This is a genomic window from Enterococcus sp. HMSC072F02 (genome assembly GCF_001837725.1).
Lineage (GTDB): Bacteria > Bacillota > Bacilli > Lactobacillales > Enterococcaceae > Enterococcus_B > Enterococcus_B lactis.
Window position 1 is genome coordinate 1 of record NZ_KV833976.1, and the last position, 83,853, is coordinate 83,853.

Below are 83,853 nucleotides of genomic sequence, written 5' to 3' on the forward strand. Positions count from 1 at the left end.
ATGATGTTCCCCTCTAATCTTAGTATGTTTTTCATTATTATTTGATTTTCAATGTCAAAGCATTCAGCGCTACGACTACCGTACTTAACGACATCAAGACAGCACCAACTGCTGGACTTAATAGGATACCAATTGGTGCAAGTATTCCGGCTGCTAGTGGGATTGCGAGAATATTGTACCCTGCTCCCCACCAGAGGTTCTGGATCATTTTCTTTCGCGTTTGCTTAGCTAAATCAAGGAAATGCAAAATATCTTTTGGATCGCTGTTTGTCAAGACGACATCCGCAGAATCGATCGCGATATCTGTTCCTGCACCTATTGCCATCCCAATAGAAGCACGGGCTAAACTTGGCGCATCATTGATCCCATCACCCACCATGATTACTTTTTTCCCTTGGTCAAGATATTTCTGGACAACAGCTTCTTTATCATCTGGTAATAAACCGCCGTAATATTCTTCGATTCCTAAATAATCTGCTACTGCTTGAGCAGCATTTTTATTGTCGCCAGTAAGCATGACTGGAGTGATTTTCCTTTCCTTCAATGTTCGGATAAACTCTTTTGCTTCTGTTTTTACTACGTCACCTAAAGCAACGATTGCAGCTAGATGATTTTCTAAAATCAGGAAGCTGATGGTATTTCCTTGTTCTTGGTAAGGTTTCAATAATGCTTGTTCTACGTTTAATCCGAGACGCTCAACTTCTTTTTCATTAACTATTTTCACTTGTTGGTTTTTGACTGTTGCCTCTAGCCCAACTCCTGAAAGATTTTTTAGATTTTCGGCTTGATAAGGCTTGATTTCATGTTCTTTCAAATAATTCATAATGCCAACAGCCAATGGATGATTGGCATTCGCTTCCAATGCTCCTAAATATTGAAGGATTTCATTTTTATTGAACGCATCATCAAGAACTTCGACACCCGTTACCGTAAATTTTCCTTCTGTCAGTGTCCCGGTTTTGTCCAACATGATCACATCTAAATCATTGGCTTGCTCCAGTGCATTGCGGTTTTTCAATAGCAATCCGTTTTTAGCGGCGATCGATGTGGAACGAGCAACAACTAATGGGATAGCTAAACCTAGAGCATGAGGACAGGCGATGATAAAGACAGTCACCATGCGTTCCAATGCATTAGGAAGATCTGTCAAGAACAACCATGCGATAAATGCCAAGATACCGACAGTTAAGGCAACATAAAACAGCCATTTTGCCACTTTGTCTGATAATGACTCTAGCTTAGATTTTTCTCCTTGTGCTTTTCGCACCATTTCCATAACCTTCGCTAGATACCCATTTTCACCAGTTCCAGTTACTTCGATTTCGATCGTTCCATCCCCATTGATAGAACCGCCGATCACTTTGTCATTGGCTCGTTTTTTGATTCCTTTTGATTCGCCAGTCACAGCTGATTCATCAACGATTGTTTCACCTTTCAAGATAACACCATCTGTTGGCATTTTGTCACCGGAACGGACGATCAAATGATCGCCTTCCTTTACTTCTTTTAGTGAGACTGTCTCTTCTTTTCCTTCTTTCGTCAAGCGTTTCACTGATTCTGGCAGTAATTCTGCTAGTTTTTGTAAAGCATTGCTGGCATTCGAAACAGCGTTCATTTCGATCCAGTGACCTAGCAACATAATGACGATCAATGTAGCTAATTCCCAGAAGAAATCCATGACGTGCGTATGAGGATTGATCAGATTCGCGATAAACGAATAGACACTATAAATATATGCAACTGTAATCCCCATCGCGATCAGCGTCATCATAGCAGGACTTTTTTGTTTCAATTCCATTTTTGCTCCGCTTAAAAATGGCTGTCCGCCATAGATAAACAGTATAGTTGCTAAGATCAGTACGAGCCAATCTGAACCAGGAAATGTTATTTGGAAGGGAAATTCCATTCCCATCATCGGTGAAAAAAGAATGATTGGGATAGCTAGGATAAGCGATAGCCAAAATTTTTGTTTGAAATTCCCCATGTGCATGGAATGATCCATACCGCCATGATCGTGATCCATGTGCATCGAATGGTCCATTTCTTTGCTGTCCGCTATATCTCCATGGTTATGTTCCATATGCATTGAATGGTCCATCTGGCTATGGTCATGCTTCATCTCCATCTGTTTTTCGTTTGAATGAGCACTTTCTTTGTTTCCTGCTTCTTTTTTATGCTCCTGTTTTTTCTCCATATCGTTCCCGTTCATTTTTACTCCATCCCTTCTCTTACTTTTTCATGTGCCGATTTAAGCTCAGGGAGTTCAACAATACACTGACGGAACTAAACGCCATCGCTCCTCCTGCAATGATTGGATTCAAAAAGCCTAATGCAGCAAAAGGAATGCCAATCGTATTATAGACAAAAGCCCAGAAAAGATTTTGTTTGATTTTTCTCAATGTCATTCTAGACAACTCGATTGTTTGAGCAATGGATGCCAAACTACTATTCATCAGCGTTACATCTGCTGTTTCCATCGCGATGTCCGTTCCACTTCCCATTGCCATACCAACATCAGCTAATGCGAGAGCTGGCGCATCATTGATTCCATCGCCTGCCATACCGACTTTTTTGCCATCTTTCTGCAGTTTTTCCACATAGGCTGCTTTATCCTCTGGAAGTACTTCGGCAAAGATGTGCATTGGATCAATACCCATTTGTTTACCGATCGTTTCGGCTGCCAGTTTGTTGTCTCCTGTCAGCATAAAGACATCTAATCCTTTATCCTGTAACTGCTTGATTGCTTGTTTGGCTTCTTGTTTGATTTGATCTGCCACGGCAATCAGCCCGATTACTTGCTTTTCATCAGCTAAAAACATGACTGTTTTTCCCTGCTGTTCTAATTCTAACGCGTGTTCTTGGTATTCATCAAATGATAGGCTCAATTCAATTAATCGTTTACGTGTACCCGCAAAATAGCGTACTCCGTTAATCGTACCGCTGATTCCAGCACCTGGATGAGCTGTAAAATCGATCATATCGTATGTTGCTGCTTCTTGCAGTTTTCCGTATTCCACGATTGCTTTACCTAGTGGATGTTCAGAAGCTTGTTCTAAAGTATAAAAAATAGATAGGACTTCTTTAGAACCGACTAGATCTGTAACTTTGGGCTTTCCTTCTGTAATCGTTCCAGTTTTATCCAAAACAATGCTGTCTAAGTGAGCAGCTGCTTCTAATGCTTCTCCGCCTTTAATTAAGATTCCGTTTCGTGCGCCAACACCCGTTCCTACCATGATAGCTGTTGGAGTTGCTAAACCTAATGCACATGGACACGCAATGACTAATACAGAGACACTATGGATCAATGCAAGTTGCCAATCACCGGTGATCAATCCTGTCGCCACTAGCGTGATGAATGCAATGACTAAAACGATCGGAACAAAAATCCCTGAGATTCGATCCGCGATTTTTTGAATTGGTGCTTTGCTTCCTTGAGCGTCTTCCACCATTTGGATGATTTGAGCTAAAACTGTCTGCTTACCAACTTGTGTGACTGCCATATGAAGCAGACCATTCGTATTGATTGTTCCGCCAAAGAGTGTGTCATCTGGATTCTTTTCTACAGGAAGACTTTCGCCAGTAAGCATACTTTCATCGATCGCACTACTTCCTGAAATGATTCGACCATCTGCTGGGATCTGCTCACCAGGACGGATGACTAGCTGATCGCCAACGACGACTTCTTCAATCGCTAACGTTTCTTCTTTACCGTTTCTTATTACTTGAGCTGTTTTTGTTTGAAGAGACATCAATTGTTTGATTGCATTACCTGTTTTCGTTTTTGCTGTATGTTCCAAATATTTGCCGAGCAAAATCAACGTGATGATCATACTGCTGCTTTCAAAATAAAGATCTTGGGGATGTCCACGGAAAAATCCGTTGTAAATGCTCAATGCAAAAGCAGCTGATGTTCCGATTGCTACCAGTACATCCATATTTGGTGCTTTCGTCTTGATTGCATGATACGCCCCTTTATAAAAACGAGCACCAACATAAAATTGGACAGGTGTAGACAGAACTAACTGAACGATTGGCAGATGAAAAAAGTGAACAATTGCCGCATGGCTCCCCAACATCATGGCAATCATTGACAGCATCAATGGCAAAGTCAAAATCGTACTCAATACAAGATCGAATAGCATTTTTTTCAAATATGCTTGCTTTTCTTCCGCAATTTTTTGTTTATGGGCTTCATCGTACAAAATCGCACCATAGCCGATATTCTCTACGCTTCGGATTAATTTTTCAGTGGTCGTCCCTTCATATTTGACACTTGCTTTTTCAGTGGCCAAGTTGACTGTGGCATTGACAACACCAGGTTGTCCGTTCAGCTCTTTTTCGATCCTAGCAGAACAATTTGCACAAGTCATACCTGTAATGACGAATGTGTCCATTTTGGTTTCTGCTGCTGCCATCAAATCACCTCTGCTTTATATCCCAATCCATTGATTGCTTGACAGATCTTTTCGGATTGGACTTTTGTTTCATCAAACTTGACTGTACCGTTTGCTTTTTTCAAGTTCACTTTTACTTTCTGTACGCCGTCAAGTGCGCTTACCGCTTCTTCGACTCTTGCAACACAATGATTGCAGCTCATACCTTCGATTGAAAATTGTTGTTTCATTTTTTCTTCCTCCTATTGATGTTGTTTACATTCACATTGACCTGGGATACAGTTGCATTCGATTGTTTCGACTGGTTGCTTTTGTTCTAATTGTTTCAAGATTTCATTGATATCTTCTTGAGTCAAAGTAGCTTCTTCTACTAGATCCGCAATCGTCTCTCCAATCCTTTTTGCACAGATATGGGAAAAAAGATTTTCCGTCGCACTACGAACTGTTTCCATCTCTGAGACAGCTGGATGATAAATGAATTTTTTTCCTTCTTGTTCTGTCCAGATCACTTCTTTTTTTACCAAACGTCCCAACAAAGTTTTGATCGTTGCTGATTTCCAATCCATCGAATCAGCTAAGATCTGCGTGATTTCTTGAGCAGTCGTCTGTCCAAGTGTCCAAATAACCCGCATGATCTCCCATTCTGAATCGCTGATTTTTACCGGCGTTTTGACTTTCTCCACTTATTTCACACCTTTCGTTTACAAATGTAATCAATAACTTATGAATACAGATTACACTTGTAAACAAAAACTGTCAATTATTTTTGCTCTCTATTTTCAATTTAGTTAAAAATTCTTGTTTTTCCCCTCTTGTTTTAAGGATGATCAGTTTGTTTCGTGCATGGTTTTCTTGGATCAGCTGCTGTATTTTCGGTTCATTGTTTTCTTCAAAATGCCAGATAAAAGACAAAAATTCTACGTATTCCCTATTTAGTTTCTCTGTAAATGCTTCAGGCATATCTGGCCGTGATTTTTTGTTTATCTTTCTTTTTAGAGAACGCCAAACTACTCGGTAGATGGCGACATAACGCGGCACTTTAAGCCAAATGATTTTATCTGCTTCTTTGATTCTCTCTTCTAACGTAGAAGTATAATTTCCTTCAACGATCCATGACGGATTAGATACCATAAACGTTTGTTGTTCTTGCAAAAACCACTGTTTTGCCTGAATACTGTAATCTGTTGTATGCCATAAAAGGTCTAGCGGCAGTAGCGGAAAGCCCGTGATTTCTTTGATCTTCCTTGCGAGGGTCGATTTTCCCGACCCACTTTGTCCAATCACGATGATCTTCATTTTCCTCCCTCACTTTTCTTTGCAATTTGGTTCGATCATACCATTTATAACGCCACAAAAAAACAAGAGTTGGCTCTACACGCCAACTCTTGCAAGAAGTAATTTTATTTTAAGGCTGAACCACAGTTTCTGGCTCAGTGATTTCTTTATTTTTGTCTCGACGAGCGATGGCCGGCAAGATCATGCCTAATAAGATCAAGACGATTGGTGTGATGATATTCGTGAATAGCTGGAACCACCATGCTTTAGGATCCGCAGTGTAATCTACTTTTGGCACCATTCCTAAGATACAGGCGAACGCAGTGAAGGCAAAGCACCAAGCACCGAAGATAAACCCGATTTTTGGATTTTTGACAAATTTATATTCAGAATTGAATTTCTTATAAGCTTTATTCAACATCATATACGCCAAGAATACCCATAGGTAACGCATTGGCATAACAACTGAGTTCAAGTTCGTCAACCATTTAACTAATTCATTCATATCTTTGATACCGAAGATTGGCAGCAAAATAATGATTCCTACTAGGATACCTGTCAAAAGATAGCCGTTTACTAATGTACCTTTATGACTACGTTTACGTAGCCAGTTTGGTACGAATTCTGGATCTGCATCTGCTAACAAGATTTTTAACGGTGCATCGATTGAAAAGGCTAATGCGGAGATTTGTCCGATCATATTTGTCAATGCGTAAATAATCATCAATGAGTTACCGATACCATAGTAATTACCTAAAATTTGAAAAGCACTGTATGCCCCATTTGCCATCAAGTCTTTAGGAATATTATCGCTAGCAAACAGCATGCCCATTGCGACTGAACCTAATACAGCACAAATCCCTACCATTGCTGCTAAGAAAATCATCCCTTTAGGAAATTCTTTTGCAGGGTTTCTTGTAGAGTTGACATAAGGGGATATTTTTTCCGCTCCTCCAACTGCAAATACTAACATAGAGACGGTTGTGAAATAACTGAAGTCAAAGGTTGGAATATATGTTTTCACTTGATTCATATGCGGTGTGGCAAATTCCATCGTTGGGTTGATGAACGGCGCCGTTACTGCTAAAAGAATAAATAAGATCGACATGACGAACATCGCTGTTCCGGCTAATCCGCCGATCACTTTCAACGTAGAAAGTCCTTTTGTTGATAAATATAAAAAGGCAAGAAATATAATAAGTGAAATAACTGCTACCATTTGGACTGACATCGTATTTACGATATTTCCGTTTCCTTGGACCGCCCAACCCCCTGCAATCAGGATGGCTTGAGGTTTTTGTGCCAAATAAGGAATATGCACGACCCAGTAAGTCCAAGCAGCATAATATGCCAGCCGTTTATTGGATGTCGTATTTTCGACCCATGAACTGACGCCTCCTTTACTATCCTTGAAGGCTGAGCCTAATTGTCCAACGATCAATGCGTATGGAATGAAATAAATGGCTAGAATCAATAGCCAAGAGGTGACAACTGATACTCCTTGCTGGGCATAGTTATTAACTACATTCCCCATGCCCCAAACCATGTTGAATGCAATTAACGCAACAGTGAACCAGCGTAATTGTTTATTGTTCATTCGTTCTCTCCTTTATAATAAAAATTTGTTAACCAAATGTAATCATATTCAATTTTTAACAAACTTACAAGACAGCGTTATTTTATGTGTGTATTCTTTTATTTAATACACATCATTTTTTCATATTTTTTCCATCAAAAAAAGGAGTTGTTTTCTTTGATTTCATTGATTTTATTGTATTTAAAGCAATTTTGAATTTTCTGCAAAATTAAAAACATCAGTTATTTTATAATCTTAGCCATTTTCTTTGTATTCTTTTATTAAGAAAAAGGTATAAAAAAAGAGGACGTTCATTCGTCCTCTCTACTGGTCAATATTTATTTTTTACATGTAAGCTTCGCATGGCATTCAAAACAGCTAGGACTGTTACCCCGACATCTGCAAATACTGCATCTCCCATTGTTGCAAAACCAAAAGCACCTAAGGCAAGTACCAATATTTTTATCCCAATAGCAAAAACAATGTTCTGCTTGACGATCTTCAATGTTTTCTTTGCTAACCGGATCGCATCTGCAATCTTCGATGGTTGATCGTTCATGATGACTACATCTGCTGCTTCAATTGCAGCATCGCTTCCTAACCCACCCATTGCAATCCCTACATCTGCTCTTGCTAGCACTGGTGCATCGTTGATTCCATCTCCGACAAAGGCGGTCTTTTTATTGCTTCTTTGTAAGATTTCCTCTAACCGCTGTACTTTATCTTCTGGGAGTAATTCACTGTATATCTTGTCCACGCCAACTTGCTTCCCGATATGATCAGCGATTTTTTTCGAATCACCTGTCAACATGACTGTGTGCTTGACACCAGCCTGTTTTAGTTGAACCAATGCGTCTACGGCATCTTCTTTCAAGGTATCCGCAATGACAAGATAACCACTATAACTTTGGTCGATTGCTATATAAAGCAATGTACCGATTTCTTGACTTGAAGGAAAAGAGATTTCAAACCTTTCCATCAATTTGTGATTACCTACTAATATTTGTTTGCTGTCAACTTCAGCTAAGATCCCTTCACCTGCAAATTCTTGGATATTTGTTGCCGGTAAAAGCGGACCTTCGTAGCCTTCTAAAACGGATTGCGCAATCGGATGTGTAGAAAACTGTTCTGCACTTGCAACATATTGCATAAATTTCTTTGGATCAATTCCTGTTGAATCGATCGTCTGGATCGAAAAGTCGCCTTTCGTTAATGTGCCAGTTTTATCGAATACCACTGTCTCAGTTTGTGCAAGCAATTCCAAATAATTTGAACCTTTTATTAATACACCAATTTTACTTGCTCCGCCGATCCCACCAAAGAAACTAAGGGGTACGGAAATCACTAATGCACATGGACATGAGATCACTAAAAACGTCAACGCCCGGTAGATCCATTCAGAAAACGCCGCTCCAGAAACTATTGGAGGTAAAACAGCCAATAAGACGGCCAGCCCTACAACGACTGGTGTATAATATCGCGCGAATTTGGTAATGAAATTTTCAGCAGGTGCTTTTTTGCTGCTGGCATTTTCTACTAATTCTAATAATTTACTGATGGTAGAATTTTCATAGGATTTTTCTACTTGAATTAAAAATGGTTTATTTTTATTGATAAATCCACTTAATACTGTTTCGCCAACATATACAGATTTAGGAACGGATTCACCTGTAAGTGCGGATGTATCGACTAATGATTCTCCTTCGATGATCGTTCCATCTAACGGTACACGTTCACCAGGCTTAACAAGTACATACTGACCAATCCGTACGTCTTCAGGATTCACGGTCATCAATCCTTCTGCTGTCTGTATGTGCGCTGTTTCTGGACGGATAGCCATCAGTTCACGAATCGATTTTCTTGAATGATTGACTGCCAATCCTTGGAAATATTCGCCGATTTGATAAAATAGCATCACTGCTACGGCTTCTGGATATTCACCGATCAACATAGCGCCGATTGTAGCAACAGACATGAGGAAATTTTCATCAAAGATTTGTCCTTTGACGATATTCATCACCGCTTTTTTCACTACATCATATCCTATCAGCAGATAAATCAATAAATACCCTATCAAACGAACTGGTTCATTAAAATCAAATAATAGCAAGACAGCGATACCTGCAAGTGAAAATAAAATCCGGATCAGCGTGTTTCTCTCTTTTTCATTTCCATGTTCAGATACTTTTTCCTTGTCTATTTCTGTTACCTTGACATCTGGTTCTAATTCCCTCACTACTTTTTTCGTTTCCTGTTCAACCTCAGCTAATCGATCTTCCTCTACGTCAATCGTTAGTTTTCCAGAAGTGAAATTTACCGTTGCTTCCTTGACTCCATCGATTTGCTGGACTCCTTTTTCGATTTTCATCGCACAGTTCGCACAGTCTAAACCTTCTAATCTGTAACTTTTCATTTTAATGACCTCCTCGCCTCAACATATGAATATCTCTTCATAACTAATTATAAATGAATGTACATTCATATGTCAAGGTATCCGAAAGAAAAAATGAGTTTTCAAAACATAAAAAGAACCAGATCAAACACGTGATAGTTGTGTTTCATCCAGTTCTCTCGTTCATAAAACATGTTTAGGACACTCTTTTAGAACATCCTGACTTATATAATCTCTGCACCAAATGGCATCAACGCCAATCGAGCAAGTTTGAAAGATTGCTTTGCAAATGGTATCCCTATAATCGTGATACATAGAAGGATGCCGCTGACGACATGTCCAAGAGCAATTGGGAGACCTGAAACGATCAGCCAGATGATGTTGACAATCAATGACATGCCGGACTGGTGGTAAATTACTTCTTTGCCAAAAGGCGCAAAAGAAAGGGAGGCGATTTTAAAACACTGCATACCGATAGGGATACCAATGATCGTGATACACCAAAGTACCCCTGCTGCTAACCAGCTAAGACCCCCAATTAGTCCGCCAAATATGAACCAGATGACATTTCCTAAACAACTCATTGTATTTCTCCTTTTATTACTGTTTTTAATTAGAACTAGAACTGGACAAAAAACGATTTGATTTTTCGTTTTTTAGCTTCCAGCATCAAGTATTCCGCAAATCTTTTTTGGATTTCTTCCGTTTTTTCTTTTGTTACTAATGTGTGTTGGATTAGTTTTCCTGCTGCTCGCTGATCCACCCGTTCTTCTGATTGCTGTTCATCTGCTTGCGCAAAACCGATGATCCGGTTTTCTTTTGTTACAGCAACGATCAATAGTTTATTCCTATCATGTAGTTCAGCTGCCGTTTTTACTTTTACGAATGATTCTGGATGATCAGTAATCAGCTGATTGATTTGAGGGAGATCTTCTTTTACTGCCCTTCGTATTTCCATCATTTCTCCCTTTTCTTTCGTTCATTTTTATTTCCACTAAAAAAATCAACTGCGGAAATCGCATCTATCCAACTTTGTGCAATAATCTCGTGTCCGCCAATCGTTGGATGCACGCCATCTTCTTTTGTATATTTCGAAAAACCATAAGCGATTCCTAAAGCATTGAATATCCCATCTAAAGGAATCAGCAATGTGCCATATTCTTTTGCGAGTTTACGAACGGTTTGGATCTTAGGGTCTAAGTCTTTGCGCCACCCATAACGATCATTTGTCACAGGAAGTACAAAAGGCTCCATTAAGACGATATTGCAGATTCCAGCTGCTTGAAGTTCATTTAGTAACTCTCGATAAACGGATTCAAATTGCTGCACAGATTTCTCAGTGCCGAATATAGCTTGATCTCCAGTATTATGCCACGTATCATTGATTCCAATCAAAATCGATACATAATCAGGTTGCAGAGCTAAACAATCTTCTTGCCAGCGTGCTTGCAGATCTGCAATTTTGTCTCCTCCTATCCCACGGTTTATACATTCAAATTCCATCGTTGGATATTGTGAGATTAGTTTCCCGGCAATCAAAAGCGGATACCCTTTACCTAGATCCGTTGCTTCTGAACGGTCTCTTCCTGCGTCTGTAATGCTGTCACCAATAAATAACACGCGTGTTTTCATTTGTCAAAAACTCCTTTTTGAATAAAACGACGATTTTCTTCTTTATATTATCCCATAAGCTCTACCAAGACGAAAGAGAAAATAGATGTATAAAAAAAGACACCCGCCTAGTTTCCTCAAACGATTGGATGAATACTCAGCAAGTGCCTAGTTTTTTATGCTTTTTTCTTAACGTGCCGGATTTTTCTTGATTCCTTCGTTGTTTGATTCAGTGAAATCGATCAGACCTAAGTTTCCGTCAATCAGCCCACTGTCGCCCGTCAAACTCTAAATATGACGAGAAGCATCAAAACGTATATTCATATGCTCATCTAAGTCTGCCAACGAATATCCCTTTACTAATATCTCTCCTAGATTGCTTGGGATAGATTGGTCATAACTTTCTGTCGACATATCTGATCCGATGATTCCAAGGGTGAATTGAACTTGCATGTGGATCATTGCATGCTGAGAATACGGACCTACTCCATCTTCGAATGTTAATATTAGTTTGTTTTCAGGTGCTAGATGCTGCTTTATTTCAGCAGCAGAAGCATCATCAAATCGAATTTCCATTTGAATCGCCTTCTTTGTATATGTTTGATTGATTGCGATTTCATTATAGAACCTTGTGAATCAAATAGCAATTTCTTTTGCTTTCTTCTCTTGTCTGTTGGAAACTTCCTTTATGCCATATTTTAAAAAAAGAACTGCGAGAGTTCGCAGTTCTTTTTTAGAATAAACGGTGTTCAATCGGCTGACCCTCGATATTAGCTCAAAAAACGGTAAAATATGAGAAGCTATTTTTCCGTTTTGTTTCTCTAATACTCAGGTCAAGGCACTGATTTCACAACCTCTTCCTTAAACGGTGTTCAAAAGCCAGTTTCTCGGTATTAAGCCAAATTTATGCAAAAATGTGGAAAGCCATTTTCACAAAATTTTTCTTACTACTCGAAACTAAACAGCTTTTTCTTCACTTCTTATGGATAAATTCGGTTCAACAAACGTGGGAATGGAATAGCTTCACGCACATGGTCGATACCAGCAATCCAAGTGACTGTTCGTTCAAGACCTAGACCAAAACCAGAGTGCGGAACAGAACCGTATTTACGTAAATCAAGGTACCATGAATATTCTTTTTCATCCAAACCGTGATTACGGATTTGTTCTAACAAGAAATCATAGTCCGTTGCCCGTTCGCTTCCGCCAATGATTTCACCGTAGCCTTCTGGTGCGATCATATCTGCACAGATCACCACGTCTTCTCTTGTTGGATGTGGTTTCATGTAGAATGGCTTGATGGCTTTTGGATAGTTTAGAATAAAGACAGGTTGTTTGAATGAATTTGCAATGAACGTTTCATGAGGTGAACCAAAATCTTCACCCCATTCGATGTCATCAAATCCATTTTTCTTCAGTAATTCGATTGCATCATCGTAAGTAATACGAGGGAATGGCAATTTTGTATAAGTTTTTAAGACTTCTTTGTCTCGTCCTAGTACATCCAATGCATATTCGCAATGATCTAAAACATTTTGTACTAAGAAGGCTACATATTGCTCCTGTACTTCTAAACTTTCTTCTTGGTGAGTGAAGGCCATTTCTGGTTCGATCATCCAGAATTCAATCAAGTGACGGCGTGTCTTTGATTTTTCAGCACGGAAAGTCGGACCGAATGAAAAGACTTTTCCGAAAGCCATAGCAGCAGCTTCCATATATAATTGGCCACTTTGAGATAAATAGGCTTTTTGATCAAAGTAGTTTGTTTCGAATAGATCCGTTGTGCCTTCTGGTGCTGAACCAGTCAAGATTGGCGGATCGATTTTGACAAAATGATGTTGATTAAAGAATTCATACGTTGCACGAATGATTTCATTTCTGATTTGCATGATCGCATGTTGTCTTGAAGAACGTAGCCATAAATGACGATGATCCATCAAGAAATCTGTTCCGTGTTCTTTTGGTGTGATCGGATAATCGTGGCTCTCGCTTACTACTTCCACATTTGTAATCCCGATTTCATAACCGAATTTTGAACGGCTGTCTTCACGGATTTCTCCAGTTACTAGCACAGATGTTTCTTGGTGCAGATTTTTAGCTGTTTGGAAAACTTCTTCTGGCACTTCGCTTTTTACCACTACCCCTTGGAAGAAGGCTGTTCCGTCCCTTAATTGTAAAAAGGCAATTTTTCCGCTTGATCGTTTATTTGCGACCCAAGCGCCGATTGTTACTGTTTCTCCCACATGGTTTTTCGAATCGATGATTTGAATTTGTTCCACGTATGACTCTCCTTTTATATTCCTTGAATTTCTTCAGGATTAATTTTGACTTTTACTCTCAATAAATTGCTTGATTCTGCGTACCGCTTCTTCTAACGTAGCACGATCAGTCGCATAACTCATGCGGACATTTTCTGGTGCCCCAAAGCCTTCGCCAGTCACAAGTGCTACCCCTGTTTCTTCTAAAAGATCTTCTACCCATTTTGTGACATTCTCATACTTACACATGCGTAGCGTTTCTTTTACATTAGGAAAAAGATAAAAAGCTCCTTGCGGCTTTTCAAGAGAAACACCTGGCAGTTCTGCCACAAGCGGATATAACGTATTCAGGCGTTCTTCAAAGGCGTTCCGCATTTCTTCCACTGTATCTTGCTCGCCTTTCAATGCTTCAACAGCTGCATATTGACTGACTGCGGTCGGATTGCTAGTTGATTGGGAAGCAACAGCGATCATTCCATTGATAATTTCAGGATTCCCAACCGCATAACCGATGCGCCAGCCTGTCATCGCATAGGTCTTAGACACGCCATTGATGATGATGGTCTGATTTTTGATTGCTTCTGAAATCGTTGCAATTGGAGTAAACTCATTGCCATTATAAACTAAACGACCATAAATATCATCAGCAACTATCAAAATATCATTTTTTACTGCCCATTCACCAATTGCCTGCAGTTCATTCTTGCTATAAATCATTCCAGTCGGATTCGATGGCGAATTGATGATCACGGCTTTTGTTTTTCCTGAACGTGCTTGTTCTAACTGTTCAACAGTAACTTTCCAGTTATTAGATTCTTTCCCTTTCACAAAGACAGGCAGGCCTTCTGCCAGTTTCACTTGCTCGCCGTAACTGACCCAATAAGGCACAGGAATGATGACTTCATCTTGCGGGTCCAAGATTGTTTGAAAAAGTGTATACAAAGCAAATTTCGCGCCATCTGTTACGACCGTTTGTGAAGATTCATAGACAAGTCCATCATTTTTCTTCAGATAATCAACGATCGCCCGCCGAAGTTCTGGGATTCCTGCTGTTGGTGTATAATAGCTAGCTTTTCCGTTGCGGATTGCTTCGATTGCTGCTTCTTGGATGTTTTCTGGTGTCGCAAAATCCGGTTCTCCCACAGTCAAACTCAGCACATCTCTTCCTTTTGCTTTTAACGCCTTGGCTTTTGCCGCAGCTGCCAAAGTAACAGATGGTTCTAATCGTTTCGTTCTTTTTGATAACTCCATCCCATTCATTCCTTTATCTATTAAATTCCTTTGATTGTCTTGACTTCATCTCCTGATTCAAAACCAATCAGGTAATAATTCAATTTTCCATTTGTTTCTTTTCCTACTACTTCCCATACAGGCTGATCATCGTACATTCCTAATGCTGCTTTTTCGATTTGGATTTCAGGATGAGCTGTAGCAATTGTTTGTTTCGCTTCGTTTTCAGTCAACCCCTTCGTTTGATCCAATACTTTTACTTTTTCACCAGATTTAGGAATGATAACGGCGATTTCTTTTCCTTTATCATTCGTACCCGTCAATGAAAAGTACGTTTTCTTTCGAGTAAACCAGTAAAAATGATCAGCTTCCTCGAGATTTGCATATTTCTTTGCGATTTCTACTGCTTCTTTTTTCGCCTGGACCGCCGGACGACTAGAACGCAAGTAAAAAATCGAGCTGATCACGATGACCGCTAATAAAAACACGATCAAGCCAAGCAACACGCGATTAATCGTTTTTTCCTTTGTCTGTTTTTTCTTCAAGGGTCGTCGCTCCTTTATCTTCATTCCTTTTCATTATAGCAGATTTTAATGATGAAAAAAGACGGCACCTTTAACTTCCTTCTTTATTTTTCTTTAAGAATTCATGGAGATCCTGATAGATTTCATCCATAGCTAGCTCTTTTATCGGTACTTTTTTCGGTAATGCATGGATGATTCGTGCACCATATTTTGCAGTGACTAATCTCCGATCCAAAATAAGTAATACGCCACGATCTGTCTCCGTCCTTATCAAACGACCTAATGCTTGGCGTAACTTCAAAGCTGCTTTAGGTACGGATTCCTGATAAAAAGGATTGATCCCCTCTGATTCCAGATAAGCATTCCTAGCTTTGACCATGGGACGTAACGGGTTGTCGAAGGGTAAACGTGTGACTACAACAATCTGTAAAGCATCTCCAGGTAAATCTACACCTTCCCAAAAGCTGTCAGCACCAAATAAGACGCTTTTTTCTGACAAAATGAAGCGTTTCAAAAGTTTTTCCCGACTTCCGCCAAATCCTTGAGCAAGAATTTCACGTCCTTTTTCTAGCATAGACAAATGCATTTTCTGATATACCTTTTGCAAAACATCATGAGAAGTGAATAAAACAAGGATCGGCCGATCTTCTTGTTCAATCAATCCTGTGAGTGCTGCTTCTAAATAATCGATATATGCTTGATTGCTGACTTGATGGACTGCAGGTGCTTCTTTCGGCACATAGATTCTTGCCTGTTTCTCGTAATCATAAGGAGAAGCAATCACTTTAAGAGGTGCTGCTTCAATGCCCAGTCGTTTAGAGAGATACTGTCGATTAGGTCCGATCTTCAGCGTTCCTCCAATATAAAGAATATGGTCATATCGTGGATACCACACAGTGGACGGCAACATAGCTGCTTGAAAATCATGGAGATGAAAAATCATCTGCTGTGCTGTATTCCCAGGAACGAACCAATGGATCAAATGATCTCGCCAATCTTCTAGCCATTGGTCCATCAGCAAGTATTGCTTGTCTAATTGATCAAATAAGCTATATAAACTTGCTAAATCGATCCGCATCTGGTTAGTCCAACTTTCTTGGATAATCTCAAAAGTCAAGCGCATTTGTGATTGTAGTTGTTGGATCTCTTGATAAAAAAGTTGCAGGTGATCCATTGCTGTCCCAGATTCCAGTGGCAGCTGATCCAACATTTCTTTTGTCATCATGACTTCTTCTGGATATTGTCCGTTAGGTTGCTTGCTGCTTACTAAGTTCATTAATCCCTCTGCCACGCAAATCTGCGCTTCGCATAGCGCAAAGAGTTCTTCTCGATAAATCGACAACCAGCGTAAGGCTTCATGTTCCTTCGGCAAATAACTTTGTATGCGGTCAAATAACTGATTCGGCTCTTCCAACTGCTGGATTTGTTTATGGAAGTAGTTAATACTTAGTCGTTTGTCATTTACTTTTTCAGCAATTTCCGGCAAATGATGCACTTCATCAATCAACAAATAAGGACTAGCTGGAAGCAATGGTTCTTTTCGCTGTGTTTCTTGTACTAAAAATGCATGGTTGACAATCAAAAAATTGCTTTGTTTGATTTTCTTTTGCAAGAAACGCACAAAGTCTTGTTTGTAAAACGACTGATTCCTTGCTAAAAACCCGGTGCCTCTGTGCGCGACATCTGCAAAGAATGCATGGTTCAGATTAGTTAAATGTAATTCATCCAAATCACCGGTCTTCGTTTGTGTTAGCCATACTAAGACAGCCATTTGGTACAAAGCATATTGTTTTTGTCCCGGCGGTTCCACAAGTGTACCTTTAAAACGCTGTAAATCAATATAGTGGCGATAGCTTTTGATAATCACCGGTTGTATCGGCTGTTCTAGTAATTGATTCAGTAATGGAATGTCTTTTTCCATGATCTGCTGCTGCAAAACAAGCGAAACGGTGCTGATGACAGCTGGTTTTTCAGGTGTAGCCAAATAACTCAAAGGCAACAGATAACCAATCGTTTTGCCCATTCCTGTAGCTGCTTCGATCATCAAATCTTTTGATTCATCTTTTGTGAAATGGTCGTAGACAGCATTCATCAGCCTGTTCTGTTCTTTTCGATACATCAGTGTTTTACCAAACATTTTTTCTTTTGCTTGTTTTTTTCTTGGATATGTCCGCTCGCCATAATGGACGGATGTGAATAGTTCCACTTCTTTTTTCTGCAAAGCTAGCCCATCGATGATTTCTAATGAGAGATCAAGGGGCTCCGGGTTTTCTTTCATTTCTTCAAGCACGTGGTAAATGAAACGACTCGTATCCATTCCTGTATGGCTACTTAATCGTGCAATCTGCTCTAATGTGATGATCGGCAATTTCCTCATTCGTTCTTCGATCAGTAAAAGAAGCTGACCTGTCACTTCGGCATCACTATCCGCCTGATGAGGATTCTCATGAATAAAGCCAAGGCTTTCTGACAAATCAGCTAAGCGAAAACTTGGTTCCGTCGGCAAGAAAATTTGTGCAAGTTCTACGGTATCGATGCCCGGTATCTTCAAACTAGGAAGTCCGCATCGCATGAGTTCATGGTTCAAAAAATTATAATCAAAATAAATATTATGCGCGACAAATATGGTGTCTGCCAAAAGATTGTAAATCGTTTGGGCGACATCTTCAAAATAAGGCGCTTTTTGGACGCGTTGATTCGTGATCCCTGTTAAATGCTGGATTTGTTTTGAAATCTTCCGCCCTGGATGAATATCGATCGAAAAACGTGAAGTGATCCGACCAGCTTCAATCATGACGCAGCCAAATTGGATGATCCGATCTTCTTTTGGATTCGTCCCAGTCGTCTCGATATCAACGACTGCATAAGTTCTTGGTTTCAAAATATCTTCCTCTTCTCCTGCCTCTAATGTTCTTTTGAAATTATACTACAAAGTGCAGAAAAATACTCTCATCGCTTTTTAAGGAAAAAAAGACAAAAAAGCCCAGACACGTAAATGTCTGGACTTTTATTTTTAGTATAGGTAAATTAAGCTTTAGTAACGTTTGTTGCTTGAGGTCCGCGTTGACCTTCTTCAACGTCGAAAGTTACTGTTTGGCCTTCTTCTAAAGTTTTGAATCCGTCGCCTTGGATAGCTGAGAAATGAACGAATACATCGTTTCCGTTTTCTGCAGTGATGAATCCAAATCCTTTTTCTGAGTTAAACCATTTTACTGTACCTGTTTCCATAATAAAAATCCTCCTTGTGTTTCAACACATATTTTGCAATTACTTGAATGGTGTATATCTGGAAGATGTTTATTTGAAACAAGCTACCACAGATTACCGAACAAAAACTACTTCTACAGTATATCATACCGTTTACAAAAACGCTAGAGTTTTTCGATATTTTTTTATAAAAAAATGTTTTCTCAGCGATTACATCAAGTGAAAAACCGAACTTTCTTAATGACAAACGTTCTATTGTTCAGATACCCCTCTTTCGATCCATTGCACCCCTTTAAACTAAAAAATTATTCTATCTGACTATTTATTGTTTCTGTTTCAACGGTTGAGGATGGGGAAGACTCTTTAGTAGTTCTGATGTTCTCATGGTATTTCTGATAGCCTATGACAGTGATCAGAAGAACAAGACAAACCAATACGATCAACGAGATTAATTTTTCTTTTTTGTTCATACCTATACCTCATAAATGACAGGATGATGCCCATCATATTTCTGAGCATGGGTAACAGCAAAAGCTGCAGCTGTTGAATGGAAGAAATGCCAGCAACTTTCGTAATCACATGACGGACAATACCAAAAATAACCAAACCTTGGCTGCAAAGCCCGTTCTTCTGTTTCAGGGAACGCAGAATCAAACGCTGATGTCTGCGCATAAATATTTTTGTACATACGTGCGCCTGTGCTTAGAGAACGCTGTGTTTCTTCTGCAAAAACTGGTTGACTTGTTAAACTTAGGGATAGAGACAGCAAACACCATAACAGTCTTTTTTTCATAAAGACCTCCTTATCGATAAGTTTTTCCCAATTAAAATCATATCTCAAGAACGACCGTTATTTGCATTTCATTCATAAATGGTGTTTTTTGTATCATAATCGTCAAAAAAGAGGTCGTGACGATGTCACGACCTCTTGATAAACGATGTTCCAGAAGTAACTTCTTCGGAAATAAGCCGAAATTTCACAAAAATTTGAGAAGTAATTTTCGTAAATCTCTTCTTATTCTTGATGCAGAACAGCTTTTTCTCTCTAATACTCAGGTCAAAACACTGATTTCACAACCTCTTTAATAACGAAGAATCGCTGTCAGACTCTTTTCATCTGGTGCATCTTTTTGATCCAAAATAAACACTTTCCCACCATTAATAATCACATCGTCTGCCAAAGCATTCAGCACTTGACGCCGATCATATTCTGTTTCAGGATCTTCTCCGAAACCATCAGCTAAGTTTGACGTAGCGATAAACAAATGGGATACTTTTCCTTCTTTCGCAGCTGGAACGATATCAACTAACTGATCGATGAATTTCTTATCTAAAAGTTTATTGTACTCTTTTGATTCTTGGGCTGCTAGTTCACTTGACAGCTTCTTCGCTCCTTCTTCGATATCTCTAAAGGATAGTTGTGCTGGAGAAGCAGAAATCGCAACGTCTGCACAATAGTAAGGATTTTTGGCGATTTTTTTGAACATCGTCTGATTTTCTGGTAGAGCGAATAAATAAATCGGCCATTGTTCAGGATTTTCGAAAGAATCCTTCAAGTACGTATCAACTGCTTGGTAATAGTTGACCCAATCGATCTCTACTTCTTCATCTTTTGGATTCACGCCATGGAAAGTAACGCCATCTCGGGCACCGCCCCCTCCATTAGAAGAGAAGTTCAAACCGCCACCTGTCAGTTCAGATCCCAATGCAGTAACAACATCGACCGGTGCCCCTTCTGGTAGAGACACTTCTTTTACTTGTTTGTTGCTGACTTCATACAATTTCATGGAGTCGCGGTTCAATCCCAACAGATAATAGGAATAGTTGAACTGTCCATTTTTGATAATGGCCAGTAAATAAGGAAGATCACTTACATAATATTGATCGTCTACCGGGATACTCAAACGATGGATATAGGTTTGATCAGCAGTTATAATGACCGCTACACTCGTAGTTGCACTACGCCAAAACGAAGGATCTCCTAACAAATGTTCAATTTTTTCTTGGAACGGGGACCAGTCATGCTCGGAATATTTTTTTTCAAAACGTTTCTTTGCTTCTTTTGCAAAATTTTTGAATTTGATTTGATCTTTTTCCACATCTTGATGTGCGACATGCGTATTCAGCATGATCGTGACGAACGGTCCTTTAGCGCCTTCTGAAGTCAATTGTGACAGTAGTTCTTTATCCTTTTTTGCCATAAACGTACCCCTCCTAAAAAAATCATTCCTTTGTGTCTATCTAAAGTCTACCACAACACTATTTTTCCATACAATAAAACGTATCTAAAAAAATAAAACGGTTTCTTTAGTTGGGTATTTTGCAATTTTTTTAAGTTATCTTCATAATTTCCTCAATTATTTGGGTATAGTCTTCAACTATTCTTCATGAAAGGCTGTTAGACTAAGAAAAAGAATAAAAGAGGTGGACCTTATGCATTTGATTATGATTTTTAGTTTATTAAGTATCATCAGCTTGTTTGCTTTCAGCGCTTCCCGCTTATTAGAGGCGGAAACACAGCCTGTTCCTATAAAAGTACGAAAAAATGACCGCTAACCTTTTCATAACGCGCGTTCTTATCCTAAAGTTTTTTTCAGAAACATTGAAACTCTCTTCCCTCTCTGATAAAATTTTAATTTGTAGCGAAACAAATTAAATACAAGGAGATCGGATATGTCCATAAAAAAAACACGTCTAGTCCTATTATTGGCTAGTCTCATTCTTTGCCTTGCTTCTTTTCTACCATCTGTTGCTGTGCAAGCTGAAGATACTTTCAAAGTAAATGCAAAAGCAGCCTTTGCTGTAGATGCGCAAAGCGGTAAGATTCTTTATGATCAAGATGGAGAAAAAACCATGGGGATCGCTTCAATCACAAAAATCATCGGTCTTTACATCGTCCTTGATCAAGTAAAAGAAGGGAAACTATCATGGGATGATAAAGTTTCAATTTCAGATTATGCAGAAAATTTGAGTGTCACCCCAGATTTATCAAATGTTCCTTTGCATAAAGAAAACACCTACACCGTTAAAGAATTATTCGACTCTGCAATCATCCAGTCAGCCAACGCTTCAATGGTTGCCTTGGCAGAAAAAATCTCTGGCAGCGAAGCAAAATTCACTGAACGAATGAAAGAACAATTGAAAGATTGGGGTATCAAAGATGCAACGATCGTTAATGCATCAGGACTGAATAACTCTTATCTTGGCGAAAACCGACCAGAAGGTACTGGAGAAAACGACGAAAATCAAATGTCTGCTCAAGATGTGGCTATCGTTGCCCGTCATTTGATCTTGGATTTTCCAGAAATACTGGATGTATCTAGCACTACGACACAAATGTTTGGCGAAAACACGCAATCACCAGTAGAAATGGTCAACTGGAACTGGATGCTCCCAGGATTCGTGAATTATAAAGAAGGCGTGGACGGATTAAAAACTGGTACGACTGAACTTGCAGGAGCCTGTTTCGTCGGTACGATCACTAAAAACGATCAACGAATCATCACTGTCGTATTGAATGCAGACGGCCATGCGGAAAACCCAAGTGCCCGTTTCAATGAAACAGCTCGCTTAATGGATTATTGCTACGACAATTGGTCAGAAAAAGAGCTTGGAAAAGCCAATGCAAGTATCCCTAGTCTAAAAACCATTGATGTAAAAGACGGGAAAGAATCAACAGTGCCCGTTGTGCTTAAAAGTCCTGTAAAAGTATGGGTACGGAACGATATGGATACTGGAAAATTAACAATCACACCAACTCTTGACAAAAAACAAGTCACTGACAATGAGATCCAAGCACCTATGGATAAAGGAACAAAAATCGGTACCGCAACGATCACCTTGGCAGAAGATAAATTAGGTTATCTAGAAGACAACAACGCGCCATCCACAGAAATCATCACGGATAAAACCGTAGAAAAAGCAAATATTTTCGTTATTGGCTGGCGACGCGTCGCAGAATTTTTCGGTAACTTGTTTTAATTGAACAAAAAGAAAAAAGCATCTTTCCATGTGGAAGATGTTTTTTTGCTTTTTCTAGTTTAAATAACAGCTTTTTTCATCTATTTTCGTTATACTGTATAAGAAAAAGGAGTTGAATTTATGAATCTAACTAGAGATCTGATTTTTTTGGTTCTCTATCTTATTGGGGTATTCTCCATCGTTTATTGGCGAAAACAGAAAAAGGATCCTTCCTTGTTCTTTTACAGCAGTACATGGACGTTTGCGGTAATCTTGACTTATTTTGTCGTGTTGGAAATTTTTTATTCGACCTTTTATTTTTTGATTCCCTTAGTGTTTTTCAGTATCTTTGCCTTTTCCTATTTTTCAGAAAAGCGAAGGCTGTTGAATGGTCTTTTATTCAATGTTTTCCTCATTAGTTTTGGTATCTACTTGTTTGTCTTGCTATACGAAACACAAAATATTTTTCTTGGCGGACTGATTGCCTTGATCACGATCCCGTTACTGCTTGTCTTTCTATTCGGCATTTATGGATTGATCGTTTTTCTTTTTTGGAACGGTGTCACAGTTTTACGTAGAGAATCGCATTCATTAGCTAATCTTTTAACCTTGATACTAGCCATTTTTCTTACATTGTTTCTTGTTTTTGACTTTTTCTTGTTAAAATATTTACCACAATGGATAAATGCTTTGTTTTTCTGCATCCCATTAATCTTAATCTATCTATTTATCGTATTCTACAACTTTTTGACTGTCTCATTCTTGTATCAGTTCAACCGCCCTCGATACAACCAAGACTTCATCGTTGTGTTAGGCGCCGGGTTGATCAATGGAGAAACAGTTTCTCCTCTTCTTGCCAAGCGAATCAATAAGGCGATTGCTTTTTATGGGGCACAAAGCCGTGCGACATTAAATCCGCCTATCCTATTAATGTCGGGTGGACAGGGAGCAGACGAAAAAGTACCAGAAGCAATTGCGATGAAACAATATGCTATGGAACAAGGAATTCCTGAAAGAGATATTCTTGTCGAAACCAATTCGACAACCACTTTGGAGAATATGCGCTATTCAAAGGAAATCATGGATCAGCAAATGAAAGGTCCCTATCGCGCGATCTTCAGTTCCAACAATTACCACATTTTCAGAGCTGGTCTCTATGCACGACAAGCGAAACTGAAGGCAAATGGCATTGGGGCAAAAACAGCTTTCTATTACTTGCCTAACGCGTTTTTAAGAGAATACATCGCCATCTTGATGATGAACAAAAAAAGACATATGATCATTTGCGGATTGCTTTTCGCAGGTTCCGCATTCTTATCACTGATCACTTTACTTTTCTAAAAAACCAAGGTGTGACAAAACATATGTCACACCTTGGTTTTTTCTTTTATTCTCTTGACGATTGGCAAGAATAGTATTCCTTTTTTGACGGCTACTTGCTGTGCAGAATAAATACCGCTGTTTCCTGAACACATAAAGCTGATCAAGCAGATCATAAAGAAGTAAACAGCAGCTTGTGAACCAAATAATTCGATTCCCATCACAAAACAGGCAATCGGTGTATTTGTCGCACCAGAAAATACCCCGATAAAACCTAATCCAGCAAGAAAAGGAACAGAAACATGGAGCAAAGGCGCTAGTACTGCGCCAAGCGTTGCACCAATCTCAAATAGTGGTGTCACTTCTCCCCCTTGGTACCCCGCACCTAAAGACAAGACCGTGAAGAATAATTTCCCAATAAAATCATAAGCATGTGCCTGTCCATTAAATGATTCCTGCAGTAACGGAAGACTCAACCCAAGGTAACGTTGTGTTTGCAAAATCAACGCTGCGGCTACAACTACTGCTCCACCTATCGTATTTCGCCAAACAGGATGAGGAATCCATTGCGCATACCGCGCTTTTAAAAAGACGATCGAACGGCTGAATACCCAACCAATCAAACCAAAAGCAATCCCAGCAACAAAAACTTTGAAGAACAGCAACATACTCCATTCAGGAATCACACCCATTTGGTAATGTAGATGAGAAACACCATAGCTTTCTGTCATGAAATTTGCAAAAAGCGCAGCAAAGAAGCTAGGAAATATTGCTTCTGTTCGGACTTTACCGATTGCCAACACTTCTAATCCAAATAATGTTCCAGCTAAAGGTGTGCCAAATACAGAACTAAAACCCGCACTGATTCCACTGATAACCAAAATCTCCCGTTCTGCTTTATCCAATCGGAATAAATGCGCTATATTATCAGCTAATGCTCCCCCCATTTGAACTGCTGTTCCTTCACGACCAACAGATCCCCCAAATAAATGGGTAGTGATGGTCCCAAACAAGGTCAATGGAATGAGCCGCAAAGGGATCTTCTCTTCTCCTCCATTCCCTTGATCGATCACTAAGTTATTCCCACGACTAGAAAGACCGCCATGATACGCATAAAGATAAGCAAAAAGCGCGCCGCTGACTGGCAATAGATAAAGTAGCCAAGGATGTGCTAGTCGGATATCTGTCACGAACGTCAGGCTATTTAAGAAAAAAGCAGACAAGCTCCCCATGAATACTCCGAGAATCGCTGTGACCACCAGCCACTTCAACATGTACATCAAAATACGCACTGGACTCGGTAATTGTTTTTCCATAAAAACTTCCTCCTCAAATAAAAAAACGCCTACTAAAGAAAGGGGCTGGCCCCAGACTTTAGTAGGCGTCATTAGCTATCTTACGTTAGCATTTAAAGGCGAACACCCTCACCTATTCACTTCCATTAAAAGATAGCATATTTTTCTGTAAAAAACAATAAAATTATCGTTCTTTCTTTACACGTTCAGCAAATTCATAGAAAGGAGCCAATTTCGTTAACTGTTGATTACATTGATCACTATCATGACAAATATAATTCCCCTTTTTCGTATACGTGCCATCAGAACCGGCTTTCGTTGTAGAAAGAAAGAGCGAGACATTCGATGTTTTCTGACAGATCGCACAGATTCCCTTATTAATCGTTGGTGATAAAGTACCGCTGATCCCTTTTAATTTTCCATCTTCGTAATAAACCATGAATTTTTTTTGCGTCCCTGGATCATTCCAACCGATGTACGTATGTGCTTGCAAGTCGATTTCATTCCAAGCGGGTTGTTTGAGTTTTTTCACTTTTCGGAATAATTTCTCGATTTGTGGTTTGCTCGGCTGCATAAACGGCTGGACGATTTGCTTCAGCTCCTCCAATGCTCGTTCTGCTTGCGTTTTTGTCAGTTTTACATCTAAAACTGTCGTTAAAAACGTATCGATTTCTGGTGGTTCGTAACCTAATACATCGCGAATCTTTTCAGCTGCTAGAGCCTGAACCGTTTGTACCGTTTTTGAGTCATTGACAGATGAGTACGCATTTAATAACTGCTCTACTTCTCTTTTTATAAAAAAATATTGATATGGTTTCATTGTTTGTTCCATGATTTTAAAGTCCTTTCTTCTAACCAAAGTGCATACTTTGTAGAAAAAAGTGATCTTCTGCAAAGTATGTGTTACCTGAAGATCCCGGACTCTTTTAAATAAGATACGTTTTGCATCTTATCATCACCCCCTTTAATGTTCATTCTTCTATGTACATGATTCATTCGATAAATAAAAGTAAACCGTATCTTGAGCAGATAGTCAACTGCAAACAGAAAAAGGACTGTGACAAAAGTCGTGTCAAAGTCCCTTTCTACAAACAAACGGTGTTCCAGAAGTAGCTTCTTCGAAAAATAAGCCGAAATTTCACAAAAATTTGAGAAGCAATTTTCGTAAATTCCTTCTTATTTCTTGAAGCTGACCCACTTCTGTCACAACCTCAATATGGTCTATTATTGGTTTTACCTGTTAAATCGAGGATTCTTTTCCGAAGTAACGTTGCCATCTCTTACGCATACTTGCTGACATAGGCTGAGCGGCTTCTTTGACTGCGCAGTATTTGTCTACGAATGTTACGATATATCCTTCTTTGTACTTAGGCGGTGCAATCGTTGCGCCCCACATGTGCTTCAAAATGATATCTCGCTCAAGATCCGACAAATCGGTGATTTTTTCTGCATTCTTTACAGCGATTCTTGGATGGATATACGCATGTGTGCCTTCATCAAATTTCGTCGTACGCCAATCATAGTAGAACAGATCATGCAAAAGTCCAGCACGCGCTGTTGCTTTAGCATTGCCACCCCATTTTTTTGCGAGCAGATAACTATAGTAAGAAACACTGATGGAATGCTCCAAACGAGTGGAATGAACATGCTGTGTGTAATTCGCTAATTTTTTCACTGCTTCTGTTTCTAAAAGATCTTCTACATAAGACATATATTCTTCGTCTTCACGCCATTTTTCTGTCATAATTATCGATCTGCCACCTTTTTGAATTTCATTTTCTTCTGAAATTGATCTAAGTATACCACCAGTGTTCGGATTATTCTAGTCGCCTTGGATAAAATAGCCAAAGCTTAATAGTTCCTTAATCATAAAGAAAAATGATAAAGAACAATCCCTGCCGCAACCCCAACATTCAACGATTCCGCATTTCCTTTCATCGGGATATATACGTTCTGATCAGTCAAAGACAAGATTTCCTGACTTACCCCCTGACCTTCGTTCCCCATGATTATTGCGAAGTTATCTGATTTTTCTACTTTGTCTAATGCGTGTGCTTCTTCATTTAATTCTGTGCCATACACTGTAAACCCTTTGTCTTTCATTAAAGGAATCACTTCTGTCAAATCTTTTTGCAACACAGGCAAATGATAATTGCTTCCCTGCATGCTGCGCAGCACCTTTGTACTATAAATATCTGCCGTTCCTTTGCCTAATAAAACACCAGCCATATCAAATGCATCTGCCGTACGGATCATCGTCCCTACATTTCCAGGATCTTGTACATTATCTAATAACAGCCAACCTCCTGAAAAATCTGGCGTGCCTTCAGCCGTTAACGCCATCACTGCTAAGATTCCTTGTGGTGTAGGTAGATCCGATACAGCATCCATGACCTCATCCGAAACTAGAAAAGTAGAAATCTCTTTGTTTGCGGCCAGCCAGTCTCCCCATTCTTTCATGCCTCGCTGTGTCACAAAAAGTTCTTTTATTTCTGCATCAGACGACGCAGCTTCTTCGATCAGATGGAACCCTTCCAAAAGATATTCTTCCTTTTCTTCCCGATATTTCTTTTTATGTAGTTTTTTTAATTCTTTGATTCTTGGATTTTTTGCTGATTGGATCTCTTTCACATTCCTCACCTCCCCATGATTATATCATGGAATAGGTGCTTGAGCTTGTTTCATCCTAAAAAAATCGGTATCATTAATTTATAAAATAGGAAAGAAAGGTGACGAACATGCGCAAAGTTAAAATGAACGTCCAAGGACGCGTCCAAGGCGTAGGATTTCGCTACATGACCAAGATGGTCGCTGATCAACTAGGCGTGACTGGAACGGTAAAAAACGAAGACGACGGCTCAGTCACAATCGAAGCAATCGGCAATGACGACATCATCCAGAAATTTATTGAAGAAGTCAAGAAATCACCGAGCCCAAGTGGACGAGTGCAGTATGTGGATGTCCAAGAAGACCCGATGATTGAGGAACGAAAGAAATTTGATGTGGTGGGATAAGGTTGTGAAAAAGCTGGTCTGCATCAAGCATTAAGGACAGGTTGTGAAAAATAGCTCTCCATATTTTTCAACAGGCTGGACTTAATGCCGTAGATGCAAGCTTTTGAACACCGTCGATAAGGTTGTTTTTGAGGCGCTTTGCCTCGAGTATTAAGGAGAAACATTTTCAAAATAGCTTCTCATATTTTGTTAATACCGAGAAACTGACTTTTGAACACCGTCGATAAGGTTATTCTTGAGGCGCTTTGCCTCAAAAATTAAGGACAGCAGTGAAAAAGCTGATCTATCACTTGCAGTGAGTTCATTTGACTCCGCTTTTTCGGGCAGAAAAAAAGTTTTTAGTTTATTAAAGTAAGAAAGAAACACTTGGATCATTCTACTTTTTCCTAGTATTTCTTTCTTGATTTTTTGTCTTTTTTTCAAAATTTTTCGCTACGTAAAAGAACGAATATTTATATGAAATTTCTATGAAGTTGATTGAATTCCATGCGCTTTTTTAGTATAGTTAAGTTTGTGTAAAAATTATAGAAGAGGAAGTATTCTATGAATAAATGGAAAAACTGGTTATTGGGATCCGGACTTGTCAGTATCCTGCTCTTTTTATCTGGCTGTGTGCGGATGGATTCAAACGGAAACCCTGACACTTCGGGAATCGTTTATCGAGTACTCGTCCATCCTATGGGCCAAGCGATTACATATCTAGTTGAGAATTTCAATTGGTCTTATGGCTGGGCAGTTATCGCAATGACTGTGATCGTCCGTATCATCATCTTGCCACTAGGTATTAGTCAATCGAAAAAAACAATGATCCAATCTGAAAAAATGCAAGCGTTAAAACCACAAGTTGAAGCAGCCCAACAAAAATTGAAAGCTGCAACAACACGTGAAGAACAAATGGCAGCACAAGCAGAAATGCAGCAAGTATACCGCGAAAACGGATTGAGTATGACCGGCGGAATCGGCTGTCTGCCTCTATTGATCCAAATGCCGATTTTCTCTGCCTTGTACTTTACGGCACGTTATACAGAAGGGATCCGGGAATCATCTTTCTACGGCATCGATTTAGGCTCACCAAGTATGGTGCTTGTGGCCATCGCAGGGGTCGCTTATCTGCTTCAAGGATATATCTCAACGATCGGTATTCCTGAAGAACAGAAAAAGACGATGCGTACGATGCTGATCGTCTCTCCTGCTATGATCGTCTTCATGTCGATCAGTGCGCCAGCCGGTGTTACACTTTACTGGGTAGTCGGTGGTGTGTTCAGCTGTCTGCAAACATTCATCACAAACGTTATGATGAAACCACGTTTGAAAGCACAAGTGGCAGAAGAGTTGAAACAAAACCCACCAAAACAAGTCGTCACTCCAAGAAAAGATGTGACAGAATCAGCTAAACCAGCTGACAGCAAACAAGCAACCAAACAAATCAAGCAACCCAAAAACAGTACAAACAACAAAGGCCGCAACGCAGGAAAGCAGCAGAAGCGGAAGTAGGCGGGAAGCAAATGGAGAAAGAAACCTCGCACCACTATCAATTGATAGTGGTGCGAGGTTTCTTTCTCAGTCCCTACTAAATATGTCTCTCGTATAAACTTTTTCTTTTACTTCAGCTAAAGCTGGCTCCATACGATTTGATACAATCACATCTGACATATTCTTGAATTCTTCGAAATCTTTGATTACTCGTGAATGATAAAATGCTTCTTCATCTAGTGTTGGTTCATAAACTACGACTTCGATCCCTTTTGCTTTGATACGTTTCATTACGCCTTGGATAGATGAATACCGAAAGTTGTCAGAATTTGCCTTCATTGTTAACCGATAGATTCCTACAGTTTTAGGTTTTTTCGCTAAAATTTGGTCTGCAATAAAATCTTTTCTTGTCCTATTTGCATCTACAATTGCACTGATGATATTGCTTGGAACATTTTCATAGTTTGCTCTTAGCTGCTTTGTATCTTTAGGTAAACAATATCCTCCGTAACCAAATGAGGGATTATTGTAGTGAGAGCCAATTCGAGGATCTAACCCTACACCCTCAATGATTTGTTTTGTGTTCAATCCTCGAGACTCGGCATAAGTATCTAACTCATTAAAATATGCTACGCGTAAAGCAAGATAAGTGTTTGAAAACAATTTGATTGCTTCAGCTTCAGTAGGATGTGTCAAAAGAACTGGCACATCTTTATCTAAAGCGTTCCGTTCAAACATATCCGCTATTTCTTGCCCTCTATCAGAACACTCTCCTACAACAATTCGAGAAGGATGCAAGTTATCATACAATGCCTTCCCTTCTCTTAAAAACTCTGGAGAGAAAATAATGTTCTCTGTTTTAAATTTTGCTTTTAATTCTAATGTATATCCCACAGGAATAGTTGACTTAATAATAAAGGTTGCATCTGGTCGAATGATCAGGGCTTTTTCAATAACATCTTCAACTGTGGAAGTATTAAAGTAATTTTTCTTTTCGTCGTAATCTGTCGGTGTAGCGATGATCAAGTAATCACCAAAAAGTACAGCTTCCTCGAAATCTTTAGTAAATTTCACATTTAAATCATCCCGTTCGAGAAACTCGTGAACTTCTTTATCCTCTAAAGGTGATTGTCTGTTTCTTAGCATATCGATCTTTTCCTGAACGATATCATATGCTTTAACATTTTCGTGCTGACTAAGTAATAAAGCGTTGGCTAGACCAACATATCCTAAGCCGAAAACTGAAACTTTCATTTTACAAACCTCTTTCTGATAAATGATATTTTAAAAATATTTTATCTATTTTTCAATACTATCATAGGCACTAATCCACTGTTTTACAATAAATTCTTCATTAAACGGCTCACTATTTCCCCTAATAAAGGACGCCTTTGAATGTTCAAACAACAAACTTCTATTATTAAAGTATAACTGAATTTTTTCTATGAGAAAATTTTCCATTTCAATTGAATTTTCAAGCGAAAAAAGAGTCTTTTTTCTATTATTCCAAACAGATGGATTCGGTAAGTTTTTTTTATCAAAGAACCACCATTTTGGATCTGTCAAATATCCATTCACACCATCCTCGACTAGCTCAGGAATTGCATATAATTTTGTTGAAATAACAGGTAACCCTGCTTTTATTGACTCTAAAACAGTCAATCCAAAACTCTCATCACTAGTTGGGTGAATTAAAACATGATGTTCTGAATAAGTTTTTTCTACTTCATCATAACTCATAGCAAATTCTAAAAAGGTTATATTTTCATTATTCTTTATCTTTTCTTTTAAAAATTGAGGAATATTATTAATGTTACTAATGATTGTAAGTTTAATATCTGAATTATCTAACCTTTCCATAGTATATACTAATTCTAATCCACCTTTAGAAATAAATCTTGCCCCTTGACATACAAAAAGCAATTTTAGTTCTTTTGATAACACTTTTTCTCTTATTTTTTCTACAGATATATACTTATTTTTTCGAACTAAAGGGTAGATTGTTCTAACAGTTCCAGTATATTGACTAGGATTAAATAACGTATCCAGGGTATTTTTACAAGCATTAGACATACAAATTATTGTCTGTAAGTGCTTATCATTTAAATTCTCCTTAAAATTTTTTCTACCAAGAAAGGTCTTGTTCCTATTCAAAGTATAATGATAGAGAGCCGTAGGATTTTCTAAATAGACCAGATAGGGAACATTGGTTTTGATAAAGCGATTGAAACTAGCAGCCACTATTTTTTCATCATTATCAAGCAAATTAAATTTCAACACTTGAATTAATCCCAAATGACTAACAAGATTCGATCTCAAAATTTTACTTAATCTTTGCTTCTTTTTAGAAGGTATTTCATACCCTTGATCAATAAATTCAAAACTAATTTCATTTGAATTTATACTATTTAATTGCTTCAAGAAGCCTCTAACTTTCGATACAAAAACTATTTTCCTCATAAAATCCACCTTTTTATACAAGTACTATTTAATATTTTTTATCATTGAGATTAAATACGCTAATAACATAAATAAATTAGCTATAATGACCGACATAGCAAATCCCATAATTCCAAATTTAAAACTTAACAACAATGCAATAATTAAATAGAAAATTGTTCCTGCAACTTGAATAACCAACATCTTTTTTGCTGTATTATATTTTAGATATAGTGATTTAAAAATATTTAATTGTGAACTTATTAATGTTCCTCCAATTGTAAAAATAATCAATTTACTTGATTCATCATACAATGAGCTATATAAAAATCGAACAGCAATATTTGTAAAAATTAATAAGATTGGAAATAAACAGAGAACACCAATACATGAAAGAACAAAAAGAAATATAATATTTTTTTTAGTGATGGATCTATTCACTTTCATAATATACGATAATAATACTGTATTTACTTGAGAAACTAATAGAGAAAAAATTTTCGATACAGAGCTTGCAGCATAATAGTATGCCATTTGTTTTGCTCCAAGAATTGGAACTATTAGGAACCTATCTAAGTAACTACTTGTACTATTGAAAAAATAAGTAAATTGAAGAGAGCTGTATTCTCCCTTAATTGAATTATCCAATGATTTTTCTTTTAAAACAATTGTTGATTGAATTAAAAAAATACAACCAAATAATTCCCCCATAAAAAAGACTATGCCCCAGTTCTCTGTAAAATAAAAAATGAAAAGTCCTACACCATATCCAACTAAAATAATCAAATTTAAAACTAACAATTTATAAAACCTTAAAAGCACACGGAAATGAGCACTATAAAATCTCCTCACAACTCCTAAACCAACTGATAATGAAAAAAGCACAACATTAGCAACACCTAATTGAGTTATGAACATTAAGCTAACTACAAAACTACCAATAATTGATAAACCAATATTGAGATAAAAATTACCAAATAGTTTGCTCGATTTTGATTCTTGGAGAATAATTCTCATATCAGTTAATGAGTCTCCAAATGTAGAAATAAAAACTATACTGATACCATAAATAGCTGTCAATAATCCAAAATTTGTGGTACCAATACTAGAATTAAGAATTGGAAATAAAATCAATTGTACAAAAAATAGTAATACTAGATGCGAGGCTGTGTTCGCAACCAAATCTATAAAGAATTTTTTTTTCATACTTTATCACTTTCTCTCAAATTTGATCCTAGGAGACCAATTAAAATTCCAAAGGATGGAGCTAACCAAAACGAGGAACTAGCAAGTAATTTTGTAATGGAGAAAATAAAGAAAACTATAGTTAAAATTTTTTGCTGGTTTTTCATTTTTGATATTCTAATACTGCTATATGCAATAAACATTACGAATACAAGTGGTGCCAAAAAACCAAAAGTAGTTAACATCTCTAGAAATATATTGTGGGGATATCTAAAAATATATCCCGATACATCTTGATAATAAAATCCTGCTATCCCTCTTGGAAAAAAAGAACTTTCCTTAAAAAGCAATAAAGCTTGGTCATATAATAAATTTCTCCCTGATGATGATTGTATCAATCCTGCGAATATCCCATCACTATTAGTAAACATCCTTTGAAATTTCATTAAGCTATAGTACATTTCTCCATTTGTATCTATTAGAGGAGAAATCAACATAAAAAATTTATCGAGATTAGTAATAAGTAGGGCAAAGCAAGGAACAGCCACAATGAGGATAAATACTCTCTTGACAATTAAGTTCAAACTTTTTTTATAATTTACTACAAATAAAAAACAAGATAATTCTGATATTATCGCCATCCTATTAGCAAAGAATAAAGTTAGAGCAATTATAACTAACAAAAGAACAAAATCTAGTCTTTTATTGAAGCGATATTGATTTATCAAAATTGCTATAAATATAAAAGTTAGTACGTTACCAATTCCCATATGTGAAGTCGCAGAAATTCCAGTAGTTATATAAATAGCAAGATAAACTAAAACTGAGCATAACGTCATTAAGCTGTACTTATAATATACACTTTCAAAATCATCAAGTTTATCTAGAGATAATGTACAGTACAACATGAGCAAACTACTCTTTATCATAGGAATTAAGAAAAATGAAATTGAAGTAGTATTTCTAAATAATAAAAAATCAATTAGATAAACAATCAAGATTATCAATAAGTATTTTAAAAATTTCTTTGAAACTCCATTTACTAGTAGTGAGAGAATAATCCCTGCTCCTACAACTAAAAAATCTAAAATAACAAAGCGGCTACTCACTTGCTTTAGAGGTAGCGTCATATACTGAATATAAATAATTAAACACCATATTTTTGAATTAAACATTGATTTATTCGTGTTAACTTTACTCATTTTATATTCATTCACGTTATTACCTCGTACTTTCTGCTTTTTCCCAAAATGGTTTAGATTTTCCTGTACTCTCTCTGTAAGCACCAATTAGTTGAGCTAATATTGTCATTACATAGTAAGAAATAAATTTTAAATATTTATTATTTAAATTTCGAGCAACTAATGCTAGTAGATATATCATTAACTGTACAATAAACAAAAAGACATATATTGAGTTAGAATCGGTAAACGCTAAAATCAAGTTTGTTATAAAGACAATTATATGCATTAGATATAGATTATTTCTAAGTGTTCTATGTGAGAAATAAAAAAGAGTAAATAACCCATGCTTAAAAAAATTATATTTACTAAAATCAACAAAATTAATCATTATTATTTTACGAGACATTCGAATTTTTCTCTTAAATTCATCATTATCCGTTTCTCCTGCTTTTTCAAATGCTATTGCTTTTTCATTGTAAATAGCTTTTTTCCCTAAATTAACAAATTTTGGTGGATATATACTGTCATGACTATAAATTGGATTAATTTTTATATAATCATTTTTTCTAACAGCATATATACTCCCATTACCAGCTGTTATAGAAGCTAAATCTGATTCTATTTTACGCATTCTAAGATCAAGATCCCAATAGGTGGACTCTGACTCACTTGTTGAATTTATTTTGTTATTAGTATAAACTAATTTTCCTGCTACATAACCTATTTCTAAGTTTGATAATGATAAAACAAGTTCTTTTACTGATTTTTTTTCTAACATAGAATTAGCATCGGTAAAAACTATGATCTCACCACAGGCTACTTCTACTGCTTCGTCCTGTGCATTTGTTTTTCCTTTTCGTTCTTTAACAACATGTAGTTTAACTATTTTCGGGAATTCAGCTACATATCGTTTGACTATTTCATTCGTTTCATCTGTGCTATTATCAGAAGCGATAATAATTTCTAATTTATCCTTCTCATAGTCTAAACTCATTAAATTCAATATTTTTTTTTCAATAATAGAATCTTCGTTATGTGCTGGAACTATTACAGACACACTTGGACGGTAACTCTTATCAAATTTGATTTGCTTTTTATGAATAAATTTATTCAAGAGCTCAAGTAATATAGGATAGCCCACCATTGTATAAATAATTAATATTAAAAATAGATAAAATAAAACTCTCATAGTTCCCTCACTTTATTCTTCATTACCAGTAAACTTTTCATTTGTTACACTGGAATTAGATGTTATTCCATCGTGCTTCAACACCTTTTTTATAGTATGCCAAATTATGTTGATGTCTTTTGTAAAAGAATAATCTTCTATATATAAATAATCGTATTCAAACTTCGCTTCCCAACTAATCGCATTTCTTCCATTGACCTGAGCTAGTCCAGTTAATCCTGGTCTTACGTTGTGTCTTTTCCGTTGCCTCTCACTATATAGTGGCAAATATTCCACTAATAATGGACGAGGTCCTACGATCGACATATCACCCTTCAAAATATTCCAAAGTTCTGGTAGCTCATCTAGACTTGTTGCTCTAAGTATTTTCCCAAATTTAGTTAGTCGAATTTCATCAGGTAAATATTCTCCATTGTGGTCTCTTTCGTCAGTCATTGTACGAAATTTATACATGGAAAAAATTTTTTCACTTTTTCCTGGTCGTTCTTGTTTGAAGATAATTGGAGAACCAAGTTTAATTCTTACTAAAAAACCTACAATTAAGATTATCGGCGATAAAACGATGAGAGCAATGCCTGACAATAGGATATCTAAAATTCTTTTCCCAAAAAGCTGATAGAAAGTTTTTTTACGCATCATTGATCACTCTTTTAATCGTAGATACTACATATTTTAAATCTTCATCTGTCATCTTTGTATCTGATGGTAAACATACTCCTAAGTCAAATAAAGTTTCTGCTACATCATCGCCAATATAATCATAATTTTTGAAAACAGGTTGTAAATGCATAGGTTTCCATACTGGGCGGGCTTCTATATTATTTTTGTCTAATTCATCAATAAGATGATTCGCATTTATTCCCTTTATTATTATGACACTTAACCAATAATTCGGTTCATTCCAATTATTTTCTGGCATGAATTGTATATTTGACAATTTAGACAATTCTTCTTTATAAAAACTATGAATATATCGTTTTTTCTCAATTCTTTCATTTAAAACTTTCAATTGTCCTCGACCGATACCTGCAACGATATTGCTCATTCGATAATTATAGCCAATTTCATTGTGTTGATAATGGCGTGCCTTCTCACGAGATTGCGTAGCCCAAAATCTCACTTTTTCCACCTTTTCTTTGTCATTGGATACAAGCATTCCGCCACCTGAAGTTGTGATTATCTTATTTCCATTAAAAGAATAAATTCCATAGTCGCCAAATGTACCAGTATATTTTCCTTTATATGTTGTTCCTAATGATTCTGCAGCATCTTCAATTAGAGTAACATCGTATTCTTTGCATATTTTAGTAATTTCGTCTAAATTAGCTGATAAACCGTACAAATGTACTACTAATACAGCCTTTGTGTTAGGATATTTTTCTAGTGCTGTTCGCAAATGTTCAGGTTTCATATTCCAAGTTTCGTAATCACTATCAACAAATACAGGTATAGCTCCTTGATAGAGAATTGGATTAGCAGTAGCTGAGAACGTCAAGGACTGACAAATCACTATGTCATCTTTACCGACCCCAGCCGCTTTCAAAGCTAAATGTATAGCTGCTGTTCCAGAAGATAATGCGGCAGCATGACTAGCTCCCACGTATTCTGCTAATTCTTTCTCAAATCCATTCACATTCGCACCTAAAGGAGCCACCCAATTTGTATCAAATGCTTCTTTTACATACTCTTGTTCATATCCTTTCTCACTCATATGAGGAGATGCTAATAATATTCGTTTATTTTCCAACTTAATCCCATCTTTCTATTACTTTGGTAGGTACGCCAACATTTTTAGTATTATTATTAATATTTTTTATTACTACACTTCCTGCACCTATGATGTTCGTATTTCCAATTCTTAGATTTTGTATTATTTTAGTACCTACTCCAATTTCATTTTTATCTCCTAATATAACATGTCCCGAAATATTTACACTTGGAAAAATTGAATTATAATTACCGATTTGAGTATCATGTCCGATAGTAGAGCCGATATTGATCATATTGAAATTTCCTAAAACTACGTCAGCAGTGTAAGTCGTATAGGGCATCAAAATATTGCCAATTCCTAACTGAACATTTATGCCCACTAGTGCACTTGGTGCAACTAAATTAGGGAAAATCAATTTATTATTTTTATTTATCTTTTGATATATTTTTTCTTTGATATCTGGCGAAGCAATTCCCAGAAAAATAGCAGTTTCTTCATCTAATTCTATTAACGAGTCTATTGTTCCTAATATAGGTTTTTCCAATAATTCTTGATTTTGCATTTTTAACGAATCATCGACAAAACCAGCCAATTCATATCTAGAGACACTTTGTAATAGAAAAGCAATCTCTTTGCCAAATCCACCTGCTCCTACAATAATTGCTTTCACTTTACTCCCCCTATTTATTCGAAGCATTTGCAAAAGTGACAATGTCTTTAGCCAATTGTTCATCGTCTTGCGGCAGGCTCTTAACAAAATCCATCACTTTTTGTATTGAGTAGCCTTTGATGTTTCCCACAAAGATTTTCTCATAAACTGCTTCATCATTTCTTTCCTTATCCAACAATAGTTCTTCATATAGTTTTTCCCCTGGACGGATACCTGTTTCAATGATTTCGATTTCGTCTTCGCTATACCCGCTCAATCGGATCATGTTTTTCGCTAGGTCTACAATCTTCACTGGTTCACTCATATCTAGAATAAAAATTTCGCCACCTTTTGCTAATGCGCCAGATTGAATAACTAAACGACTCGCTTCAGGAATCGTCATGAAGTATCGGGTCATACGAAAGTCTGTTACAGTGATGTTACAGTGATTGGACCACCTTGAGCAATTTGTTCTCTGAATACTGGAATCACACTACCGCGAGAACCAAGGACATTCCCAAATCTGACAGCTGAGAATTTCGTACAGCCTTCTTCATTCAATCCAGTCACAATCATTTCAGCGATTCGTTTTGTTGAACCCATGACATTTGGAGGATTGTTAGCTTTATCTGTCGATACCATGACGAAGTTTTTCACTTTTGCTGCTTTGGCTGCTTCTGCTACATTTTTTGTACCGAAAATATTGTTTTTGACTGCTTCTTTTGGATTATATTCCATCAGTGGTACATGTTTATGAGCAGCTGCATGGTAGACGATATCTGGATGATATTGTTCCATGATTTCATTGATTTTCTCGCGATCTTGGATATCTGCGATGATCGGTACAATTTCTGTAGGACAATTTTGATGATGTGTGCGTAACTCACGGTCAATCAAGTAGATCGAGTTCTCCCCATGTCCTAAAAGCAATAGCTTTGCAGGATTGAATTGAATGATTTGCCGACAGATTTCTGAACCGATCGATCCTCCTGCGCCGGTGACAAGAATGACTTTGTCTGTGATCTGATCTTTGATGGATTCAATATCCAACTCTACCTCATCTCTTCCCAGTAAATCCACTACGTCAATTGTTTTTAATTTTGATACGCTAATTTTCCCTGAAGCAAGTTCTTCTATAGAAGGCATCGTATTGACTTTCACATGAGCGGATTCGACTAACTCGAAGATTCTTCGTAATTTTTTTCTTGATAAGGAAGGGATAGCGATCGTTACCATTTGAATGTCATATTTTTCAATCAATTCCGGAATATCTTTTAATGCACCTAATACTTTTTTTCCTGAAAGATACGTATTTCTTTTATTCGGATCATCATCTACAAACCCGACAACGTGGATATCTTGAGCTGTTTTGGATCCAAGAAAGCTGTTGTATAAAATACGCCCGCCTTCGCCAGCACCAACGATCAAGGTATTTTTAGCAGAATCTGCTGATACATATCTCATATTTTTTGTTTCGATGTAGATACGCCAGATCAATCGGCTACCGATGATCAATAAGAGCGAAAGCAGATAAGCAAAGATAACTAACCGTAAACTGTATCGCCGATTAATGAACAGCAGTATGAGGATACTTGAGGCAGCACTTGCAGATAGTGAACTAAAAATTGCAATGATCTCTCTTAAATTTGTATAGCGATTGATCCGAGTGAAAACTTTGAATAAACTACCATAAAATAAATAAAAACCAATCGACAAACCGATAGAGATTAAAATAAGGTCCATTGATATAGATACAAACGGCTTCATGAATTTAGCTGCTGCAATATTTGCAGCGATTAATAACAAGCTGTCCACAACAACCAATGTGGCAATTTTTCTTCTTCTTGTTAATATAAACACTTTTTAACTCCCCCTAAAATAAACCAAACTTCTTCTTTTTTACCTCTTCATAGACTGGATAACTGATCTCATCCCCGTTGATCAGGTCCTTTGCGACTTGTTTCATCTGTACTACTTTTTCCTTACCAAAGTCCTTGGCGATTTGCTCATAACATTCTTTTAAGTAAAAGGTACGTTTAGAGACACCATGGGCATCGGAAGCAGCCATTTGCACGAGGTTATGTTTGACCATCGTTTTGGCTGTTTTCTGGATTTCTTTGCCAAATACACCGACATAACTTGGTGCGGTGAGTTGGGCCAAGCATCCCATATCTAGGAATGGCAGCAAATGATTCGGGTCTTTACGAAAATGCGCGTTGCGTTCTGGATGGACGATCACTGGTGTCTTTCCTAGTTGTAACAACTCAAAAAAGAGCCGTTCTGCATATAATGGCACTTCCAGTGTCGGAAATTCGATTAGAAGATATGTATCATCTAAATCTGTAAATAAAATTTCATCTCGGTGGATGTCTTCAATCAGTGTTCCGGTAATACGTACTTCTTGTCCTTCCAATAACGTCAAAGGCAATTGTCTTTTCTCTAATTCTGCTTGTAACGAAGCGACTAGAGAAATGACTTGTGATTTTTCATTGCTGTATTTTCCATTATTGTGATGGGGTGTGCATAAAATATGTGTGATCCCTTGTTGAATCGCTTTTTCAGCCATGGCGATACTGGCATCTAAGTTTTCTGCTCCGTCATCGATTCCTGGCAGGATATGGCAATGTAGATCGATCATTTCTCTTGTCTCCTCTCTTTTTATTTCTTAATTCCCGTAGTAATAGCCGGCATCTTTGCTGTGTTCTGCCCCATTGTATACAACACCAAGGACTCGCGCTTGTACCATATCTAACAGTTCTTTTGCTTTAGTCAATGATTCTTTTCGTGACGTATTTTCACGTACGACCAATAAGGTGCCATCCGTTTTTGAAGACATGATCTGTGCATCTGTTACGGCAACGACTGGCGGCATGTCGAAGATCACTACATCAAATAGTTGTCTTGCTTCTGCTAAAATTTGATCCATTCTTGGCGAGCTTAGTAACTCTGATGGATTTGGTGGTTTAGGTCCACTTGGCAGAATCGACAAATTGTCGACTGGTGTTCGTTGGATCTCATCTGCTACACTTCCTGATGAACTAAGGACATTACTTAATCCGCTTGCGTTGTTCAACTTGAACGTTTTATAGATGACGGGCTTACGTAAGTCTGCATCGACTAGCAGCACCCGTTGACCAGATTTGGCAAAAACAACGGCAATGTTTGCTGCAGTGGTCGATTTCCCTTCTCCAGGTCCTGATGAAGTCACAACAATCGTTTTGATTTGCTGACCAGCTGCGGAGGCAAACTGGATATTCGTCCGAATCGTACGATATTGTTCAGCGATTGGTGAAGAGGGATTTGTGAGTGTGACCAAACTGACTGCATGAGTTTGGGTTGCTTTTTGTTTCTGTGTTCGTGCCATTTTTCTTTCCTCCTAGACTCTTGAGCGGCTTCTGCGTGATGGCGCTGTTTTATCGTTTGTAGCTTTTGGTTGTGTCGGAGCTGGTCCTTTTTTACGGATACCAGCATTCAATTCTTTCGCTGACATTTCTGGTACAGTCCCTAAGATTGGGAAGCCTAATGTATCCGTCACATATTTTTCATCTTTCACTGTCCGATCGAGTAATTCAAATAAGAAAGCTAGACCTACGCCTACCATCATTCCTAACACTAAGCCAATCACTAGATTCAATTTATTATTTGGCGAAACAGGTGTCGTATTGGCAACTGCACCTGAGATGATCGAGATTTTATCGACATTCATCACATCTTTGGCGTTCTCTTGGAATACTTGTGACGTTGTATTAGCAATCTGTTGAGCCGTCACTGCATTCGTGCTTGTTGCTTGGATCGAGAACATTTGTGAATTTTGTGACTGATTGACGGAGATAGCATCTTTAATTTGTCCAGCAGTCATTTTCACATTGTCTTCTGTTTCTAAACGATCTTTGACTTCATTTAGTACTAGATCACTGACAATCATATCCTTATACGTATTGATCATTTGCAGGTTCGTATTGACATCATTGACATTTGCAGTATCTGATTGCGGCAGTGTCACAATCAATTGGGCTTGTGAGCTGTATTTTGGCGTCAAGATGAAAAACGTCACGATGCCTGAGATGGCCAAGCCAGCAAACATTGAGATGAGGATTGTTATCACGTGTTTGCGTAATGTTTCAAAAATTTCTTTCAAGCTGATTGTCTCTTCCATTTTTTCTCCACTTTCCTATTTATTCTCTAGATTCATTTGATCTTTTAATTCTTTTTTCACACGGTCAAGTTCTTGATCGCTGACTTTTTGGTATGAGATATTGTCTTGCATGAAGCCCTCTCCTTGCAGCTGATCTTGCTTGATCGTACCAAATGCATCCCGATAATCTAAAGCAATCTTTTTCATTTCATCAAAGCTCATGTCTGTTTTCATATTCGACTCTAGAGCATTCAAAACAGATTGATAGTTGCTTACACCGTTCAGACTCAATACTTTTTTCACTACACCTTCTACGATCTTTCTTTGACGTTCTTGTCTGCCGTAGTCACCGTTTGGATCTTCATAACGCATACGAGAATAAGACAATGCCTGATCCCCGTTCAATGTGATTTTACCGATCGTAAAATCATAGCCATCTTGTGAGAAGGTGAGGTCATTATTGACTTCGATACCACCAACTGCATCAACGAGTTCTTTTAGACCTTTCATATTGATTGAAACATAGTGGTCGATTGGGATGTCCACATATTTTTGTACGGTATCCATTGCCATAGCAGCTCCACCGAATGCGTAAGCGTGGTTGATCTTGTCTTTTGTATCATGTCCAACGATGTCGACATACGTATCCCGAGGAATGCTGACAATCGTTGTCTGTTTATCTTCAGGACTGACTGTGGCAACCATCATCGTATCTGATCGTCCTTGATCGACCCGTCCTAAATCTCCCGTATCGATCCCCATCAATAGGACAGAGAAGGATTCTTGTTTGTCCAGATCAACTGGTTTTGTTCGTTCTCCTTGGGTTCGTTCCACTGATTCGTAAGTTTTTTCAATAGAATGTGAGAGATCTAGATATAATTTTGCTCCTACTCCTACGATTGCTAATACTAATACGACAAGAATTGCTAAAATAATTAGAAATATCTTTTTCCCTCTTGATTTTCTTCTTCGTTTTGCCATAGTTTCCTCCGTTTGCTAGCTTTGCTTGAATCCTCGCTTTTACTATTAATAGCTCGTATTGCTATAGCCCATTTGCTGAGCGACTGTTTCTGCTTTTGACGCGTATGCGGCTCTTATTTTTTCATTCCGGATCTGTTCGATGAGACTGAGTGCGGTCAAATATTGATCGTAAGTAGCAGTAGCTGTTACTTGACCATCTTTCAGCATCGTATCGAATAGCTGATCTAGTTGCGTGACTTGTGCAATTTGGGTATCAGCGAATCCTAGATATTGCATAACGACTGTTTTCCAAGCACTATCCTTAAAAAAGCTCATATTTTCACGTACATGGGCGACATCTGCACTTGCCAACTTTTCTTTGATGATGACATCATCCACAGCTTGCTGCCAGTTTGATACGTTTTTAGTAAATAATTTATTGACAGCCGTCTGGATCTTCAGTTTTGATTCTGCATCCTCTGACTGTGTTAAGACTGCTTTCTTTTCTTCTTGGATCGCAGCAGCTTCTTTAGGTAATTCTGATTCCTTGATGTCATAATCATCTGCCGAAAGTTTGATAGAAGATAGTTTATGTGACAAATTTGAAACTGTTTCTTCTGTTATTTCAGGATTTAGGAAAATTTTTTCTTTTGTACTGTACAGCTTATCTACTTCTTTTGATAAAGAGGTCACGGTGTCTTTTTGATTGGTGATGGCAGATTCTGCGTAATTGATCCGTTGATGATGTTGCCGCTGATTATTGAAATGGTATCCAAACAAGCAAATCACAATAGCGCCTGTGCCTACCGCCACAGTAGCCAATAACTTGACGAACGGCTTTTCCATAGATTCACTCCTAAATATTGATGATAGATAAATAAAGATGTGATTCATTCACATCAGAATGACCGCTTTTTATTTTAAAAGCATAATTAAACTAATATATTCATAGAAATATTTATAAACAGGTTTTCCCTATATAATCATACCACAAACAGTTTTCTTGACTAGGGAAATTCCTAATTTAAAAGTAAATAAAACAGTAACAAGATTATGATTAATCGTTTTTATTTTTATTTCCTCTCTTTTCATGAGCATTTTGAAAATTTGAACAAAGAATAAAATAACAAAAATTATTAAAATATAATTAATAACAGCTATTTATATTTATAACAAAAAAACAGAGACACAGCACGTTTCGTGCATGCTCTCTGTTTTTCAAACAAAAGATTATTTTGTGATGATTTGATCCAAACTTGCTAATGACAAAGCCATGGCAGCTATTTGACTAAGTTGTGTTAGTCGGTTCTTACGTACTGCTGGTTCATCAGCCATGACCATCGTTTGATCAAAATAATTTTCGATCAGTGGACGAAGAGCGACAAGCTGGTCGTAGTTTTCGTGGATCGTTTGGTCAGCAAAACTTGCTTTCATTGCTTCTACTGCTTTGTGTAATTCTTTCTCTGCGTCGTTTTCGAACAGCTTAGGGTCTACTTCTGATTGTTTTTCAAGTTGAGCTTTTTTCGCTAAATTCACGACACGTGTCAAAGCTTCCATTGACGGTTTGAAGTCTTCATCTGCAAGATGTTGTTTGAACAGTTGTGCTGCTGCAAATACTTTTGTCAGATCTTTTTGTTCCGCATTCAAAACAGCATCAATGACATCATGACGGATGTTCTTCGTGGTCAATAATTGGCGTAGACGCCCTTTGATAAAGTCGATCACTTGTTGTTGCCCTTCTGATAGACCAATGCCGAAACGATCCGTATCTTTACTGATAACATCACTAATCGTTTCTTGCAGAACAGACAAAGGAAAGGCCCATTTTTTCGACTCGATGATCCGAACGACACCGTATGCTTGGCGACGTAAGGCATACGGATCGTTTGACCCGCTTGGAATCATCCCAACTGCAAAGAAAGAAAAGATGCTATCTAATTTATCTGCAATCGCTAAAACAGAACCTACTGTAGACTGAGGTAGCTCTCCTTCACTGGATATAGGCATGTAATGCTCACGAATCGCTGTCGCTACAGCAGGTTTCTCGCCTTTCAGCAGAGCATATTTTTCGCCCATAATCCCTTGTAGTTCAGGAAATTCCCCTACCATGTTGGTTACTAGATCAAATTTATAGATTTCAGCAGCTCGTTGCAGATCCATCAATTCTTCCTCAGATAGTCCTACTTGTTCGCCAATGATATGGGCAATGACTTGTACCCGCTGCATTTTCTCATAGATACTACCGATTTTTTCATGGAAAGTAACAGTTTTTAGTTTTTCAACGTATTGGTCGATTGAAGCTTTCTTGTCTTCATTATAAAAGAATTCCGCATCTTCTAAACGAGCCGTCAATACTTTTTGATTGCCTCGAACCACATTTTCCAATTTTACCCGATCGCCATTACGAGCAGAAATAAAATGAGGAAGCAGCATACCTTGATCGTTCCGTACTTCGAAATAACGTTGATGTTCTTTCATAGAAGTGACTAGTACTTCTTCAGGAACAGAAAGATATTTTTCTTCGAAGTCGCCAGAAAAGACAGTTGGATATTCGACTAAATTGTTGACTTCTTCTAGTAAATCTTCGTCTAGATCAATAACCCAATGATTTTTTTCGGCTAATTCATTGGCTTGTGTAACGATCATTTCTTGTCTTTTTTGCGGTGAAGCAATAACGAATTGTTCATTCAATTTTTCTTCATATTCTTTTGCATGCGCAAATGTCACATCTTCGCCTAAGAAACGATGACCTCGAGAGGCTCTGCCTGTTTTGACATCTAAGATCTCAAACGGGATTACTTCGTCATCTAACAATGCCACGATCCAGTGAATAGGGCGGATATATTCAAAATCGTATTCTGCCCAATGCATCGTTACAGGGAAAGTCAGGCTTTTAATGACATCTGCTAAACCTGTCAATACTTCTTTTGCTTCCTTACCATGAGTGTATTTCGTTACATAGACATATTCTACACCTTTTAATTCTCTAAAAGTAATAGCATCTGTCGTCAGACCTTGTCCGCGGACAAATCCTTCCGCAGCTTTCGTCCAGTTTCCATCTGCATCCAAAGCAATTTTTTTGGCTGGTCCTTTGACTTCTTCTTCACTGTCCGCTTGACGTTCTGGAATGTTTGTTACTTTGATTGCTAAACGGCGCGGTGTGGAAAATGTTTCGATCGTACCATAAGTCAATTGGTTTTCATCTAAAAATTTTGCTGTTTTTTCTTCTAATTGTTTCATGCTTGGTGTGACAACATGGGCAGGCATTTCTTCCAGCCCGATTTCAAGTAATAAGTCTTTTGCCATCTTATTCAGCCTCCTTCACGGTTTCTGGATTTGCTGTGTTTTTATTCAACAAAGGGAATCCTAATTTTTCGCGTTCTGCCACAAAGATTTTGGCTACAGCACGAGCCATGTTGCGGATGCGAGAAAGATAACCGGCACGCTCTGTTACGGATACTGCACCGCGAGCATCTAATAAATTGAATGTATGGCTGCATTTCAAGATATAATCATACGCTGGATGAACAAGATTTTCATCGATACAGCGTTTAGCTTCTTTTTCAAAACGATCAAAGTTGCTTAGTAACAAGTCTTGGTCACTTACTTCAAAAGAATATTTGGAATGTTCATATTCTGGTTGTTTGAAGATCTCGCCATATTTCACGCCATCAGCCCATTCTAAATCATAGACACTTTCAACTTCTTGGATATAAGAAGCAAGACGTTCTAGTCCATAAGTGATCTCAGAAGTTACTGGTTTACAAGGCAGTCCACCAACTTGTTGGAAGTACGTGAATTGTGTGATTTCCATTCCGTCAAGCCATACTTCCCAACCCACACCGGCACAGCCCATGGATGGGTTCTCCCAGTTGTCTTCAACAAAACGGATGTCATGTTCTAATGGATCGATTCCTAAAAGTCGCAAGCTTTCTAAATAAAGTTCTTGGATATTCTCAGGTGAAGGTTTCATCACGACTTGGAATTGATGATGCTGATACAAACGGTTTGGGTTTTCGCCATAACGTCCATCAGCTGGTCGGCGAGATGGCTCTACGTAAGCAGCATTCCATGGTTCTGGTCCGATTGCCCGTAAAAAGGTATATGGGCTCATCGTACCTGCTCCTTTTTCTGTGTCATACGCTTGCATCAGCATGCAGCCGTTTGATGACCAAAATTTTTGTAATGTTAAAATCATATCTTGGACGGTCAATTTTTTACTCATCTGTTTTGCCCCTTTCAATTTTAAAGAGTTGCTGTCAAATAAGAATACAGGAAAGAAAACGACAAAAAATCCCTATGTCTGATTACAGACATAGGGACGAATAATTCGCGGTTCCACCCTACTTCCGAATAAAGATTCGGCAGCTTCATTTATCGTACTCGCAAGTGCCTCTTCAAAAATCGTTTGGGTCCGGCTCCCACTCTCCCGAACTCGCTAAACCACGTGTTTTTTACTGATCTTGGTCAATGTACGTATTCATTTTGCAGTTTTCTTGTTTCTATAATAGATCCTCTCAGTGAACGATCTATTTGATCTACGGTTAATAATAGACGGAACTCCCTGTGTTTGTCAAATGGTTTTGATTTTTTGTTGTATGTTTCATTTACTATTCTTCTTTTTTAGGTAGATCTTTTTCAGACATGTCTTTCTCTGGCGTCTTTAATACGTGTGCCCAAGACTTCATTTGATCAATGAACTTTTTGCTTTTCAAATGGATACCGACATATTCATCATACAGCTGGTCGATGAGTTCAGGGATTGCTTGTTTGGTTTCTTCTTTCAGATGGATTCCACTGATTTTATCATAAGAAATAGCTGAAAACATCCGAACGAAATAAACAGCTCGAGGATCTGCATGATAACGGTGATCATCCATCGACCAGTGTCTTTCGCATATCACACCACCATATTTGGAAGAATAGTCAAATTTTCCTTTTGTTTCCCCACATACGACGCAGTGTGTCCAGATTGGTGCAATTCCGAAGCGTTGCAGTATTTGGACTTCAAAAATATTCGTGATGATTTCTGCATCATCTCCTTGGTCCATCCGTTGCAGTGCTTGTTGCGTAAACTGGAACAAATGCGGGTCGTACTGATGATCTTCGATTGCCGCATCTACTAGATTCAATAAATATGTGCCATAGCCGCTCAAAAAGATGTCTTCTTGGATGTGTCGAAACGCATGGACATCTTTGACACTGCTTAAAAATGACAGACCTTCACTTCGAAAATTCCCGATATAAACTGCTTCAGTAAAAGGGAGCAAAGCCGGAGCTAAGGGCTGATTTTGCCGATGGATCCCTTTGATATAAAACATCATTTTGCCAGAAGATTCTGTAAAGATTTTGACTAATTTATCTTTTTCTTTGTAATTACGGCTAGATAAAATCAAGCCTTTTGATTCTGCAAGCTGGCTCATATTCTCCCTCCTAAAAAATAAATCTGGAAAAGCAGATTCTGCCGATCCAGATCATTTATGTTGCGATCTTCCGCAGCTTTTCTCAACACGCGGATTTTTATCCAGTTTATTTCTATACCTAACTTACAAGAAGCTCAGAATATCAGTATTCGTCTTTTCGGTAGCCGAAGTCTTGCAGATAGACTTTTTTGTCTCGCCAGTCTTTTTGAACTTTGACCCAAAGTTCTAGAAAGACTTTGTCTCCTAAAAGATTTTCGATATCCTTTCTTGCTTTCGTTCCTACTTGCTTCAGCATTTTTCCGCCTTTGCCGATAATGATTCCTTTTTGGCTATCTCTTTCGACAATAATCGTAGCCTGGATATGGATTTTATCATTCTCGTTTCGCTTCATCGAATCAACAACGACTGCGACAGAATGAGGCACTTCGTCTCGTGTTAAAAACAAGACTTTCTCACGGATCAATTCAGAAACGATGAAGTATTCAGGATGATCAGTCACTTGATCATCTGGAAAATATTGTGGGCCCTCTGGCATTTCACTGACTAATACATCCATCAAACGTTCGACGTTGTTTCCTTCTGTAGCAGAGATTGGAATCACTTGTGCAAAGGGCATCTGCGTTGAATAATCTTCAATGATTCCCAACAACTCGTCTGGATGGATTTTATCGATTTTATTGATAATCAGATAAACAGGAGAATGCACGTTTTTTAGACGTTCAATAATAAAATCGTCTCCCCGACCGCGTTTTTGATCAGCGCTGATCATAAATAAGACCGCGTCCACTTCTTTCAACGCACTGTAAGCTGCTTCTACCATAAAATCTCCTAAACGATGCTTTGGTTTATGGATTCCTGGTGTGTCAATAAAAATCAACTGAGCTTCTGGTGTAGTATATACTCCTTGGATTTTATTTCTAGTTGTCTGTGCCTTATCACTCATGATGGCAATTTTTTGACCCACGATTCGATTCAATAAAGTGGATTTTCCTACATTCGGGCGGCCGACGATTGCGACAAACCCTGATTTATGTTCTGGCATATACGTTCTCCTTTTTAATTAAACAACAAATGATATATTTTAGGGACAAATAAAATCAACCCAACGATAACGGCAAAACAAGCGGTCACTAAAACTGCTCCAGCTGCCATATCTTTGATTTTTTTCCCAATCGGATGAAAATGAAAATCCGTAAACATGTCCACGACATTTTCAAAAACAGTATTGATGATCTCTACTATCCATACGAGAAAAACAGCTAAAAGCAGCCATAACCATTCTATCCGATCAAGTTGGAAAATCACGCCCATAAACAAAGCGAGGATTCCGAACGCAACATGTTTCCTCATGTTGCGTTCTTCCTCAAAAACGGTTTTGACTCCTTGGACGGCAAATTCCACGGACATCAGGAAATGTTTGTTTTTCTCTACGTTTTTATCTTTTAAGTCCATAGGCATCTAAGATCTCTTTCTGTAAACCAAACATTTCTTTCTCATCCTCTGGTGTCATATGGTCATACCCGTTGATATGCAAGAATCCATGAACCGCTAAAAAGCCAAGTTCCCGATCATACGAATGGCCGTAAGCTTCTGCTTGCTCTGCAGCACGTTCAGTAGAGATCATGATGTCTCCCAGTACACGAGGTAATGGATTCTCTCCATCTTCAAAAATCACTGGGATTTCGTCTTCGCCCTCTTCTTCCAAGGCAAAACTGATGACGTCTGTCGGTGCATCTTTTCCACGGTAATCACGATTGATTACTTGGATTGCTGCGTTGTCCATGAAAGTAATAGACATTTCTGTTTCTTCTGGCAACTCTAAATATGATGCTGCAAATTGCAACAAGTCGTCGATTTCTTTCATTTTCTCTTCTGATACTTGGTTTGTTTCATCCATGAAAGTAATATCCATTATACATCGCTTCTTTCTATTCTTCTTGCTATTCTTCTTGTTCTTCTTTTATCTTCTCAACTTCCGATTTCATTTTAGGATATTTGATCCGAGAATGGAAGGTACTGCTTAAACCGCTGATCAATGATTTTTCTACTTTACGGATTTCTTTTAACGTCAATCCACTGTCGTCCAATTGTCCATCGGAAATACGCTCTTCTATAAGATTATGGACAAAACTTTCGATTTTTTCGCTCGTTGGATGGTCCATTGCCCGTACTGCCGCTTCACAACTGTCAGCTATATTGACGATTCCTGCTTCACGGCTTTGAGGTTTTGGTCCAGGATAACGGAATTGCTCTTCCGTGACTTCCGGGTTGCGTTCCTTTGCCTTAACGTAGAAATAACGCATCAGCGTGGTTCCATGATGCTGTCTGCAAATATCGATCACCATTTGCGGCATATTATAATCTTCCAATATTTTGGCACCATCTGTCACATGTCCAAAGATAATATGTTTACTGTCTTCTGGCAATAAGAAATTGTGCGGATTTTCCGCTCCTGAAGGCAAGTTCTCAACGAAAAAGCTGGCGTGTTTGATCTTGCCGATATCATGATAATAGCAAGCTACTCGAGTTAGTAAAGAACGTCCACCGATTTCTGCTACAGCATTAGCACTTAGATTGGCTACCATCATGCTATGGTGATACGTACCTGGTGCTTCTTCCAGCAACTGTTTCAATAAAGGATGATTAGGATTGCTGAGTTCATTTAATACGATCACACTATCATCATTGACCATCAATTCAATATAGGGGTGCAGACCTATCGTCAGCAAGAATGAGAACAATGCACCTGTGAATCCGCAGACTAGCGTTAACCAAGTCGTTGCATCCCCAAAGCTCATTCCTTGGTAGATAATCAAAATGACATCCATCATCACAGGAAAAATAATGACCCACATAGCAGCGGATAACCCTTGTTCTGAGATCCGTTTGCGTCTGACGATCGTTGCCATGAGACCAGAAAATACATAGGACATCAAAATAACTGTCAGAAAGTTCGTGCCAATCGAATCATAAAAAATGAAAAGTGCGGATACTGCTTGGAAAATACCAGCCATGATCCCTGCTCTTCGATTCAAGAAAAAGCTTAAAACAAGTGGAGCAAAAGCCGCGGGGTAAAACAGCGGAATATAAGCAGCTTGTTCTGTTTGGAAGAGTTGGAAAAATTTCATTAGTACGACGCTGACTGACATTGCTGTCACGTAGAAAAGTACGTATTTTGTTCTTTCTCCTGCATTTTGAAATTGGAGTGAATTATAAATCAGTACACCGATTTGAAGCAAAACAGCTAAAACCATGGCAATGAGTGGGAAAATCGAAGTCGTTTGATTCGTCAATCCTAGTAATTCCAATTTTTTCATCGCTGAAGCATCAATTTGATTTCCTTCGCGAACAATGATTTCTCCTTGGAAGATCATCACTGGTTGTACAGCTTCTCGTGCAGATTGTTTTAATTCTTCTGTCTTTTTCTCATTCAATACATCATTGACTACAATGCCTTGATCCACTAAGTAGCGAATCATTTGTTGCTGCTCTGTTGTGACATTCAAATATTGAATCTGATCTTCTGCTTCTTGTTTAAAAGCTTCCAATTCGCTTTCACGAACTTGTTTACTCATCTGTTCGTCAATGAGCTTCAAACTTTCATCCCTAACCGTGTGAATTTCCGTTTCAGTCATTTCAAATATCGTCGAATAAAAATTGTTCGGCAGTTTTTGGTAAAACGCAACGTTTTCTGCATTCACGTTTTCAAAATTTTTCTTCAGTGTAGCAATCCGCTCTTCTGTAGTAGGTTTCGGGATATTTTCATCTTCCTTCGCCTTATCTACCTTGTCATTATAAGATTTGTTGATGGTATCATTCGTCTTATCGATCAATTCGAATAATTGCTTGATCCGATTGTTCTGGTCATCTGCCAGATCTTTTTGATAAGTATATTCTGGAGTCACTGCTTCTGCTGCCAGTTTTCTTCTTTGTTCGGTTTCTTCCGTGTTCTCGATCGTTTTATTCGCACGGATACTCTCTTCTGCTACTTGGCCTTCTCTAAAATCATTGGCCTTTTGTTTGACACTACTAAATGTAACGCCGCAGACAATGATAAAAAACAAGAACAGAAGGAAAGGCAATGCTGCCTTTCCGAGTTTTTCTTGTAGTTTCTGCAGTGTTTTATTCAACATGTGCTTATCCTCCTAAACAAAGCTTATTCTTGATGAAGATCCGCCTTTTCATAAGCTTTGATGATTTCGGCAACTACAGGGTGCCGAACAACGTCACTTGCTTCAAAATTAACAAAATCGATTTTTTTGATTTGCTTTAGTGTTCGTTCTGCATGAACAAGACCACTTGTCGTCCCTCGAGGCAAGTCTATCTGACTTGTATCCCCATTGACAATCATTTTTGATTGATAACCGAGACGGGTCAAGAACATTTTCATCTGAGCGACTGTCGTGTTTTGTGCTTCGTCCAAGATAACGAATGCATCATCCAATGTCCGCCCCCGCATGTAAGCTAAAGGTGCGATTTCGATCACGCCTCGTTCCATCAATCGGTTCGTATGATCCAATCCAAAAATTTGGTATAAAGCATCATAAACAGGCCGCAGATAAGGATCCACTTTTTCTTTCAGATCCCCGGGTAGAAAGCCTAGGTTTTCCCCTGCCTCCACAGCGGGCCGTGTCAAAATGATTTTTTGCACTTCGCCTTTTTTTAAGGCAGCAATTGCTAATACTACGGCAAGAAACGTTTTCCCTGTTCCGGCTGGCCCTACACCAAATACGATGTCATGTTTGGCTACCGATTCAACGTATTTCTTTTGACCGCTGTTTTTTACCCGTATAGGTTTTCCATTACGGTCTTTGACGATCTCTTCCTCATACATCTCAACAAAATAATCTAATGTACCTTTTTGCCCCATTTTCAGTGCCGTCACAACATCTGGTGTACTTACGTGGATTCCTCGTTTGATCAATTCCTGTAATGTCCGAATGACTGAGGCAGCCAAGGAAATCTGGGATTGTTCACCAATGATCTGAATGATTTCTCCACGTGTATGGATGGTTGTTTCCGTTGTTTCCTCGATCAGTTTTATATGCTTGTCGTGTGCACCTAAAAGCATGCTGACATCATCAGCAGCTGTCAATCTAATCTCTAAAGAACTAGACTCTTCCGTCAAAAATAGACATCCCCTTTTTTTCGATTCATTCTTTCCTATTTTACCATACTCAGAAGAAACTATATAGCAAATAAGAAAAGGTTGTAAAAGAGTCGCTTAACCATACGTACCAAGAAACGTTAAAAAATAGCCGTTTTTCATTCGCTAAAGGTCTCGTTTTGATAAAAAGAATCTGAGAATGTAAGTTATATGAAAGTGGAGAACAAAATATTCCGTTTCATTCAGCAGGTATTCTCTAGGTATTTTTCTTGTTTCAAAAAAAGAAAACAAAATAGTTAAAATATTCTTGCATTTCAAAAAAAACAGGTGTATTATTACGTCAACAAATAAACATACAGCAAAGCGTCGAGGAAAACAGTAGGCTATTCAACGATTTATTCCCAGTGAGTCATGTAAGTGAGAAATGACAATAAATCGAATAGACGAACATCATTTCCGAGTCAATGTCGAAAACGTAGATCATTGTGGCTGCCTCCATTATCAGGCTAGCGGATAACTTTATCAAAAAGCGTCCGTGAATGAAGAAGCTTTTTTAAGCGAAAAAAGGTGGTACCGTTCTAGAATCTAGAGCCCTTTTCCCAAGTGGAAAAGGGCTTTTTTTTATATTTTAAGGTGGTGGTTTTCATGGAATCTGATATTAGTGGCATTACTAATTGCTGCAACGTCTATATCGTCAATCAAAATGATAATTATTGGAGGAAAAATTTATGGAAGAAACAAAAACTTATTCATGGAAACAACTATTGATGGTCAGTTCACTTATCTTCGGGATGTTCTTCGGGTCAGGTAATCTAATCTTTCCTGTCCACTTAGGTCAAATGGCTGGCGCAAACTGGGTCAGTGCTGGCGTAGGATTTGCCATCTCAGGCGCTCTTTTCCCATTACTAGCTATCTTAGCTGTAGTAGTGACAAAAAGTGATGGTCTGTATGACTTAGCTAAACCTGTCGGAAAATGGTATGCTGCCTTGTTCTTAATCCTTGTTCATTTGACGATCGGACCATTTTTCGGTACACCACGGACAGCTGCTACTGCTTTTGAAATGGCTGCTAAACCATTTTTGCCTGAAAAATATAATTCATTAGGTATGTTTTTATTCTCTGCTCTTTTCTTTTTACTTGCTTATTTCCTTACTGTCCATCCCACACGGTTGGTCAAATACGTCGGAAAGTATCTAAACTCCTTGTTTCTTGCATTATTAGCAATCATTTTTGTCGTTTCTTTATTCCATCCAATGGGAAATCTAAATCAATCTGCTGCAGATACTTACCAAACAAACGCTTTAACAAATGGTGTCCTAGAAGGTTATAACACGGTTGATGCAGTAGCCTTGCTTGCCTTAAGTGTCACTTTTGTCCATGCAGTCCGTGACCTTGGTTTCAAAGATAAAAAAGTCACAGAATTAACAGCAAAAGCTGGTAGCCTGAGCGTTGCGCTAGAAGTCATGATCTATTTTGGTCTTGTTCTTCTCGGTGCGATGAGTTTGAATAAGATGTCTTTATCAGAAAATGGCGGAACTGCACTTTCTCAGATCACTAATTTTTATTTAGGTAACTTCGGCGCTAGCTTCTTAGGAGTGATGGTCACATTAGGTGTCTTCACTACCGCTATGGGACTCGTTGTTTCTTTTGCACAAGATTTCCATAAACTGTTCCCTAAAGTCAGTTATATGACATGGCTGCGGTTAACGACTTTCGTCTCTTTTGTCGTTGCAAATGCTGGTTTGGACAATATCATCCAATGGTCTTTACCAGTATTGATGCTTTTGTATCCATTGTCGCTTGCGTTGATCTTGCTTTCCTTAACAGCAAAATTTTTCCAAAAGACACCATTTGTCTATCAAGTAACGATGTTGTTTGCTGCTGTTCCCGCCGTATTGGATATGCTGGCAAATTCGCCTGCTTTAGTGAGTCAACAAAGAGTTGTAGCAAGCATGCTCGAATTTTATCATCATCACGTTCCTTTTGCTGCATTAGGACTTGGCTGGATGGTCCCAACGTTACTTGGTTACGCTGGCAGCTTACTCTTCTATTACGCCTATCGCCTATCAGGGTACAAACAAGAAGCAAATGAACTACCAGAAGAATAACCAGATCAAACACAATTTAACATAAGAAATATTAAACAGGAAAAAACCAGCTAGATGAAAGAATCCTATTCTTTCGTCTAGCTATTTTTTAGATTTCTTTTTTACGAGCACAAAAAAACTGCGGACAATGATTGTCCGCAGTTTAAATGATAAAATTAAGATTGTAATAGTTCTTTCACAATGGCATTTACTTGGTTTCCATCTGCTTTTCCTTTGACTTTAGGCATGATCGCACCCATGACTTTGCCAAATTCTTTCATTGATGAAGCACCAGTTTGTGTGATTGCTTCTTGAACAAGTTGTCGAATTTCTTCGTCGGAAAGTTGTTCCGGCATGTATTTTTCGACTATCACAATTTCACTTTTTACTTTTTCAGCTAAATCGTCACGTCCTGCTTCTTCAAACTCATGCAAAGAATCACGTCGCTGTTTCATTTCGCGAGACAATACCGTTAATTCTTCTTCTTCTGTCAAGTCGTGACCTTCTTTAATCTGCTCGTTTTGTATAGATGACTTGATCATTCGGATGACTTGTAAAGATTCCTTATCTTTCGCTTTCATCGCTGTTTTCATGTCATCGTTTAATCTACTTAGTAGTGACACACTACCAACTCCAATTCATCACAGAACTAGAATTTTTTGCGTTTTCTAGCTGCTTCAGATTTTTTCTTGCGTCTTACACTTGGTTTTTCGTAGAATTCACGTTTACGAGATTCTTGTAAAGTACCCGCTTTTGACACGGAACGTTTGAAGCGACGAAGAGCATCGTCAAGTGATTCGTTTTTGCGAACGACTGTTTTTGACATGTTAATTCCCTCCCTCCGAGCTTAAAAAGTAACCGTAATTGTTATTGAAATATATCTCAAAAAACAAGACTGTCCTGTAAATATTATATCTAATGCTGTTTTGACCGTCAAGGAAATCTTGCTTTTTTTTAAAATTATCAAATGTTATTTTATTTAAATCCTTATTGACAATTTTCACATCTTCCGAAAATCTCGAATCTATGCCCTTCGATCGTACATCCACCGAGCTGTTCTTCGAAATAATTCATTGGACACATATGGATTTCTTTCGTTGTTCCGCACACCGTACAGATAAAGTGATGGTGATGGCCGATTTCCCCTTGACAGCAATGAAAACGAAACTTCATCTCTCCATTTAAATCGGTTTCTTCCAGTAAATCGATTTCTGCAAAATCATGGAGATTTCGATAAATCGTATCGTAACTTACTCCTTTGAATTCCTGATTCATATAGTCAAAAACTTCTTTAGCTGATACGTAGCGATTGCGCTTCACTAAATAAGTTAACAATGCTTCTCTTTTTTTAGTATATTTAAAACCGTTATTTTTCAATGTTTCTAGTGATTGTTCGATCAATGTCTGTTTTTTCATGACTTATTCCTCCAAATCAAAATGATTACGAAGTACACATTCTAGAGTATGGTATAATAAACATAAAAAAAATGCAAGTGAGGTTTTATCCATGTCTTCCGATTCTACAGAAATCGTTACTTTTTTTGTCATCTCCGACTCTGCTGGAGAAACTGCGACAAAATTAGCGCAAGCCACTATGGCCCAATATCCTAGCGTTGAGTTCAATTTATTCCGCAGAACATTTGTGACAGATGAGAAAACATTGATGCAGGCACTGCAAGATGCACTAGAAGAAAAAGCTCTTGTCCTGCACACATTGATCAATCAAGAATTGATCGAGATGACGCGTTCTTTTTGTGAAGAACATCAATTATTTAGTTTTGATGTGATGACTCCGCCGATATCAGAAATCGAGCGCTTAACTGGTATCAAGCCCATTCGGCAACCTGGCGCCCTTCATTTATTGAATGAGAACTATTTCAAACGGATCAAAGCAATGGAATTTGCTGTAAAATACGATGACGGGAAAGATCCTCGTGGGTTTCTAGAAGCAGATGTCGTTTTGCTAGGCGTATCCCGAACTTCCAAAACGCCTTTGAGCTTGTTTTTAGCTAACAAAAATTTAAAAGTTGCCAATCTACCTTTGATCCCACAAGCACATATTCCCAAACAGCTTTGGGAGATCGATCCTAAAAAAATCGTGGGACTGACGAATAACCCAGATATTTTAAACAATATCCGTAAAGAACGGATGCGCTCTTACGGATTAAATCCTGATACTGCTTATTCCGATATCGAAAAAATACGAGCTGAACTCGATTTTGCGAATGATCTTTATGAAAAATTGGGCTGCGTAGTAATCAATGTCGCTTCTTTATCTATTGAAGAAACAGCTTCACTTATTTTGAATGCTTTAGACCTAGAAGACCATAGTTATTATGGAACTGAAACCACCGAAGAAACAGACTAACAATTTTTCTTTAAAAAAACTGGACTGTGTCAGCGAAGAAGATTCGTTGACACAGTCCAGTTTGTCTCTATTTGCACCTATCGTTATTGATGTTCCACATGTTTGAGTGTCTGGTTCAAAATATCCAGTACGTGAGAATCATCAAGACTATACAAAATCGCTTTTCCCTCACGATGGGACTTGACGACATGGTTTTCTCTTAATAAACGCAGTTGATGCGATACAGCAGATTGTTCCATTTCCACTGCTTGGGTGATTGCTGTCACATTTTGTTCCCCGTCTTTCAGATACAGCAGAATTTTGAGACGAGTGGGGTCACTCAACATTTTGAATAGTTGGCTGACTTTCTCTACTTTTGTTTTTTGCGTGTCTGGCAATCCATTCACCTCCAACTTGAAAAAAGACTGACTTCTAAAGTTTACCACTTTTTCCATCAGTCTCAAGTTTTTTTATTCTTCTGTCATCTTTTGGATAATCGCTTCATAAGCGGCTACTTTTTCAGCTGCGTCTTCTGAAGAGTTTCCTTTTACACCGATATAAAACTTGATTTTCGGCTCAGTTCCTGAAGGACGGATAGCGATCCAGCCATTTTCTTCCAGCGTATACTTCAATACATCAGATGGCGGTGTCGTTAGTTTTTCTACATTTCCTTCACGGTTTGTTCTCGTCAACTCTTTGAAGTCTTCTGTTTGGATGACTTTTGCTCCGGCAAATTCTGTTGGTGCTTCTTCACGGAATTTTTCCATCAAAGCAGAGATTTTCGCAGAGCCTTCTTGTCCGCTCATTGTCACAGAAATCGTTTTTTCTGCGTAGTAGCCATAGGTTTCAAAAATCGTTTGCAAGCCGTCATACAACGTTTTGCCTTGTTTTTTATAGTAAGCTGCTACTTCTGCTAATAAGAGCAATGCTTGGATCGCGTCTTTGTCGCGAACGAAAGGTTTAACTAAATAACCGTAACTTTCTTCGAATCCGAACATAAAAGTATGGGAATGATCTTCTTCAAATTGTTGAATTTTTTCAGCAATGAATTTGAATCCTGTCAATACATTGAACATGGTAGCCCCATAGTGTTCCGCAATTGCTGTAGGTAATTCGCTAGAAACGATCGATTTCAATACCGCTGCGTTTTCAGGTAAAGTGCCTCGCGATTGGTGTGCTTCCAAAATATATTGAGCAAACAGTGCTCCGATTTGGTTTCCGGTCAAAACTTCATAGGAGCCATTTGGCAAACGAACGGCTGCACCTAAACGGTCTGCATCAGGATCTGTTGCAATCAGCAAATCAGCGCCTTCTTTCTCGCCAAGTCGTATCGCATACTCAAAAGCAGAGTGTTCTTCTGGATTTGGTGATTTGACTGTAGTGAAATCTGGGTCTGCGACAGCTTGTTCTGGAACTAGTACGAATTGTTCGAATCCAGCTTGTTTCAACGCACGTTCGCCCAACATTTTTCCTGTTCCGTGAAGTGGTGTGTACACAAGTTTCAAATCTTTCCCCATTGTTTCCACCAATTCATGATCAATCGTTACTGCTTTGATTTCTTCTAGATAAGCGGCATCCACTTCTTCTCCGATGATCGTGATCAATCCGCTATGTTCAGCTTCTTCGTCAGATAATACTTCAACTTTTAACGGATTGCTGACTTCACGGACATATTTCGTCAATGCATCTGCGTCTGCAGGAGGCATTTGTCCCCCATCTTCTCCGTAGACTTTATATCCGTTGTAAGCTGCTGGATTGTGGGATGCGGTTACCATGATTCCCGCAAACGTCTTCAAATGACGGACTGCAAAAGAAAGCTCTGGTGTTGGACGTAGACTTTCGAATACATAAGATGGGATATTGTGATGTGCTAATGTTTTGGCTGCTTCCATGGCAAATTCTGGTGATTGATGGCGTGAGTCATAAGCGATAGCGACACCTCGGCGTTTTGTTTCTTCGCCTTGTGTATCCATGAAACGTGCAAGTCCTTCTGTTGCTTGTCTTACCGTATAGATGTTCATTCGATTGATCCCAGGCCCTAAGATTCCCCGCATGCCTGCAGTACCGAATTCCAACGGTGCATAAAAAGCATCTTCAAGTTTTTCAGGATCTTCACCCAGATCATTTAATTGTTTTTTTAAGTTTTCTTCTAAATTTTCTTCATGTACCCATTGTTCATACACTTGTTCCCAAGACATGAAAATAACACCTCTTTCTGAAATATGGTTCTTAATAAGTATAGCATTCACTTATTAGATATGAAAGTACGAGGTCTAAAAAACGCTTAAATCAAGAAAGGATTCTTTTATCAAGCACGGTTGCAAGTATTCGCATAAATCGGATTCAGTAGATTTCACGCGAAAAAAAAGAGTAAAAGAACAATTGAAACCGTTCTTCCACTCTTTTTAAACTTATGCAGTTGTTTCTTCTAAAGATTCCAAGTATTTATACACTTGTTGTCCAGCGATCCCACCATCACCAACAGCAGTAGTGATTTGTCGCAAATCTTTTTCACGAACATCTCCGATGGCAAAAACGCCTGGTATATTCGTCTTCATTTCGTTGTCTGTTGGAATCCAGCCAGCTTCGTTCGTCAACCCTGCTTCTCTAAATGGTGCAGTTAATGGATCCAGTCCAACATAGATGAATACTCCGTCTGCTGCCAAATCAAACTCATTGCCGGTTTTGACATTACGTGCTTTCACACCTGTCACTACCATTTCATTCCCAACGATTTCGTCAACGACTGTATCCCACATAAAGGAAATTTTTTCATTCGCAAATGCACGGTCTTGGATGATCTTTTGTGCACGTAATTCATCTCTACGGTGGACGATGACTACTTCAGAAGCAAATTGTGTCAAATAGATGGCTTCTTCTACTGCTGAGTCTCCTCCTCCGATCACTACTAGACGTTTGTTACGGAAAAACGCACCATCACAAACTGCACAGTAAGAAACGCCACGTCCAGCAAATTCTTCCTCGCCAGGTACGCCTAATTTACGGTGGATACAGCCTGTTGCGATAATGACTGTTTTTCCTTCGTAAGTTTTATCTTCACAAATAACTTCTTTGTGGCTGCCGTGATCCTTGATATCTTGCACGATTCCATAAGCATTTTCTGTCCCAAATCTTGAAACACCTTCATACATCTTATAAGCTAGATCAGGACCCATGATTGAATCGAAACCAGGATAGTTTTCGATTTCTGCCGTATTGTTCATTTGGCCGCCAGGGGCGCCTTGTTCGATCATCAATACGGATAAGTTTGAACGTGAAGCATATAAAGCAGCAGTCATCCCAGCAGGACCTGCGCCAATAACGATTACATCATACATATGTAGATTCTCCTTTACTTAATCAAGTAAGCATACTTTACAGCCAATGCGAAAAAAAGTCTATTGTTCTGCTTGCGTTTCTCGAATAGCTTTATTATACTCGAAAAATCCGCTGAAAAACAATAGACTTTTACAAATCATTGATCAATCATTCGAAAGATTTTCTCCATTTGAATCAATTACTTTTTTATACCAGTTGAATGATTTCTTCTTCGAACGGGCTAATGTGCCATTTCCTTCGTTGTCACGATCGACATAAATGAATCCGTACCTTTTCTTCATCTCACCTGTACCAGCTGATACTAAATCAATACATCCCCAAGTCGTATAGCCTAATAGATCGACTCCATCTAATTCTACTGCATCTTTCATTGCCTGGATATGTGCTGCCAGATAGTCGATTCGATAGTCATCTTCCACATAACCATTCTCATCGGGCGTATCGACTGCACCTAAGCCGTTTTCTACAATAAATAGTGGTTTTTGATAACGATCATAAATATCATTCATCGTTATTCTCAAGCCTAATGGATCAATTTGCCAACCCCATTCACTTGCTTCCAGATATGGATTTTTGACAGAAGCAAAGATATTTCCTGCAGTCTGTTCCAAGAGTTCGTTGTCAGTAGTCGAAACTCGAGAAGAATAATAAGAAAAGGAGATAAAATCAACAGTATGTTCTTTCAGCAATGCGGCATCCCCAGGTTCCATTTTGATCTGAATGCCATTTCGTTCCATTTCTTTCAATGCATAAGCGGGATATTCTCCTCGTGACTGGACATCAATGAAGAAATAATTTTCTCGATCTGATTTTCTAGAAGCCCAAACATCTTCAGGATTGCAAGTGTATGGATAATATGCTCCTGCTGCCAGCATACAGCCTACTTTGTTCTCCGGATCTACTTCATGAGCGATCTTCGTTGCGATGGCACTTGCAACCAACTCATGATGTGCCGCTTGATATTTGATTTGTTCTTCATTTTCTCCTTCTTCAAAATACAGCCCTGCGCCCATGAATGGTGCATGAAGGATCATATTGATCTCATTGAATGTCAACCAATATTTGACAAGTCCTTTATAGCGATTGAAGATGACTCGGCACAGATTTTCATAAAAACCAACGAGTTCTCTAGAACGCCACGCACCATATTCTTTGATCAAATGCATCGGACAATCAAAATGTGTAATCGTCACAAGCGGCTCGATCCCGTACTTTTGACATTCTTTAAAGACATCCTCATAAAATTTCAAACCAGATTCATTTGGCTCATTTTCATCGCCCATTGGAAAAATACGACTCCAAGCAATGGACATCCGATAAGTCTTGAACCCCATTTCTGCAAACAAAGCAATATCTTCCTTATAATGATGATACATATCGATCGCAATTTTTGCTGGATAAAAATGATCTTTATCAAATTCAAACATTTTCTTTTTTCCAGTAATGACAGGAAAACGGTCTTTTCCGATTGGCACAACATCTACGTTCGCTAACCCACGTCCGCCTTCATCATAACCACCCTCGCATTGATTGGCTGCTGTAGCACCGCCCCATAAAAAATCTTTTCTGAATCCCATCATACTTCCTCCATTACATGTGTATTGCTTGACAATTCTCTTGCCAGTTCATCTTGGACTTCGATTCCTTCTGCTTTTAACCGGCTGATTGTTTCCTTGAATTGCGGTAAATACTGCTGATGTGCAATAAACAACTCATCCATGATCCGTTTTGCTGTCTTTCCTGATCGTATAAGCGGATTGATCGTAAACGCTTGTAAAGCTGTTCCATAATCACCAGTCACGGCTGCTTCGATCGTCAGCAATTCCATATTCTTCATTACTTGCAACCAGCCTCTTTCAGCAGCAGGAAGGGAATCAAACGCTACATTTCGTGCGCCTTGTGCGCCAACATAGGCAGTGACTCTACTACACAATCTGCCGGCAGATCAGGAACAGCTCCATCATTCTTTGTAGACACCACGATCTGTGTTTCTTTATTTCCATAGATCGAAGCAATCGTTTCACAGGCAGCATCTGAATAATAAGCACCACCTCGTTTTTGCAATTGTTCAGGTTTATGATCCAATTCTGGATCTTTGTATAATTCAAACAGCTCTGCTTCTGTTTCTTTCACTTGTTGCGCTCTTGTACCAATCGTTTGATATTCTTCTAAAGCATGTTCCAACATTTCTTCTTCACGGTAGTAATAGCGGTGGTAGCCACAAGGGATCATGTTCATTTGTTTTAATTGTTCTTTGAAAAACGGGATGTCAAAGATATTTTTCGGCAATCCATTGTCTTCATCGTATAAACGATCAATCAAATCTGCTGTGCGGTCATTTCCTTTATTATCTGCTACTTTGTGCCAATGGAAGTGATTTAGACCGGCAAACTTGTAGATCAGCTCTTCTTTTTTCTTGCCAAGCATTGCTGGTTCTGTCATCGTCGCCATTACTGGCACATTGCATAATCCGATCACTTTATCCCATTTGCCATATCTGATAACTGCTTCTGTCACCATCCCGCTTGGGTTCGCGAAATTGATCAGCCAAGCATTTGGACATAAACGCTTCATGTCTTCAACGATTGCCAAAACCACTGGAACGGTACGAAAAGCTTTGAATATCCCGCCAGCACCATTTGTTTCTTGCCCAATCATCCCATAATAACTAGGGATCCGCTCGTCTTTGATTCGTGCATCTAATTGACCGACACGAAACTGAGTCGTAACAAAATCCGCATCTTTCAATGCTTCTTCCCGATCCAAAGTTGCATAGATCTTGACTTCATACGGAGAAGCATCCCACATACGCTGAGACATCTGACTGACGATCTCAAGCTTTTCTTTTCCTTCTTCTACATCTACGAGCCAGATTTCTCGTATCGGTAATTCCTCATATCTTTTGATAAATCCTTCCATCAACTCGGGGGTGTAACTGCTGCCTCCACCAATCGTAGCGATTTTGATTCCTTTTGCCATGTTCTCACTCCTTTGCTTTTTACACTTTTATTATCTTTTTTGTAAACAAAACAAACAATAGAAATTCGTTTCTTTCCAGTAACATTTACAAAAGTTAGTGTTTTCTACTGGATTTTTGTAAATATCTTGTCAAAAAATGACTTTATTAAGCTATATAACATAAATCCGTTTACAAATCATTTTCAAAAAAGTTATAATTTACGTAAAAAAACTAGAAGAAGGTATCTACATGTTATTACGTGAAAAAATCAAAGAAATCTCCTTTTCTCCTTCAGAAAATGAAGTGATTCAGTTTCTCTTAAGCGATTCTCCAGCACTTGGCGAAATGACCATCCAAGAGATTGCTGAGCGATGTTATATCCACCCGTCCACACTCATCCGTGTAGCAAAAAAAATGGGTTTTGATGGCTGGGTCAGTTTTCGTAATGCTTTTTTAGCTGAAACAGCCTATCTTGAAGGGAATTTTCAAGACGTAGATGCGAATCTTCCTTTTTCCACCACAGACGGTATTATGACGATCGCAAATAAAATGGCTTCTTTAGAACAGATGACGATTCAAGATACACTTTCTCTCATTCATCATGACCAACTGCAAAAAGCCAAACAACTAATGCTTCAAGCAAAAAAAATCGTGATTTTCGCCAGTAACTCGAATACTTTGATTTCTCAAGATTTCATGCTGAAAATGAAGCGCATCAAAATGGATGTCACGATTGTCACCACTTTTGGTGAATCGTTCTATGAAGCGTACAATTGCACGAGTGATATGTGCGGGATTCTGATTTCTTATACGGGTGAAAACAATGTGATCCTTCGTACCGCAGAAATATTGAAACAAAATCATGTTCCAATTTTAGCTTTGACCAGTATCGGTGATTCAACGCTATCCTCAATGAGTACAGCCGCTTTGCGACTTACGACACGCGAACGACTGTATTCAAAAATTGGTAATTTTACGATCAATACATCGATTTGTTATCTTCTAGACGTGTTATATAGTTGTGTTTTTGCAGAAAATTATCAACAGAATTTAGTCCATCTAATTTCTGTAGGACAAAAATTTGATAAACGCCCTATCAGCTCAGCCATCATGAAAGAGCCTTTCAATTTTGAAAATAAAGAAGTGGACTAAAAAGAATAGTTAAGTCTATTCCATTCTTTCACCTAACCGTTCAGGTCAGTGCGGTGATAAGTGCATCGTCTGGCCCGACCGTCTCCCCTTGATTTTCCAAAATATCCAAATAATCCATGTAATTGGTGACGATTACAGGTGTTTCTAAACTGTATCCTTCCTTTTCGATTTTCTTTTTGTCGAAGCGGAGCAACAGATCGCCTTGTTTCACTCTTTCTCCTTGCTGCACCAAGCTTTCAAAATATTTCCCTTCCAACTGAACAGTATCCAATCCGACATGAATCAGCAATTCCAGACCTGTTTCAGAAACCATTCCGATTGCATGTTTCGTGGGGAACAGGGTCATGACTGTTCCGTCAAAAGGGGCACGTACTTCTCCTTTTTCAGGGTAGATCAAGATTCCTCGACCTAGTGTTCCTTGTGCAAAAGCTGCATCCTTTGCTGCTTTCAGTGGAGCGATTTGTCCTTGTATCGGTGTTTTTACAATTTCTTTACCTGATCTTTTCTGTCTGTCATCTGTTTCACCTGCTTCCTCCTTCCAAAAGAAAAAAGTCAGCGCAAAGGATACCACCATCGCAATGGCGATCCCAATCAATACATTAATCACATCTGTTAAATCACCATCTGGTCTAATATAGTTGGGAATTGTAAAGATGCCTAGTCCACCTTGATTCCAAGAAGTTAAATTCATTAACCCACTATACGCGCCCCCTAACGCACCACCGACACAGGTAAAAATAAATATTTTTTTACGTGGTAATGTAAACCCATAAATAGCTGGCTCTGTAATCCCCACAATACCAGAAACAATGGCTGGTATTGCAATTGCTTTGTCTTTTGGATTTCTAAGCTTAAAGTAGAGTGCGGTAAGTGCTGCAGTTTGTCCAAAAGACACTACTGCAACAGGTGTCATAATATTTTGCCAACCATTCACAGAAAATTGCATCAATCCCATTGGTACGATTGCCCAATGGAGACCAAACATCACCAGAATTTGCCAGAAGAAGCCTACGATTGCTCCATAAATAACTGGCGAAAGTGCTAAAAGTGTTTCAAATCCAGCCATTAAAATATCAGTTGCGAATGTGAATACTGGTCCAACGAGTAAAAAACCTAAAGGCATTGTAATAAGAACGGTGAAGAATGGAACGAAGAAATTCGCGATCATCTCAGGTACTAACTTTTTAATTGGTTTCTGAATTTGGCTAGCTAACAACACAATAAAGATAATGGGAATGACAGAAGAAGCGTAGTTACGCGCAATCCAGGGAATGCCGAATACTGTTTGATAAATAGGTGCTTCAAAAATAGTGCCAGAAAATATGGTCGTTAGTGGTGCTTCTGCTGCACCACTCAAAGCTTCCAGCGACAAGCTAGGATTCATTAATGCTGCGCCAAGCAACATCCCTACGAATTCATTTACTTTAAATTTACGGGCAGCTGTTAAACCGATAATAACAGGCATAAATTGGAATACAGAATCACCGATATTATCAAACATAACAAATGTGCCAGAACCGCGGTCAAACGCGCCTAAGAAGACAAGGAATGCTGTCAGTCCACGAATCATCCCGCCAGCAGCTAGGATAGCAAGGAATGGTTGGAAACAGCCCGATATTCCATCAATAAGCATATCAAACGGTCTCATTTTTTCTGTTGAAACAGCCTCATCAAAAGTAAGGTTTCCTGCTTTTATAACCTCTTCAAACACGACTGGCACATGATTCCCGATGACAACTTGATACTGCCCTCCCGCTCGCATTACCGTTACAATACCGTCCATATTTTTCAAGATCTCATCATTTGCTTTTTCTTCGTTTTTTAATTTGAAACGAAGCCTTGTGATACAATGTGTCAAACCATTGATATTTTCCTTCCCGCCGACATTTTCTACGATTTTTCTCGCTAATTCTTGGTATTTTCCCATTTCTATTCCCTCCAATTTATTAGTGGAAGGTTTAGCCAACTGAATGTCACTACCCTTATTTCATACGTTCTTGTTAATTTATCCTCCTTTTTTTATTTATTTACAACGATTCTCATGCACTAAACGCGCAGTATGGATCGTTAAATACATTTTTTCGTCCGTGGACATCTGGTAGTTGAACGTCTCGGCTAAAAAGTCTGCTATTTTCTCAACGCAACCAAACGTATCCTTATATTTTTTTTGAATAACCTGAAACAATTCCTCAGAAACTTCTCCCACTTCTGATTTTTCTCCATCTAGGACGCGTGTCAGAAAAAAACGTAAGTGTGTGACGAATCGAAAAAAATGGACTGAATCTTCATCAAATGTAATCTTATAGTAATAGCGGACGATATTTAGAATATCCTGTATTGTTATAGTAAACAGGTAGGTATTGTTTTGTTGGCTTTGAATGCCTTGTGCATTGACTAAATGCAATGCGATAAATCCGGCTTCATCTTCTGATAACTTGATGTGGTATTTATCCGAGATTTTCTTCACTGTTTTTTTCCCGATGGCATACTCTTTAGGAAATAGTTGTTTGATATCATACAGCAATACATTTGGTACAAATATTCCCATTTTGTGACGTTCGATAGCCGTATACAAATGATCCGTCAATGCAATATACACAGAATCATTCAACTGGACTTGTAGAGCCTCTTTTGTATATTCAATGATTTCACAAGAAATTTCTAAGTACTCAAGAGGAATCGCTTGTGCCAATTCTTGGAACTGTTGTGAAAGCCCGTCATTTGTCAACTGAAATTTTTTGTCGATGCATGAGTCAAAAATCGGGTCACCCACTTTCTTTTTGAATGCCAAACCTTTTCCCATCACGATCATTTCCTGATTTCTTTCATCCCTGGTTATTACGACGTTGTTATTCAGTACTTTCTCAATCAGCATGTTTTGCTCCTTTCCATGATATATAGGGCTGTATTCAAAACAAAAAGAAAAACCCAAAAAGCCGTCCATGGAACCATGGGAGACTCATCAGGTTTAGCTTGCATCAGGCAATCACTATCCAAGTTGTATCGTTTTCTTTATATTATCGAAAGCAAACGCTTTTGTCAACGCTTTCTTAGTGGCTATTAGGCACTTTTGACTAGCTGTCGTCGTCTTTTTTAAATCGGGTGACTACGCCACTAACGCTCACAGATGAAGAATCTGGGAAGCTCTGTTTTATTTTCGCTCTAGCGCTTAGGACAAAATGCTACTATGCTACTGTCACAACCTCTTTTTACACACCACTGCTTTGCAGTTTGTACATATCTGCATACAAACCATTTTGCGCTAGAAGTGTTTCATGATTCCCACGCTCTACTATATGACCTTTGTCTAAAACTAAAATCAATTCTGCATCCCGAATCGTGGACAGCCGATGGGCAATCGCTATCGTTGTCCGTCCTTGTCGCATTTTTGCCAATCCTTCTTGGATCAATCCTTCGGTTTCAGTATCGATATTTGCTGTTGCTTCATCCAATACTAGTATTTTAGGATCTGTCACGATTGTTCGCGCAAAAGTGATCAGCTGTCGTTGTCCACTAGAATAGCTGGCACCGTGTTCGATCACTTTTGAGTGATATCCTTTTGGTAATTCATCGATGAACTTGTTTGCTTGAACAAACTCAGCTGCATGGCGAATCTGTTCGTCTGTGATAGCTGGATTCATCATCCGGATATTTCCTGCAATATCTCCATAAAACAAGAAGGCATCTTGCAAGACCAATCCCATTTTCTTACGTAACTCTTCCATTGGATATTCTCGAATGTCATGATCATCAATCAAGATCTGGCCTTCATAAAATTCGTAAAACCGCATCAATACGTTGATGATCGAGCTTTTTCCGCTTCCGGTGTGCCCCACTAATGCAACGGTCTCACCCGGATTAGCGACAAAAGAGATATTGTTCAATACATTGTGCTCTCCATCATAAGAAAAGCTTACATTGCGAAACTCGATCTTACCTGAAGTAATCGCTTGATCTGCTCCAGGATTTTGTTGCGGTGCATATTCTTCTGTATCCATGATTTTCAAAATACGACTACCGGCAACCATCCCATCTGTAAAGGTGCTCAAAAAGTCCATCATTTGAGACATTGGATTAAAAAATCCCTGGACATAGGTCGTAAATGCATAGATCAGTCCAACTTCTACGGGAGAATGCAACGCATCGATCCCAAACAAAGTCAACGCCAACGCAATCGCCAATGCATAGAGAAAATTGATGATCGGACTTAACAGAATCGAATTCGTTTTGATCATCGCATAGCGCGTGTCTAAATACTCGTTGTTCACTTGTTCAAATTCTTTAGCTAAACGAGCTTCTTGGCGAAACTGCTGGATAATACGCATGCCGGAAATCGATTCATTCAATTTCGTGTTCAGCTGACTTAATTTTTCCCGCATATTTCGGTAAATACGAGAACTGAATTTCTGGTAATACCAGATGACGATTCCTAAAATCGGCAAAAACACCAAAGTCCACAAGGCAATTTCTCCATTGATTTGAAACATGGCAACGAAAGAAGAAACGACTGCAAAGATCCCAGTCAATACCATCAAAAAGACATACCAAAATTCAAATAGCGTTTCTGTATCATTCGTCACTCGAGAAACGGTCGATCCTGCCGGTGTCTGGTCAAAATAACGCATACCTAGTGTATGCAGCTTTTCAAATAATCTTACCCGAACATACTGATAGGTCTTCAATGAAGCCATGGAATACAAATACCATTGGAAAAACCAAATGATACTTTTGACTATGACTCCAAACAAGTACACACCAGCAAAAAACAAAATAACTTGTGTCGTAGCTGACTGTTTAGCCAGATGATCATCCATAAAAGTTTGGATGATCCTTGGCAATAGGACATTGATCACAGACAGGGCAAACGCAAATAAGATAGCAACGATGAACGTTCTTCTAAAAGGTTTGGCGAACTTCATCAGTCGTTTGATGATCTTCTTCTGTTCTTTAAGTGGAATCGATTTTGTCCATTCCGATTGATAATTCTCATCCATCAGGCCTCGCCTCCTTCTATCTTCGCTTCTAATTGCTGTTTTTCCCACATTCGTTCATACCAGCCACCTAATGCAAGCAGCTCGTGGTGGGTTCCTCGTTCAATGATTTTCCCTTGATCGACAACAATGATTTCTTTTGCATGCATCACGCTGCTTAAACGGTGAGCTGCAATGATGGTTGTTTTCTCTTTTCTTATTTCTTTTAAATTATGCAAGATAGCTTCTTCTGTTTTGGCATCTACTGCAGAAAGTGCATCATCTAAGATCAGCAATTCAGGATTTTTGATCAATGCTCGAGCAATCGAAATCCTCTGTTTCTGTCCGCCAGATAAAGAGACTCCACGTTCTCCAACTAAGGTATCATAACCTTTTGGCAATTCCTTGATTTCATTGTTGATAAATGCTAAAGAAGCCGCATGCTCTACTTCTTCTTCTGAAAGTTTTGGATTAGAAAAACGGATATTATCTCGAATGGTCATCGAAAACAGGAAGTGATCCTGAGGCACATAACCGATTGATCCTAATAAAGCATTCAATGAATATTCTTTGATCGAACGTCCGCCAAATTGGATTTTCCCTTGATAATCATCGTATTCACGCATCAGTAATTTGATGATTGTCGTTTTTCCCGCACCAGTTTTCCCAACAATACCTAATGTTTCTCCTTCTTGGATCGCAAATTTGATTTGTTCTAATGCTGGTGATTCTTCTTTCGGATAGTTAAAAGAGGAAATAGCTACATTCAGCTCGCCTTTTGCCGGGGTCTGCACTGCACCCAGTTGTTCCACGATATGCGTCTTTTCATGCAAAAGTTCATTGACGCGATCATAAGAAGCATTTCCTCTTTCCAATACGTTGAACAATCGACCAATCGCAAACATCGGCCAAACAAGCATACCGATATAGCTAATAAATGAGACCATCTGCCCGATCGAGATCGTGCCTTCCAAGACATACTTTCCACCTAAAATAATTGTTGCAACATAAGACAGACCGATAATCAAGGTAATGAATGGATCAAATAAGGAGTCTAAAAAATTGACTCGTTTGTTTTTAATAATTGCATCTTCAATCTTTTCTTCAAAATCCGCGAGATCTTCTTTTTCTTGTCCAAATGTTTTAATGACTTTGATCCCAGTGATACTTTCTTGTGTCTTATCATTGATACTAGAAAAAGCTTCTTGCGAATCACGAAAAGCATCGTGGAGTTTTGACCCCAGCACTCGTGAAGTAACGGCTAGTAAAGGCAGAGGAATCAGCGCAATCAGTGTTAAGCGCCAATCAATAAACAAAATCATCGCAATGATCGTTGTTCCGCCCGTGATCACTGAATCTGCAAAGGTCAAGATACCAGCTCCTGCTACATTTTGGATTGCATTCAAATCATTCGTTGCATGAGCCATCAAATCTCCAGTCCGATATTTTTGGTAAAAGAGATTGTCCATTTCTGTAAAATGTTTGAATAGCTGCTGCCGAAGTTCTTTCTCCAACCGAGCTGCACTTCCCCAAATATTCGTCCGCCAGATATAACGAAAAAGATATTGTAAGAAAGCTGCAAGGATCAATAGTAAGATCCACCAAGAAATGATCTTTATTGATAAATTCTTATCGGCGATCTCATCAATGATGATCCCAATCACTTTTGGAGGAACTAACTGTACCAAGGCCACTGCGAATAGGGAGAAAATCCCAATTAAATAATGTTTCTTTTCCTGACGAAAAAACCAACCTAATTTTCTAAAAATCGACATTTTACTCCTCCTTTGTCTTTATCAAGAGCATAGGATTGTCTGTCCTTGTCTTTTTTGCTGAATAGTCTGAATAGTCTAACAAATTACGAAATAAAAAACGGACTGAAAAAATCAGCCCGCAAAAAGTCTTTGGGTCAGAACCTATTTTTTCCCTTGGTTCTTCATTTGCTGCATCATCTGGCGAATTTTCTTCTCAGATGGTTTTTGCCCCATTGACATCATCATTGATCGCAACATGTCCTCATTAACGGGAGGATTTTTTTCTAAATAGTCTTTCATATATTTACGCGCTAGGAAAAAGCCACCTACTGCGCCGATTAGCAAAGCAATAATAGCAATAAGTACGACAATACCTGTTGATACCATATAAATCTCTCCTTTCTATTTCCGAATTGCTCTCAATGATTTATTTTACTAAAGTTTATTGAAAAAAGAAAGGCGTATTCTTTAGTTTCATGCAAAAAATAGTGGTTTTTTTAGAGAAGAACAAAATTTTTTTCATTAACCAGCAAGACACGCCACGAAAAAAAATTAGGCATACCGAATCTTTTTCTTTAATTTTTTCTTTCTGAGGTGTAGAATGTAATCGTAGATAAATAGGAAAGGTGGTTTTTTCTTGAATAATCAATCCAACAAACAATTTCATAAGCATCGACTTATTGAACATACAAATGGTTTATCTTTAGCTGAAGTAAATGGAACAGTGGATGTACCAAAGGGAAAAAGTTTTTTTAAAACACTTCTTGCTTACTCTGGACCAGGTGCATTAGTAGCAGTTGGTTATATGGATCCAGGTAACTGGTCCACTTCGATCACTGGTGGACAAAATTTCCAATATTTATTGATGTCAGTTATTTTGATGTCTAGTCTAATTGCTATGCTTTTACAGTATATGGCAGCAAAATTAGGAATCGTGACCCAAATGGATTTGGCCCAAGCAATCCGAGCACGGACAAGTAAGACATTGGGTGTCATTTTATGGATCTTGACTGAATTAGCCATTATGGCAACAGACATCGCAGAAGTCATTGGTGCAGCAATCGCCCTCTACTTACTTTTTGATATTCCATTGGTAATTGCCGTATTTATCACTGTGTTAGATGTTTTCGTCCTTTTATTGCTGACAAAAGTCGGGTTTCGTAAAATCGAAGCTTTGGTTGTCTGCTTGATTTTCGTCATTTTATTCGTTTTCGTCTATCAAGTTGGCTTGTCTAACCCTGATTGGCACAGTTTATTTGCTGGCTTTATCCCTAACAGTCATACATTCTCAGACTCACCTGTCATAGGTGGTGAAACTCCGCTGACTGGAGCGTTAGGGATTATTGGTGCAACAGTCATGCCGCATAACTTATATCTTCATTCAGCAGTTTCTCAAACTCGGAAGATTGATCACCAAGACGAAGAAGATGTAGCACAAGCGGTACGCTTTTCTACTTGGGACTCTAATATCCAGTTGTCAATGGCTTTTTTAGTCAATGCACTGCTATTGATCATGGGTGTCGCTGTATTCAAAACCGGTTCTGTCCAAGATCCTTCCTTTTTTGGTCTGTATGAAGCTTTATCTGATCCATCAGCTATGAGCAATGGTATCTTGATTGCTGTAGCAAAATCTGGTATCTTGTCTACTTTATTTGCTGTAGCACTTCTTGCTTCTGGCCAGAACTCTACTATTACTGGTACGTTGACCGGTCAAGTCATCATGGAAGGCTTCATCCATATGCGTATCCCGATTTGGCTAAGAAGACTAGTCACACGATTGCTTTCTGTGATTCCTGTATTGATTTGTGTTTTGTTTACAAGTACAAAAGGAACGATCGAAGAACATACCGCTTTGAATAACTTGATGAATGAATCCCAAGTTTTTCTGGCTTTTGCATTGCCATTCTCGATGATTCCTTTACTGATGATGACCAATAGCCAAGCGGAGATGGGGAGCCGATTCAAAAATTCATTTGTTGTAAAACTTCTTGGCTGGTTCTCTGTGATTAGTCTGACTTACTTGAACTTACGAGGATTACCAGGTCAAATCGAAAGTTTCTTCGGTGAGCAAGCCACCTCAGCTCAACTAGCATTGGCTGATCAAATTGCCTATGTAATCATTGTTCTTGTCCTTCTCCTGTTGGCATGGACGATTGGTGATTTATATAAAGGAAACAAAAAATATGAACAGCGTTTGCAAGAAACGATAGAAGAAATCGAATAGAAACTGATTCTTTTACACAAAGGAGGTTGTGACAGAAGTGGGCAGCTTCAAGAAATAAGAAGGAATTTACGAAAATTGCTTCTCAAATTTTTGTGAAATTTCGGCTTATTTTTCGAAGAATTACTTCTGGAACACCGTGTATCAGAGGTTGTGAAAAAGCTGCCCTGCATCAAGTAATAAGAACAGCCAAACAAAAATAGCTCCTCATATTTTACGTTTGGTTGAGCTTATTACCGCAGATGCAAGCTTTTGAACACCGTTTATTCGGAAAAAGGAACTGCGACAAGACTTTTGTCACAGTTCCCTTTTTATTTGGAAGATAAAGCTTTTTTCAGATTCAATTTACTAAAAACTAGCATGCTTGTTACTGCGATGAATTGCGTTAATGGCACGCCTGCGCCAGTGTAGACACTTAAAAAATAATCCTTTTTTTCTGGCGCATAAGAACAAAACCACGAGACACCGAAAAGAAAAACCAATTGTGTCAGTATTAATCCGATGACTACAATCAAAGAGGAACTATAATAGGCACGATCAGCTTTTGCAAATACGGTTCCTAGTATCATAAGTAATATCCCTGCTATTGAAGCAATCAGCACGGGAATGGCCAGAACTTGGTAAATTTTTATCATGACATTCGCGACTTTTGCTGTTTTTGTCAACTGGAAATCAGGTGTTCTCGGATCACTGCTATCGATCCAATTATCCATTAGTGGAAGATTCAATAGTTCTTGTGCCTGTTCGACTTGTTCTTGCGTCCCGAAACTATAATTCCCCCCTTGATGGAAATCTTTGTATCGCCATGCATAGGCATATCCTGATTTCAGAAAAGCAAATACGATTGGCAGATCATTCATCGTCTTTCCATCCCCTGATCCCATCAGATAAAATTCTTTTTTCTTTTTGATAGTTCCCTTTTGATAGGCTTCTTCTAATTCTTGATTGACTTTTTTCCAAAAATCATTGGTTTCTTTTGCATTGTTTTGGTAATAACCAGATTCGCTTACCACATCTCGCAATGCCCAAAAAATGATATCTCCTGGTAATTCTTTTACTTTTCCGCCTTGGGTCCACGCATGAGTCGTATACAATTCGTCAATACGAGTAGAAACAGTATGAAATGTAGGAGATGCGTCTAAAGCTTTATTTAATGCAGCATGCGAGACCCATATCTCACTGTTTTCTTTATTTAAGTTTGTTTCGTCATCTATTCGGATCAGCTGTTTCATCAAACGTCCAAATTCGCCACTCGAACGGTCATTGATGGCGGCAATACCATATGTTGTCTCGTTTTTATATTCGATCCACTGATAGACGATGGAGAAACCGACTAGAGGGAGTAAAAACAATGAAAGTTTCAGCCATTCTTGTTTCGAAAGGAGAAATGGTCGTTCTTTTAACTTCTTTGCTTCTTTGAAAGAAAAGTCTTGTCCTAGCAAGATCTGAACGAAACTGATACCTAACGCGACTACAGTAAAAGGAAGAAGCCAGATGGAATCTTCGCGAATGAACCAAAAGAAAGGAAAAGAAACAGCTAGCCCTAAAAACCACGGCAGCAATTTTTTGCTGGAATTATATTTGCGGTAATAAATAGCTAGTAAACAAGCGATAATGATCTCAACAGTCGGGATCACGAGAGCATTACGATATGTTCGAGTGGAATATTCATGTGTAAAACTAATCGGAGAAAACAAAAAATAAAAATAGATACTTAAAAGAAGATACTTGTTCTTCACGATTGGTTTAAACGCTAGTGCAACCAATATACTGGCAAGAATACTGAACATGCCGAATAAAACTGCATAAGAAAGATGCAGTTTATGTGCAAGTACTAAAAACAAGCTGTAGGAGATCCCTTTTGAAAGTGTCGTAGTCGTGTACTCCCCTAGCCATTTACCATCCAAAATATTTTGAGCATAGTGAATCAGCAGCTGATCATCATAGGTCGCCGACATATCTGTTCCATAGATTGCTTTACTATATAAATACAACCGAATAATTGTAAATAATACGGCTATGCCAAGAATAAAGTATGTATGTTTCTTTTTTAGTTGGTCGATCAAGGGGTTTAAAATGTTCAGCATCTTTTCGTCCTTTCAATCACGTTTTGCTACTTGTTTGTGAAACTTTTCGTTTTTTACTTTTCTATCAGTATACCCTGTTTGTCTGAATTTAAAAAGAGGGGGCGAAAGGAGCATGTCGAAAACGAATGCAAAAAGCACTCCTTTGTTTCTTAAACAAAAAAGGACAAGGCAGACTGCCCAATCCTTTTTTGTTGCTGTCAGATAGAAAACTTAAAGTGTGACTTCTTCTGCTAATAACTCAGGGAACACTTCGGGATCGAATGCTTGCGCTTTGAACATGGAAATTTCTTTTCCATATGGTGCGTAAGCTTTCTTTTTATCTTTACCGACATATGGGGTTTCTAATATTTTCGAAATGTTGTCAAACATTGGATCATGGACGATTTTGTTCAATGTGTCAAATCCAATTGTTCCAAAACCGATATTGGCATGCCGATCTTTATGAGAACCTTGTGGATTTTTAGAATCATTGATATGCAGTACTTTAAGCCGATCTAATCCGATGACCTTATCAAACTCTTCCATTACACCTGAAAAATCTTCTTTTATATTATATCCGGCATCATTCGTATGACATGTATCAAAAGTAACGGATAATTTTTCATTCAATTTTACTCCATCGATGATTTGCGCTAATTCCTCAAATGTTCGACCGATTTCCGTACCTTTCCCTGCCATCGTCTCCAAAGCGATCTGTGCCGTCTGTTCTTTTGTCAAAACTTCATTCAACCCCTCAATAATTCTAGCAATCCCAGCTTCTGCCCCTGCTCCTACATGAGCGCCTGGGTGAAGGGTGATTTGAGTAGCACCTAAAGCTTCCGCACGGACAATCTCTTCTCTCAGAAATTGTACAGCAAATGGAAACATTTCTGGTTTGATCGTATTTCCCAAATTAATGATATAAGGCGCATGAACGACGATATTTGTTAGTCCGTTTTCTGCCATAAATGCTTTTCCGGCATCAATATTCATCTCTTCGATAGCTTTTCTTCTAGTATTTTGAGGAGCGCCTGTATAGATCATAAAGGTCGAAGATCCGTAACTGGCTGCTTCTTCTGCCGCGCCTAACAGCATTTTCTTTCCGCTCATGCTGACGTGTGAGCCTAATAACATGGATGGATTCCTCCTTGAAAGGCAATTGTTTCGAACAATTCCTGTATATTGATAAGATGATGTACAAAGAAAATAGTTTGTTTTTCTTTGCCCTGTTCTCCATAGTAACTGAAACTTTCCCTAAAGAAAAGCTTAAGAACTCTTTCATAAAAAAGATCATTTCCTCACGTTTTATCTCATTCGAAAAAGAAATTCCTGTCAAAAACAGCCTTGTCTGTTTTTTTGTCCTATTATTTGCTATAATTAGCGAAATAAAACCATTAGTTGAGGTGACCCTTTTGCCACGCAAAAATACTCGAAAAAAACAGAATAGAAGAAAAAAAGAAAAATGGTTTGTTCCTAAGATTATTTTTAGAGTGTTTCAATCATTGACTGTTTTTATTACTGTTCTTCTTTTGTTGTTCGCAGCTCTAGGTATCGGAATAGGTGCTGGCTACTTTGCCTATCTTGTCGAAGACACACAATTGCCGACTAAAAAAGAACTGCAGACAGAACTAGGAAACATTACGGAAACGTCAAAGATTGTTTATGCAGATAATACAGAGATATCAAAAATCCAGACAGATCTGATGCGGACGACTATTTCATCTGATAAGATTTCGCCTTTATTGAAAACCGCGATTATTAGTACAGAAGATGAATACTTCGATAAACACCAAGGTTATGTCCCTAAAGCTGTTTTACGAGCACTAGTTTCAGAAGCGACTGGCATCGGCTCGTCTGGAGGATCCACTTTGACACAGCAATTAGTCAAACAACAGATCCTAACCGATGAAACAACATTCAAACGTAAAGCAAACGAGATTGTTCTTTCTGCACAAGTAGAAAAACACTTTTCAAAAGATGAGATCATTGCTACGTATTTGAATGTCTCACCATTTGGTCGGAATAATAAGGGGCAAAATATTGCTGGAGTCCAGGAAGCTGCTAGAGGAATCTTTGGTGTAGATGCAAAGGATGTGACTCTGCCGCAAGCTGCTTATATCGCTGGTTTGCCTCAAAGCCCTATCACGTATAGTCCATACACGAATACAGGCGCGCTAAAAGAAGATCTTTCTGCCGGTCTTGCCAGAAAAGATTTTGTTTTATTCAGTATGTACCGTGAAGGACAAATTACGAAAGAACAATACGAAGAAGCGAAAGACTATGATCTTACAAAAGACTTTCTCCCACAACAAATCGCGGAACAGACTGACAGAGAATTCTTGTATTATACCGTGATGAACGAAGCAACAAGGATTATTGCACAACAATTGGCAGAAAAAGATAATGCTGATATGTCAGATTCATCGGTCAGTGAAGCTTATTATCAAAAAGCACAGCAAACGATCCAAAACAAAGGATATACGATCCATTCGACGATCGATAAAGATATCTATGCTGCATTGCAAACCGGCGTAGAAAATTATGGCTACATGTTAGATGATGGTGCTGGTAGCCAAGTGGAGACTGGAAATGTATTGATGGATAACAGAACCGGACGTATCTATGGCTTCGTGGGTGGTCGGAATTACAGCCAGAATCAAAATAACCACGCCTTTGATACAGAACGTCAAGCTGGTTCATCCATCAAACCGGTTCTTGTTTACGGTCCTGCAATCGATATGGGACTTGTCGGATCAGAATCCCGTGTATCAGATTATGCAACGACTTGGCAAGAAGGAAAAAATGCTGGTGAGAAAATCGTCAATGCGACCAATGAAGGGTCGAACACCTTCCAAACCGTCCGTGAGTCACTGGAATGGTCCAACAATATCCCAGCTTATCACTTATATCAAGATGTGTTGAATTCCGGTGGATCGAAACAATACGCTTACGAGCACTACTTGGCGAAGATGAACTACCCAGCAAATGATAATTGGGGCGTTGAATCGGCTCCTTTAGGGACAGTAGATGTAACGACGCTTCAACAGACAAATGGATTCCAGGCCTTAGCAAATGGTGGAGTCTACGAAGAAGGCTATATCATTGATTCCATCACAGATAATGCAGGTAATGTGATTTATAAACATGAAAGTAATTCTGTCCGTATTTATTCCGAAGCAACGGCATCGATCATGAATGACATGATGCGTAGTGTGATCAATGAAAAAATCACTACACCATTCAAAGATGTCATCTCAAGCTTAAACGGAAATCTAGGAAATGCAGATTGGGTCGGAAAAACTGGTTCTACCAATGAATACCGAGATTCATGGCTGATCGTCTCAACTCCATCTATCACTATCAGTAGTTGGGCAGGACACGATGACAATACTGGAATGGACAGCCAAGCAAGAATACGTTCGGCTAATTATCTTGCCAATCTAATCAATCAAGCTTACCAAGCAAACCCTGAGATTTTCGGCACTGATGAGAAATTTGACTTATCATCCGATGTGATGAAGAAAAAAGTATCTGGGTTCACAGGACAAACAGCTGGAAAAGTTACTGTCAATAAAAAATCCATCCAAACGCCAGGAAAAACAGTGGAATCACTTTGGGCAAAAAATGGTCCGAAGAAAAGCGCCTTTAAATTCGGCGTTGGCGGTACTGATGAAAACTATACAGATTACTGGAACACCGCTTCAGCTTATGCTAGAGCGAATCCAGAGACCAAAGAATCAGACGATAAAGATGATTGATCTAATAGATTAATCAGAATTAAAGGGAGCTGCGACAAAAATCTTGTCACAGCTCCCTTTTTCCGAATAAATGGTGTTCAAAAGCTTGCATCTACGATATTAAGACAAATTTATGTAAAAATGTGAAAAGCCATTTTCACAAAATTTTTCTATATAACTTTACTAACGAAACTGTTTTAATTTCTTTTCTTGTCTTTGGAATAATTCGGTTAGTTTTTCTGCAAATTGCCCTTTTACTGATTCTTTCAAGTGTACATGTCGGTTAGAAAATTCTTGAGCAGCTTCTTCTGCAGTCATTTGGTAGTTTTGATCTGTCAATCGTTTTTCTGCCCAAATTTGCTGAGATATCCCCATACCAACTGAACGTACATTTGATCGATGTAGATTTTTCTCTAATTCTTTTAGTAATTGCATTAAAAATTCATTCATAAGATGCTTTCTCCATAGTTATTTGTCTGATTTTTTGACGATAGGAACGTTCTAGTTCATCTTGCTGCTGATAGAGTTTTCGTCGTTCTACTTGTAGGGCTTGTTGATAATGCTCCTGATAATTCGAATAACTTCGTCTTGCTTGAAACAGAGGCTCATTATCTAAAGCTAAGTTCTTTAATACATGATGCAGTCGCTGCTCCTCTTGCTCCATCAATCGTAATCCTTGATTCTTAAAGTGGATCAATTCATCTTCTTGAGCTTCTAATTGTCTTCGTTCACTTCGATAATCTCTTTCCAATTCTTCTAGTTTCATCTACTTCTCCTTTAATTGAATTGCTGTGCTAATTCTCGATCTCGTGCCACGATTTCATTGATTTTGTCTTGGATCTCCTTCGCCAATGTATCAAAGGCCTCCCCCATACGTCTTGCCTTATTGATTCGTAGCAGATAGACTTCTTTCGCAGAATCGACTAAGTTTTCTTTTGTGGCGCCCACACTAGCTAATGCTTCTATGATTTCCTGTTCAGTCAACGAAGGGGCGACAACACGTGCTTGCCGCAAGCCTTCTTGCCATTTTTTCTCTAGCTCAAAAATTCCTCTTTGATTGATGCGGATAACTTCTTCCATAGCGCTTTTCATTTTTGCCGATAACTTTTCCACTACTAACCTAGCTTGTGTGTCATCTAAGTAAATTTGTTCATTAACTGTCAGCCGGCCGCCACTTAATCGTAGTTTTTTACGTATGTTGTTCAGTTCTTGCAACTGATAGGAAAACAACTGGGTCGCTTGGTTTTCTTTCTGTTGTTTTCGAGCTTTAACATTGTTTTCATTTTCAGGAATAATCAGCTTTCCATTTTCATCAAACTTCCAAGAGGTTAAACTGTGGGAAGCAAGCAGATTCAAGAATGCTGTTTCCATACTGATCCGAACTTCAGCACCTGTGCCATTACCACCAAAATTACCGATAAAATCGGCGTGATTTCGGTAATTGGTGAGCATACCGGGATTTTCTTCCACCCATTTTTTTGCTTCTGGTGATAAGAGATCATACGGGTCCGGCCCGTTGAAGCCGACATTTTTCCATTGTTTCTCTGCTGCTACATATAATGCTAAGAATCCACCTAATGAATGGCCGGTAGTAGAAATAGCAGCTTCTCCATATTCCTTTTTTACTTCATTAGCAAATGCAATCGCTGAATTGATTTGCCCCGCTGTTTTCAATCCACTAACGGATAAAATCTTGTTTGTTGTTGCTTTTTCAGAAAAACTTGCTCCTGGTCTATTCCCGTAGAGATTCATGATACTTCTTGCATCCGTTTCCAAATCTTTCCAATCACTTAAGTTCGTTCCTGCAAAGGCAATCACTACTTGAGAAATATCCACTTTACCGTTCTTGATTGGCGCTACAGCCATCGCCTGCATGCCGTCCAATGAGTCTTTGATTTGTAGGATTTTAAATTCAACACCCGCAAAATCCCACTCACTATTAATTTTTAAATCAGGCTCATATTTTGAATGTTTAGGATCTAGCCAATAAACCTTGTCACTTAACTCCCGATAGAATTCTTCAGTTATAGTCAAACTAGTTCCTCCTCTTTATTTGTATAAGTAACTTTTACTTTTTCTTTAGTGATTCCCTTTTTTTGTATATTTCTATTTTCTATACTATAACTCCCGATTTTGTTTTGCTCTTTCCAAAACGTATACGAGAAAGATACTGTTTCGTTATTAATAGTTATTAGCGTTATATGCATTCCGTAAGAACCAGTTTTTTCATTTTTTCCTGCTTCGTTAATCTTCACTTCCTTGATATCCGCAAAAGTATTTTTCAGAACTTTGACGGATTGTTTTTCTACTGCGAGTAAATCTTGCTGTTTTTGCACTTCTCTTTTGTCCATATAGATTTTCCCTCCGATTCCTAATATGACGATTAACAAAATGGCTAAGCTGAATTTTCTTATTTTCCGGGGCAAGAACGTGCCTCCTTTCTTTTTATGTACGGTATTGATACCTTCATTATTTAAGTACGCGAAAGTTTGCAGGAATTTTTTTATTTTTGAAATTTTTCTCCAATTTGCTATGGACGATTGGCGCTACAGCCATCGCCTGCATGCCGTCGAAGGAGTTTTTGATTTTTAGGATTTGGAATTTTGTTTCTCCAAAGTTTTTAATGGCGCCTTCTTTGTAACTTTTACTATATTGAGGATGTTTTGGATCTAGCCAATATACTTTATTACTTATTCCTTTATACTGCTTATCAGTAATTGTCATACTTTTTCCTCACTTCCATCTGTATAGATAACTATAATCTCATCAACCGTAATCCCTTCTTTTTGTACTTCTTCATTTTCAACACCATAGCCATCTATCTCATTGCTTTCTTTTGTAAAGCTATAATCAAAATAAACGACTTTTCCTTCTGTATTGGTCATCGTTATCAATGCTTCATAGATTCCTGTCATGTCGTTTTTCTCAAATTGTTCGATTTTCACTTCTTTGATATCCGCAAAAGTATTTTTCAGAACTTTGACGGATTGTTTTTCTACTGCGAGTAAATCTTTCTGTCTTTGCACTTCTCTTTTGTCCATATAGACTTTCCCTCCGATCCCTAATATGATGATGAATAAAATGGCTAAGCTGAGTTTTCTTATTTTCCGGGGCAAGAACGTGCCTCCTTTCTTTTTATGTACGGTATTGATACCTTCATTATTTAAGTACGCGAAAGTTTGCAGGAATTTTTTTATTTTTGAAATTTTTCTCCAATTTGCTATGGACGATTGGCGCTACAACCATCGCCTGCATGCCGTCCAATGAGTCTTTGATTTGTAAGATTTGAAATTCCATACCAGCAAATTCTTTAACAGAGTTCTTTTTGTATCTCTCATTGTAGCGGGGATATTTGGGATCTAGCCAATAAACCTTCTCACTAATATCATTGTAATGCTTATCGTTTATTGTCATACTAACTCCTCCTGTCCGTTAGAAAAAATTACTTTTACTCTTTTTATAGTGACTCCTGTCTTTTGTACCGCTCTGTTCTCAATGCCAAAACCACCAAGTTCATTTCTCTCCTTCCAAAAACTATAATCAAAATAAACAGATTTCCCTTCATTATTTGTCATTGTCACAAGTGCACCATAACTTCCGGTAACAGGGTTTTTTTTAAATTCTTCTACCTTCACTTCCTTGATATCCGCAAAGGTATTTTTCAGAACTTTGACGGACTGTTTTTCTACTGCGAGTAAATCTTGCTGTTT

74 protein-coding genes, 3 pseudogenes and 1 riboswitch are annotated in these 83,853 nt (G+C 38.4%); of the genes and pseudogenes, 10 read left to right on the top strand and 67 right to left on the bottom strand.

From position 1 onward, the window contains the following. Positions 1–37: 37 nt before the first annotated feature. The 18 genes and pseudogenes from copB to HMPREF2731_RS12320 all read right to left on the bottom strand — a co-directional run bounded on the left by copB (position 38) and on the right by HMPREF2731_RS12320 (position 20,668). Complete coding sequence (gene copB, locus HMPREF2731_RS12235) at positions 38–2,209, bottom strand: copper/silver-translocating P-type ATPase CopB (RefSeq protein WP_070873076.1); 2,172 nt, start codon at positions 2,207–2,209, stop codon at positions 38–40. 19 nt (positions 2,210–2,228) lie between these two features. Continuing rightward, positions 2,229–4,415, bottom strand: coding sequence for a heavy metal translocating P-type ATPase (locus HMPREF2731_RS12240; protein WP_070873078.1), 2,187 nt, complete (start codon positions 4,413–4,415; stop codon positions 2,229–2,231). Next, positions 4,415–4,624: a copper chaperone CopZ gene (copZ, locus tag HMPREF2731_RS12245; RefSeq protein ID WP_002291786.1), complete on the bottom strand. Its 210-nt coding sequence runs from the start codon at positions 4,622–4,624 to the stop codon at positions 4,415–4,417. The genes HMPREF2731_RS12240 and copZ overlap by 1 nt, the downstream gene beginning before the upstream one ends. 12 nt (positions 4,625–4,636) lie before the next feature. Beyond that, a complete protein-coding gene (locus tag HMPREF2731_RS12250; protein ID WP_070873080.1) occupies positions 4,637–5,077 on the bottom strand; it encodes a CopY/TcrY family copper transport repressor in 441 nt (146 codons plus the stop codon). Between the two features lie 73 nt (positions 5,078–5,150). Further along, positions 5,151–5,690, bottom strand: coding sequence for a P-loop NTPase family protein (locus HMPREF2731_RS12255; protein ID WP_002340851.1), 540 nt, complete (start codon positions 5,688–5,690; stop codon positions 5,151–5,153). A 109-nt stretch (positions 5,691–5,799) separates the two neighbouring features. After that, positions 5,800–7,266 (bottom strand): APC family permease, encoded by a 1,467-nt coding sequence (locus tag HMPREF2731_RS12260; RefSeq protein WP_002291780.1) that lies wholly within the window; start codon positions 7,264–7,266, stop codon positions 5,800–5,802. 310 nt (positions 7,267–7,576) lie between these two features. Further along, complete coding sequence (locus tag HMPREF2731_RS12265) at positions 7,577–9,658, bottom strand: heavy metal translocating P-type ATPase (RefSeq protein WP_070873082.1); 2,082 nt, start codon at positions 9,656–9,658, stop codon at positions 7,577–7,579. 203 nt (positions 9,659–9,861) lie between these two features. Next, positions 9,862–10,221: a YccF domain-containing protein gene (locus tag HMPREF2731_RS12270; protein ID WP_002291778.1), complete on the bottom strand. Its 360-nt coding sequence runs from the start codon at positions 10,219–10,221 to the stop codon at positions 9,862–9,864. 35 nt (positions 10,222–10,256) lie between these two features. Further along, entirely contained in the window at positions 10,257–10,598 is a 342-nt protein-coding gene (locus tag HMPREF2731_RS12275) for a GNAT family N-acetyltransferase (RefSeq protein WP_070873084.1), read from the bottom strand. Next, complete coding sequence (locus HMPREF2731_RS12280) at positions 10,595–11,269, bottom strand: SGNH/GDSL hydrolase family protein (protein WP_070873086.1); 675 nt, start codon at positions 11,267–11,269, stop codon at positions 10,595–10,597. Before HMPREF2731_RS12280 ends, HMPREF2731_RS12275 begins: the two co-directional genes overlap by 4 nt. Before the next feature lie 168 nt (positions 11,270–11,437). Beyond that, positions 11,438–11,824 (bottom strand): annotated as a pseudogene (locus tag HMPREF2731_RS12285) (iron-sulfur cluster biosynthesis family protein). Positions 11,825–12,228: 404 nt separating this feature from the next. Then, complete coding sequence (gene asnS / locus HMPREF2731_RS12290) at positions 12,229–13,527, bottom strand: asparagine--tRNA ligase (protein WP_070873088.1); 1,299 nt, start codon at positions 13,525–13,527, stop codon at positions 12,229–12,231. 39 nt (positions 13,528–13,566) lie between these two features. Then, a complete protein-coding gene (locus tag HMPREF2731_RS12295; RefSeq protein WP_070873090.1) occupies positions 13,567–14,757 on the bottom strand; it encodes a pyridoxal phosphate-dependent aminotransferase in 1,191 nt (396 codons plus the stop codon). A gap of 20 nt (positions 14,758–14,777) precedes the next feature. After that, positions 14,778–15,305 (bottom strand): cell wall elongation regulator TseB-like domain-containing protein, encoded by a 528-nt coding sequence (locus HMPREF2731_RS12300; RefSeq protein WP_002316397.1) that lies wholly within the window; start codon positions 15,303–15,305, stop codon positions 14,778–14,780. Between the two features lie 46 nt (positions 15,306–15,351). Continuing rightward, a complete protein-coding gene (locus HMPREF2731_RS12305; RefSeq protein WP_070873092.1) occupies positions 15,352–18,141 on the bottom strand; it encodes a helicase C-terminal domain-containing protein in 2,790 nt (929 codons plus the stop codon). A gap of 146 nt (positions 18,142–18,287) precedes the next feature. Beyond that, entirely contained in the window at positions 18,288–18,488 is a 201-nt protein-coding gene (locus HMPREF2731_RS12310) for a cold-shock protein (protein WP_002294871.1), read from the bottom strand. Positions 18,489–18,939: 451 nt separating this feature from the next. After that, positions 18,940–19,260: a hypothetical protein gene (locus HMPREF2731_RS12315; protein WP_002291761.1), complete on the bottom strand. Its 321-nt coding sequence runs from the start codon at positions 19,258–19,260 to the stop codon at positions 18,940–18,942. Between the two features lie 289 nt (positions 19,261–19,549). Then, entirely contained in the window at positions 19,550–20,668 is a 1,119-nt protein-coding gene (locus HMPREF2731_RS12320) for a baeRF6 domain-containing protein (protein WP_070873094.1), read from the bottom strand. Between the two features lie 232 nt (positions 20,669–20,900). On the opposite strand from HMPREF2731_RS12320, the gene HMPREF2731_RS15415 reads away from it, so the two are divergent. The 3 genes from HMPREF2731_RS15415 to HMPREF2731_RS12335 all read left to right on the top strand — a co-directional run bounded on the left by HMPREF2731_RS15415 (position 20,901) and on the right by HMPREF2731_RS12335 (position 23,768). Continuing rightward, positions 20,901–21,023: a hypothetical protein gene (locus HMPREF2731_RS15415; protein ID WP_002294875.1), complete on the top strand. Its 123-nt coding sequence runs from the start codon at positions 20,901–20,903 to the stop codon at positions 21,021–21,023. Between the two features lie 117 nt (positions 21,024–21,140). Next, entirely contained in the window at positions 21,141–22,448 is a 1,308-nt protein-coding gene (locus HMPREF2731_RS12330) for a serine hydrolase (protein WP_002308679.1), read from the top strand. A 120-nt stretch (positions 22,449–22,568) separates the two neighbouring features. Then, positions 22,569–23,768: a YdcF family protein gene (locus tag HMPREF2731_RS12335; protein ID WP_002336519.1), complete on the top strand. Its 1,200-nt coding sequence runs from the start codon at positions 22,569–22,571 to the stop codon at positions 23,766–23,768. A 26-nt stretch (positions 23,769–23,794) separates the two neighbouring features. Here the strand turns inward: HMPREF2731_RS12335 and HMPREF2731_RS12340 are convergent, their stop codons facing one another. The 4 genes from HMPREF2731_RS12340 to HMPREF2731_RS12355 form a co-directional block, all read right to left on the bottom strand. Further along, positions 23,795–25,063, bottom strand: a complete 1,269-nt coding sequence (locus HMPREF2731_RS12340) for a voltage-gated chloride channel family protein (RefSeq protein ID WP_025478139.1) — start codon at positions 25,061–25,063, stop codon at positions 23,795–23,797. A gap of 55 nt (positions 25,064–25,118) precedes the next feature. Beyond that, positions 25,119–25,185: riboswitch (Fluoride riboswitch) on the bottom strand. Between the two features lie 41 nt (positions 25,186–25,226). Further along, positions 25,227–25,874, bottom strand: a complete 648-nt coding sequence (locus tag HMPREF2731_RS12345) for a FusB/FusC family EF-G-binding protein (protein WP_002336521.1) — start codon at positions 25,872–25,874, stop codon at positions 25,227–25,229. Between the two features lie 408 nt (positions 25,875–26,282). After that, a complete protein-coding gene (locus HMPREF2731_RS12350; protein WP_002296302.1) occupies positions 26,283–26,786 on the bottom strand; it encodes an HD domain-containing protein in 504 nt (167 codons plus the stop codon). Between the two features lie 122 nt (positions 26,787–26,908). Next, the gene (locus HMPREF2731_RS12355; protein WP_002294889.1) at positions 26,909–27,673 is read right to left on the bottom strand and encodes a TrmH family RNA methyltransferase; all 765 of its coding nucleotides are present in this window, start codon (positions 27,671–27,673) and stop codon (positions 26,909–26,911) included. Between the two features lie 107 nt (positions 27,674–27,780). On the opposite strand from HMPREF2731_RS12355, the gene HMPREF2731_RS12360 reads away from it, so the two are divergent. Beyond that, entirely contained in the window at positions 27,781–28,056 is a 276-nt protein-coding gene (locus HMPREF2731_RS12360; RefSeq protein WP_002289551.1) for an acylphosphatase, read from the top strand. Positions 28,057–28,599: 543 nt separating this feature from the next. Then, positions 28,600–29,550 (top strand): membrane protein insertase YidC, encoded by a 951-nt coding sequence (yidC, locus tag HMPREF2731_RS12370; RefSeq protein WP_002291748.1) that lies wholly within the window; start codon positions 28,600–28,602, stop codon positions 29,548–29,550. Positions 29,551–29,616: 66 nt separating this feature from the next. Here yidC and HMPREF2731_RS12375 read toward each other — a convergent pair whose 3' ends face one another. The 22 genes and pseudogenes from HMPREF2731_RS12375 to HMPREF2731_RS12480 form a co-directional block, all read right to left on the bottom strand. Beyond that, a complete protein-coding gene (locus HMPREF2731_RS12375; RefSeq protein WP_070873098.1) occupies positions 29,617–30,783 on the bottom strand; it encodes a nucleotide sugar dehydrogenase in 1,167 nt (388 codons plus the stop codon). A gap of 45 nt (positions 30,784–30,828) precedes the next feature. Next, complete coding sequence (locus HMPREF2731_RS12380; protein ID WP_002334839.1) at positions 30,829–31,989, bottom strand: glycosyltransferase family 4 protein; 1,161 nt, start codon at positions 31,987–31,989, stop codon at positions 30,829–30,831. 24 nt (positions 31,990–32,013) lie between these two features. Then, positions 32,014–33,174, bottom strand: coding sequence for a lipopolysaccharide biosynthesis protein (locus tag HMPREF2731_RS12385; RefSeq protein WP_002334840.1), 1,161 nt, complete (start codon positions 33,172–33,174; stop codon positions 32,014–32,016). Continuing rightward, positions 33,171–34,370, bottom strand: coding sequence for an O-antigen ligase family protein (locus HMPREF2731_RS12390; protein WP_002334841.1), 1,200 nt, complete (start codon positions 34,368–34,370; stop codon positions 33,171–33,173). Before HMPREF2731_RS12390 ends, HMPREF2731_RS12385 begins: the two co-directional genes overlap by 4 nt. A 4-nt stretch (positions 34,371–34,374) precedes the next feature. Next, complete coding sequence (locus tag HMPREF2731_RS12395) at positions 34,375–35,526, bottom strand: glycosyltransferase (RefSeq protein WP_002337447.1); 1,152 nt, start codon at positions 35,524–35,526, stop codon at positions 34,375–34,377. 12 nt (positions 35,527–35,538) lie between these two features. Next, on the bottom strand, positions 35,539–36,165 hold the full coding sequence (locus tag HMPREF2731_RS12400) for a sugar transferase (protein ID WP_002334845.1): 627 nt from the start codon (positions 36,163–36,165) through the stop codon (positions 35,539–35,541). After that, positions 36,155–37,273: a DegT/DnrJ/EryC1/StrS family aminotransferase gene (locus tag HMPREF2731_RS12405; protein WP_002334148.1), complete on the bottom strand. Its 1,119-nt coding sequence runs from the start codon at positions 37,271–37,273 to the stop codon at positions 36,155–36,157. Before HMPREF2731_RS12405 ends, HMPREF2731_RS12400 begins: the two co-directional genes overlap by 11 nt. Before the next feature lies 1 nt (position 37,274). After that, positions 37,275–37,907: an acetyltransferase gene (locus tag HMPREF2731_RS12410; RefSeq protein WP_002334847.1), complete on the bottom strand. Its 633-nt coding sequence runs from the start codon at positions 37,905–37,907 to the stop codon at positions 37,275–37,277. A 10-nt stretch (positions 37,908–37,917) separates the two neighbouring features. Beyond that, positions 37,918–39,746, bottom strand: a pseudogene (locus HMPREF2731_RS12415) (polysaccharide biosynthesis protein). 13 nt (positions 39,747–39,759) lie between these two features. Further along, on the bottom strand, positions 39,760–40,524 hold the full coding sequence (locus tag HMPREF2731_RS12420; protein ID WP_002337445.1) for a tyrosine-protein phosphatase: 765 nt from the start codon (positions 40,522–40,524) through the stop codon (positions 39,760–39,762). A gap of 27 nt (positions 40,525–40,551) precedes the next feature. Continuing rightward, positions 40,552–41,250: a CpsD/CapB family tyrosine-protein kinase gene (locus HMPREF2731_RS12425; RefSeq protein ID WP_070873100.1), complete on the bottom strand. Its 699-nt coding sequence runs from the start codon at positions 41,248–41,250 to the stop codon at positions 40,552–40,554. A gap of 12 nt (positions 41,251–41,262) precedes the next feature. After that, positions 41,263–42,042, bottom strand: coding sequence for a YveK family protein (locus HMPREF2731_RS12430; RefSeq protein WP_002308654.1), 780 nt, complete (start codon positions 42,040–42,042; stop codon positions 41,263–41,265). A gap of 15 nt (positions 42,043–42,057) precedes the next feature. Continuing rightward, positions 42,058–43,002 carry an LCP family glycopolymer transferase gene (locus tag HMPREF2731_RS12435; protein WP_070873102.1) on the bottom strand — a complete coding sequence of 315 codons (945 nt, stop codon included), beginning with the start codon at positions 43,000–43,002 and terminating at the stop codon, positions 42,058–42,060. 45 nt (positions 43,003–43,047) lie between these two features. After that, on the bottom strand, positions 43,048–43,827 hold the full coding sequence (locus HMPREF2731_RS12440) for a hypothetical protein (protein WP_070873103.1): 780 nt from the start codon (positions 43,825–43,827) through the stop codon (positions 43,048–43,050). Positions 43,828–44,211: 384 nt separating this feature from the next. Beyond that, positions 44,212–46,287 (bottom strand): glycine--tRNA ligase subunit beta, encoded by a 2,076-nt coding sequence (glyS, locus tag HMPREF2731_RS12445; RefSeq protein WP_070873105.1) that lies wholly within the window; start codon positions 46,285–46,287, stop codon positions 44,212–44,214. A gap of 1 nt (position 46,288) precedes the next feature. Next, positions 46,289–47,206: a glycine--tRNA ligase subunit alpha gene (glyQ, locus tag HMPREF2731_RS12450; protein WP_002305598.1), complete on the bottom strand. Its 918-nt coding sequence runs from the start codon at positions 47,204–47,206 to the stop codon at positions 46,289–46,291. A gap of 385 nt (positions 47,207–47,591) precedes the next feature. After that, positions 47,592–48,404, bottom strand: a complete 813-nt coding sequence (recO, locus tag HMPREF2731_RS12455; protein ID WP_070873107.1) for a DNA repair protein RecO — start codon at positions 48,402–48,404, stop codon at positions 47,592–47,594. Between the two features lie 142 nt (positions 48,405–48,546). Next, positions 48,547–49,446: a GTPase Era gene (gene era, locus HMPREF2731_RS12460; protein WP_002288753.1), complete on the bottom strand. Its 900-nt coding sequence runs from the start codon at positions 49,444–49,446 to the stop codon at positions 48,547–48,549. Between the two features lie 14 nt (positions 49,447–49,460). Beyond that, positions 49,461–49,856 carry a diacylglycerol kinase family protein gene (locus tag HMPREF2731_RS12465; protein ID WP_002316408.1) on the bottom strand — a complete coding sequence of 132 codons (396 nt, stop codon included), beginning with the start codon at positions 49,854–49,856 and terminating at the stop codon, positions 49,461–49,463. Continuing rightward, on the bottom strand, positions 49,840–50,316 hold the full coding sequence (ybeY, locus tag HMPREF2731_RS12470) for an rRNA maturation RNase YbeY (protein WP_070873109.1): 477 nt from the start codon (positions 50,314–50,316) through the stop codon (positions 49,840–49,842). The genes HMPREF2731_RS12465 and ybeY overlap by 17 nt, the downstream gene beginning before the upstream one ends. Before the next feature lie 28 nt (positions 50,317–50,344). Continuing rightward, positions 50,345–52,537, bottom strand: a complete 2,193-nt coding sequence (locus HMPREF2731_RS12475; RefSeq protein WP_002291699.1) for an HD family phosphohydrolase — start codon at positions 52,535–52,537, stop codon at positions 50,345–50,347. A 23-nt stretch (positions 52,538–52,560) separates the two neighbouring features. Further along, positions 52,561–53,532: a PhoH family protein gene (locus tag HMPREF2731_RS12480; protein WP_002291698.1), complete on the bottom strand. Its 972-nt coding sequence runs from the start codon at positions 53,530–53,532 to the stop codon at positions 52,561–52,563. A gap of 707 nt (positions 53,533–54,239) precedes the next feature. Between HMPREF2731_RS12480 and brnQ the strand changes: the two genes are divergently transcribed. Then, positions 54,240–55,619 (top strand): branched-chain amino acid transport system II carrier protein, encoded by a 1,380-nt coding sequence (gene brnQ, locus HMPREF2731_RS12485; protein WP_002291696.1) that lies wholly within the window; start codon positions 54,240–54,242, stop codon positions 55,617–55,619. A gap of 155 nt (positions 55,620–55,774) precedes the next feature. Here the strand turns inward: brnQ and HMPREF2731_RS12490 are convergent, their stop codons facing one another. The 3 genes from HMPREF2731_RS12490 to HMPREF2731_RS12500 form a co-directional block, all read right to left on the bottom strand. Then, entirely contained in the window at positions 55,775–56,221 is a 447-nt protein-coding gene (locus tag HMPREF2731_RS12490) for a GatB/YqeY domain-containing protein (protein WP_002291695.1), read from the bottom strand. A gap of 26 nt (positions 56,222–56,247) precedes the next feature. Continuing rightward, complete coding sequence (rpsU, locus tag HMPREF2731_RS12495) at positions 56,248–56,424, bottom strand: 30S ribosomal protein S21 (RefSeq protein ID WP_002287321.1); 177 nt, start codon at positions 56,422–56,424, stop codon at positions 56,248–56,250. Positions 56,425–56,585: 161 nt separating this feature from the next. Then, on the bottom strand, positions 56,586–57,014 hold the full coding sequence (locus HMPREF2731_RS12500; protein WP_002287322.1) for a Fur family transcriptional regulator: 429 nt from the start codon (positions 57,012–57,014) through the stop codon (positions 56,586–56,588). A 91-nt stretch (positions 57,015–57,105) separates the two neighbouring features. On the opposite strand from HMPREF2731_RS12500, the gene HMPREF2731_RS12505 reads away from it, so the two are divergent. Next, the gene (locus HMPREF2731_RS12505; protein ID WP_002291694.1) at positions 57,106–57,966 is read left to right on the top strand and encodes a pyruvate, water dikinase regulatory protein; all 861 of its coding nucleotides are present in this window, start codon (positions 57,106–57,108) and stop codon (positions 57,964–57,966) included. A gap of 83 nt (positions 57,967–58,049) precedes the next feature. Here the strand turns inward: HMPREF2731_RS12505 and HMPREF2731_RS12510 are convergent, their stop codons facing one another. The 5 genes and pseudogenes from HMPREF2731_RS12510 to HMPREF2731_RS12530 form a co-directional block, all read right to left on the bottom strand. Further along, positions 58,050–58,400 carry an ArsR/SmtB family transcription factor gene (locus tag HMPREF2731_RS12510; protein ID WP_002316410.1) on the bottom strand — a complete coding sequence of 117 codons (351 nt, stop codon included), beginning with the start codon at positions 58,398–58,400 and terminating at the stop codon, positions 58,050–58,052. 15 nt (positions 58,401–58,415) lie between these two features. Then, entirely contained in the window at positions 58,416–60,143 is a 1,728-nt protein-coding gene (locus HMPREF2731_RS12515; protein ID WP_002291690.1) for a phospho-sugar mutase, read from the bottom strand. Between the two features lie 213 nt (positions 60,144–60,356). After that, positions 60,357–61,283 (bottom strand): thioredoxin-disulfide reductase, encoded by a 927-nt coding sequence (gene trxB, locus HMPREF2731_RS12520; protein WP_002291688.1) that lies wholly within the window; start codon positions 61,281–61,283, stop codon positions 60,357–60,359. A gap of 144 nt (positions 61,284–61,427) precedes the next feature. After that, a complete protein-coding gene (locus tag HMPREF2731_RS12525; RefSeq protein ID WP_002336545.1) occupies positions 61,428–62,861 on the bottom strand; it encodes a 6-phospho-beta-glucosidase in 1,434 nt (477 codons plus the stop codon). After that, positions 62,861–64,263, bottom strand: a pseudogene (locus HMPREF2731_RS12530) (6-phospho-beta-glucosidase). Before HMPREF2731_RS12530 ends, HMPREF2731_RS12525 begins: the two are co-directional and overlap by 1 nt. 229 nt (positions 64,264–64,492) lie before the next feature. Here HMPREF2731_RS12530 and HMPREF2731_RS12535 point away from each other — a divergent pair. Then, complete coding sequence (locus tag HMPREF2731_RS12535; RefSeq protein WP_010727063.1) at positions 64,493–65,395, top strand: MurR/RpiR family transcriptional regulator; 903 nt, start codon at positions 64,493–64,495, stop codon at positions 65,393–65,395. 40 nt (positions 65,396–65,435) lie between these two features. Here HMPREF2731_RS12535 and HMPREF2731_RS12540 read toward each other — a convergent pair whose 3' ends face one another. The 5 genes from HMPREF2731_RS12540 to HMPREF2731_RS12560 form a co-directional block, all read right to left on the bottom strand. Then, a complete protein-coding gene (locus HMPREF2731_RS12540) occupies positions 65,436–67,322 on the bottom strand; it encodes a beta-glucoside-specific PTS transporter subunit IIABC (RefSeq protein WP_002345251.1) in 1,887 nt (628 codons plus the stop codon). Positions 67,323–67,418: 96 nt separating this feature from the next. After that, entirely contained in the window at positions 67,419–68,270 is an 852-nt protein-coding gene (gene licT, locus HMPREF2731_RS12545; protein ID WP_002314691.1) for a BglG family transcription antiterminator LicT, read from the bottom strand. A 334-nt stretch (positions 68,271–68,604) separates the two neighbouring features. Further along, positions 68,605–70,389 (bottom strand): ABC transporter ATP-binding protein, encoded by a 1,785-nt coding sequence (locus tag HMPREF2731_RS12550; RefSeq protein WP_002313511.1) that lies wholly within the window; start codon positions 70,387–70,389, stop codon positions 68,605–68,607. After that, positions 70,389–72,140: an ABC transporter ATP-binding protein gene (locus HMPREF2731_RS12555; RefSeq protein ID WP_002294954.1), complete on the bottom strand. Its 1,752-nt coding sequence runs from the start codon at positions 72,138–72,140 to the stop codon at positions 70,389–70,391. The genes HMPREF2731_RS12550 and HMPREF2731_RS12555 overlap by 1 nt, the downstream gene beginning before the upstream one ends. Positions 72,141–72,281: 141 nt before the next feature. Next, positions 72,282–72,506, bottom strand: coding sequence for a YneF family protein (locus tag HMPREF2731_RS12560; protein WP_002291670.1), 225 nt, complete (start codon positions 72,504–72,506; stop codon positions 72,282–72,284). 250 nt (positions 72,507–72,756) lie between these two features. On the opposite strand from HMPREF2731_RS12560, the gene HMPREF2731_RS12565 reads away from it, so the two are divergent. Further along, positions 72,757–74,343 carry an Nramp family divalent metal transporter gene (locus tag HMPREF2731_RS12565; RefSeq protein ID WP_002320293.1) on the top strand — a complete coding sequence of 529 codons (1,587 nt, stop codon included), beginning with the start codon at positions 72,757–72,759 and terminating at the stop codon, positions 74,341–74,343. A 308-nt stretch (positions 74,344–74,651) separates the two neighbouring features. Here the strand turns inward: HMPREF2731_RS12565 and HMPREF2731_RS12570 are convergent, their stop codons facing one another. Both HMPREF2731_RS12570 and HMPREF2731_RS12575 read right to left on the bottom strand, forming a co-directional pair. After that, complete coding sequence (locus tag HMPREF2731_RS12570; protein WP_010727060.1) at positions 74,652–76,427, bottom strand: hypothetical protein; 1,776 nt, start codon at positions 76,425–76,427, stop codon at positions 74,652–74,654. Positions 76,428–76,637: 210 nt separating this feature from the next. Then, positions 76,638–77,540, bottom strand: a complete 903-nt coding sequence (locus HMPREF2731_RS12575) for a deoxyribonuclease IV (RefSeq protein WP_002308625.1) — start codon at positions 77,538–77,540, stop codon at positions 76,638–76,640. Between the two features lie 278 nt (positions 77,541–77,818). Here HMPREF2731_RS12575 and HMPREF2731_RS12580 point away from each other — a divergent pair, with 278 nt between their 5' ends. Continuing rightward, the gene (locus tag HMPREF2731_RS12580) at positions 77,819–80,164 is read left to right on the top strand and encodes a transglycosylase domain-containing protein (RefSeq protein WP_025477207.1); all 2,346 of its coding nucleotides are present in this window, start codon (positions 77,819–77,821) and stop codon (positions 80,162–80,164) included. 162 nt (positions 80,165–80,326) lie between these two features. On the opposite strand, the gene HMPREF2731_RS12585 is transcribed toward HMPREF2731_RS12580, so the two are convergent. From HMPREF2731_RS12585 to HMPREF2731_RS12620, 8 genes are all read right to left on the bottom strand, one after another. Next, entirely contained in the window at positions 80,327–80,593 is a 267-nt protein-coding gene (locus HMPREF2731_RS12585; RefSeq protein WP_002314688.1) for a hypothetical protein, read from the bottom strand. Beyond that, the gene (locus tag HMPREF2731_RS12590) at positions 80,586–80,909 is read right to left on the bottom strand and encodes a hypothetical protein (RefSeq protein ID WP_070873112.1); all 324 of its coding nucleotides are present in this window, start codon (positions 80,907–80,909) and stop codon (positions 80,586–80,588) included. The genes HMPREF2731_RS12585 and HMPREF2731_RS12590 overlap by 8 nt, the downstream gene beginning before the upstream one ends. Before the next feature lie 11 nt (positions 80,910–80,920). Further along, positions 80,921–82,177: a lipase gene (locus tag HMPREF2731_RS12595; protein WP_070704299.1), complete on the bottom strand. Its 1,257-nt coding sequence runs from the start codon at positions 82,175–82,177 to the stop codon at positions 80,921–80,923. Then, positions 82,174–82,569, bottom strand: a complete 396-nt coding sequence (locus HMPREF2731_RS12600) for a hypothetical protein (RefSeq protein WP_070704302.1) — start codon at positions 82,567–82,569, stop codon at positions 82,174–82,176. Before HMPREF2731_RS12600 ends, HMPREF2731_RS12595 begins: the two co-directional genes overlap by 4 nt. A 43-nt stretch (positions 82,570–82,612) precedes the next feature. Then, positions 82,613–82,867, bottom strand: a complete 255-nt coding sequence (locus HMPREF2731_RS12605) for a hypothetical protein (protein ID WP_070704305.1) — start codon at positions 82,865–82,867, stop codon at positions 82,613–82,615. Then, positions 82,864–83,259, bottom strand: a complete 396-nt coding sequence (locus HMPREF2731_RS12610; RefSeq protein WP_070704308.1) for a hypothetical protein — start codon at positions 83,257–83,259, stop codon at positions 82,864–82,866. The genes HMPREF2731_RS12605 and HMPREF2731_RS12610 overlap by 4 nt, the downstream gene beginning before the upstream one ends. 43 nt (positions 83,260–83,302) lie before the next feature. Beyond that, a complete protein-coding gene (locus tag HMPREF2731_RS12615) occupies positions 83,303–83,557 on the bottom strand; it encodes a hypothetical protein (RefSeq protein ID WP_070873114.1) in 255 nt (84 codons plus the stop codon). Beyond that, on the bottom strand, positions 83,554–83,853 hold a 300-nt coding region (locus HMPREF2731_RS12620), incomplete at its 5' end, for a hypothetical protein (RefSeq protein WP_070873116.1). The genes HMPREF2731_RS12620 and HMPREF2731_RS12615, both read right to left, overlap by 4 nt.

What these genes read in the sequence shown, in the direction of transcription:
- HMPREF2731_RS12295 (WP_070873090.1), bottom strand. Translation starts at nt 14,757, where the DNA reads ATGGAGTTATCAAAAAGAACGAAACGATTAGAACCATCTGTTACTTTG.
- HMPREF2731_RS12315 (WP_002291761.1), bottom strand. Translation starts at nt 19,260, where the DNA reads ATGAAAAAAAGACTGTTATGGTGTTTGCTGTCTCTATCCCTAAGTTTA.
- HMPREF2731_RS12465 (WP_002316408.1), bottom strand. Translation starts at nt 49,856, where the DNA reads ATGGACTTAAAAGATAAAAACGTAGAGAAAAACAAACATTTCCTGATG.
- HMPREF2731_RS12605 (WP_070704305.1), bottom strand. Translation starts at nt 82,867, where the DNA reads ATGACAATTACTGATAAGCAGTATAAAGGAATAAGTAATAAAGTATAT.
- HMPREF2731_RS12585 (WP_002314688.1), bottom strand. Translation starts at nt 80,593, where the DNA reads ATGAATGAATTTTTAATGCAATTACTAAAAGAATTAGAGAAAAATCTA.
- HMPREF2731_RS12430 (WP_002308654.1), bottom strand. Translation starts at nt 42,042, where the DNA reads ATGGAAGAGACAATCAGCTTGAAAGAAATTTTTGAAACATTACGCAAA.
- HMPREF2731_RS12280 (WP_070873086.1), bottom strand. Translation starts at nt 11,269, where the DNA reads ATGAAAACACGCGTGTTATTTATTGGTGACAGCATTACAGACGCAGGA.
- yidC (WP_002291748.1), top strand. Translation starts at nt 28,600, where the DNA reads ATGAATAAATGGAAAAACTGGTTATTGGGATCCGGACTTGTCAGTATC.
- HMPREF2731_RS12270 (WP_002291778.1), bottom strand. Translation starts at nt 10,221, where the DNA reads ATGAGTTGTTTAGGAAATGTCATCTGGTTCATATTTGGCGGACTAATT.
- HMPREF2731_RS12550 (WP_002313511.1), bottom strand. Translation starts at nt 70,389, where the DNA reads ATGGATGAGAATTATCAATCGGAATGGACAAAATCGATTCCACTTAAA.
- HMPREF2731_RS12555 (WP_002294954.1), bottom strand. Translation starts at nt 72,140, where the DNA reads ATGTCGATTTTTAGAAAATTAGGTTGGTTTTTTCGTCAGGAAAAGAAA.
- HMPREF2731_RS12500 (WP_002287322.1), bottom strand. Translation starts at nt 57,014, where the DNA reads ATGAAAAAACAGACATTGATCGAACAATCACTAGAAACATTGAAAAAT.
- HMPREF2731_RS12615 (WP_070873114.1), bottom strand. Translation starts at nt 83,557, where the DNA reads ATGACAATAAACGATAAGCATTACAATGATATTAGTGAGAAGGTTTAT.
- brnQ (WP_002291696.1), top strand. Translation starts at nt 54,240, where the DNA reads ATGGAAGAAACAAAAACTTATTCATGGAAACAACTATTGATGGTCAGT.
- trxB (WP_002291688.1), bottom strand. Translation starts at nt 61,283, where the DNA reads ATGTATGATGTAATCGTTATTGGCGCAGGTCCTGCTGGGATGACTGCT.
- recO (WP_070873107.1), bottom strand. Translation starts at nt 48,404, where the DNA reads ATGAGCCAGCTTGCAGAATCAAAAGGCTTGATTTTATCTAGCCGTAAT.
- HMPREF2731_RS12360 (WP_002289551.1), top strand. Translation starts at nt 27,781, where the DNA reads ATGCGCAAAGTTAAAATGAACGTCCAAGGACGCGTCCAAGGCGTAGGA.
- HMPREF2731_RS12505 (WP_002291694.1), top strand. Translation starts at nt 57,106, where the DNA reads ATGTCTTCCGATTCTACAGAAATCGTTACTTTTTTTGTCATCTCCGAC.
- HMPREF2731_RS12345 (WP_002336521.1), bottom strand. Translation starts at nt 25,874, where the DNA reads ATGGAACAAACAATGAAACCATATCAATATTTTTTTATAAAAAGAGAA.
- HMPREF2731_RS12350 (WP_002296302.1), bottom strand. Translation starts at nt 26,786, where the DNA reads ATGACAGAAAAATGGCGTGAAGACGAAGAATATATGTCTTATGTAGAA.
- HMPREF2731_RS12300 (WP_002316397.1), bottom strand. Translation starts at nt 15,305, where the DNA reads ATGAAGATAAAGGAGCGACGACCCTTGAAGAAAAAACAGACAAAGGAA.
- HMPREF2731_RS12560 (WP_002291670.1), bottom strand. Translation starts at nt 72,506, where the DNA reads ATGGTATCAACAGGTATTGTCGTACTTATTGCTATTATTGCTTTGCTA.
- HMPREF2731_RS12375 (WP_070873098.1), bottom strand. Translation starts at nt 30,783, where the DNA reads ATGAAAGTTTCAGTTTTCGGCTTAGGATATGTTGGTCTAGCCAACGCT.
- HMPREF2731_RS12260 (WP_002291780.1), bottom strand. Translation starts at nt 7,266, where the DNA reads ATGAACAATAAACAATTACGCTGGTTCACTGTTGCGTTAATTGCATTC.
- HMPREF2731_RS12475 (WP_002291699.1), bottom strand. Translation starts at nt 52,537, where the DNA reads ATGTTGAATAAAACACTGCAGAAACTACAAGAAAAACTCGGAAAGGCA.
- era (WP_002288753.1), bottom strand. Translation starts at nt 49,446, where the DNA reads ATGCCAGAACATAAATCAGGGTTTGTCGCAATCGTCGGCCGCCCGAAT.
- HMPREF2731_RS12590 (WP_070873112.1), bottom strand. Translation starts at nt 80,909, where the DNA reads ATGAAACTAGAAGAATTGGAAAGAGATTATCGAAGTGAACGAAGACAA.
- HMPREF2731_RS12240 (WP_070873078.1), bottom strand. Translation starts at nt 4,415, where the DNA reads ATGGCAGCAGCAGAAACCAAAATGGACACATTCGTCATTACAGGTATG.
- ybeY (WP_070873109.1), bottom strand. Translation starts at nt 50,316, where the DNA reads ATGGATATTACTTTCATGGATGAAACAAACCAAGTATCAGAAGAGAAA.
- HMPREF2731_RS12510 (WP_002316410.1), bottom strand. Translation starts at nt 58,400, where the DNA reads ATGGAAAAAGTGGTAAACTTTAGAAGTCAGTCTTTTTTCAAGTTGGAG.
- glyQ (WP_002305598.1), bottom strand. Translation starts at nt 47,206, where the DNA reads ATGAGTAAAAAATTGACCGTCCAAGATATGATTTTAACATTACAAAAA.
- HMPREF2731_RS12420 (WP_002337445.1), bottom strand. Translation starts at nt 40,524, where the DNA reads ATGATCGATCTACATTGCCATATCCTGCCAGGAATCGATGACGGAGCA.
- HMPREF2731_RS12435 (WP_070873102.1), bottom strand. Translation starts at nt 43,002, where the DNA reads ATGGCAAAACGAAGAAGAAAATCAAGAGGGAAAAAGATATTTCTAATT.
- HMPREF2731_RS12570 (WP_010727060.1), bottom strand. Translation starts at nt 76,427, where the DNA reads ATGCTGAACATTTTAAACCCCTTGATCGACCAACTAAAAAAGAAACAT.
- HMPREF2731_RS12385 (WP_002334840.1), bottom strand. Translation starts at nt 33,174, where the DNA reads ATGAAAAAAAAATTCTTTATAGATTTGGTTGCGAACACAGCCTCGCAT.
- HMPREF2731_RS15415 (WP_002294875.1), top strand. Translation starts at nt 20,901, where the DNA reads ATGCATTTGATTATGATTTTTAGTTTATTAAGTATCATCAGCTTGTTT.
- HMPREF2731_RS12515 (WP_002291690.1), bottom strand. Translation starts at nt 60,143, where the DNA reads ATGTCTTGGGAACAAGTGTATGAACAATGGGTACATGAAGAAAATTTA.
- HMPREF2731_RS12535 (WP_010727063.1), top strand. Translation starts at nt 64,493, where the DNA reads ATGTTATTACGTGAAAAAATCAAAGAAATCTCCTTTTCTCCTTCAGAA.
- HMPREF2731_RS12340 (WP_025478139.1), bottom strand. Translation starts at nt 25,063, where the DNA reads ATGGAAAAACAATTACCGAGTCCAGTGCGTATTTTGATGTACATGTTG.
- HMPREF2731_RS12275 (WP_070873084.1), bottom strand. Translation starts at nt 10,598, where the DNA reads ATGATGGAAATACGAAGGGCAGTAAAAGAAGATCTCCCTCAAATCAAT.
- licT (WP_002314691.1), bottom strand. Translation starts at nt 68,270, where the DNA reads ATGCTGATTGAGAAAGTACTGAATAACAACGTCGTAATAACCAGGGAT.
- HMPREF2731_RS12425 (WP_070873100.1), bottom strand. Translation starts at nt 41,250, where the DNA reads ATGGCACGAACACAGAAACAAAAAGCAACCCAAACTCATGCAGTCAGT.
- HMPREF2731_RS12335 (WP_002336519.1), top strand. Translation starts at nt 22,569, where the DNA reads ATGAATCTAACTAGAGATCTGATTTTTTTGGTTCTCTATCTTATTGGG.
- HMPREF2731_RS12400 (WP_002334845.1), bottom strand. Translation starts at nt 36,165, where the DNA reads ATGATGCGTAAAAAAACTTTCTATCAGCTTTTTGGGAAAAGAATTTTA.
- copB (WP_070873076.1), bottom strand. Translation starts at nt 2,209, where the DNA reads ATGAACGGGAACGATATGGAGAAAAAACAGGAGCATAAAAAAGAAGCA.
- copZ (WP_002291786.1), bottom strand. Translation starts at nt 4,624, where the DNA reads ATGAAACAACAATTTTCAATCGAAGGTATGAGCTGCAATCATTGTGTT.
- HMPREF2731_RS12320 (WP_070873094.1), bottom strand. Translation starts at nt 20,668, where the DNA reads ATGGCAAAAAAGGATAAAGAACTACTGTCACAATTGACTTCAGAAGGC.
- HMPREF2731_RS12330 (WP_002308679.1), top strand. Translation starts at nt 21,141, where the DNA reads ATGTCCATAAAAAAAACACGTCTAGTCCTATTATTGGCTAGTCTCATT.
- HMPREF2731_RS12525 (WP_002336545.1), bottom strand. Translation starts at nt 62,861, where the DNA reads ATGGGATTCAGAAAAGATTTTTTATGGGGCGGTGCTACAGCAGCCAAT.
- HMPREF2731_RS12395 (WP_002337447.1), bottom strand. Translation starts at nt 35,526, where the DNA reads ATGAGAGTTTTATTTTATCTATTTTTAATATTAATTATTTATACAATG.
- HMPREF2731_RS12265 (WP_070873082.1), bottom strand. Translation starts at nt 9,658, where the DNA reads ATGAAAAGTTACAGATTAGAAGGTTTAGACTGTGCGAACTGTGCGATG.
- HMPREF2731_RS12310 (WP_002294871.1), bottom strand. Translation starts at nt 18,488, where the DNA reads ATGGAAACAGGTACAGTAAAATGGTTTAACTCAGAAAAAGGATTTGGA.
- rpsU (WP_002287321.1), bottom strand. Translation starts at nt 56,424, where the DNA reads ATGTCAAAAACAGTCGTTCGCAAAAACGAATCACTTGACGATGCTCTT.
- HMPREF2731_RS12540 (WP_002345251.1), bottom strand. Translation starts at nt 67,322, where the DNA reads ATGGGAAAATACCAAGAATTAGCGAGAAAAATCGTAGAAAATGTCGGC.
- HMPREF2731_RS12380 (WP_002334839.1), bottom strand. Translation starts at nt 31,989, where the DNA reads ATGAGGAAAATAGTTTTTGTATCGAAAGTTAGAGGCTTCTTGAAGCAA.
- HMPREF2731_RS12575 (WP_002308625.1), bottom strand. Translation starts at nt 77,540, where the DNA reads ATGTTATTAGGCTCACACGTCAGCATGAGCGGAAAGAAAATGCTGTTA.
- HMPREF2731_RS12440 (WP_070873103.1), bottom strand. Translation starts at nt 43,827, where the DNA reads ATGGAAAAGCCGTTCGTCAAGTTATTGGCTACTGTGGCGGTAGGCACA.
- HMPREF2731_RS12255 (WP_002340851.1), bottom strand. Translation starts at nt 5,690, where the DNA reads ATGAAGATCATCGTGATTGGACAAAGTGGGTCGGGAAAATCGACCCTC.
- glyS (WP_070873105.1), bottom strand. Translation starts at nt 46,287, where the DNA reads ATGGCAAAAGACTTATTACTTGAAATCGGGCTGGAAGAAATGCCTGCC.